Source organism: Sandaracinaceae bacterium (genome assembly GCA_016706685.1).
In the GTDB taxonomy this organism is placed as follows: Bacteria; Myxococcota_A; Polyangia; order Polyangiales; family Houyiibacteriaceae; genus JADJJE01.
The window spans coordinates 1-115,343 of record JADJJE010000012.1 but is presented as its reverse complement, the minus strand read 5'-3'; the positions used below and the strand labels follow the sequence as shown (position 1 = coordinate 115,343).

100 protein-coding genes (1 of these 100 running past the window's edge) are annotated in these 115,343 nt (G+C 70.2%); 53 read left to right on the top strand and 47 right to left on the bottom strand.

All coding sequences use genetic code 11. From position 1 onward, the window contains the following. A protein-coding gene (locus IPI43_15500) for a helix-turn-helix domain-containing protein (GenBank protein ID MBK7775512.1) crosses the window boundary here: on the bottom strand, positions 1-669 show its 5' portion. 231 nt of this gene lie to the left of the window's left edge; only the first 669 of its 900 coding nucleotides appear in the window; its start codon is at positions 667-669; the stop codon falls past the left edge of the window. On the opposite strand from IPI43_15500, the gene IPI43_15495 reads away from it, so the two are divergent. Continuing rightward, complete coding sequence (locus IPI43_15495) at positions 668-1,192, top strand: hypothetical protein (protein ID MBK7775511.1); 525 nt, start codon at positions 668-670, stop codon at positions 1,190-1,192. The two genes, IPI43_15500 and IPI43_15495, sit on opposite strands and share 2 nt — an antisense overlap. Here the strand turns inward: IPI43_15495 and IPI43_15490 are convergent. Beyond that, a complete protein-coding gene (locus tag IPI43_15490) occupies positions 1,184-1,789 on the bottom strand; it encodes a hypothetical protein (protein MBK7775510.1) in 606 nt (201 codons plus the stop codon). The two genes, IPI43_15495 and IPI43_15490, sit on opposite strands and share 9 nt — an antisense overlap. Positions 1,790-1,865: 76 nt before the next feature. On the opposite strand from IPI43_15490, the gene IPI43_15485 reads away from it, so the two are divergent. Continuing rightward, entirely contained in the window at positions 1,866-3,047 is a 1,182-nt protein-coding gene (locus IPI43_15485; GenBank protein MBK7775509.1) for a hypothetical protein, read from the top strand. Positions 3,048-3,105: 58 nt separating this feature from the next. Here the strand turns inward: IPI43_15485 and IPI43_15480 are convergent, their stop codons facing one another. The 3 genes from IPI43_15480 to IPI43_15470 form a co-directional block, all read right to left on the bottom strand. Next, on the bottom strand, positions 3,106-5,634 hold the full coding sequence (locus IPI43_15480) for a hypothetical protein (GenBank protein ID MBK7775508.1): 2,529 nt from the start codon (positions 5,632-5,634) through the stop codon (positions 3,106-3,108). A gap of 86 nt (positions 5,635-5,720) precedes the next feature. Beyond that, positions 5,721-6,542: an acyl-ACP desaturase gene (locus tag IPI43_15475; protein ID MBK7775507.1), complete on the bottom strand. Its 822-nt coding sequence runs from the start codon at positions 6,540-6,542 to the stop codon at positions 5,721-5,723. 21 nt (positions 6,543-6,563) lie between these two features. Beyond that, a complete protein-coding gene (locus IPI43_15470; GenBank protein ID MBK7775506.1) occupies positions 6,564-6,809 on the bottom strand; it encodes an acyl carrier protein in 246 nt (81 codons plus the stop codon). A 227-nt stretch (positions 6,810-7,036) separates the two neighbouring features. Here IPI43_15470 and IPI43_15465 point away from each other — a divergent pair, with 227 nt between their 5' ends. The 3 genes from IPI43_15465 to IPI43_15455 are packed head-to-tail and all read left to right on the top strand — an operon-like array spanning position 7,037 to position 12,272. Further along, positions 7,037-7,975 carry a penicillin-insensitive murein endopeptidase gene (locus tag IPI43_15465; GenBank protein ID MBK7775505.1) on the top strand — a complete coding sequence of 313 codons (939 nt, stop codon included), beginning with the start codon at positions 7,037-7,039 and terminating at the stop codon, positions 7,973-7,975. Positions 7,976-8,028: 53 nt separating this feature from the next. Continuing rightward, on the top strand, positions 8,029-9,003 hold the full coding sequence (locus IPI43_15460) for an alpha/beta fold hydrolase (protein MBK7775504.1): 975 nt from the start codon (positions 8,029-8,031) through the stop codon (positions 9,001-9,003). Positions 9,004-9,011: 8 nt separating this feature from the next. Further along, the gene (locus IPI43_15455; protein MBK7775503.1) at positions 9,012-12,272 is read left to right on the top strand and encodes a C40 family peptidase; all 3,261 of its coding nucleotides are present in this window, start codon (positions 9,012-9,014) and stop codon (positions 12,270-12,272) included. A gap of 28 nt (positions 12,273-12,300) precedes the next feature. Here the strand turns inward: IPI43_15455 and IPI43_15450 are convergent, their stop codons facing one another. Together IPI43_15450 and IPI43_15445 are read right to left on the bottom strand one after the other, a co-directional pair. After that, positions 12,301-14,082 carry a hypothetical protein gene (locus IPI43_15450; protein ID MBK7775502.1) on the bottom strand — a complete coding sequence of 594 codons (1,782 nt, stop codon included), beginning with the start codon at positions 14,080-14,082 and terminating at the stop codon, positions 12,301-12,303. Between the two features lie 717 nt (positions 14,083-14,799). Further along, positions 14,800-17,304 carry a hypothetical protein gene (locus IPI43_15445; protein ID MBK7775501.1) on the bottom strand — a complete coding sequence of 835 codons (2,505 nt, stop codon included), beginning with the start codon at positions 17,302-17,304 and terminating at the stop codon, positions 14,800-14,802. 297 nt (positions 17,305-17,601) lie between these two features. Between IPI43_15445 and IPI43_15440 the strand changes: the two genes are divergently transcribed. Together IPI43_15440 and dctP are read left to right on the top strand one after the other, a co-directional pair. Then, positions 17,602-17,940, top strand: a complete 339-nt coding sequence (locus tag IPI43_15440) for a hypothetical protein (GenBank protein ID MBK7775500.1) — start codon at positions 17,602-17,604, stop codon at positions 17,938-17,940. A gap of 60 nt (positions 17,941-18,000) precedes the next feature. After that, entirely contained in the window at positions 18,001-19,044 is a 1,044-nt protein-coding gene (dctP, locus tag IPI43_15435; GenBank protein MBK7775499.1) for a TRAP transporter substrate-binding protein DctP, read from the top strand. Between the two features lie 22 nt (positions 19,045-19,066). Here dctP and IPI43_15430 read toward each other — a convergent pair whose 3' ends face one another. Genes IPI43_15430 through IPI43_15415 form a run of 4 tightly spaced genes read right to left on the bottom strand, consistent with a single transcriptional unit; the run spans position 19,067 to position 22,737 of the window. Beyond that, positions 19,067-19,483, bottom strand: a complete 417-nt coding sequence (locus IPI43_15430; protein ID MBK7775498.1) for a DoxX family protein — start codon at positions 19,481-19,483, stop codon at positions 19,067-19,069. Further along, a complete protein-coding gene (locus tag IPI43_15425; GenBank protein ID MBK7775497.1) occupies positions 19,480-20,721 on the bottom strand; it encodes a cation:proton antiporter in 1,242 nt (413 codons plus the stop codon). The genes IPI43_15430 and IPI43_15425 overlap by 4 nt, the downstream gene beginning before the upstream one ends. A 46-nt stretch (positions 20,722-20,767) precedes the next feature. Further along, positions 20,768-21,547: a hypothetical protein gene (locus tag IPI43_15420; GenBank protein MBK7775496.1), complete on the bottom strand. Its 780-nt coding sequence runs from the start codon at positions 21,545-21,547 to the stop codon at positions 20,768-20,770. A gap of 41 nt (positions 21,548-21,588) precedes the next feature. Further along, entirely contained in the window at positions 21,589-22,737 is a 1,149-nt protein-coding gene (locus IPI43_15415) for an acyl-CoA/acyl-ACP dehydrogenase (GenBank protein ID MBK7775495.1), read from the bottom strand. Positions 22,738-22,905: 168 nt separating this feature from the next. On the opposite strand from IPI43_15415, the gene IPI43_15410 reads away from it, so the two are divergent. Together IPI43_15410 and arsC are read left to right on the top strand one after the other, a co-directional pair. After that, positions 22,906-23,964: a saccharopine dehydrogenase NADP-binding domain-containing protein gene (locus IPI43_15410; GenBank protein MBK7775494.1), complete on the top strand. Its 1,059-nt coding sequence runs from the start codon at positions 22,906-22,908 to the stop codon at positions 23,962-23,964. Beyond that, entirely contained in the window at positions 23,961-24,311 is a 351-nt protein-coding gene (gene arsC / locus IPI43_15405) for an arsenate reductase (glutaredoxin) (GenBank protein ID MBK7775493.1), read from the top strand. The genes IPI43_15410 and arsC overlap by 4 nt, the downstream gene beginning before the upstream one ends. A 21-nt stretch (positions 24,312-24,332) precedes the next feature. Here the strand turns inward: arsC and IPI43_15400 are convergent, their stop codons facing one another. Then, on the bottom strand, positions 24,333-25,361 hold the full coding sequence (locus IPI43_15400) for a PA0069 family radical SAM protein (GenBank protein MBK7775492.1): 1,029 nt from the start codon (positions 25,359-25,361) through the stop codon (positions 24,333-24,335). 198 nt (positions 25,362-25,559) lie between these two features. Here IPI43_15400 and IPI43_15395 point away from each other — a divergent pair, with 198 nt between their 5' ends. From IPI43_15395 to IPI43_15325, 15 genes are all read left to right on the top strand, one after another. Next, on the top strand, positions 25,560-26,954 hold the full coding sequence (locus tag IPI43_15395) for a sigma-54-dependent Fis family transcriptional regulator (protein ID MBK7775491.1): 1,395 nt from the start codon (positions 25,560-25,562) through the stop codon (positions 26,952-26,954). Between the two features lie 206 nt (positions 26,955-27,160). Further along, entirely contained in the window at positions 27,161-28,090 is a 930-nt protein-coding gene (locus IPI43_15390; GenBank protein ID MBK7775490.1) for a hypothetical protein, read from the top strand. Further along, positions 28,087-30,660, top strand: a complete 2,574-nt coding sequence (gene gspD, locus IPI43_15385; GenBank protein ID MBK7775489.1) for a type II secretion system secretin GspD — start codon at positions 28,087-28,089, stop codon at positions 30,658-30,660. The genes IPI43_15390 and gspD overlap by 4 nt, the downstream gene beginning before the upstream one ends. Before the next feature lie 7 nt (positions 30,661-30,667). Further along, positions 30,668-32,449, top strand: coding sequence for a Flp pilus assembly complex ATPase component TadA (gene tadA / locus IPI43_15380; protein ID MBK7775488.1), 1,782 nt, complete (start codon positions 30,668-30,670; stop codon positions 32,447-32,449). After that, the gene (gene gspF, locus IPI43_15375; protein MBK7775487.1) at positions 32,449-33,672 is read left to right on the top strand and encodes a type II secretion system inner membrane protein GspF; all 1,224 of its coding nucleotides are present in this window, start codon (positions 32,449-32,451) and stop codon (positions 33,670-33,672) included. The genes tadA and gspF overlap by 1 nt, the downstream gene beginning before the upstream one ends. Before the next feature lie 12 nt (positions 33,673-33,684). Beyond that, positions 33,685-34,110 carry a type II secretion system protein GspG gene (locus IPI43_15370; GenBank protein MBK7775486.1) on the top strand — a complete coding sequence of 142 codons (426 nt, stop codon included), beginning with the start codon at positions 33,685-33,687 and terminating at the stop codon, positions 34,108-34,110. 49 nt (positions 34,111-34,159) lie between these two features. Then, positions 34,160-34,588, top strand: a complete 429-nt coding sequence (locus IPI43_15365) for a prepilin-type N-terminal cleavage/methylation domain-containing protein (protein MBK7775485.1) — start codon at positions 34,160-34,162, stop codon at positions 34,586-34,588. 115 nt (positions 34,589-34,703) lie between these two features. Continuing rightward, entirely contained in the window at positions 34,704-35,381 is a 678-nt protein-coding gene (locus IPI43_15360) for a prepilin-type N-terminal cleavage/methylation domain-containing protein (GenBank protein ID MBK7775484.1), read from the top strand. After that, positions 35,378-36,019 (top strand): prepilin-type N-terminal cleavage/methylation domain-containing protein, encoded by a 642-nt coding sequence (locus IPI43_15355; protein ID MBK7775483.1) that lies wholly within the window; start codon positions 35,378-35,380, stop codon positions 36,017-36,019. The genes IPI43_15360 and IPI43_15355 overlap by 4 nt, the downstream gene beginning before the upstream one ends. Beyond that, positions 36,016-36,732, top strand: coding sequence for a prepilin-type N-terminal cleavage/methylation domain-containing protein (locus IPI43_15350; protein ID MBK7775482.1), 717 nt, complete (start codon positions 36,016-36,018; stop codon positions 36,730-36,732). The genes IPI43_15355 and IPI43_15350 overlap by 4 nt, the downstream gene beginning before the upstream one ends. Continuing rightward, complete coding sequence (locus IPI43_15345) at positions 36,729-38,180, top strand: general secretion pathway protein GspK (GenBank protein ID MBK7775481.1); 1,452 nt, start codon at positions 36,729-36,731, stop codon at positions 38,178-38,180. The genes IPI43_15350 and IPI43_15345 overlap by 4 nt, the downstream gene beginning before the upstream one ends. Beyond that, positions 38,180-39,820: a hypothetical protein gene (locus IPI43_15340; GenBank protein ID MBK7775480.1), complete on the top strand. Its 1,641-nt coding sequence runs from the start codon at positions 38,180-38,182 to the stop codon at positions 39,818-39,820. Before IPI43_15345 ends, IPI43_15340 begins: the two co-directional genes overlap by 1 nt. Then, positions 39,807-40,400, top strand: a complete 594-nt coding sequence (locus tag IPI43_15335) for a type II secretion system protein M (GenBank protein MBK7775479.1) — start codon at positions 39,807-39,809, stop codon at positions 40,398-40,400. Before IPI43_15340 ends, IPI43_15335 begins: the two co-directional genes overlap by 14 nt. Further along, the gene (gene gspN, locus IPI43_15330) at positions 40,400-41,461 is read left to right on the top strand and encodes a type II secretion system protein GspN (GenBank protein ID MBK7775478.1); all 1,062 of its coding nucleotides are present in this window, start codon (positions 40,400-40,402) and stop codon (positions 41,459-41,461) included. Before IPI43_15335 ends, gspN begins: the two co-directional genes overlap by 1 nt. A gap of 2 nt (positions 41,462-41,463) precedes the next feature. Then, the gene (locus tag IPI43_15325; GenBank protein MBK7775477.1) at positions 41,464-41,841 is read left to right on the top strand and encodes a Spx/MgsR family RNA polymerase-binding regulatory protein; all 378 of its coding nucleotides are present in this window, start codon (positions 41,464-41,466) and stop codon (positions 41,839-41,841) included. On the opposite strand, the gene IPI43_15320 is transcribed toward IPI43_15325, so the two are convergent. After that, positions 41,804-42,604: an MBL fold metallo-hydrolase gene (locus tag IPI43_15320; GenBank protein MBK7775476.1), complete on the bottom strand. Its 801-nt coding sequence runs from the start codon at positions 42,602-42,604 to the stop codon at positions 41,804-41,806. The two genes, IPI43_15325 and IPI43_15320, sit on opposite strands and share 38 nt — an antisense overlap. A 158-nt stretch (positions 42,605-42,762) precedes the next feature. Here IPI43_15320 and IPI43_15315 point away from each other — a divergent pair, with 158 nt between their 5' ends. Then, complete coding sequence (locus IPI43_15315; protein ID MBK7775475.1) at positions 42,763-46,791, top strand: SBBP repeat-containing protein; 4,029 nt, start codon at positions 42,763-42,765, stop codon at positions 46,789-46,791. Between the two features lie 72 nt (positions 46,792-46,863). On the opposite strand, the gene IPI43_15310 is transcribed toward IPI43_15315, so the two are convergent. From IPI43_15310 to IPI43_15290, 5 genes are read right to left on the bottom strand one after another with little or no spacing between them, the layout of a single operon-like run. Then, positions 46,864-48,090 carry an alkaline phosphatase gene (locus IPI43_15310; protein ID MBK7775474.1) on the bottom strand — a complete coding sequence of 409 codons (1,227 nt, stop codon included), beginning with the start codon at positions 48,088-48,090 and terminating at the stop codon, positions 46,864-46,866. A 31-nt stretch (positions 48,091-48,121) separates the two neighbouring features. Continuing rightward, complete coding sequence (locus tag IPI43_15305; protein MBK7775473.1) at positions 48,122-49,810, bottom strand: serine/threonine protein kinase; 1,689 nt, start codon at positions 49,808-49,810, stop codon at positions 48,122-48,124. Positions 49,811-49,834: 24 nt separating this feature from the next. Continuing rightward, complete coding sequence (locus IPI43_15300; GenBank protein MBK7775472.1) at positions 49,835-50,725, bottom strand: serine/threonine protein kinase; 891 nt, start codon at positions 50,723-50,725, stop codon at positions 49,835-49,837. 18 nt (positions 50,726-50,743) lie between these two features. Further along, positions 50,744-51,718 carry a pirin family protein gene (locus IPI43_15295; GenBank protein ID MBK7775471.1) on the bottom strand — a complete coding sequence of 325 codons (975 nt, stop codon included), beginning with the start codon at positions 51,716-51,718 and terminating at the stop codon, positions 50,744-50,746. A gap of 45 nt (positions 51,719-51,763) precedes the next feature. Further along, positions 51,764-52,177, bottom strand: a complete 414-nt coding sequence (locus IPI43_15290) for a hypothetical protein (protein MBK7775470.1) — start codon at positions 52,175-52,177, stop codon at positions 51,764-51,766. 44 nt (positions 52,178-52,221) lie between these two features. Here IPI43_15290 and IPI43_15285 point away from each other — a divergent pair, with 44 nt between their 5' ends. The 4 genes from IPI43_15285 to IPI43_15270 are packed head-to-tail and all read left to right on the top strand — an operon-like array spanning position 52,222 to position 56,507. Beyond that, complete coding sequence (locus IPI43_15285; GenBank protein ID MBK7775469.1) at positions 52,222-53,193, top strand: endonuclease/exonuclease/phosphatase family protein; 972 nt, start codon at positions 52,222-52,224, stop codon at positions 53,191-53,193. A 32-nt stretch (positions 53,194-53,225) separates the two neighbouring features. Continuing rightward, complete coding sequence (locus IPI43_15280) at positions 53,226-54,269, top strand: hypothetical protein (protein ID MBK7775468.1); 1,044 nt, start codon at positions 53,226-53,228, stop codon at positions 54,267-54,269. A gap of 34 nt (positions 54,270-54,303) precedes the next feature. Further along, a complete protein-coding gene (locus IPI43_15275) occupies positions 54,304-54,906 on the top strand; it encodes a zf-TFIIB domain-containing protein (GenBank protein ID MBK7775467.1) in 603 nt (200 codons plus the stop codon). A gap of 35 nt (positions 54,907-54,941) precedes the next feature. Then, entirely contained in the window at positions 54,942-56,507 is a 1,566-nt protein-coding gene (locus IPI43_15270) for a 4-hydroxybutyryl-CoA dehydratase (GenBank protein MBK7775466.1), read from the top strand. A gap of 16 nt (positions 56,508-56,523) precedes the next feature. Here IPI43_15270 and IPI43_15265 read toward each other — a convergent pair whose 3' ends face one another. Next, positions 56,524-57,105 carry a hypothetical protein gene (locus IPI43_15265; protein ID MBK7775465.1) on the bottom strand — a complete coding sequence of 194 codons (582 nt, stop codon included), beginning with the start codon at positions 57,103-57,105 and terminating at the stop codon, positions 56,524-56,526. Positions 57,106-57,179: 74 nt separating this feature from the next. Here IPI43_15265 and rsmI point away from each other — a divergent pair, with 74 nt between their 5' ends. Then, positions 57,180-58,028: a 16S rRNA (cytidine(1402)-2'-O)-methyltransferase gene (rsmI, locus tag IPI43_15260; protein MBK7775464.1), complete on the top strand. Its 849-nt coding sequence runs from the start codon at positions 57,180-57,182 to the stop codon at positions 58,026-58,028. Between the two features lie 413 nt (positions 58,029-58,441). On the opposite strand, the gene IPI43_15255 is transcribed toward rsmI, so the two are convergent. From IPI43_15255 to IPI43_15240, 4 genes are all read right to left on the bottom strand, one after another. Continuing rightward, positions 58,442-59,479 carry an RNA polymerase factor sigma-32 gene (locus tag IPI43_15255; GenBank protein ID MBK7775463.1) on the bottom strand — a complete coding sequence of 346 codons (1,038 nt, stop codon included), beginning with the start codon at positions 59,477-59,479 and terminating at the stop codon, positions 58,442-58,444. 76 nt (positions 59,480-59,555) lie between these two features. Next, entirely contained in the window at positions 59,556-60,476 is a 921-nt protein-coding gene (locus tag IPI43_15250) for a hypothetical protein (protein ID MBK7775462.1), read from the bottom strand. Between the two features lie 46 nt (positions 60,477-60,522). After that, positions 60,523-61,854 (bottom strand): hypothetical protein, encoded by a 1,332-nt coding sequence (locus IPI43_15245; protein MBK7775461.1) that lies wholly within the window; start codon positions 61,852-61,854, stop codon positions 60,523-60,525. Continuing rightward, positions 61,851-62,426, bottom strand: coding sequence for a hypothetical protein (locus IPI43_15240; protein MBK7775460.1), 576 nt, complete (start codon positions 62,424-62,426; stop codon positions 61,851-61,853). The genes IPI43_15245 and IPI43_15240 overlap by 4 nt, the downstream gene beginning before the upstream one ends. Before the next feature lie 242 nt (positions 62,427-62,668). Here IPI43_15240 and IPI43_15235 point away from each other — a divergent pair, with 242 nt between their 5' ends. Next, the gene (locus IPI43_15235) at positions 62,669-63,595 is read left to right on the top strand and encodes an alpha/beta hydrolase (GenBank protein ID MBK7775459.1); all 927 of its coding nucleotides are present in this window, start codon (positions 62,669-62,671) and stop codon (positions 63,593-63,595) included. Positions 63,596-63,626: 31 nt separating this feature from the next. Further along, the gene (locus IPI43_15230; protein MBK7775458.1) at positions 63,627-64,496 is read left to right on the top strand and encodes a metal-dependent hydrolase; all 870 of its coding nucleotides are present in this window, start codon (positions 63,627-63,629) and stop codon (positions 64,494-64,496) included. Positions 64,497-64,499: 3 nt separating this feature from the next. Here the strand turns inward: IPI43_15230 and IPI43_15225 are convergent, their stop codons facing one another. From IPI43_15225 to IPI43_15210, 4 genes are read right to left on the bottom strand one after another with little or no spacing between them, the layout of a single operon-like run. Further along, positions 64,500-65,138, bottom strand: coding sequence for an NAD(P)-binding domain-containing protein (locus IPI43_15225; GenBank protein MBK7775457.1), 639 nt, complete (start codon positions 65,136-65,138; stop codon positions 64,500-64,502). Positions 65,139-65,190: 52 nt separating this feature from the next. Further along, entirely contained in the window at positions 65,191-66,948 is a 1,758-nt protein-coding gene (locus IPI43_15220) for a serine/threonine protein kinase (GenBank protein MBK7775456.1), read from the bottom strand. Continuing rightward, positions 66,945-67,241: a DUF202 domain-containing protein gene (locus IPI43_15215; protein MBK7775455.1), complete on the bottom strand. Its 297-nt coding sequence runs from the start codon at positions 67,239-67,241 to the stop codon at positions 66,945-66,947. The genes IPI43_15220 and IPI43_15215 overlap by 4 nt, the downstream gene beginning before the upstream one ends. Positions 67,242-67,284: 43 nt before the next feature. Further along, a complete protein-coding gene (locus tag IPI43_15210; GenBank protein ID MBK7775454.1) occupies positions 67,285-68,322 on the bottom strand; it encodes a polysaccharide deacetylase family protein in 1,038 nt (345 codons plus the stop codon). A gap of 133 nt (positions 68,323-68,455) precedes the next feature. Here IPI43_15210 and IPI43_15205 point away from each other — a divergent pair, with 133 nt between their 5' ends. Next, positions 68,456-68,971, top strand: a complete 516-nt coding sequence (locus tag IPI43_15205; protein MBK7775453.1) for a peptidylprolyl isomerase — start codon at positions 68,456-68,458, stop codon at positions 68,969-68,971. 553 nt (positions 68,972-69,524) lie between these two features. On the opposite strand, the gene IPI43_15200 is transcribed toward IPI43_15205, so the two are convergent. Both IPI43_15200 and IPI43_15195 read right to left on the bottom strand, forming a co-directional pair. Then, entirely contained in the window at positions 69,525-70,040 is a 516-nt protein-coding gene (locus IPI43_15200; GenBank protein ID MBK7775452.1) for a hypothetical protein, read from the bottom strand. A gap of 104 nt (positions 70,041-70,144) precedes the next feature. Next, positions 70,145-70,822, bottom strand: a complete 678-nt coding sequence (locus IPI43_15195; GenBank protein ID MBK7775451.1) for a TetR/AcrR family transcriptional regulator — start codon at positions 70,820-70,822, stop codon at positions 70,145-70,147. 76 nt (positions 70,823-70,898) lie between these two features. Between IPI43_15195 and IPI43_15190 the strand changes: the two genes are divergently transcribed. From IPI43_15190 to IPI43_15180, 3 genes are read left to right on the top strand one after another with little or no spacing between them, the layout of a single operon-like run. Further along, on the top strand, positions 70,899-72,074 hold the full coding sequence (locus IPI43_15190) for an acyl-CoA dehydrogenase family protein (GenBank protein ID MBK7775450.1): 1,176 nt from the start codon (positions 70,899-70,901) through the stop codon (positions 72,072-72,074). A 49-nt stretch (positions 72,075-72,123) separates the two neighbouring features. Further along, complete coding sequence (locus IPI43_15185) at positions 72,124-75,183, top strand: SDR family NAD(P)-dependent oxidoreductase (GenBank protein MBK7775449.1); 3,060 nt, start codon at positions 72,124-72,126, stop codon at positions 75,181-75,183. Beyond that, complete coding sequence (locus IPI43_15180) at positions 75,180-76,361, top strand: lipid-transfer protein (protein ID MBK7775448.1); 1,182 nt, start codon at positions 75,180-75,182, stop codon at positions 76,359-76,361. Before IPI43_15185 ends, IPI43_15180 begins: the two co-directional genes overlap by 4 nt. Before the next feature lie 55 nt (positions 76,362-76,416). On the opposite strand, the gene IPI43_15175 is transcribed toward IPI43_15180, so the two are convergent. The 4 genes from IPI43_15175 to IPI43_15160 form a co-directional block, all read right to left on the bottom strand. Then, entirely contained in the window at positions 76,417-76,938 is a 522-nt protein-coding gene (locus IPI43_15175; GenBank protein MBK7775447.1) for a GNAT family N-acetyltransferase, read from the bottom strand. Then, on the bottom strand, positions 76,935-77,183 hold the full coding sequence (locus tag IPI43_15170) for a DUF1778 domain-containing protein (protein ID MBK7775446.1): 249 nt from the start codon (positions 77,181-77,183) through the stop codon (positions 76,935-76,937). Before IPI43_15170 ends, IPI43_15175 begins: the two co-directional genes overlap by 4 nt. Positions 77,184-77,331: 148 nt before the next feature. Then, positions 77,332-77,598: a hypothetical protein gene (locus IPI43_15165; protein MBK7775445.1), complete on the bottom strand. Its 267-nt coding sequence runs from the start codon at positions 77,596-77,598 to the stop codon at positions 77,332-77,334. Next, positions 77,571-78,185, bottom strand: coding sequence for a hypothetical protein (locus IPI43_15160; GenBank protein ID MBK7775444.1), 615 nt, complete (start codon positions 78,183-78,185; stop codon positions 77,571-77,573). The genes IPI43_15165 and IPI43_15160 overlap by 28 nt, the downstream gene beginning before the upstream one ends. 69 nt (positions 78,186-78,254) lie before the next feature. Here IPI43_15160 and IPI43_15155 point away from each other — a divergent pair, with 69 nt between their 5' ends. Further along, the gene (locus IPI43_15155) at positions 78,255-79,148 is read left to right on the top strand and encodes a neutral zinc metallopeptidase (protein MBK7775443.1); all 894 of its coding nucleotides are present in this window, start codon (positions 78,255-78,257) and stop codon (positions 79,146-79,148) included. Here IPI43_15155 and IPI43_15150 read toward each other — a convergent pair whose 3' ends face one another. Then, entirely contained in the window at positions 79,149-80,072 is a 924-nt protein-coding gene (locus IPI43_15150; GenBank protein ID MBK7775442.1) for a LysR family transcriptional regulator, read from the bottom strand. 57 nt (positions 80,073-80,129) lie between these two features. On the opposite strand from IPI43_15150, the gene IPI43_15145 reads away from it, so the two are divergent. Continuing rightward, positions 80,130-80,939 carry a sterol desaturase family protein gene (locus IPI43_15145; GenBank protein ID MBK7775441.1) on the top strand — a complete coding sequence of 270 codons (810 nt, stop codon included), beginning with the start codon at positions 80,130-80,132 and terminating at the stop codon, positions 80,937-80,939. A gap of 18 nt (positions 80,940-80,957) precedes the next feature. On the opposite strand, the gene IPI43_15140 is transcribed toward IPI43_15145, so the two are convergent. The 3 genes from IPI43_15140 to IPI43_15130 all read right to left on the bottom strand — a co-directional run bounded on the left by IPI43_15140 (position 80,958) and on the right by IPI43_15130 (position 84,016). Next, positions 80,958-82,583 carry an outer membrane protein transport protein gene (locus IPI43_15140; protein MBK7775440.1) on the bottom strand — a complete coding sequence of 542 codons (1,626 nt, stop codon included), beginning with the start codon at positions 82,581-82,583 and terminating at the stop codon, positions 80,958-80,960. Positions 82,584-82,664: 81 nt separating this feature from the next. Next, positions 82,665-83,459 (bottom strand): Gfo/Idh/MocA family oxidoreductase, encoded by a 795-nt coding sequence (locus IPI43_15135; protein MBK7775439.1) that lies wholly within the window; start codon positions 83,457-83,459, stop codon positions 82,665-82,667. Continuing rightward, complete coding sequence (locus tag IPI43_15130; protein ID MBK7775438.1) at positions 83,456-84,016, bottom strand: dihydrofolate reductase family protein; 561 nt, start codon at positions 84,014-84,016, stop codon at positions 83,456-83,458. The genes IPI43_15135 and IPI43_15130 overlap by 4 nt, the downstream gene beginning before the upstream one ends. A gap of 73 nt (positions 84,017-84,089) precedes the next feature. On the opposite strand from IPI43_15130, the gene IPI43_15125 reads away from it, so the two are divergent. The 5 genes from IPI43_15125 to IPI43_15105 all read left to right on the top strand — a co-directional run bounded on the left by IPI43_15125 (position 84,090) and on the right by IPI43_15105 (position 88,725). Continuing rightward, on the top strand, positions 84,090-85,349 hold the full coding sequence (locus IPI43_15125) for a DEAD/DEAH box helicase (GenBank protein MBK7775437.1): 1,260 nt from the start codon (positions 84,090-84,092) through the stop codon (positions 85,347-85,349). Between the two features lie 69 nt (positions 85,350-85,418). After that, entirely contained in the window at positions 85,419-85,943 is a 525-nt protein-coding gene (locus IPI43_15120; protein MBK7775436.1) for a dihydrofolate reductase, read from the top strand. A 244-nt stretch (positions 85,944-86,187) separates the two neighbouring features. Beyond that, positions 86,188-86,514: an arsenite efflux transporter metallochaperone ArsD gene (arsD, locus tag IPI43_15115; protein MBK7775435.1), complete on the top strand. Its 327-nt coding sequence runs from the start codon at positions 86,188-86,190 to the stop codon at positions 86,512-86,514. A 7-nt stretch (positions 86,515-86,521) separates the two neighbouring features. Then, positions 86,522-88,306, top strand: coding sequence for an arsenical pump-driving ATPase (gene arsA / locus IPI43_15110; protein MBK7775434.1), 1,785 nt, complete (start codon positions 86,522-86,524; stop codon positions 88,304-88,306). After that, the gene (locus tag IPI43_15105; protein MBK7775433.1) at positions 88,303-88,725 is read left to right on the top strand and encodes an OsmC family protein; all 423 of its coding nucleotides are present in this window, start codon (positions 88,303-88,305) and stop codon (positions 88,723-88,725) included. Before arsA ends, IPI43_15105 begins: the two co-directional genes overlap by 4 nt. Positions 88,726-88,732: 7 nt before the next feature. Here the strand turns inward: IPI43_15105 and IPI43_15100 are convergent, their stop codons facing one another. The 5 genes from IPI43_15100 to IPI43_15080 form a co-directional block, all read right to left on the bottom strand. Next, entirely contained in the window at positions 88,733-90,100 is a 1,368-nt protein-coding gene (locus tag IPI43_15100; protein MBK7775432.1) for a DUF2236 domain-containing protein, read from the bottom strand. Positions 90,101-90,203: 103 nt separating this feature from the next. After that, on the bottom strand, positions 90,204-91,088 hold the full coding sequence (locus IPI43_15095; protein MBK7775431.1) for a hypothetical protein: 885 nt from the start codon (positions 91,086-91,088) through the stop codon (positions 90,204-90,206). An 11-nt stretch (positions 91,089-91,099) separates the two neighbouring features. After that, positions 91,100-91,558, bottom strand: coding sequence for a hypothetical protein (locus tag IPI43_15090; GenBank protein MBK7775430.1), 459 nt, complete (start codon positions 91,556-91,558; stop codon positions 91,100-91,102). Positions 91,559-91,711: 153 nt separating this feature from the next. After that, entirely contained in the window at positions 91,712-94,552 is a 2,841-nt protein-coding gene (locus IPI43_15085) for a hypothetical protein (protein MBK7775429.1), read from the bottom strand. 482 nt (positions 94,553-95,034) lie between these two features. Continuing rightward, positions 95,035-95,430 (bottom strand): hypothetical protein, encoded by a 396-nt coding sequence (locus IPI43_15080; protein ID MBK7775428.1) that lies wholly within the window; start codon positions 95,428-95,430, stop codon positions 95,035-95,037. 463 nt (positions 95,431-95,893) lie between these two features. Between IPI43_15080 and IPI43_15075 the strand changes: the two genes are divergently transcribed. After that, positions 95,894-96,271: a hypothetical protein gene (locus IPI43_15075; protein MBK7775427.1), complete on the top strand. Its 378-nt coding sequence runs from the start codon at positions 95,894-95,896 to the stop codon at positions 96,269-96,271. 1 nt (position 96,272) lies between these two features. On the opposite strand, the gene recN is transcribed toward IPI43_15075, so the two are convergent. Then, positions 96,273-98,141 carry a DNA repair protein RecN gene (gene recN, locus IPI43_15070; GenBank protein MBK7775426.1) on the bottom strand — a complete coding sequence of 623 codons (1,869 nt, stop codon included), beginning with the start codon at positions 98,139-98,141 and terminating at the stop codon, positions 96,273-96,275. 97 nt (positions 98,142-98,238) lie between these two features. Between recN and IPI43_15065 the strand changes: the two genes are divergently transcribed. Further along, positions 98,239-98,922: a hypothetical protein gene (locus IPI43_15065; protein MBK7775425.1), complete on the top strand. Its 684-nt coding sequence runs from the start codon at positions 98,239-98,241 to the stop codon at positions 98,920-98,922. A gap of 10 nt (positions 98,923-98,932) precedes the next feature. Here IPI43_15065 and IPI43_15060 read toward each other — a convergent pair whose 3' ends face one another. Further along, a complete protein-coding gene (locus IPI43_15060) occupies positions 98,933-100,525 on the bottom strand; it encodes a hypothetical protein (protein MBK7775424.1) in 1,593 nt (530 codons plus the stop codon). 131 nt (positions 100,526-100,656) lie between these two features. On the opposite strand from IPI43_15060, the gene IPI43_15055 reads away from it, so the two are divergent. Then, complete coding sequence (locus tag IPI43_15055) at positions 100,657-102,003, top strand: cytochrome ubiquinol oxidase subunit I (protein ID MBK7775423.1); 1,347 nt, start codon at positions 100,657-100,659, stop codon at positions 102,001-102,003. After that, positions 102,003-103,079, top strand: a complete 1,077-nt coding sequence (gene cydB, locus IPI43_15050) for a cytochrome d ubiquinol oxidase subunit II (GenBank protein MBK7775422.1) — start codon at positions 102,003-102,005, stop codon at positions 103,077-103,079. The genes IPI43_15055 and cydB overlap by 1 nt, the downstream gene beginning before the upstream one ends. Positions 103,080-103,160: 81 nt before the next feature. On the opposite strand, the gene IPI43_15045 is transcribed toward cydB, so the two are convergent. Further along, positions 103,161-104,330, bottom strand: a complete 1,170-nt coding sequence (locus IPI43_15045) for an elongation factor Tu (protein MBK7775421.1) — start codon at positions 104,328-104,330, stop codon at positions 103,161-103,163. A 298-nt stretch (positions 104,331-104,628) separates the two neighbouring features. Between IPI43_15045 and IPI43_15040 the strand changes: the two genes are divergently transcribed. The 5 genes from IPI43_15040 (at position 104,629) to IPI43_15020 (ending at position 111,537) form a co-directional block, all read left to right on the top strand. Further along, the gene (locus tag IPI43_15040; protein MBK7775420.1) at positions 104,629-104,982 is read left to right on the top strand and encodes a DUF1801 domain-containing protein; all 354 of its coding nucleotides are present in this window, start codon (positions 104,629-104,631) and stop codon (positions 104,980-104,982) included. Between the two features lie 33 nt (positions 104,983-105,015). After that, on the top strand, positions 105,016-106,458 hold the full coding sequence (locus IPI43_15035) for a hypothetical protein (protein ID MBK7775419.1): 1,443 nt from the start codon (positions 105,016-105,018) through the stop codon (positions 106,456-106,458). Between the two features lie 58 nt (positions 106,459-106,516). Continuing rightward, a complete protein-coding gene (locus tag IPI43_15030; GenBank protein MBK7775418.1) occupies positions 106,517-108,448 on the top strand; it encodes a hypothetical protein in 1,932 nt (643 codons plus the stop codon). Positions 108,449-108,643: 195 nt separating this feature from the next. After that, entirely contained in the window at positions 108,644-110,086 is a 1,443-nt protein-coding gene (locus IPI43_15025; GenBank protein ID MBK7775417.1) for a carboxypeptidase regulatory-like domain-containing protein, read from the top strand. Continuing rightward, positions 110,083-111,537: a hypothetical protein gene (locus IPI43_15020; protein ID MBK7775416.1), complete on the top strand. Its 1,455-nt coding sequence runs from the start codon at positions 110,083-110,085 to the stop codon at positions 111,535-111,537. The genes IPI43_15025 and IPI43_15020 overlap by 4 nt, the downstream gene beginning before the upstream one ends. 11 nt (positions 111,538-111,548) lie before the next feature. Here IPI43_15020 and IPI43_15015 read toward each other — a convergent pair whose 3' ends face one another. Then, positions 111,549-113,174 carry a protein kinase gene (locus IPI43_15015; GenBank protein ID MBK7775415.1) on the bottom strand — a complete coding sequence of 542 codons (1,626 nt, stop codon included), beginning with the start codon at positions 113,172-113,174 and terminating at the stop codon, positions 111,549-111,551. A 104-nt stretch (positions 113,175-113,278) separates the two neighbouring features. Here IPI43_15015 and IPI43_15010 point away from each other — a divergent pair, with 104 nt between their 5' ends. Next, the gene (locus IPI43_15010) at positions 113,279-114,058 is read left to right on the top strand and encodes a hypothetical protein (protein ID MBK7775414.1); all 780 of its coding nucleotides are present in this window, start codon (positions 113,279-113,281) and stop codon (positions 114,056-114,058) included. A 12-nt stretch (positions 114,059-114,070) separates the two neighbouring features. On the opposite strand, the gene IPI43_15005 is transcribed toward IPI43_15010, so the two are convergent. Then, on the bottom strand, positions 114,071-115,343 hold a 1,273-nt coding region (locus IPI43_15005; protein MBK7775413.1), incomplete at its 5' end, for a DUF4340 domain-containing protein.

The following is a 115,343-nucleotide window of genomic DNA, read 5'->3' as shown; positions in this document are numbered from 1 at the left end:
CGCACGCTCGGCTGGGGAGTCCTGCACCAAGAGCCGCACGCGGATGTCGCGCTCGCTGCGGAGCGACCGCACGCGCGCGCGCCACTCGGGCGTGGTGACGAACGACCACTCGGGGCCCCACAAGAAGTCGTCGCGCAGGATGGACATGCACGCTCCGCGCGGCGCCTGGCGCAGCATGGTGAGGTAGACGCGCTTGAGCCCCTCGATGCCCTCGAAGTGCACCACGTGCGGCAGACGGGCCGATGCGTCCTCCTTGGCCTTCACGAAGTGTGCGCCGAGGCCCGCCGCGAGCTTGGCCCGCTCGACGGCGCGCGCCTCGTCGCGCTTCATGGCGTCCACCAGCGCCCCGTGACCTTCCGCGACGAACCGCTTCACACCCTCTTCGTGGGTGGTGCCCACCAGACCCAGCGACGTGAGCGACGCCAGCGCCGTGTAGACGCTGCTGCGCGCGAGGCCAGTGATGCGCGCCAGCTCCGAGGCGCCGAGCGGCGAGCGCTCCACCAGCGTGGCGTAGAGCGCGGACTCGTGACGCCCGAGGCCCAGACGCGTGAGCGCGCTGCGGAAGGATGGAGTGGGCTGCTTCGGCATGCTGTCGTCGGAACTGTACGACAGATTGTACAGCGCGCGCGAGCTGCACATGGTGTAGGCATCGAAAGGGACCACCACCATGCTGAACATCCTGCACGACATCGAGCGCGAGCTCCCCACCCTGCTGCTGTCCGCCGAAGGCTGGCGCAGCCTCGACGTGGACTACCACCCTCCCCGCGTGGAGCGCGTGTACCGTGATCACGGGAGCCACCGCATCTCGCTGCACGTCATCCACCCGTGCGGCCCCGAGGACGCGCTGTTCCACCCTCACCCGTGGCCCAGCGCCATGCGTGTACTGTCCGGAGACTACGAGATGACCGTGGGTGCTGGCGCGGGCAACACCCCTCCGCCGCACGTGCTCACGCTGCGGGTGGGCGGGTGCTTCGAGTACGAGATGACGCACCCCGACGGCTGGCACCGGGTGCGCGCCATCGGCGTCCCAGCGGTCACCGTGATGGTCAGCGGGCCCCCGTGGCAGCGCTGGTCTCCGGGAAGCGATGCGCCGCTTGGGCCGTTGTCGCCGCAGCGCGTCGATGAGATCCTCTCCACGTTCCGCGAGCACTACCCGGTGGTGTCGCACGCGTGCCTCGCTGGGCTACGGTGAGGTCACCTGGATGGACTGGGTGTCCAGCATCCAGACCCCCAGCGCACCCGGGCGTGCCAGTCCGGTAAACTGGCTCCCACGCGCGGGGACCCATGCCATCGTGCTCTGCCGGTCCTCGAGCTCTCCGGACCACGTGGTCTGGCACGTCAGCCAGCTCGTCTTGGTGCCGCGCACGGTGACGGTGCATGTGACCGGCTCCGCCGGCCCCAGGTGGCGCGCGTTCAGCACGGCGCAGACGGCATGGATGGGCAGCCACGCCATCCCGGCGATGAGCAGCGCGACGCCGAGGCCCGCGACCCAGAGGGACCCATCCCCCTTGGGCAACGCCCTCACGCTGTGGGTCTCGCCGGCCGCTGTGTCATGCGACAGCTCGGCCCGCTCCCGTGCCACGGCAGCCCGCGCCAGCGCGCTCAGCGCGGCGAGCAGCACCAAGCCCACACCCAGGGCCCAGCCGAGCGAGGTCAGGACGAGTCCCCAACCGAGCGCCACGAACCCCGGAGCAACGACGAAGAACACGCTGCCGAGCGCACACACCGAGCCGAGCGCTACGACCACGACGCCGGCGCCCACCAACTCCTGCGAACGCGCACGCGCCATCGACGCCAGGATACCCGATCCAATCTCGCGAGGGCATCTGGTACCGTCTGGCTTCACGAGCACACACGGGGACGACATGACGCGACTCGAAGATGGCTGGACGCGACTTTCGGCGGGCAGAGTCTGCGGGGCTTGGCTGGCCGCGTGGCTCGCGGTGGGCTGTGGCTCGACGGCGGTGCAGCAGGACCCGAGTGAGGTCGAGCCTGCAGGGGCGCCGTCCCAGGGGCCGACCCCGGAGAGAGTCGAGACCGCCGAGCCGGCTGCGTTGCCCCGGAGCGAGCCGCTGCCCAGCGAGGTCGCCACCCTGCTCGACGAAGCTTCGATGGCCCAGCACGCGCGGCGCGCCTGGGTCGAGCATCGCGCGCCGATTCGCTACCGGCGCGATGGCGCCGTGCGGCCCGCCGAAGAGGGCGACCCGGTCACACCACGCTGGCCGAACGTGGTGGTGGACGTGGTCGACGGTGACGTTCGGCTGGTGCACGCCACCCAGGGCATGCGCGTGCTGGTGTGGACACGCGCCGAAGACCTGACGCACGTGCCCGTGGAGGTGGTGGCCGTGCGCCACACTCCCAGCGCGGCGGCCCCCGCGGACGGCGCCCCTGGCGTGCGTCTGTATCCAGGGTTCCGCCTGACGGGCGCCATCGAGCGCGGTGACCTCACGGAGTTCGCGTACGCGACGCCGCCGGTGGCCTTTCGCGGGTTCGTCCCGAACGCCTCCCTCGGCCCCGTGTTCGTGAGCGCCGCCCCACCCGAGCGCGAGGGCGGGACGTCGCTGCTGCGCTCGAACGCTGCGCTGCGAGACCGCCCGTCGGGCCGGGTGGTGGCTCAGTTCTCGCCCCAGGGCGAGCACGTGGTGTTCGAGCACCCGGTGACGCTGCTGGGCGAGCCTCGCTCCGGCCAGCAGCTGGTGTCCTACCGCGGCGCGGCGGGCCCCGACGAGCACTTCGAGGTGCTGGGCTGGGCAAGCACACGCGACCTGCGCATCGAACCCGGCCCGGGCTTCGGGCGAGGCTTTGGCAGCAGCAACGGGTTTGGTTCCGGGCGGAGCCTGCGCGTCGCCCTCCCCGCCGGCACCCCCATCTTCGACGAGGCCGGCGGCAGCGTGATTGGCGTGGTGTTCGACGAGAGCATCGTCCCCGCGGACCAAGCGCCCGAGGGCGGCTTCGCGTTCGACATCTACTCGCCGTGGGGGATCCTGAGCCTCTACAGCGAGCAAGGCACCGTGCTGCCGAGCGAGGCGGCAGCGCCCTCTCCGTGAGGCCAGCGAGGACGATTGCAGGGCAGAACGAACGCCCGGCGCACGTCCCCTCGAGAGGTCACTCCCCAGCAGCGGCAGCGGGCGCCGCGGTCGGACCAGCCGGAGCCGCCGCTGCGGCTTGCTCCGCCGCGTCCTCGGCATCGGCTGCCTCCGCAGCGGCTGCGGCGGCCACGTCGCCCGGGCTCGGCGCCGGCGGGAGCGCGACGCCCCCGAAGAAGTCGGCCAGCAGCGTCTCGCGGATGCGGTCGCTCGCGCCGCGCTGACGGAGGCCGCCCCGCGTGATGGGACCCGTCCGGATGTACACGTCGGCGTTGCGGCCACCGATGACCTGCGCCCACCCCGAGTCCGTGTACACGATGTAGATGCGCGCCGACTCGCGCCAGATGGCGCGCACGTTGAGCACCTCGCCATCGCTCAAGCGGTGGACGCGCGCGAGCGTGCCCTGGATGTGCCCCAGCAGCCCGGTGTCCGGTGCCACGGTGAAGCGGCCGCCGGGCGGGCAGCGGCCGAGGGGCCCGCGCTCGGTGCCATGCGCGAGGTACTGCAGGTACGTGAGCCCCTCGCGACAAGTCACCGCGTAGCGGCCGTGGCCGTCCACTCCGCGCAGTGTCCCCACCTCGCGCGACTCGAGCTGGGAGCCGTCGGCCACGCTGATGCGCAGCTGCTTCTTGTCGGAGTCGATGATGTTCAGGTTCTGGCCGTCGGCGCTGAACGCCATGGTCGCGGGCAAGTGCACCAGGTTCACGTTCCACACCTCGGTGCCGTCCGCGGCGCGCACCAGGGTCAGGCGGCGCCGGCGCACCAGCGCCACGAGCTCGCTGTCGGGGCTGAAGGCGAAGGACTGCCGCCCGACCGCGCGCGCGTCCGGCGGGGCGAGCCGCTGCAGCCGCTCCCCGGAGACGCTGAAGAGGCCCACGGAACCGTCGGACGCCACCGCCACGACACGCTCGCCGCTCGGGCTGAACTCGGCGTTCCCCACGGCGGTGTACGCCTCTTCGCAGTGCCCGTGCATGCAGATCATGCCCTCGTCGCACGCGTCACGGCAGCCGCGCCCCGTGACGAAGTGGCCCAGACGCGCGCCCGTGGTGGTGTCGAAGACCTCGACGGCGTTCGGATGCATGACGGCAACGCGCCGCTCTTCGTGGTCCCAGCTCGCGGACACCGCGCAGCCCATGTACTCGTCACACGTAAGCGGCGCGGCATCCGCGAGGGTCACGCGTGACTCGCGCGCCACCAGCACGGGCCGATTCGCGCCGTTGACGCGCAGCACGGTACGCCGGCTTGGCGAGCGCGCCACGAGCCCGTTGAAGCCGCCCTCGTCATCCTGCGAGTCCTCGACGCCAGCGGTGGTGTGCACACGCCGCACCCCCGCCGCGCTGAAGCGCTCCGCGCCGCCACGACGATGCGTCACGACACGGCCCTCTCCGATCTCTAGCGACCACAGGCTGTGTTCACGACCGTCCATGCGGACGTCGCGATGGCGGCTCGGGTTGAGGCCGTCCGCGTCGAGGGTCACCACGTCCGCAGAAGTGCGCGTGAGCGTGGGGCGCGACGCGTCCGTGCACACCGCCGTGGCCACCTCCTCGGCCACCGGGTTGCGGCCCAAGCGCACGTGCACCACGGGGCCGTCCGGCGCGCAGAGCGCCGCGCGCGAGCCATCCCGGTGAATGACCACGCGCACGCGGTCCTTGGCGTTGGCGATGGGCACGTCTTGCTGCACCACGCCGTCGCTCGGATTGCGCTGCTGGACGCTGGTGTCGCTCAGCGTGATGAACGAGCGCCCGTTCGGCGCGAAGGGGTGCTCCGGGAAGGTGACCTCGCCCAGGTCTATGGGCGGCGCGCTGCGGCCCCACGCTGTGTACAGCCACGAGTGCTCGCCGTCGTCGACCAGCACGTGGTGCGAGAACGCGGCGGACTGGCGCACCTCCATCTCGGGAGGAAGCTCCGCGATGCGCGTTGGCCGGCGCTCCACCGTCCAAGACTGGAACTGACGGTTCTCCTGCTCGGGATGGTTCTGGAACACGATGCGGTTGCCGTTGCGAGCCACGGACAGGCCGCGGAAGGCGTCCGCGACCGTGCAGACGTACTCGTCGCGGGGCAGACGCCACAAACAGAGCTCATTGCGGTCATGCACGGCCAGGTGGTTGGAGCTCGAGTCCCACGCGAACGTCACGCTCTCATAGGCGCTTCGGAAGAAGCGCCGCGCAGCCCGCACCACGCCCAGCCGGGTGTCGTACACCGCGATCGTCCCGTTGGAGCTCGCGATAGCCGCCAGGCGCCCGTCCGGGCTGACCACGGTGGCGTCCTCGATGACCTCCGCGAAGGCGTCCTGCGGCACCGCCTCGAACGGCGCGAACAGCCCGCCGCGGGTGGGCTGGGCTGCATCGAACGCCGGGTCGAGACCTGCGGGCGGAGCCGCGGCCGCCGGAAGCGCGGCTTCATCCACGCCCTCGGGCACCTCGGGCGGTGGCTCCACGGGCTCGGGCGGCTCGACGGGCGCAGCAGGTGCAGCCGCTGGCGCGGCCGCGGCCGGCTCGGCCTCCTCACCATCGGGCGCGCCCGAACAGCCGAGCACCACCAAGAGCATCCCAACCCACGTACAGCGTCGCATAGGCGTCTCCACGCCGGGCCACCCCCGGCAGGCGCGAGCCTATGCGTTCTGGGACCGGATTTCTACTGCGCCGCTTCGCTGCCGCGGCGCTCTTCGCGCTCACGTCGGGCTGCCGCGCCCAGCTCGGCGCGCTCCACCCCGAGGCGCCGCAGCGTGGGGAAGAACACCTTCTTGTAGAACAGGTCGCGGTCCACGGCGCCCTCTTCGCGCATGACCTCGATGCGGGCGTCGTAGTCCGGCACGATGCCCACGCCGGGCATCTCGAAGTGCTTCACCACCAGGTTGATGTCCCGCAGCGTGCCCTCGCGGTCCTCCTCGAGGCACACCTTGGTGACGTCCTCGTAGAAGCGCGCGTGCGCCACTTCATCGCGCGCTGCGAAGCGGTAGGCCGTGGCCAGCGCCTCGTCGTTGTAGCGCTGGGCCACCTTCTCGTGCCGCAGGTAGATCACGAACGTGGCCATCTCCTGGAACACCCCGTAGATGGTCATCTGCCGAGCGGTCTCGAAGGGGCGCTCCCAGACCTGCTTCATGAGCGCGGCCTGGAAGTCGAACATCTGCGACTCGGTGCGCTTGCCGGAGCGGATGAGGTACTCGGTGAGCACCATGCTGTGCTTCAGCTCTTCGTAGCCCCAGTTGGCTGCGAACCAGCGCTGCGCCAGCGAGCTGACGCGCACGGCGTCCATGCCGAAGCGGATGTAGTCCGGGAGGAACGACTCCACCCCGAGGAACGTCTCGGCGCACAGCGCCACGTTCTCCGGCAGGTCGGGGTTGATCTTGTCCCAGGGCACGTCCCGGTACGGATTCCAGCGACGGTTCTCTTCCGCTTCGTCGAAGAAGGTGCGGAACCGTTGATAGAGCTTCTCGTGGTACTGGTCGGAGGCCATGGGGTTCCTCTCTGCTCGGCGCTAGGCCGTGGCGACGCGCTTCTCGACGAGGTTCAGGAGCTGCTGAACGGTCTCGATGCCCACGAGCTCGTCATCCGGGATCTGCACGCCGAGCTCGCGCTCCATCTCGCCGACGATCTCCAGCATGGCCAGCGAGTCGACTCCAATGTCGGCGATGACGCTCGACTCTTCAAGGCCAGTGAGGTCCTTCTCGGCGACCTCGCCAGCCATCTTCTGAAACAACGCGAGCAGACTTGGGCGATCCATGATGCGCATCCTCGTGGGAACGACGGTAACGTTGGGGTGGGACCGTGTGGGTCCGAGCCGCTGCCCATAAAGCACGCGAGCCTCGTCTTGGCAAGCCCGTGGCATCGGCCAAGTGGCCAGAATTCACGGGAATTCGGCCGCTGGGCCGGTGCTCGCGCGGGTCCGCCGGTCGCCACTAGCCACATCGCGCATTGCCTCGGGTGCCTGAGCCTGCATGCTGGGGGGTCATGCTCCCCCGGAACCGCCATGGCTCACTCGCGCTCGCCCTCGTGGCGTGCTCGCTGCTGGCCGTGGGCGCCCTGGCGGACATGCCACCCCCCACCACGGACGAGGAGCTCGCGCGGGAAGAGGCGCACGCCGCAGGACACGGCGAGCCCACCGAAGAAGAGCAACGGGTCATCGACGAAGAGATCGCCCGAGAAGAGGCCGCACTGGACCGCGCCGCCAGCACGCCGCCCGCGCCGCCGGCTCCGCCTCCCGGCACGGTGGCCGCGATCGTCGGGCACTCGCGGTCCGTCTCGCTCGGCCGCTCCAACGGCGGGCTCCTGCGCAACGGCGTGCCCGTCCCCACCGACCCGGCGCTGCTGGTCAAGTCGGAGTCCCGCGGCGAGCACTACGGCACGGCGGAGCTGGTCACGCTGCTGGTGTACGGCGCGCACGCGGTGGCGCGCTCTGCCCCCGGCAGCCGCTTGGTGGTGGGCGATCTCTCGCGCGAGGGCGGCGGTCGCCTTCGGCCGCATCGCTCGCACCGCAGCGGCCGCGACGTGGACATCGGCTTCTACATGGTGGACCCCCAGGGTCGCGCCCTGCCCGCGGCGCCCGGCTTCGTGCACATGACGGCGCAGCTGGTGGGCCCGCACGGGGGGCGGCTCTACGGCTTCGACGTGGCCCGCAACTGGACGCTGGTGGAAGCCCTGCTGAGCCACCCCGAGGTGCACCCGCAGTACCTCTTCGTGGCCAACCCGTTGATTCAGGCGCTGCTGCGCCACGCGCGCAACCAGCGGGCCAGCGCGGAGATCATCGCGCGGGCCGAGGCCGTTCTGGACCAGCCACGGGGCTCACCCCACCGCAGCCACTTCCACATGCGCATCTTTTGCGCGCGCGACGACGTGCCCAGCTGCGAAGACGAGCCCCCGTACTTTCCATGGGTGCCGCGCACCCCTTGAGGTGGCCCCCCCGTCGGTTGTACCGGCCGAGGTGGTCAGCGTAAGATGGGGCTATGGACCTTCACGGGCACGTCTGGACCTTTCGTCCCTATGTGGCGCACATGCTCCGGCCGAAGGCGCCGCCGCCTTCACGCCACTTTCGCACCTACTTGGACGACCCGGTGCGCGGGCGCGTGCGCCTCACCGGCCGGCTGACGCTGCCCAGCGAGGTGACGCTGCCGAGCGAGACCGACCTGGTGGTGGCCATCCATGGCCTCGGAGGCAGCCACCGCAGCCACTACATGGTGGAGATTGCGCACGACGCGCTCGCGCTCGGCCACGCCTGCCTGCGCGTCAACCTGCGCGGCGCCGACCGTCACGGGACCGACTACTACCACGCGGGGCTGACGGCCGATGTCGTGGCCGTGCTGCAGAGCCCCGAGGTGCTGGCGTTCCGCCGCGTGTTCCTGCTGGGGTACTCGCTGGGCGGGCACGTGTCCCTGCGGCACGCCGCCGAGGGCGCCTGCTCGAACGTTGCGGGCGTCGCGGCCTTCTGTCCGCCCATCGACCTGGCGGGCGGCGTGGTGGAGATCGACAAGCCCAAGGGGCGCATCTACCGGCGCACGGTGCTGCGCGGACTGAAGGACATCTACCGCGGCGTGGCGCAGCGCAGCGAAGTGCCCTTCGACGTGAAGCGCGCCGACGCCATCGACACCATCCGCGAGTGGGACGAGCGCATCATCGCGCCGCGCCACGGCTTCGCGTCGGCCGACGACTACTACGCGCGCACCACGGTGGCGCCCATCCTGCACCAGGTGACCGTCCCCACGCTGGTGGTGGCCACCTCGAAGGACCCCATGGTGTTCGCTCACATCGTGCGCCCGCACCTCGAGGAATGCTCTGCCGTGCGGACGGTGTTCTTGGACCGCGGAGGCCACGTGGGCTTCCCGCGCGGCACGCAGCTCGGTCATGGCGACTCGGGAAGCGTGGCCACGCAGGCGCTGCGATGGTTGCAGCGCCGCGCGGGCGACACCCGCGCCTCCGCGTGACAGCGCTCATGTCCCCGTACTCACCACCTGCACCACCCGCGGGCCACACGAAGGGGCCCTCGCTGGGCGCTGCGCTCGCGCTGCTGGCGTTGGGGCTGTCCGGCTGCGGTGGGCAAGGCGCGGATAGCAGCCCCGAGCCCGCGCCCGAGAGTGTGACCGGCAGCGAGACCAGCACCGCTTGCCCCGCGCAAGCCCCTGCGCCAGAGCCCTTGCCGGGCGTGCAGCCCGAGCACGAGACGCTGGCCTACTGGGTGGAGCGCGCAGCCGCCTACGGCGACGTGGACACGGCGCTGCTCTCGCCCGAGGACGTGAGCGCGCACGCGCTGGCCATGTCCACGGCCGGCACCGATGACGGGCCCATCGGCCAGGTGGACCTGCTGCAGCCGCTGCGCACGGACGTCTTGCTGCGCAACATCAACGAGCGCTTCACGTTCCTGCGCGAGCGCTTCAGCAGCGGCGCGTTCGTGCACGAAGACGGCTCGCCCTGGACCCCGGCCGAGCGGCGCGCGCTGGCGCGCATCGACGAGCTGCCGCCCGTGGCCCCCGAGCTGCGCGTGGCCCTCGCGCCCGTGCCGCTGCGCTGTGCGCCCTTCGAGACGGGCTACTACACGCCGGCGCGCGCCCTCGACTTCGACCGCAACGCGTGCAGCACCATTCGGCCGCAAGAGGTGGTGCAGGTGCTGGCCAGCTGGCCCGGTGGCCTGCGGCTTGCGCGCACGCGCTACGCCATCGGGTTCCTGAACGAGCAGGCCAGTCTGTCGGCGCCGCTGCCGGTGGAGCACGAGCGGGTGTTCGTGCACGGGCCCTTCGCGCACCTGCGCAGCCCCGCCACCCTGCGTCCTGGTAGCGGCGGCGCCGATGTGACGCTGCCGGCCAGCGCCCGCGTGCCCACCCTCGAGACCGGCGAGAGCCTGGCCATGACAGCGGCCGGGGTGGTGCGTGGCACGCTGTCCGACGCAGGCATCAGCACCGCGCGGCCGCTCACGCGACGGGCGGTCCTCGAAGAGGCGTTCGCGCTCCTGGGCAGCCCCTACGGCTGGGGTGACCACGCCGGCGGGCGCGACTGCTCGCGCTACCTGCTGGACATCTTCGAGACGTTCGGGCTCCCGCTGCCGCGGCACAGCTCGCAGCAGGCGCTGGCGGGCTCGTTCGCGGTGGACGTCGCCGGCGTGACCAACCCGCGTGACAAGCAGCAAGTCATCGAGGAGGCCGCGCGCTCGGGCATCGTGCTGCTGCACTTCCCGGGGCACATCATGCTGTACTTGGGGCGAGACCGCGCCGGGCGGCCCATGGTCATCCACTCGTTCAGCGAGTACCTCGAGCCCTGCCGGCCCGAGGGCGAGACGCTGCGGCGCGTGGACCGGGTGGCGGTGAGCGACCTCACGCTGGGCGCGAACACCTCGCGCGGGTCGTTCCTCGAGCGCATCACCAAGGTGATCGTGCTGGGGCGCAGCCCCACGGCGGGGCTGCAGGGGGCCGCCGTGCGCCGGCCGGCCGCGCCACCGTTGGCCATCCCCGAGGTGTGCGAGGACTCGCTCGGCATCGCCGTCTTCCAGTCGCCGCGCCGTCCGAACCCGCAGCAGCCCCTGCGCGTGATGGTCTCCAGCAGCGCCGATGCGGGCGCGGTGGCCGTGGCGCTGTTCGACCCGAGCGGCACGCGTCACCTGCCGCGCACGCGCGTGTTGGGTGGCCCGCCGTATACCTACTGGGCCGAGCAGCCGAGCCCGCGTGAGGGCACCTGGACCGCGGTGTTGGGGGACGGCGAGCGCATCTTGGCATGCGAGCAGATCGAGGTGCGCGGGCACCGTGGGGGGCTGCGCCGGCACGAGGCCGACGTGGACCCGGCGTGGCAGTCCGTCTGGCGCTGGGACGAGGACACCGAGAACCTGTACGCGGCGTTCGTGGAGCAGCTCTTCGCGCCCACGGTGGAAGGCCAGCGCGAGGCGCCACCGGAGGAGTCCACCTGGCCGAACCTCAGCGTCTTGGTGCGTGACCCCGCCCGCAACCTGCTGCACGACCACTTCGGTTCCCATGAGGACGACCGCATCCGTCTGCGCCCCGACTGCGCAGACCTGCCCTACTTCCTGCGCGCGTACTTTGCGTGGAAGCTGCGCCTGCCCTTCGCGTTCCGCGCGTGCGGGCGTGGAGCCGACGGCCAACCGCCCGCGTGCGACGTCACCCCGCAACACAACCAGCAGGCCGTCCCGGGCACCGACGAGGTCAACGCGTTCCAGGAGTTCTCACGCGTGGTGGCCGGCACGGTGCACTCGGCCAGCGCGCGCACGCACCCGGACTCGAACGCCACGGACGTGTACCCCGTGCCGCTCACGCGCGAGAGCCTCCTGCCGGGCACCGTCTTCGCCGACCCGTACGGGCACCTCCTGATCATCGCGCGCTGGGTGCCGCAGACCGCCACCGACTACGGCGTGCTCATCGGCGCCGACGCACAGCCGGACGGCACCGTGGCGCTGCGCCGCTTCTGGCGCGGCTCGTTCCTGTTCTCGCCGGACACCACGGCTGCGGGCGCTGGCTTCAAAGCCTTCCGCCCTGTGCGCGCGCGCCGCGAAGGCATGCTCATGCGGCGCAACGACGAGATCACCGCCGCCCCGCGCGCCTGGTCGCGCCAGCAATACGCAGGCAGCGCGGACGACTTCTACGACCGCATGGAGGCGCTCATCAACCCGCGCCCGCTCGAGCCCATGGGCCAGCTGCGCGTGTTGGTGGATGCGCTCGACGAGTCGGCCCAGCGCCGCGTGGTGTCGGTGGACAACGGCGAGCAGCACATGCGCAGCCACCCCGGCACGCGCATGGAGATGCCCGAGGGCTACGCCGTGTTCGAGACCGTCGGCGACTGGGAGGACTTCGCCACGCCCTCACGCGACATGCGCCTGTTGATCAGCATCGACGCCGTGATGGGCTTCCCGGACAGCGTGCTGCGGCAGCCGGCGCGCTTCGGCGTGGCCGCCGCAGAGGCGCGCTCGGTGGCCACTCGCCTGCGGGGGGAGCTCGACACGCTGCTGGCCGCGCGCGCCATCACCTACGTGCGCAGCGACGGCGCGCAGCAGCGTGTCACGCTGGCCGAGCTGGTGGCCCGCAAGGCGGCGTTCGAGGTGGCCTACAACCCGAACGACTGCGTGGAGACGCGCTGGGGTGCGCCGGCTGGGAGTGCTGAAGCCCAGAGCTGCCAGCGCCGCGCGCCCCCCGAGCAAGTGCAGCGGATGGCGCGCTACCGGGAGTGGTTTGCGCGGCGGCAACGTCCCGTGCGCTAGCGTCCTCGGTACTCGGTCGCCCGGCCCGTTAGAGACGACACTCGAGGTCCTGACACACACTTCGCTCGTCGAAGAACACGCACACCTGGAGGCCGGGACAGTCCCCGTCGGTCTCACACGAAAGGTGGCAGTTCCCCGACGCGCAGACCAGGGTGGCCTCGGGGCGACGGTACTGCGCCCGCAGGCTGGCGAGGTCCGTCCCCGACAGGTCGCAGTCGCTTGGGTCAACGAGGCAGCCCGTTCCCACGTCCGCCCTGTTCAGGTCGGCAGGCGCGGCTCCCAGGCACTCCATCACCACTTCCGCGTCAACCGCAGGGCCAGCCCCGGGCGCGAACACCACGGCCTGACGACCAGAGGGGCAGCGCATCGCGAGCTGTTCGGTGTAGTCGTCGTAGAACCACCCCACGCCCGCAGGGTCGCGCGAGGCGGTGACGTCTTCCTGAGTGGGCGCGAGCTGCACCACGCGACACGTCTCCCGGGCTGAAGGTCCAGTGCCCTCCACACGGATGGCGACGGATTCACGGCCACGGTCGACTTGGGACGCGCACGTCATCCCCGGCGGGAGCGTCTCGAGGACCACGCAGGGGACCTCGGCGCTGGCGCTGCGAGCCAGCCGCTCCGCGATGCACCCCGGTGGCAACGCGTTCTCCACGGCCAACAGGATGTCATCGAAAGCCGGCGAGAAATCTGCGCGGTAGTCGCCCGCTGCACCGTCGCGCGCCTCGCAAATGGAGGCCACGACGCCGTGGGCACCTCGAGCTTCGAGGCCTTCGGCGACCTGCACCAACCGACGCGGCGGCAGCGCGGAGTTGACCCGCGTCGGGTCGCTCGGAGCGTCCGGGTCGGGTCGCTCGCACCCGGGCATGAGGTTGGTTCGCTCTGGGTTCGGAACCTCTTGCATGGCCGAGTCAGTCAGGAGGCCTGGATAGTCCACCGTCTTCCTCGTGCGTCCGTCTTCGGTCACGATGTTGGTGTGCGCAGAGAGCACGTCGGGCGCCACACCGCCAATCACGGCGAAGACGAGCAAGTCGGTGGCGTCTGGTCGAACGGCAAGCAGCCCTGCGACGTAGCGCTTCGCGACGTCGTACTGAACGTCGCGGTACTGGGGACACTGCAGGTTCGGCGAGATGTCACCCACGGCATCGACGGCGACTGGGTACTGGGCCAGCTCGGGGATGAAGGGCGTGATGTCGTAGAGGTCCAGATCTCGGGTCGAGCAGTCATCTTCGTCGGTGATCATGACGACCGCGAGCAGGGAAGTATCTCTCGAGAACCCTTGGTTGACTCCGGTTCCACCATGCCCTCTGGTGGTGCGAATGACGACGCCACCCCGCTCGTGCTCGAACACCACCTCGGACTCCGCGGGGGTGAGCGCCTTGAGGACCGCTTCCAGCTGCTGCTCGAACGCGCAGCCGTCGATGCCCGTGGTAGCCAGACAGCCTGCCGACTGAGCGAACGCCATGACGTCATCGTCCACGCTCAGGAACGTCAGGAACGGCGGGTAGGACAGGGCACACGTCGGGTCCGTTCCTCCCGACTCCGTGAGGAGGATCCCATCGTCGCCGAGCGTCGCCGTACAGCGCGCGTTCGGGTGGAGCGCCACCCCTCCGATGCCCATGTTGCTGCTGATGACCCCAAGATGGATGCTAGCCAGCGGACGGAAGTCTTGGTTGCCGTCGCCGTCGCGGTCCCCGGTGGCGAGCACCTCCACCAGGCGCGGGATCTCCTGCGCCACAGCGACCTGTTCCTCCCGCATGGAGCTCGAGTCGTCCACCATGAACAGCAGGTCGATGTCCTCTACCTCGCTCAACCGAACCACGAAAGTGCGGCCAGGCTGGGTGCACGCCTCAGGGTCCATGCCCTGTTCCCCGGACATTAGATCGGGTGCGTTCGCGTCGGCAGCTCCCCCGTCGTCGTCAGACGCTGACCCGCCGCAGTGACATCCAGGCAGCAAGCCGAGCAGCAAGACGATGGCTCGAGTGAACTGGCTCGAGATGGACTCGGCGTGACGTGGGCGTCTGGCGCTATTCATTGGCCACCTACTCTACGAATGGGTCCGGGAGGCACACCTGCGCATAGTCGAGGCCCGAGTAGATCTCGGTGTCCATCGTCCCTTGCGTTGGACATTCGGGGAGCGTGGGTTCGAATCCGTTTCCGACGTCGAGGCAGTGTCCCGAGCGGCTGTCGCTGCGTCGGTCGTACACTCCGAACTCGTCCTGCACCATGCAGAGTCCACTCACCACGGGGATATCCCCATCGTCGCCATTCTCGAGGGTCCCATCATGACACTCCTGATGAGATGAGCACGACCGCGAACACTGGCGATACGCAACGGTGACCTCGCGATTGGGCGCGGTGTAGAACCGGTGCGTGTAGCACTCCGACGCTTCCCGGGGACAGTCCTCGTCGCTGATGCACGGGACGTAGAGTTCGTCGAAGGGCACCGAGAGCGACTCCTGATGGCAGCCCATCAGCGCCAGGGCGCTCAGTAGCCTTCCCACAGTCCAAGGCTTGGAGGATTGGCGCATCATTCGAACGCCCAAATGCAGCTAGCCAAACAGAAGTTCGCGTTGGGTGGCTCGCATTCTTCACCCGTGTCCACGACGAGGTCGCCGCAGAAGGGGAGAACGCAGATGGTACGGCAGGCGTCGGACGATGTGTCGCTGTTTCCGGTCCCGTCATCGCACTCCTCCCCAGGCTCGATCGCCCCGTTGCCGCAGGTGGGCCCCGTCACGCGACAGAACGGCGTGCACGGCCCTGAGGTCACGCCTGGCTCGCACTCTTCGCCCGTGTCCAGCACGCCGTCTCCGCAGCCGGGCGCTTCGCATGTGGTGCGGCAGGCATCTGGAGCGACATCGCTGTTGCCTCTCCCGTCGTCGCACTGTTCATCTGGGTTCAGTCGCCCGTCACCACACGTCTCTACTCGGATCAGCCATGTCGCTGCGGGCTCCTCCCGTGTGTCGTAGAAGACGCGCACACGATAGCTCCCGGACTCCGTGCGAGCGAACACGTGCTCGACGTGGTCTGCGCGGCCCGACAGGGGCACGCTTCGGTCCTCCAGTGTTTGAGTCCCGTTGGCGAGCACACGCTCCACCAGGACGCGAGCCAGCGTCAGTGACCCCCCTGGGTCCACGAACGACGCCTCCAATTCAGCTCGCTCGCCCCCGCCCAGAGTCAACTCCACGGGAACGCTGAGGTCCACACCGCACCCGACCCCTGGCGTGCGGTCTGACAGTTGCGCGAGCAGCGTGCGGTTGTAGATGGACGCAAGCGCCAGCACATCAGACGGAACAGGAGGTGAGGCGCAACGCACGATAGAGCCGTAAGAAAGGATGCTGGCGAGCTGCCGCGACTCGAAGCGGCCGACGAGGTCCGTGCGCAGGTCTGCGCCGAAGCCCTGCTCAAGCACACCGGTCCCGTACTGGAGCGCGACGAGTGTCGCGCAGGGTTCAAACGCGTTGCGGATCATCAGCGGCGCCCCGGTTGGAACACCCTGTCCGCTTAGCGAGTGGGTGAGAATATCAATGACGGGACGTGACCCCGACCAGCGGTCGAGTTCGACGAAGTGCAGCTGCGCGAGTAAACGCACATGCGCCGGCAGTGGACCCCGCGCGGTGCCAAACACGTTGACCCACGCTGTGGCGCCGCGCGGCAAACGCACGAGGCTCGGACGCTCGGAGCTGTTCCGCTCGTCGAAGAGAACGGGCTCGAAGACCAGCGCCGCGACTTCCACCACCTCGAATCGCACGGCGACCGGGCGCGGGGCAGCTGAAGACGACACGGGGATCGTGGCCCACGGTTCCAAGGAGCCCGAGCGGATGGACGCCCCATCCAACACCTGGATGTCGACCGTCCCGAGATTGGATCGCTGAAGCACGAAGACGTCGGTGTCGCCGTCGCCGTCATGGTCCGCGGTCGCGACATCGGTCGCACCGAGTGGAAGAGTGCGCGTCCAGCGTGTGCCGTCCGAGCTCGCGACATCGAGTCGGCGACCCTCGGCGAGCCACACCATCACGTCGCGCCCCTCGTGCGCGTCAAACTCCCCCCAAAACGCATCGGCGCCCGCCGAGACGGGCTCGCCATCGGCGCCCAGCACCGCACGCCACCCCGTCCGCCCCTGACTCGACCAGAAGTAGTGACCGTCTAGCGTCCCTATCACGTCGTCGAAGCCATCACCTTCTACGTCGGTCACCGCCAGGCGCGACAGCTCGACTCCCTCGAAGCCGAGCCGCGCGCGAAGGTTCCACGAGGCTGGAAATTGCAGCACGCCGACCGGCGGCGGCTCACCGCCAGGAGTCCAAAGCAGGCTCGACAAGGACCAACTCACCAACTGCTCTCGCGACCCGAGCGCGAGTGTCCGCGGATAGACCCCCACCTGTAGCGAGTTGCCGATGCTCGCGTAGTGCATGATGCTGTCCACATCGTAGCGCCCGATCTGGCGCCGATGCCGCTGATCGCGGATCGCTCGGATGTTCGAGAAGGTGGAGCGGAAGCCTCGGTTGATGAACTCGTCCTTGACGATGATGAAGTCATCACGAACGGGCCGCTGGTGCTCATGGTAGAGCCCCATCGCGTGGAGCATCTCATGTTGCACCGCGCCAAGACCGACGCCCGACTCTAAGTGTAGATCCTGACGGCCGGTATGTTCGCCAACTCGAGAGCGGGTGTCTCCGCCCGTAAAGCGCACCCCTTTCTTGCGACCCTTGATGCTGCTCCGAAACTCCCAGCGCATACCCGTCATGGGTGTCAACCCGTTCCAGTGGTCGACCCCGGCTTGGATGTTGAGACAGCGGGTGTCGCCGCCCACGATGCGCCCCGAAGCGATGGCACAGTCCAGGCCGTCCGCCACCATGTAGGGCACTACTCCCCCACCCCAGGAACGCCGGGTTCGGAGGAACGCCTTCTCTGTGGCTGCTTCAGGCGTCTGGCTGTCGTCAAGGAGCAGACGCGTAAGTCGGTCGTGGCCTTGCTGCGTCTCGGCCAACGTGCCCAGAACGATGTCCCCCTCGACGACCACCTCCCCGTCGATCAACTCGAACCCGCTCTCGTAGACGAAGTCGTCTTCGCCTTCGTGGGCCCACCGAACAACGCCCGTGACGCGAATGTCACTGGACCCGACGGGCCCGGCTCCGCTGGCCGAAGGCTCCTGTTCTACGCCAGCGTCGCCCTGGCGAAGAGCCTGCGCCCCCCCCCCTCCCCGTTTGTGGCGCATCACATCCCAAAGCGACCACAGCGACCACGACCGCGATCCGAAATCTTCCTTGCATATGATAGCAGTATCACTCTCCCGCTCGGGAGACAATACTCTCTCCCGGGCTTCCCCGACAACGTGCTCCGCCAGCCCGCGCGCTTCGGCGTGTCCGCGTCCGAGGCGCGCGCCGTGGCCGCTCGCCTGCGGGGGGAGCTCGACACGCTGCTGGCCGCGCGCGCCATCACCTACGTGCGCAGCGACGGCGCGCAGCAGCGTGTCACGCTGGCCGAGCTGGTGGCCCGCAAGGCGGCGTTCGAGGTGGCCTACAACCCGAACGACTGCGTGGAGACGCGCTGGGGTGCGCCGGCTGGGAGTGCTGAAGCCCAGAGCTGCCAGCGCCGCGCGCCGCCCGAGCAAGTGCAGCGGATGGCGCGCTACCGTGAATGGTTTGCCCGGCGGCAACGTCCCGCGCGCTAGCCGGGTGCTGGGCGCCGCTATGGTCAGCGGCCAGGCGTCCGTGATACCCCAGGAGGCACCATGAGCGAACCCACCCGACGGTCCCGCATGAATCGACGCACCTTCCTCACCGCGGCTGCACTCGCGGTGCCGGCCATCGCTACCGGCGCCCGCTCGGTGCGCGCCCAGACCTCGACGGAGCTGCGCATCGCGACCACGTGGCCCGCTGCCTCCGGACCGGGCCGCGCGCTCACCGCGTGGGGCGCGTCGGTCGCCCGGCGCACCTCCAACGCGCTCACCCTGCGCCTCTACTTCGCCTCGAGCATGGGCACGGATTTGGACTTCGTACGTAAGCTGGAGCGGGGTCAGCTGGAGGGCGCGCTGCTCTCTTCGTGGGCGATGGGCGAGCGGAATGCCCCCCTCTTCGCCGTCGATGCCCCTGGCGTGAGCACCACACATGCCAAGCTCGACGCGGTCCGCACCGGGATGATGTCCGCCATCCACGACGCGTTCAGCGCGCGGGAATTGAAGCTCATGGGGTTCTCCGACCTGGGTGCGCAGCGCGTCTTCGCGCGCCGAGCCATCGTCGCCCCGCCCGACATGGTGGGCACGCGCATGTGGGCGGGGGCCTTCGCGTCGAGCGCGGTCAATCCGTGGCAGCGCATCCTGACGGCAGCAGGCGTCGCGGGGAACGGCGCGACCGTGGCGGAGGTGACGACCCAGCTGCAATCGAGCCTCCTGGACGCCTACCCCGCGACGGCTCTCGAGGCCGTGGCGAACGGATGGAACACACGCTCCACGCACTTCACAGGGGGATTCCACTGCCTCGGCTCGACCGCCACGGTGGTGACCCACAGAGCGTTCAACGCGCTGCCCGCGACCTCGCAGGTCGTGCTCTTGGAGACGGGCGCGCAGGCCCACGTCGCGATGCGAGCCGCCGTCCGGCGCGACGACGACGCTGCCGTGGCGACGTGTGTCCGCTTGGGTGCCACGCGGGTGGACACCGCGCCGGCCCAGGCTGCATGGGCGGCCGTCCTCCAGGCCGCACGCGCCTCGCTGGTGGGTCGAGCCTACTCGGCCGAGGAGCTGGCGCGGGTGGAGCAGCTGGCCGCCAGCGTCCCCTGAGGGCCACAGCCCGAGCTCGCGGCTACTTCCGCTTCGCCAACAGCGCGTCCACGCTGAAGGCGCCCGCCCCGTGGCACGCCATGAACAGGAACACCACGGCGTAGAGCGCAGCGAGCTCGCCCCCGTTGACGGCGGGGAAGAACTCGCGGTCGAACGCGAACTTCCAATGGAACTGCGCGTAGGCCACCGCCATGGTGCCGCTGGCCAGGAACGCCGCGTAGCGCGTGAACAGCCCGAGCGCGATGAGCACGCCGCACACCAGCTCGATGACGCCGCCCACCCAGATCTGCGAGCCCACCGCTGGGGTGGCGCGCTCGGACAACAGCCCGAGGATCTTCTGCACGCCGTGCAGCGTGAACATGAAGCCCGCGACCACGCGCAGGAGGGAGTAGGCGAGGGACTGCTGGCGCTCGAGGGCGCTGCTGAAGGCGTTGCTCATGCCGTGCTGTCTAGCAGCTCTGGCTGCCGCCGGGCCATGAGCCACGACACCGCCGGCCCCGTGGCCATGGTGGTGACCAGGGCCATGATGACCATCATGGTGAAGAGCTTGGGAGACAGCACGCCGAGGTCGAGGCCCACGTGCAGCACCACCAGCTCCATCAGCCCGCGCGTGTTCATGAGCACGCCCAGGGTGGTGGCCTCGCGCCAGGGGTGCCCCGCAAAGCGCGCCGCCAGCGTCACGCCGCCCAGCTTTCCGAGCACGGCCACCAAGACCACGATCACGCACAGGACGATGTCCTCCATGGAGTCCAGCAGGCCGAGGTTGGTGCGCAGCCCCGAGTGCGCGAAGAAGATGGGCAGCATGGCGACTACCACCAGGTCCTCGATCCGCTCTTCGAGGCCCTTCGCGAAGCGGCCGTCATGAGGCAGCGCCACGCCCAGGCAGAACGCGCCGAAGAGCGCGTGGATGCCGATGACGTGCGTGAACGACGCGCTGGCCACCACCAACACGAGCACCACGGTGAAGCGCTCGCGGCTGGGCGCCACGTCGGGCACGGCCAGCTTCGGCAGCAGGCGCCGCCCCACGGTGGCCATGACCACCACGAACACCACCGCGAGCGACACCGTAATGGCCACGCTCAGGATGCCCTCGGCGCGCACGAACGACACCACGAAGGCGAGCAGGCACCAGGCCGTGACGTCGTCGATGGCCGCGGCGGCCAGGGCGGTGGTGCCAAGCGGCGACCCCAGCAGGCCGCGCTCGTCGATGAGCCGCGCGAGCACCGGGAACGCCGTGATGCTCATGGCTACGCCCAGGAAGAGTGCGAACGACAAGAACGGCGTGTCAACGGGCGACAGCCGCGCGTGCACCTGCGACGCGAGCACCAGGCCCAGCGCGAACGGCACCACGATGCCGGCCTGGCTGATGGCAATGGCGCTGCGGCTGCGCCCCTTCATCACGCCCGGGTCGAGCTCGAGCCCCACCAGGAACATGAAGAGGATCAGGCCGAGCTGCGCCACGGCCTCGAGCCCGTCGAGGGACGTGGGCGGGAACAGGAAGGCCGAGGCCTCGGGCCACACCACGCCCAGCAGCGACGGGCCGAGGGCCACGCCGGCCAGGATCTCGGAGACCACCGACGGCTGCCGGATGCGGCGTCCCAGCCGCGAGAACACCTGCGAGACGCCGATGATGACGCCTACCTGGAGCAGCAGCCGCGTGAGCGAGTCGAAGTGCATCGGATGGCGCCGAGCGTGCGATGCCCGCGGCGGTCCGTCGAGCCCACTACCGCCCGATGGGCGTGCCGCTGGGGCCCATGATGGTGACGCCCTGGGTGGGCTCGACGGCGGTCCCAGGGCGCGGCTCGATGGCCTGCCCGGCCCGGGGCGCGATGGGCACCCCGGCACGCGGCGCAATGGGTACCGCGTTCCCGTTCATGGGGTCCACGGCACCAGGCGGCAGCACGCGCGGCTCTTCGATGACCGTGGAGGTGGCCTCCGTGCCGGGACTGGTCATGCGAAAGGCGATGCGGGCGGTCACGTTGATGGGCGCACGGGGCACGGGCGCTCGAAAGCGGACCCCGGCCGCGCGGGCCTGCATGCACGCCAGCCCCTCCTCGGTGAGTGGCCCGCTGGCCGTGGCGCGCAGCACGTTGCCGCCAGCATCCACGATGGTGGAGACGCTCACGGTGACGGTGGGCGCGGGCGCGGCGCCCGCCAAGCACGTAAGCGGCTGGCCCATCATGGCCTGCAGCTCGGCGCTCAGGTCGCGCTGTGGCGCGTTCGGGTCCACGGGGGCTGCGCCGCTGGGCGCTGACCCGCCGCCGAAGGACGAGCTGGCGCTCGGGCTGTAGCCACTCGGAGAGGAGCGCCGGGGGCCCGCTGCGGCAGGCGCCTCCGAAGCGGGCAAGGCACCTGCAGCGCCGGCATTTGGTGCATCCAGGCCGCGCCCCGGCCGCTCGGCGGTGGTCTCCTCGGGCGTGCACGCGGACGAGGACGCGAACGTCAGCGCCGCGAGGGTGCAGCCCAGCCACGAGAGGTACGAAGAGGTCACGTGCGCTGGCATGTCGCCGAGCATAACGCGAACGCAGGGCGAGGCGGCAACGCTCAGTACGACTTGGGCAGCTTCAGCGAGTGCTGCGCGATGAAGTTCAAGATCATCTCGCGGCTGACCGGCGCGATGCGCAGCGTGCGGGCCACGCCCCACAGGGCCGCGATGCCGTACTCCTCCGACATGCCGTTGCCACCGTGCGTCTGGATGGCGGCGTCCACGGCGGCCAGCGCGGCCTCCGCGGCGGCGTACTTGGCCATGTTGGCAGCCTCCGCGGCGTCGAGCCCCTGGTCGAAGAGCCACGCCGCCTTGCTGGTCATCAGGCGCGCCAGCTCCACCTCGATCTTGGCCTGCGCCAAGGGGTGCGCGATGCCCTGGTGCGTGCCGATGGGCGCCCCGAACACCGCCCGCTCACTGGCGTAGCGCGCGCCCGCCGAGAGCGCATAACGCGCGATGCCGTTGCCCATGGCGGCGCCCAGGATGCGCTCGGGATTGAGGCCCAGGAACACCTGCTGCAGCCCGTGCCCCGGCTTCCCGATGAGCCGCTCGTGGGGTACGCGGACGCCATCGAAAAACAGCGTGAACTGCCGCTCGGCCGCGACCAGCTCCATGGGGATGGGCGTCTTGGTCATGCCGGGCGCGTTCGCGTCCACCAGGAAGAGCGACAGCCCCGGCCGCCCCTCGACATCGGGGGTGGACGCGACCACCAGGATGGCGTCGGCCTCGTCGACGCCCGAGATGTAGTACTTGGTGCCGCTCAGCACCCACTCGCTGCCCTCGCGGCGCGCCACGGTGGCGATGCGGTGCGAGTTGGAGCCCGCGTCCGGCTCCGTGATGGCGAAGACCAGCTTCTGCTTGCCCGTGGCGAGGCCAGGCAGCCACGTGTCCTGCTGCGCGGGAGTGCCGAAGCGCGCGAGGATGGTGCCGCAGATGGCGGGCGACACCAGCAACAGCAACAGCGGGCAGCCCGCGGCGGCCAGCTCTTCACTGACCATGGCCAGCTCCGAGATGCCGAGCCCACCACCACCGTGTGACTCGGGGATGTTCACGCCCAGGTAGCCCGCGGCGCCGACGGCGTCCCAGAGTTCGTCGAGCGGCTCCCCCGCGCGCGCCTTCTTCAAGTAGTACTCGCGCCCGAACGGCTTCGCGATGGCACGCACTTCTTGGCGCAGGAGCGTCTGCTCTTCGGTCTCGATGAAATTCATGGGCTTCGGCGTACCACCCCGAGCCCGCGTGGCCCACTAGAAAATGAATGGCCATTCATCAACGGAGAGCGGGGCGTCTCTGCTTGCAGCGAAGCCCCGTCCGGCCCAGATCGGGTCCCTCGCGCTGCGTGACCGCGCAGACGTCGAGACGAGAAAGGGCGGATCGGGATGGCGAACTGGATGCTCTACGGAGCCAACGGATACACCGGGCAGCTGATGGTCGAAGAGGCCGCACGTCGCGGTGAGAAGCCCATCCTGGCGGGCCGCCGCGCCGAGGTCATTCGCCCCTTGGCGGAGCGTCATGGGCTCGAGCACCGCGTCTTCGACCTTTCCGACGTGGGGGCCATCGCCGCGCAGCTCGCGGACGTGGACGCCATCTCGCTGGCCGCGGGCCCCTTCTCCGCCACCAGCGCGAAGGTGGTCGAGGCCTGCCTCGCGAGCGGCACGCACTACACGGACATCACGGGCGAGGTGGACGTCTTCGAGGCCTGCGCCGCGCGCGACGCCGAGGCCAAGCAGCGCTCGGTCACCATCATGCCGGGCGTGGGCTTCGACGTGGTGCCCACCGACTGCGTGGCCGCCTCGCTGCACCGCGCGCTGCCCGACGCGACCACGCTGGTGCTCGCGTTCCGCAGCCTGGGCGCGTCGAGCCGCGGCACCACCAAGACCATGATCGAGGCGCTGCCGCATGGTGGAAAGGTGCGCCGCGACGGCCGCCTGGTGAGCGTGCCCACGGCGCACGAGACGCGTGACATCCCGTTCCGCGACAAGACGCGCTTGGCCGTCTCCATCCCGTGGGGCGACGTGTCCACGGCGTTCCAGTCCACCGGCATCCCCAACATCACCGTGTTCGTGGCGGTGCCCGAGGGCCAGGTGCGTGCCATGAAGGCCATGCGCCACGTGGGGCCCGCGCTCGGCCTGCCGCTGGTGCAGCGCGCGCTCAAGGGCCTGGTGGAGGCCACGCTCACGGGCCCGGACGCCGCCACCCGCGAGCGCGGCAGCACACAGGTCTGGGGCCGCGCCAGCACGGCGGACGGCCGCTCGGTGGAGGCCACGCTGACCACGCCCGAGGGCTACACGCTGACCGCGCGCACCGCCGTGGATGCCACCGTGCGCTGCGCACGCGGCGAGGTGAAGGCCGGCTCCATGACGCCGTCGCTCGCGTTCGGCGCAGACTACATCACGCGCTTCGACGGCTGCGACCTGCAGGTGGGGGCCGTGAAGTGACCCGCGCCACCATCTGGCACAACCCGCGGTGCAGCAAGAGCCGCGAGGCCCTGGCCCTGCTCGAGAGCCGTGGCGTGAGCGTGACCACGCGCTTGTATCTGTACGACCCGCCCGATGCCGAGACGCTGGGTGCGGTGCTGAAGAAGCTGGGCATGGGCGCGCGCGAGCTGCTGCGCCGCAAGGAGGACGCGTACAAGGCGCTGGGCCTCGGCAACGAGGCGCTCACCGACGACGCGCTCATCGACGCGATGGTGGCGAACCCGAAGCTCATCGAGCGGCCCATCGTACTGGTGGGCAAGCGCGCGGCGTTGGGCCGGCCGCCGGAAGACGTGCTGCGCCTGCTCTGACCCCCGCAGCCGTACCGGCCCTCAGCCGTTGAACAGGTCGAGCTGCCGACGCGGCTCGATGGGCCGCGCGAACGGGCTGGGCCCGAGCGGCCGTGCGTCGTCGTGCAGGTTGTACCCCAGCCGCAGCGCCGTCTTGCGGAACAGCTGCTCCACCAGCTGGTAGTGCTCACCCTCCCCGCGCATGCGCGTGTGGAACTGCCCCGGCCGCTGCCCCTCGCGCATCTCGGCGAGGCGCCGCAGCACCTTGTCGGCGCGCAGCGGAAACGCCTCGCGCAGGCGCTGCTCGAACACCGGCCGCACCTCGCGTGCCAGCCGCACCAGCGTGATGAACGCCTTGTCTGCGCCGGCCTCGCGCGCGCGCTCCAGCACCTCGGGGATCTGCGAGTCGTTCAAGCCCGGGATCATGGGCGCCAGCGACACGGTGGTGGGCACGCCAGAGTCGTGCAGCACGCGCAGCGTCTCGAAGCGCTTGCTGGGCGGCGACGCGAACGGCTCCATCAGCCGCGCGTCGTCGTCGCTGGCGAAGGGGATGCTCACGGCCACGCGCGCGTCGGCCTCGCGCGCCAGCCGGCCCAGCAGGTGCGCGTCGCGGCGTACGAGCTTGCTCTTGGTGATGATGTAGACCGGGTTCTTGAACTCGGCGCACACCTCGAGGCACCGCTTGGTGAGCTCGTAGTGAGCCTCGATGGGCTGGTAGCAGTCCGTGTTGCCGCTGAACACAATCGGACGCCCCGCCCATGACGCCTTCCTGAACACCTCGCGCAGGCGCTCCGCCGCGTTCACCTTCACCACGATCTTGCGGTCGAAGTCCGTGCCCGCGCCGAAGTCCAGGTACTGGTGCGTGGGCCGCGCGTAGCAGTAGGCACACGCATGGAAGCAGCCCCGGTAGGGGTTGAGGCTGTACTCGAAACCGATGTCGGGGCTGTCGTTCTTCGACAGGATGCTCTTCGCGTGCTCCTCGAAGAGTTGAAGCTCCGCCAGTGGTTCGGGCCCGTCCCATTCCAGCGTGTGGTGGGCGAACGGGTTGGGAGGGTTGCTGACGGGCCGCATACTGAACGCATGAGTAGCACCACCGAAGCGCCATTGTCACCAGGCTTCCCGGCACGACACCTGCAGAGCGTGGTGATGCCGTGCGACCCATGTCTCGTGGCCCCCAAATTTCGCTTGTTTCCCACTGGACCCCTCCTGACATCCTGTCGCGCTGTGACGTATTGTCATTGTGTTGTGCCAGATTGACCCGAGCCACCCATGAGCCTGACCGACCTGACCCTCCTCGTCGTCGATGACGACACCGCCAACCTCGAGAGCCTGCGGCGCATCTTCGAGCGCGAGGGGGCGCGCGTGCTCACGGCCACCAGCGGGCGCGCGGCGCTGGACGTGTGCCGGCAGCAGCGCGTGGCCGTGGTGGTGACCGACCTGATGATGCCGGGCATGAGCGGGCTGGAGCTCCTGAAGGCGCTCGACACCGTGGCGGCTGACGCCGAGGTGGTGCTGATGACCGCCTACGGCACCATCGAGACCGCTGTGGAGGCCATGCGTGGCGGCGCCTACGACTTCGTGGAGAAGCCGCTCAAGCGCATGCAGATCGTGAAGACCGTGGAGAAGGCCGCCGAGCGTCACTCGCTGGTGGCCGAGAACCGCGACCTGAAGCGCGAGCTGACGGCGCTGAAGACGCGCACCATCGTGGGCTCCTCGCCCGCGCTGCGGCACGCCTTGGACATCGCGTCGCAGGCCGCCCCCTCCACCGCCAACGTGCTGGTGTTGGGCGAGAGCGGCACGGGCAAGGAGCTGCTGGCGCGCTACATCCACGAGCAGAGCAAGCGCTCGGGCGCGTTCGTGGGCGTGAACCTGGCGGCGCTGCCCGAAACCATCCTCGAGAGCGAGCTGTTCGGCCACGAGCGCGGCGCGTTCACGGGCGCGCACGCCAAGCGCGACGGGCGCATCGCGCAGGCCGCGGGCGGCACGCTGTTCCTGGACGAGATTGGCGAGCTGCCCGCCGCGGTGCAGGTGAAGCTGTTGCGGGTGCTCCAGGAGGGCGAGTACGAGCCGCTGGGCGGCAAGACGCAGAAGGCCAGCTTCCGGCTGGTGGCTGCCACTCACCGCGATCTGCGGGCCGCCGTGGCCAGCGGGGACTTCCGCGAGGACCTCTACTACCGCCTGAACGTGATCGCGCTGACCAGCCCGCCGCTGCGCGCGCGGCGCGACGACATTCCCATCCTGGCGGACCACTTCCTCGATGTGTACGCCAAGAAGAACGGCAAGCCGGTGCTGCGGCCCGCGCGCGAGGCCATGGCGCAGCTCTCGGAGTACGAGTGGCCCGGCAACGTGCGTGAGCTGGAGAACGTCATCGAGCGCGCCGTGGTGCTGAACCGCACGGGCACGCTAGGGCTCGACGACCTGCCCGAGCACGTGGCCAAGGCGCAGCGCCGCGGCGACCAGGTGGAGTTCGTGGTGGGCACCACCATGGCCGAGCTGGAGCAGCGGGCCATCGACGCCACGCTGGTGCACACCGAGGGGGACAAGCAGCTGGCCGCACAGCTGCTGGGAATCAGCGCCCGGACGATCTACCGCAAGCTGGCCGAGCGCGACGCCGAGCTGGGCGGGGGCGAGGGCCAGCCCGCGGCCGGTGACATTTTGTCGTAGCCCTCCCGCCTGGGCCGGGGTGGCGTGACAGCTTGTCGCGCGGGCCCCGCCGAGGTCCCGAGAACCCCAGAGAAACCACGGTGTTTCGCTGGTCTCGGGGGTGTTTTCGGATTAGGCACGGGCGTTGCTTTGCACCGGAATGGTTTCGAATGGGTACCCCTCGACAGCAGCGCGTCGCCGCCGTGATTCTCCTCTCCACTCTGGGGATGTGTGCTCTCTTCCTCGCGCAGGGAGCCACCAACCTCGCGGGCACCGCGCTCATCGACCGGTCGCCGGTGCTGGGCGGCACCGAGCGTGATCAGCTGGCCGTTGCGGACGGCACCCCCGCGGTCGACCGACGCGGCGCCGTCAACCACGAGAAGGTGAAGCTCATGTTGGTGGGCCCGCCGCCCGAGATCGTGGACGCGGGCATGCCGGACGGCAGCATGGAAGAGGTCGCCGAGTACCGCGAGGGCGACCCCATCCCGCGCTGCGAGGGCACCGCGCTGCTCACCGCGTCCATCGTGAGCTGGTCGCGCGAGCGCTCGCTGGCGGCCATCACCGTGGGTGGCACCTCGCGCCTCTACCGCGAAGGCAGCGTGGTGGACGGCAAGACGGTGGAGATCATCGCGCCCCACCGCGCGATCATGATCATCGGCACGCGCCGCTGCTACATGGCCATGTTCGAGCCGGGCGAGCCGGGTGCCGCGCCTGCTGCGCCCGTGGTGGCCGCCGCCAGCGCCGAAGCCACCCCCGAGCCCACCCCCGAGGCCGAGGGCACAGGCGGCGAGGGCATCACCAACGAGGCCATGGAGGCGGGCATCACGCGCCAGAGCGACCGCGCCTTCACCGTGCAGCGTGGCTTCCTGGACGAGGTCATGCGCAACCAGGCCGAGATCATGCGCACGGCGCGCGTGATCCCCCACGAAGAGAACGGCCGCGTGGTGGGCGTGAAGATGTACGGCATCCGCCGGAACAGCGTGCTGGGGCGCCTGGGCGTCCAGAACGGCGACATGCTCCGCACCATGAACGGCTTCGACCTGAGCAGCCCCGACACGGCGCTCGAGGCCTACACGCGTCTCTCCGGGGCCGACGCACTCTCTCTCTCGGTCGTCCGCCGCGGACAGCCGCTCACCATCGACTACACCATTCAATGAAGCTCACTACTGCGCTCCCCCTCCTCTCTTTCTCCGCGTTCGTCATGCTCGCGGGGCTGAGCTACGTCGATGCTCAGGAAGCTCCGCCCACCGCACCGGACGGCACCAGCGCGCGCGTTCGACGTGCGCGTCCGGCGGCGCGGCCGCCCAACCCGGCGGCGGGTGGCACCACGGGCGCCGAAGGCGTGACCGAGTTCGAGAGCGGCGTGGACTTCCGTCCCATGTCACCGCGGGCACGGGTGACGTTCAACCTGGAAGAGGCCGATCTGCCCGACCTGGTGCGCCTGATCTCCAACATGACCGGCAAGCGCTTCATCCTCCCGGGCAAGGTGCGGGCCATCAAGGCCACGGTGTACGCGCCCACCAAGGTGACCGCGGCGGAGGCCTACAACGCGTTCTTGAGCATCCTCGAGGTCAACGGTCTGACGGTGGTCCCGGCGGGCCAGTACCTCAAGATCATGGAGACCGGGGGCATCGAGACGCAGCCCCTGGGCATGTCGGACGGCGGACCCATCCCGGCGCAGGACCGCTTCATGACGCGCCTCCAGCGCCTCGAGAACGTGTCGGCGGAGGACGTGGCCAACCTGCTGGGGCGCTTCAAGTCGGCCGACGGAAGCGTCATCGCCTATGCGCCCACCAACACGGTGATCATCACGGACACGGGCACTCAGATCCGCCGAATGATGCGGCTGATCGAGGCCATCGACGTGGAGCGCACGGGTGAGCAGATCTGGATCGAGCCCGTTCACTATGCGACCGCGGCCGACCTCGCCGCGCGCCTGCTCGAGATTTTCCCGCCAGCCACGGCGGCCGGTGCAGGAGCTCCCACGGCGCCCGCCGCGCGGGGAAGACGTCAGCAGGCCGCGGCACAGCCGGCCGCTGACGGAGCCGCAGCTGCCCCGAGCCCGGGAGGGGCGATCGCCACCGTGGGCGAGGGCACGGGTCGCGGCGACAGCAGCAGCATCACCAACATCATCGCCGACGAGCGCACCAACTCGCTCATCATCATCGCCACGGAGCGCGCCTACCTGCGGGTGCTCGAGATGATCCGGCAGCTGGACATCCCCCTCGAAGGCGAGGGCCGCATCCACGTGCACTACGTGCAGAACGGCGACGCCGCCGAGATCGCGGGCGCGCTGCAGGAGCTCATCGGTGGGGTGTCGGCCGCACCGGCAGCGGGCGCTGCCCCGGGTGGTCGCGCGGGTGCGGCTGCTGCCGCCGGTGCCACACCGGACCTCTTCGAGGGTGCCATTCGAGTCACCTCCTACGAACCCACCAACGCGCTGGTCATCACCTCGTCGCTGCACGACTACGCCGCGCTGCGGAGCGTCATCGAGCGCCTGGACGCGCCGCGCCGCCAGGTGTTCATCGAGGCCGTGATCATGGAGCTGTCGGTCAGCCGCTCCAATCGCCTGGGCTTCTCGTTCCACGGTGGCGTGCCCGACTTCCCATCCGCCGGCGACGTGACCATCCTCGGCTTCGACGCGGAGAACTCCATCGCGCTCGGGCCCGAGATCCTGACGGGGCTCGCGGTGGGCGTACGCGGCGAGAACATCGACGCGCCCGGCATCGGCTTGAGCATTCCGGGCTTTGGAGTGGTGGTCAACGCGCTCGCCTCTTCGGGTGATGCCAACGTGCTCTCCACGCCGCACATCATCGCGATGGACAACGTGGAAGCCGAGATCAGTGTGGGGCAGAACATCCCCCTGCAGACCTCGGGCCTGCCCTCCAACTTGGCCAGCCTCGCGGGTGGCCTGGGCGGCCTCGGTGGCGCTACGGGTGCCGCTGGCGGCCTCGCGGGTCTCGCGGGTGGCCTCGGTGGGCTCGGCGGCGGCTTCGGCTCCGCGCCCCGTCAGGACGTCGGCACCACCATCCGCATCACGCCGCACATCAACCAGAGCAACCAGATCCGCATGGAGATCGAGGAAGAGATCTCCGAGCGCGGCGCCACCGAGGGCGACCTCCAGGTGGTGAGCATCAACAAGCGCACGGCCAAGACCGAAGTCATGGTGCGAGACCAGCAGACCGTGGTCATCGGTGGTCTGATGCGCGACTCGGTGGTCACCAGCGAGCGGAAGGTGCCCATCCTGGGGGACATCCCGCTCATCGGCGCGCTCTTCCGGGACACCACCAGCTCCACCCAGAAGACGAACCTGCTGCTCTTCCTGACGCCGTACATCATCCGCGACCCGGCGGACCTCCGCGCCATCTACGAGCGCAAGATGCGCGAGCGCCAGGAGTTCCTGGACCGCTACTTCGTGTTCAGCGGGGACGACTACGAGCCGCCCATCGACTACTCGCGCACGCGTGGCCTGCTGGCCGAGATGATGCAGAACATGCGAGATCTGGAGGTCGAGCGCGAGCTGGCCGAAGCCGCCGAGGCCGAGCCGCCTCCGGAGCACGTGCCGCGGCCACCCGTGGGGATCTTCGTGCGCGAGGCCGCCACTGGGCAGGACATCATGTACATCGAGCCCGACGTGGCCGACGCGCCGGCCGAGCCTGCCCCCCCGCCGACGCCCGACGCCGCGCCCACCGACGTGGTGCCGGCCCGCGGCAACGGAGAGGAGTGAGCCGCGCGTGAACCTCGACTCACAGCGTTTTCTGGGTGAGATCCTCGTGCGCCGAGGCGCGCTCAGCGAGGCCCTCCTCGCGGAGGCGCTGATCAAGGCCGAGGAGCGCGACGTGCCGCTCAAGGAGCTGCTGCTCGCGGCGCAGACCGTGGAAGAAGAGGTGCTGGTGAAGGCGCTGGCCGACGAGATGGGCATGGCGTTCCAGCGCGAGATCGCGGTGGGCAACGTGCCTGAAGATCTCACGGCGCTGGTGCCCATCGGGTTTGCCCGTCAGCACCGGGTGGTGCCCATGAGCGAGCGCGGCGGCCGCGTGCAAGTGGCCGTGGCGGACCCCATGGATCCCTCCGCGCTCGACGACCTGCGGGCACTGCTGGGCCGGCGGGTGGAGCCCGTCGCCGTGCCGGCCATGGCCATCGACGACGCCATCAACCGCATCTACGACCGCCGCGACGAGGCTGCGCTGTCCGAGGCGAAGCAGAACAGCGACTCCGAGGAGCTGCTGGACATCATCGACATGACCGACGAGGCGCCGGTCATCCGCTGGGTGAACAACCTCTTCTTCACGTCCGTGCGCGAGCGCGCGTCCGACATTCACATCGAACCCACCGACGACAAGGTGGTGGTGCGCTACCGCATCGACGGCAAGCTGGTGCCCTGGAAAGAGGCCCACCGCGGCTTCCTCCCGTCCATCGTGGCGCGCGTGAAGATCGAAGCCGGCCTGAACATCGCCGAGAAGCGCCTGCCTCAGGACGGGCGCATCACGAAGAAGATCGCCGGCAAGGTGGTGGACGTGCGCGTCTCCACCATCCCCACCGCCAAGGGCGAGCGGGTCACCATGCGTCTCCTCGACAAGGAGAACGTCATGCTGGACCTCACGGACCTCGGGTTCGCGAAGCGCCAGCTGGATGCCCTGAAGACGCTGGTGCACCGGCCGAACGGCATCGTGCTGGTCACGGGCCCCACGGGCTCGGGTAAGACCACCACGCTCTACGCGTGCCTCAACATGATCAACCAGCCGGACGTGAACATCCTCACGGCCGAGGACCCGGTCGAGTACGAGCTCCCCGGCATCGGGCAGCTGCACGTGCAGCCCAAGATCGGGCTCACGTTCGCGTCGGCCTTGCGCAGCTTCCTGCGCCAGGACCCCGACGTCATCATGGTGGGTGAGATCCGCGACCAAGAGACCGCCGAGATCGCGGTGCACGCGTCGCTCACGGGTCACCTCGTGCTCTCCACGCTGCACACCAACGACGCCCCGGGCGCCGTCACGCGCCTCGTGGAGATGGGAGTGGAGCGCTACAACATCACCACGTCGGTCATGGCCGTGCTCGCGCAGCGCCTGGTGCGCCGCCTCTGCCCGCACTGCCGCGTGCCGTACAAGCCCAACACCGACAACTTCCTCGAGCTGGGCCTCGAGATGGAGCGCATCGAAGAGACGCTCCGCGACCTGCGCATCGCGGCGGCCAGCACTGTGCTGGGCAAGGACAACGCGGGCGTGGCCAAGACCAGCGCCGAGGGTGAGCTGGTGTTCTATGAGCCGTCGGAGACGGGCTGCGACAAGTGCAGCCACAAGGGCTACCGCGGTCGTATCGGCATCTACGAGCTGATGATGCTGGACGACGACGTCCGCAAGGTCATCCTGGACCCCGCGGCGGACTCGAAGGCCATCCAGCGTGCGGCGCGGCGCAACGGCATGCGCGTGCTGCGTGAAGACGGCGCGCGCCAGGTCATCGCCGGCATCACCAGCATCGAAGAGGTCCTCGCGGCCACCCAGGCCGGGGAGATGTAGTGGCCGTCTACGCGTACAGAGGCATCGACGCCAAGGGCAAGAACGTCAAGGGAGTGCGCGACGCGGACAACCCGAAGACGGTGCGCACCCTCTTGCGCAAAGAGGGCATCCTGGCGACCGAGGTCCTCGAGAAGAGCGACGCGGCCAAGCGGTCCGCGCGCGAAGTGGACTTCAAGCGCTTCTTCAACCGCCTGGGCACCATGGAGGTGGCCATCGCCACGCGGCAGCTGGCCATCCTGCTGCGCAGCGGCATCCCGCTGGTGGAGGGCCTGACGGCGCTCATCGACCAGGTGGAGCACCCGGACCTGCAGGCCGCGTTCACCGAGGCGCGCAACCGGGTGAACGAGGGCGAGTCCTTCGCCGACGCGCTCAAGGCGCACCCGAAGGTGTTCCAGAACCTGTTCGTGAACATGGTGGCCGCGGGCGAGGCCTCGGGCACGCTCGAGGTGGTGTTGGCGCGCCTGGCCGACTTCCTCGAGAACCAGGCCAAGCTCAAGGGCAAGGTGGGCAGTGCCATGGCCTACCCCGCGTTCATGACCATCATGAGCCTCGGGATCATGGGCGTGATGATGACCGTGGTCGTGCCCAAGGTGACCAGCATCTTCGAGGACTTCGAGCAGGCGCTGCCTTGGTACACGGAGCTGATGATCTTCATCAGCAACACGCTCATCAACTACTGGTGGGCGCTGCTCGGCATCACCGTCGGGAGCGTGGTCTGGTTCCGGCGCTGGATCGCCACCGAGGCGGGGCTGGCCAAGTGGGACCACCTGATCCTGCGGGTGCCCCTCTTCGGCAAGCTGCTGGTCATGGTGGCGGTCACGCGCTTCGCGCGCACGCTGGCCACGCTGCTGTCGAGCGGCGTGCCCGTGCTGCGGGCCATGGAGATCACCCGCAACGTGCTGGGCAACACGGAGCTCATGGCCGTCATCGACGTGGCCCGCGAGAGCGTGCGCGAGGGCGAGGGCCTGGCCAAGCCCCTCAAGGCCAGCGGCGCGTTCCCGCCCATCGTCACGCACATGATCGCCATCGGAGAGCGCTCGGGGCAGCTCGAGGAGATGCTCGAGAACGTGGCGGCCGCCTACGACCAGCAGATCGAGGTGCGCGTGCAGGCGATGACCGCCATGCTGGAGCCGCTCATCATCGTGTTCATGGGCATGGGATCGGGTGGAATCGCGTTCTCCATCTTGATGCCGCTCATGCAGATCTCGGAGTTCGTCCAGTGAAGGCCGGTGCCCATGTCGCGTAGGCGCCAGCAGCAGAGCTCCGTGCGGCTCCCGTGGGAGGACCGGCGCGGCATCCGTCGCTTCCTCGAGCGCTCGCGCCTGAGCGTGGTGCTGGCCGTGGTGGTGCTGGGCGTGTTCGGGCTGCTGGTCACGCGCGCAGCGGCCAACCGTCAGAAGCGCACCGAGACGCGCGCGGCCATCGGCCAGATCCACCGCGCGGTGGCGCGCTTTCGCGCCGACATGGGGCGCTGCCCGCGCAACATCACCGAGATGCTGCACCCGCCCCGCGGGCGCATGACCTACCTGCACGGCGAGCCCCGCGACGCGTGGGGCAACGCCATCCTGTTGACCTGTCCGGCGCCGGACGACCCCGACACCCAAGAGGTGATCTCCGCGGGTCCGAGCGGCGACTTCCTGGTCGACGACAACATCCAGTGACCTCCCGCTCCCTCTAGGCCGCGTCCCGCGACGCAGAATCGAGACCGACATGACCATTCGCACCACCCCTGCTCCCCGCCTCTCTCTCGCCACACCACGCTTCGCCCGCTTCACGCGCAGCGAACGCGCCCGCCGCTCGCGCGGCATGACGCTGGTCGAGATCATGATCGTGGTGGTCATCATGGCGCTCATGGCCACCGCCGTGGGTGTGGCCGTGCTGCCGCGCCTCAAGGCGGCCCGCGTCACCCAGACGCGCACGGACTCGCAGACCGTGGCGAGCGCCGCCATGCAGTACCTGATCGACAACCCCGGCGAGGGCTGCCCCACCGTGGAGCAGTTGGCCGGCGGCTATCTCAGCGCCAGCACGCGCCTGAAGGACGCGTGGGACAACGACTTCACCGTGGAGTGCAGCGGCGACGACGTGATCGTGCGCTCCGCTGGCCCCGACGGAAGCATGGGCACCGAGGACGACATCTGAGGCCATGAAGCACGCCGCCCCCCACGCCCCACGACCGCTGACGCGCCGCCCCTCTCGGGCAGGCTCCGTCGCGCCGTGGGATGCGGGCAGGTCCGGTGCGCGCCGCCGCACGGGCATGACGCTCATCGAGGTCATGATCGTCATCGTGATCATGGCGCTGGCGGCCGGCGGGGCCACCGTGGCGCTCAACTCCGTGACCCGCGCCAAGCTGCGCTCGGCCTGCGTGCGCACGGTCGCCGGGGCGCGCTTCGCCTATCACCGCTCGGTCACCCGCGGGCGCACGGTGCGCATGGTGCTGGACCTGGACACGGGCAGCCTCTCGTTCGAAGAGGCCGACGGCCGCGTGTTCCTGGCGCGCAACGACGACGAGACGCGCCTCGAGCTGGACGAGACCGACGGCGACCTCGCGGCCGTGGACCCGTGGTCCGCCGCGCAGGCCCGCCTGGCGGATACCTTCAACCCCAGCTTCGGGCGTTCGGCCTTCGGGCCCATCTCCAACGCCGACGGCGAGGCGCTCAGCCGCTACGAGGCCAAGCCGCTCGGCTCCAACATCCGCGTGCTGCGCGTGATCACCCCGCACGAGCTCGAGCCGCGCGAGTCCGGGCGCGCGTCCATCTACTTCTTCCCCGGTGGCCGCGCAGAGGCCGCCATCATCCACCTGGCTGACAGCTCCGACCGCGTCTACACGGTGGCCATCCACCCGCTGACGGGGCGCGGGCGCATCTACAACTACGCCTACGAGCCCGAGGAGATCTCGGACGAGGAAGAGGACGAAGTGAGGGACCCGGGATGACGCGCCTGACGCGCCGCCGTCGCCACGCGGGGTTCACCCTGCTGGAGGTCATGGTCGCTGTCGCGATCCTGGCGCTGTCGCTCACCGCCATCTTCTCGAGCCAGGTGGGCGCCATGCGCACCGCCGCGCGCTCCCGCCACGTCAACACCGCCAGCCTGCTGGCGCGCTGCAAGATGGGCGAGGTGGAGGAGCAGATCGCCAACGAGGGCCTGCCCGCCATCGACGACAAGGGCCGTGACGAGTGCTGCGAGGGCGCCGAGCTCCGCGGCTATCGCTGCGAGTGGAGCATCGACCGCGTGGTGCTGCCGGGCGACATGGGCGGCGGCGAAGGGGAAGAGGGCGAAGACGGCGAGGGCGGGCTGCCCGGCATGGGCGAAGGCGACGCCCCCGCGCTGGCCATGGGCGACTTCCTGGGTGGTGGCAGCGACACCTCTGGGTTGGCCGAGATGGCCATTGGCCTCGCCTATCCCGTGCTCAAGCCGCACATCGAGGAGCAGGTGCGGCGCGTGACCGTGGAGGTCTTCTGGACGGAGGGCGAGACCGAGCGGTCTTTCGACGTGGTGCAGTACGTGGTGGGCGAGCAGCCACCTGCGGCGGCGGCGGCCGCGGCCGACCCGGAGGCGGAGCCTGCCCCATGAGTCGCCTGCGCCACCGCACCGCGCGCACGCGCGAGGCCGGCATCACGCTGGTCGAGGCGATGATCGCGCTCACCATCATGGGCATCGTGGCCAGCATGGTGTGGTCGGCCTTCTCGCAGACATCCCGCAGCAAGGCGCGCGTCGAGGAAGACCTCGACCGCATGCACGTCATCCAGATGGCCCTCGAGCGTATGGCGCGTGAGCTGAGCATGGCCTACGTGTCCGCGCACCGGCCCACCAGCCCTGCCCTGCTCACCGTGCACACGGCGTTCATCGGCCACGACCACGGCGGGCGCGACCGCGTGGACTTCACCTCGTTCTCGCACCAGCGCCTGTACCGCGACGCGCACGAGAGCGACCAGAACGAGCTGAGCTACTTCATTGCACGCGACCCCGAGAACAGCCGCGAGCAGGTGCTGGCCCGACGCGAGCAGAACCGCATCGACGACGACCCCACGCGTGGCGGCCACGTGGAGGTGATGGTCAACAACGTGGAGTCGTTGGACCTCGAGTACCTGGACCCCACCACCAAGGAGTGGGTGCGCAGCTGGGACACCACGCAGGGGACGGGCCAGGTGAACCGGCTCCCCTCGCAGGTGCGCATCACCCTCCGCGTGCCACACCACCGCGACCCGAGCCGTACGCTGACCTATGGCACACGCGCGTCCGTGAACATGGTCTGGGCCCTCAACCACGCCATCTACAACCCATGACCCTCGCCCGCAGCACGTCTCGCGGGTTCGTCCCGCTCGTCCCCCTCGCCCGCTCCGGCGACTCGCGCTCGCTCGCGCGCAGGGGTGCCGCGCGCCGGGGCCGCGACGCACGCGAACAGAGCATCGCGCTCATCATCGCCATCACCGCCATCACCATCTTGGCCGCGCTGCTGGCCGACCTGCACGAGACGACCGGCAGCGCGTACGCCACGTCGGCATCCCAGCGCGACTCGTTGCGCGCGGAGTACATGGCCAAGAGCGGCCTCAACCTCACGCGCTTGCTGGTGGCCAACGAGCCCGCCATCCGCCAGGTGGTGCTGCCCATCTACCAGGCCATGGTGGGACGCCCGCCGCCGCAGCTGCCCATCTGGAGCTATGCCGACATGCTGCTGCGGCCCTTCTGCCGCAACGACCGCGAGGGCCGGGCCGCGCGGCAGCAAGCCGAGGACGATGGCGAGCCACCCGAGGTGCCGTTCGACTTCAGCAGCACCCAGGGGCTCGACGACACGCCGGGGCGCTGTGAGATCGTGGCCCTGGCCGAGAACTCCAAGATCAACGTCAACCAGCCGCTGAGCCTGACGGGCGACGACGCGCGCCGCAGCGTGGCCATGCAGGTGTTCGCCATGGTGGGTGGCTACCAGCAGCCGAGCCCGTTCGATCCGCTCTTCGGGCGCGAAGACGCCGATGGGCAGTTCTCGTCTCGCCAGGACATCGTCTCCAGCATGATCGACTGGTGGGATCAGGACACGGACCAGACCACGTTCGACCCCGGCGCCGGGACCGTGGCCAACCAGGGCAGCGAGGACAACCCCTACCGTCGCATGGACGACCCATACGAGCCGAAGAACGCCCCCTTCGACTCGCTCGAGGAGCTGCGCCTGATCCGTGGCGTGGGTGACGACTTCTGGGCCACGTTCATCGAGCCCACACAGGACGACCCGCAGGCGCGCGCCGTGACCATCTACGGCAGCGGCGCCGTGAACCCCAACGAGGCGCCCCCCGAGGTGCTGCTGGCGCGGCTCTGCTCCATCCTGTCCGCGCAGACGCTCTGCACCGACCCCGCCGAAGCCGCGAAGTTCATCCAGCTCGTCAACACCGCGCGCAGCATCATCCAGGTCCCGTTCTTCACGCGCTCTGGCGACTTCCTCAATTTCCTCGAGGGGCGCGGCGGGTCGCGTGACCTCTACCCCATGCTGCGCGGCTTCCTCGGCGAGACCAGCCCGTTGCTCTTCCTCCCTGTGACCATCCCTCAAGAATCCCGCGCCGAGCTGGACCGCTCGTTCGTCACCGCGGCGCGCATCCTCACCATCCGCGTGACTGGCTCCTCGGGCCGCTCGCGCGTGAGGCTCAACACCGTCATGAACTTCCACGACCGCTGGACCCCTCCCCCGCCCAATGGCGGCGCCATGCCGGGACTCGGCATCTTTCACTACTATCGGGTGGACTGATGGCACGCATCCTCGGACTCGAGATCGACGGTGACATGGTGCGCGGCGCGCTGATCAACGTGGCGCTGCGCAGCACGGTGCTCGAGCGCTACGTCGAGGCGCGCGTGCTCCCGGCGGACGCCGTGCCGTTTGCGAATGGGCATGGGCCACTGGCCACGGTGCCGGCTGCGCTGCAGCCCAACCTGCTGCCCGGCATGGCGCCCGAGCCCCCCACCGATGCCGACGGTGAGCCGCTGGCCGAGGTGCTGGAACCGGTGGCCCCGCTGTCGCCGTTGGCCATCGCGGTGCGCAACGTCATCGCGCAGTGTGGGCGGCCCCCCGATGGCATCCACGTTCACTTGGACGGGCGGCGTGTGAGCCTGCGCCCGCTCACGCTCCCGGCGGGCGCCGCGAAGCGCCTGAACGACATCCTCCCGGGCGAGCTGGAGAACCTGCTGCCCTTCCCGGTGAGCGAGGCCATCATCCACCACCAGCCCGTCTCCACCGAGGAGCTGTCGCTCACGGTCATGACCGCCGCCGTGCGGCGCGAGCACGTGGCGGCAGCCCTGGCCAGCTTCGCCGTGGCCGGCATCGAGCCCCGTCAGCTGGCGGCCGGCGCGGCCAGCCTGGACGGCCTGGTGCCCTTGCTCGCGGTGCTGCAGACGAGCGCCTCCGTCATGCTGGTGGATCTCGGTGACGAGACCACCGACGTGTGCATCATCAAGGACGGACGCACCGCGCTGGCGCGCACCATCTCGGTGGGCATGGGCTCCATCCGCGGGGGTGAGCCAGGCGCTGCCGACGAGCTGGCGGGCTCGCTGCGCCGAACCGTGGCGAGCTACCGCATGAAGGGTGGCACCGCGCTCGACCGGGTGGTGGTGGGTGGTGAGGGCTCGAGCGAGCCCGCGACACGCGACTGGCTGAGCGGAGTGCTGGGCTGCTCCGCCGAGACCGTGGCGCTCCCGGCCGGCGACGGAATGATCCTCGAGCACGAGCTGCCGCGCTTCATGCGCGTGGCCGCGCTCGCCGGACGTGCCGCGGCCAAGGGGCAGCGCATCAACCTTCGGCAGGGCGAGTTCGTCTCGCGCCACGCAGCGGGCGAGATCCGGCATTACGCACGGCTGCTGTCCATCGCGGCGGCCGCCATCCTGGCCAGCTTCGCCATCTCCCTCTACACCCGCTACACGGTGCTGGACACCGAGCGCGCCGAGCTGCGGGCCGAGCTCAGCGCGATGACGCACAGCATGTTCCGCCAGCGCACCGAGGACCCCGCCCAGGCCCGGCGCCTGGTGGTCGGTGGCGCGGGGGAGCGCGACCCGATGCCGCGCATGGGCGCCTACCACGTGATGGGCGCCATCGCCGAGCTCATCCCCGAAGACGCCGAGCACACCACACGTCGCCTGACCATCGAGTTCGACGACGAGGCGCGCAACGGCGAGCTCGAGATCCAGGGCACCGTCAGCAGCGTCACCCAGCGCGACGCCATCGCGGCCGCGCTCGAGGCGCACGAGTGCTTCTCTGAAGTCACGCCGGGCGCGACCAGCTCGCGCAACGAGATCCTGTCCTACCGCATCGAGGCGGAGATCCGCTGCCCCGGCGACCAACCCGAACCCGAGGCAGCCAGTGGCGCTGCCGGGAGGCGCAACAGTGGCACTCCGTGATGCACTGAAGCCCGCGCGCGACGCGTACGACAACCTCACCGAGCGCGAGCGCCGTCTGGTGGCGCTCCTCGGCGTGGTGTTCGTCATGATCGTGGTGCTGCTGCCCATCCTGTTCATGTCGGCCGAGGTGTCGGACATGGAGACCGAGAACGAGGAGCTGCGCGCCGTGATGCGGGAGATCGAGCAAGCTCGCCCGCGGCTCACGCGCATCGCCGCCGAGAACGAAGCCACGCGTGAGCGCTACGCCAACCGCGCCCCTGCGCTCGGTGGCTACGTGGAGCAGCGCGCCGCCGCGCACGGCCTCAGCCTGCGCGAGATCAACGACCAGCCCGAGCTGGCGCTCGGCAACTACATGCGGCGTGGCGTGCGGGTGCGCATGCCCGACGTGGCCATCGACCCGGTGCTGGAGATGCTCGAGGAGATCGACCGCAGCGAGCACCCCGTGGCGGTGTCGCGCCTGCAAATCGACCGCTACCGCGACGCGGGGAACTTCAACGTGGAGGTCGGCGTGAGCGCCTACGACCGGCAGGCGCCGAGCGCGCAGGGCGGCAACGACGCGCCCGCTGCAGGGGCGCCGTGATGGGACGCAAGGTCCTTCGCTTCATGGGCTACTCGACGTTCTTCTGGACGTTCTTCTGGCTCTTCGCCTACCTGACCTTCCCCTATGAACGCGTGCGTGACCGCATCGTGCAAGAGGTGGAGTTCCCGAAGGACGCGCGCGGCAACCGCCGTCCGAGCGGCTATCAGCTCGAGATCGTGGACCTCCAGCCCTCGTGGTTCACGGGCATCGAGGCCCGCGGCGTGCGCATCATCAAGCCCGCCGAGGGTGAGGAGCCCACGGTCGACGTGCTGCTCGAGGAGGTCAACGCGCGCGTGTCCCTGCTGTCGCTGCTGACGGGCACCGTGGCCGTGACGTTCGACGCACGCCTGGCCGGTGGGTCCATGGAGGGCGAATTCGAGTATGGCGACGCCAGCTCGCTGCGGCTGAACATCGTGGAGCCCATCATGCTCCAGCGCGTGTCCATCATCCGGACGTTCCTCGGGCTGCCGCTGGCCGGGCGCCTGTCGGGCGACATCGACGTGTCGTTGCCGGCCGAGATCCGTGAGGCCGCGGGGCACGTGAACCTGGTGGCCGAGGGGCTCCGCATCGGCGACGGGCAGGCCAAGCTGCGCCTCCCGGGCATGCCGAACGGCATCACACTCGAGCGCATCAACGCCGGGCGCATGACCATCCAGCTGGACATCGCGGCCGGCGTGGCCACGGTGCGCCGCCTGCGCTCGCGTGGTGACGACGCCGAGCTCGACGGCGAAGGCACCATCAACCTGATGCAGCCGCTGCGGCAGTCGCGCCTCGACCTGTTGGTGCGGCTGAAGATCCTCGATGCCTATCGGCAGCAGTCGGACCGCGCCCGCTCCATGTTGGCGCTGATGGACTCCATCCCCACGCTGGCCCGCGCGCGCACGTCGGACGGTGCCCTGCAGTACCGGCTGGGCGGCTCGATGGGCGGCGGCATCCGCAGCAGCGCCGCGGGCAGCACGCGCATGAACATCACGGACGACGACGAGGACGGCGCCGCGTCGGCCACCCCCACGCGGCCCGCCGGCGGCGCGCCGACCGCCACCCCTGCCCCGGCCAACTGAGCATGACGCGCGCAACGCCGGCGGCTGCCACCGTCTACCACCACCCCACCTGCTCCACCTGCAAGAGGGCGCTCGCGTGGCTTCAGCAGCAGCGGGTGGCGGTCACGCCGGTGCCCATCGCCGAGGCGCCGCCCACCGCCGACCAGCTCGAGGCCGCCATCACGCGCTCGGGGCTGCCCGCGAAGCGCTTCTTCAACACCAGCGGCCAGTCGTACCGCGGCGGTGGTTGGTCCGCGAAGGTGGACCAGCTCTCGCTGCGCGAGGCGGCCGAGGCGCTGGCGGCGGACGGCATGCTCATCAAGCGCCCGCTGCTGCTGCGTGGCGACGTGGTGCTGGTGGGCTTCAGCGAGCCGGCTTGGGCGGCCGCGCTCGGCACGTGAGCGGCGACCAGCCCCGCGGACGCTCGCGGTGCGACAACGCCTCCGCCATGATGCGCGGCCCCGACACCGGGTGCCCGTGGCCCGGCAGCAGGTGCTCCACGGGCAGGCGCCGCAGCATGGCCTCGGTGCGCGCAGACGCCTCGGCGTCCACGTACTCGGGGTTGAACCACGCGCGCCCGTGGATGGACAGCACCGTGTCCCCCGTGAGCAGCGTCCGCGTCTTGGCGTTCCACAAGCACGTGGAGCAGTCCGTGTGGCCCGGCGTGGCCAGCACCTCCCAGTCGGGCGCTCCCGCCAGCCGCTCCCGGTCGCGCAGGTAGCCGTGGATGGGCGGGTCGAAGCGAAAGCCCGCCAGCCCGAAGCCCGCGTCCTTCGCCGTGCTGAGCGCCTCGCGCACCGCCGGCCAGTCCATGGGCGTGTCACGCAGCACAGGCACGATGGTGAGCATGGCGCGCAGCCCGAAGCTGCGTGGCCGCTCACCGCGCACGTAGTCTTCCACCTTCGCGGGCAGCAGGATGCGCCCCCCGGTGGCGGTGTGGAGCTGCGGGATGCCGGCCACGTGGTCGCTGTGCCCGTGGGTGGCCGTCAGGATCACGTTCGACCCTGCACCAAGCTGTTGCAGCGTGGCCAGCGCCGACACGGCGTTCATGGGAATGCCGGCGTCCACCACGCAGGGCGCCCCCGCGCCACCGTCCTCGATGACGTAGCAGTTGAAGATGTAGCGCGAGTGGAGGCGCACACCGACGTCACGGAGGCTGTTCATGGGACCAAGCTAGCGGATCGACTGCGGGCGTCATAGGGAATGGCCCCGCACGACGCTGGGACAGTTCCCCCAACTGGGGATTCCCAAGGCGGGCATCCTAGCGGTAGCATTCGAGCTGCGCCGTCGCTGGCGCGTTCGTTCATCAAGGGAGAGGGGCCATGACCGACCCACGTTTGACAGCCCGCCGGGTGCGCGGTCGCGCCTTGTTCTTGCCCATCGCCATTCCGTCGCTTGCCGGACGGGTGCCTGTGTTCCTGGGCCTGCTCGCGGCGCTCTCGAGCGTGGGCTGTGGTGGCGGGATACCCCTCGAGGAGTGCGCCGCGGGCACGTATGACGACGACGGGGACGCGGAGACGACCTGCGTGGCGTGGAGGCTCTGCCGTGCGGGCGAGTACGTGAGCACAGCGGGCACGGCGGAGACGGACCGCGAGTGCGCGGCGTGTGCCGGAGGCGAGTACTCGACGAGCCCCAACGCCGCGAGCTGCAGCCCGTGGACCGCGTGCGTGGCCGGCGAGTACGTGAGCGCGGCGGGCACGGCGGCCAGCGACCGGACGTGCACGGGGTGCACCAGCGGGACGTTCAGCGCGAGCGGTGACGCCTCGAGCTGTAGCCCGTGGACCGCGTGCGTGGCCGGCGAGTACGTGAGCACGGCGGGCAGCGTGAGCACGGACCAAGCGTGCGCGACATGCCCCACGGGGACGTACACCTCGGGCCCCAACCAGGCTGCGTGCGTGGCGCTGACCGGCTGCGCACCCGGCACGGTGCAGACGGCACCCGCCACGATGACAGCGCCAGCCGTGTGCGCGGCCTGCAGCGCTGGGCAGTACTGCGCGGGCGGCGAGCTCGCGGCCGTGGCGTGCAACGATGGCGACGGAACCTGGGACCACGACGGAAGCCCAGCCACCGCGTGCGTGGCCCGCACCTCGTGCGCTGCGGGGACCTATGTCTCGGCTGAAGGCGGCGCGACGACCGACCGCAGCTGCACGGCCTGCGCGAGCGGGAGCGACAGCACCACCACGAACGCGACCAGCTGCACGGCCTACACCGCGTGCGTGGCTGGCGAGTACGTGAGCACGGTGGGGACGGGGATGAGCGACCAGGTCTGCACCGCCTGCGACGACGGCGCCTACAGCGACACCACCGACGCGGCGAGCTGCAGCACCTGGCGCACCTGCACCGCCGGGCAGTACGTGACGGGCGACGGCAGCGACACCACCGACCGCACCTGCGGCGGGTGCGCGAGCGGCACCTACAGCGACACCCTGAACGCGACCGCCTGCACGGCCTACAGCACATGCGTGGCCGGTGAGTACGTCACCGTGCCCGGCAGCACCGTCAACGACCGCGCGTGCGGCACGTGCGCCAACGGCACGTACACGTCGGGACCCAACCAGACCACGTGCGTGCCCGTGGGCTCGTGCGCGCCGGGCACGGTGCAGACAGCCCCCGCCACCATGATGGCGCCCCCGGTGTGCGCGGACTGCGACCCCGGCGAGTACTGCGCGGGCGGGACGGCGGCGGCCGTCGCATGCGATGACGGAGACGGCACGTGGGACGACGACAGCGACCCGGCAACGGACTGCGCCGCGCGCACCACCTGCGCGACCGGCAGCTACGTGGCGACCGAGGGCGACGCCACCACCGACCGCACGTGCACCGCGTGCGCGCTGGGCCTCTACAGCAGCACCGAGAACGCGCCCAGCTGCAACGCGTGGACCACCTGCGTGGCGGGCCAGTCCATTGGCATGGTGGGAAGCGCCACGGCGGACCGCGTGTGCAGCGCGTGTGCCGACGGCAGCTTCAGCACCATGGACAACGCTCCCAACTGCACCGCATGGCAGACCTGCGTGCCCGGGCAGTACGAAGCCACCGAGGGCAGCCCGAGCGCAAACCGGGTGTGCACCGGCTGCAGTACCGGCAGCTTCAGCATCACGAACAACGCGCCGAGCTGCACCCCGTGGCAGACCTGCGCGGCCGGCCGCTACGTGAGCAACACCCCGTCCGACACGGTGGACCAAGTCTGCATGGACTGCGCGACGGGGACCTACACCGCCATGCCCAACCTCTCCATGTGCCTCGCCCACGGCATGTGCCCCGCCGGCACCGTGCAGACCACGGCCGGCACCAGCATCGCGCCGCCCGTGTGCGATGCATGCAGCCCGGGTGAGTACTGCGCGGGCCACACCACCGCGGCCGTCGCCTGCGGCGGCAACACCTGGGACCACGACGCGAGCCCCGCCACGGCGTGCGCCACGCGCACGGACTGTGGCGCGGGGCAGTCCGTGCTGAGCGACGGCAACGCGACCACCGACCGCACCTGCGCAGCCTGCACGGGGGAGACCTACAGCACCGCGACCAATGCGCCGAGCTGCACCCCATGGACCGTGTGCGCAGCGGGCACTTACGTGAGCACCGTCGGCAGCGCCTCGGTCAACCGGGCGTGCACGCCCTGCGCCATGGGCGAGTACTCCGCGGACCCGAACCAGACGATGTGCCTGCCACACGGCATGTGCGCTGCCGGCACGGAGCAGAGCGCGGCAGGGACCAGCATGGCAGCACCGGTGTGCGATGCATGCAGCCCAGGCGAGTACTGCGCGGGCGGCACCACCGCCGCGGTGACCTGCGGTGGCACCACGTGGGACGATGACGGAAGCCCAGCGACGGCGTGCGGGGCGCGCACGAACTGTGTGGCGGGGCAGTCCGTGGTGAGCGACGGCAACGCCACCACCAACCGCACCTGCACGGCCTGCACGGAGGAAACCTACAGCACGGCGATGAACGCACCGAGCTGCACCCCATGGACCGTGTGCGCGGCAGGCACATACGTGAGCACCGTCGGCAGCGCTGCCGTCAACCGGGCCTGCACGATGTGCCCAGCGGGGGAGTACTCCACCGATCCCAACCAGACCGCCTGCACGCCGTGGCAGGTGTGTGGCACCGGGTACGTGGAAGGTGATGCTGGCTCGTCGATGATGGACCGGACGTGTGTGCCGGAGGAGTGGACGCGCCAGTTTGGAACCGCGAGCTCCGAGGAGGCCCGGTCGGTGAGCGTGGGCAGCGACGGCAGCGTGCTGGTCGCGGGGTCCACGTTCGGCACCTTTTCGGGGCAATCGAGCGCAGGCGGCGGAGACGCGTTTGTGCGGAAGTACGATGCGGCGGGCACCCAGCTCTGGACCCGCCAGTTTGGAACCGCGAGCACCGACTACGCCTATTCGGTGAGCGTGGGCAGCGACGGCAGCGTGCTGGTCGCGGGGTCCACGGGCGGCACCTTTTCGGGGCAAGCAAGCGCAGGCAACTACGACGCGTTTGTGCGGAAGTACGATGCGGCGGGCACCCAGCTCTGGACGCGCCAGTTTGGAACCGCGAGCAACGACGAGGCCCGGTCGGTGAGCGTGGGCAGCGACGGCAGCGTGTTGGTCGCGGGGTACACGCCAGGCACCTTTTCGGGGCAATCGAGCGCAGGCAACCTGGACGCGTTTGTGCGGAAGTACGATGCGGCGGGCACCGAGCTCTGGACGCGCCAGTTTGGAACCGCGAGCACCGACTACGGCTACTCGGTGAGCGTGGGCAGCGATGGCAGCGTGCTGGTCGCGGGGCACACGTTCGGCACCTTTTCGGGGCAATCGAACGCAGGCAGCTATGACGCATTTGTGCGGAAGTACGATGCGGCGGGCACCGAGCTTTGGACACGCCAGTTTGGGAGCGCGAGCACCGACGACGCCCGGTCGGTGAGCGTGGCCAGCGACGGCAGCGTGCTGGTCGTGGGGCGCACGGACGGCACCTTTCCGGGGCAATCGAGCGCAGGCAGCAGCGACGCGTTTGTGCGGAAGTACGATGCGGCGGGCGACGAGCTCTGGACGCGCCAGTTTGGGACCGCGAGCAACGACTACCCTCAGTCGGTGAGCGTGGGCAGCGACGGCAGCGTGCTGGTCGCGGGGTACACGGGCGGGACCCTTCCGGGGCAATCGAGCGCGGGCGGCATCGACGCGTTTGTGCGGACGTACGATGCGGCGGGCACCGAGCTCTGGACGCGCCAGTTTGGGAGCGCTAGCACCGACATCGCCTATTCGGTGAGCGTGGGCAGCGACGGCAGCGTGCTGGTCGCGGGGCATACGGGCGGGACCCTTCCGGGGCAATCGAGCGCAGGCGGCGGGGACGCATTCGTGATGAACCTGGCCGAGCCGTGAGCTGAGCCGCAGTCCACCGCCTCGTTTGTGGATGTAGCGCGAGTGGAGGCGCACACCGACGTCACGGAGACGCTAGAGCGCAGGCAGCGCTTCGTCCACCACTTGGCCGTCGTAGCTCGCGCCCGTGTCCACGCCGAGGTAGCGCAGCACCGTGGGGGCCACGTCCATGTGGCTGGCCCCTGCGAGCGTGGCTGGCGTCATCCCCGGACGCACGAACAGCAGCGGGATGGTCTGGTTGATGGCGTTGCGCGCGCCGTGCGCCGTTCCCTCGCCGCCATGGTCGGTGACCAGCACGAAGAGCCACGCCTCGCTTGCGTAGGTCTCGCGCGCCAGCACCCCATCGATGACCGTGGCGAAGTGGCGGTCCACACCCTCCACAGCCGCGATGTAGTCCGGGTTCTCTGGCCCGTAGCCCGTGGCGTGGCCGGCGTGATCGCAGTCGTCGAAGTGCAGGAAGAGCAGGTCGCGCGGTGCACCCAGGAAGCGCACCGCGGTGCTCGCCACGATGGCGTCGTCGCCCAAGCGGAAGCCCTGCGCGGGCCCGTCCTCCACCAGCAGCGGGAGCTGCAGCCAGTGCACGATGAGCCCCGTGGCGAGGCCCTCGTCGAAGGCGGCTCCGAGCAGCGTGGGCACGCTGCGATCGATGGCCTCCATCACCGCCGTCTCGTTGGAGGTGACGCCGTGACGCTCCACCTCCACGCCCGTGAGGATGGAGGCCCAGCCCGGCCCCGAGACCGTGTCGCCCGTGAGCTGTGTCGTCGCCTCGAGCGTTCCGGCGCCATGCGCGAACAACATGTCCATGACGGGCGCGTCGGCGGGCTCGATGGCGTCGGGGCGCAGTCCGTCCACGCCCAACACCAGCACGTGCCGAGTGGCGTCGTCGGGCGGCGTGGGCAGGTAGCGCAGGTCCAACGTGAGTGACGCGCTGACGTCCTCCCCGGCGAGCGTGAGCTCCACGGCGTGGCGTCCAGCGGGGGTCTGCGTCTCCGAGAAGTCCACGTGCAGCTCGCCCGCGGTGGCGTCGTAGTGCGCGCTGACCCCGGGCGTGTCGCTGCTGGCCTCGAGGCGACACACGCTGTCCCCCGTGCGCGTGACCGCATAGGTGCGCGAGGGAGTGGTGTCACCGGCCCACCAATAGAGTGCATCGGCGGCAGGCAGCGAGAGCGTCACGTCCGCGGCGGTGCACAACGGCTCGGCGTTGCCGCAGCCGAGCAGCGACCCGAGGGTGAACACCACCCCCGCAGCGGTGCGCGGGACATGGCCGAACGATGATGGAAACGAAGGGAAGCGTAAGGGCATGGGCATGGTCGCGCCGAGAAACGGGAAGAGGCTAGAGGTTGGCTTCGAGCGCGCGCAGTCGGTCCGTGGATGCGGGCCGGGCGCCCGACGCGATGGCCGCGCGCAGCGCAGGGCGGGCTTCTTCGCCGTAGTGTGTCCGAATGAGCGCCGCCGCACCGGCGTGGTAGCTGGCGGAGTCCATCATGCGGATGAGCATGGGCAGCAGGGCAGGATCACCCCGCACGGACGGGTCCATGACCAAGGCCCGCTCCACCTCCGGGAGCGCATCCTGCAGCCATCCCACCTTCTCGAACCCGCGACCCAACAGCAGGCGCGGCAGCGGATCGTTCGGGTGGTTGTTGGCGTAGGCCGCGAGGCGTCGGAGAGTCCTGCGCGACGGCGCCCCCCCGCTCTCGAGCCGCTCACGTGTGCTGCTCACCAGCTCGTCGAGCCCCCGCGCGTTGCGCCACGGGTTCCGGGCCGGCGGGCGCACCACGGGAGCCGGCGCTGGAGGCGGGGTGGTGCTCTCCACGAAGCGAGGCGCGGTGGCGGGGGCCGTGACCGGCGTGTCTTCCTCCGGGGTGCGGGTGACCACGAACGCGACAGCGGCCGCGAGCCCGAGCGCCACCACCACCAACCCGAGCGCGAAGCGGCCACGTGAGGAGGCCGCTCCCGGGGCAGCGCGTGGTTCCTCTGGGTGCATCGTGGACGCCCCCGGCGCCTCGAGCGACTCACGAAACACGGGCGGAGCCTTCGCTGGTGCTGCGGCAGCCGCAGGGGCCGCGTGGCTTCCCGTGCCAGGGCGATGAGCGGCGGTCCCACCCGGCAGCGGCGTGCACCCGGAGTGCAAGAGCTCCAGGGGCAACGCGTCGAGCGCCTGCAACATCTCGCGCGCGTCGGCGTAGCGGCCGCCCACATCGGGAGACAGCGCGCGGTCCAGAATGGCCTGGAGCTCGGGCTGGGGGCCCAAGTGGGGGGCCGCGTCGGCCAGCGGCGGAGGTGACTCCACCAAGCGCCGGCGCAGCAGCTCGGGGCCGGTGCACTCGGCGAACGGGCCCTTCCCCACCAACAGCTCGTAGAGCAGCAGCCCCGCGCTGAACACGTCGCTGCGGGCATCTGCCGGCACGCCGCAGGCCTGCTCGGGTGACATGTACGCGGGCGTCCCCACCATGGCGCCCTGGCGCGTGATGGCCGCCGAGCTCTCTTCGGCGTCCAGGAACTTGGCCAGCCCGAAATCCAACACGGCCACGTGGTCGTTGCCATCTGGGAGCGTGCGCACGATGACGTTCGACGGCTTGAGGTCACGGTGGACGATGTGCAGGCCGTGCGCGTAGGCCAGCGCGGACAGCACGCCGCGCAGGATGCCGAGCGCACGCCCGAGCCCAGGGCGCCCCTCCGTGAGCAGCGCGGCGAGGTCTTGGCCCGGCAAGTGCTCCATGACCACGAACGCGCGCTCGCCGTCGAGGCCGAAGTCCGTGATGGTCACGATGTTGGGATGAGAGAGCGCCGAGAGCGCCTTGGCTTCACGCTCGAAGCGCGCGCGCAGCGACGGAGTCTCCGCGTGCTCGGCCAGCAACACCTTGATGGCCACCCGCCGGTCCAGGCGCTCGTCGGTGGCCGCGTAGACTCGCCCGAGACCGCCCTGCCCCAGGATGCTCTCCACGCGATAGCGCTTGTCGATCAGGCGACCGAGCGTGTCGTCGTGGACGGTGTCGAGCAGGCTGGGGTCGGTCACGCTCATGATGGCCAGTGGACTCTCGAGTACTCAGGCGAGGCGCGTGGCAGGACGCGGCAGCGCAGACAAGGCGGCGTGCAGCTGGCCACCATCTTGGAAGCGCTCGTCTGCGCTCTTGGCGAGGGTACGCGCGAGGACGGCATCCACCTCGGGCAGCACGGTGAGGGCGGCGCGCGCCACGGCCAACCGCGGCAGCGGCGACATCGCGTGCGCGCGCACCAGCGACAGGCGGTCTTCCGCGTCGAAGGGCGGCGCGCCCGCCAGCATCTCGAAGAGGACGATGCCCACGGCGTACACGTCGGAGCGCGTGTCTGCGCGCTGCCCGAGGCTCTGCTCGGCCGGCATGTAGAGGGGTGTGCCCAGCACCGCGCCCTCCCGCGTGAGCGACTCCGCGTCGGCCCAGCGCTCGCTGTCGAAGAAGCGCGCCAGCCCGAAGTCCAGCAGCTTGGCGCACAGCCCGCGGCCCGGGACGTCTTCGATGAACACGTTCTCGGGCTTGATGTCGCGGTGCACCACGCCCTCCGCGTGTGCGTGGCCGAGCCCCGCCGCGATCTGGATGCCCAGCTCGAGCGCCACCTCGGGCGGCAGCGGCCCCTCGCGCAGCAGCGCGTCCAGGGTGCGCCCGGACAGCAGCTCCGTGACCAGGTAGGGCCCCTGATCGTCGAAGCCGAAGTCCAGCATGCGGATGATGTTGGGGTGCTCGAGGCCGTTCAGCGCCCGCGCCTCGCGCTCGAAGCGGGTGCGCGCCTCGGCGTCCGCGCGCCGGTGGAGGTGCAGCCGCTTGAGGGCCACCACCTGACCGTCCGCCAGCCGTGTGGCGCGCAGCACCGCGCCCTCGCCCCCGGCGCCGAGCGCGGCGTCCACGCGGTACGCGCCGTCGATCACTTCGCCGTGGGGGGTGGTTGCGGGGGAATCGGACATGCGGGCGCTCGCGAGGCCTCAGCGTACCACGCGATGATCGCGAGAAGCGCGCAGCCGCAGGCCGCCGAGATCGGGCGCCTGCAAGCGGGGCGAAGGCGACGCGGGCACCGGTGGGAAGTGACGCCCGGCGTTCCAGTCTTCTGTGGCGGTAATGATCTCCTCGTGGGTGCGCCCCACGAAGTTCCACCACATCAGCACCTCTTCCCCAAAGGGCGCGCCCCCCACCAGCAGGAGACGCGCGGCCGCGTCGCAACGCAGGGCCAGCTCCCGCCGGCCGAGCCCCAGGTACAGCAGCGTCCCGGGCTCGAGGCGCTCGCCCTCCACCTCTGCTGCCCCGCTCATGACCATGACCGCGTGCTCGAAGGCGTGGTCCAGGGGCACGCTCAGCTCGGCGGGTCCCTCGGCGCAGAAGTCCACCCCCACCAGCGGCGAGAACACCTCTGCCGGTGCTTGCTCCCCCAGCGCCTGCCCCGCCAGCACCGTGGCCACGAACCCCCCTCGCTCGACGCGCGGCAGCGTGGGGTAGTGACGAAAGCTGGGCTCGCGGTGGCGCTCGGCGTCGGGCAGCGCGATCCACAGCTGAGCAGCGTGGATGCGCCCGGCCTCTTGGGTCACGGCGTCTTCCGAGTGCGTGATGCCGCGCCCAGCGGTCATCAGGTTCACCTGGCCGGGCCGGATGATCTGCTCGTAGCCCAGGCTGTCGCGGTGGAAGATCTCGCCCTCCACCAGCCACGTGAAGGTCTGCAGCCCGATGTGCGGGTGCGGCCCCACGCTCAGGCCATGCCCGGCTTCGTAGGCGCCTGGCCCGAGGTGGTCCAGGAAGCACCACGGACCCACCATGCGGCGCTTGGCGGTGGGCAGGGCCCTGCGAATCACGAACCCCTCACCAATCAGCGCGCGATGCGCGTCGATGCGCGTGAGCACGGGCTCGCCAGGGCACGCGGGGCAGTCGGTCGAGAGAGAAGGCTGGCCGTCGGGGTCCGTGGTGCTCATGGTGATTCCTGCCGAGAGCCTACCGCAGCGCGGGCCCACGCTGCTTCACCGCTGTGTGGGGGTGAGCCCCTCCGCGCGCAGCTCGGAGCGCTCGCTGTCGGACACCGCGCCGCTCTGACCGCAGCGTGCCACCGTGAAGCCGCCCGACGCGGGCGACAGGAACAACAGGTAGCGCTTACCCTCGTTGGCGGAGTCGGCCCACGGCCAGCGCCCGCGACCTTGCTGCGCGTTCAGCGTGAAGCGCGCGGGCGCCGCGGTGCCGCCCTTCCACACCGTGACCGTGCGGAAGCTGGCCGCGCCCCCTGCCCGCTCGAGTACGGCCTCCACCACGAACGGGCTGTCCTGCACCTCCTCGGGCAGCGTGACCGCGGCACAGCGGGCGGCCGCGGTGGAGCTGAGCGCGGACAAGCCCACGATTGCCAGAGTGGATGCGAAGGCGAGCGCAGCGAGGCGAAGCATGCGCGCATGATACCGTTCCGAATCCCTCCGCACGAGCCCCCAGCATGACGGCACTACCCTCTGCGCGTCGCACGCCCTCGGCACGGGCCGCATGGGTGTGCATCGCGGTCCTCTGTGGTGTCGGCATCGCACGGGCGGTGGTGGGCGATGGCGTCTGGCTGCTGCTGGTGTGGGGCGCCTACACGCCCTTCGTGTGGCTCCCGGCATACGTCACGCTAGGCCTTGGCATCGCGCGCCGCCGCGTATGGCTCACCGCCGCGTCCCTTGCGTTGGTGGTCACTCACCTCAGCAGCGTGGTGCCGCAAGCGTTCCTCCGTGATGCAGCACAGCCTGATGGGCGCGCCTCGCTCCGCGTCATCACCGCCAACGGGAACGGGTGGAACCAGCACCCGGGATACTTCCTCCGCAGCCTCGCCCGCCACGACGCCGACATCGTCTGCCTGCAGGAGGTGTCGCCTGCCTGGGCCGAGGGTCTACGCGACGAGGGCTGGCTGGACGACTACCCCTACCAGCGCATCGATGTACGAGAGGGTGTGTGGGGTATGGCGCTGTTGTCCCGACTGCCACTCACGAACGTGGCCCAGACACCCATGATGGAGGCCCGCGCGATCACGGCGCAGGTGGAACATGCAGGCGCGAGCATCGACCTGCTCTGCGCGCACCCGGCGCCTCCCACTCGCGGCCTCTTCGAGAGCCACCACGCGGCGCTCGAGCGCGCTCTGACGTGGGCGCACGACCACGCCAGAACGCCCGCGGTGGCCCTGGGAGACTTCAACAGCACGCCCTACAGCGCCTTCTCGCGGCGGATGCGCGTCCACATGGACGACGCCTGGGAGCTCGCGGGCCCCTTCGGCCTCGGGCACACGTGGCCCAACAGCGGGATGCTCTATCCTCCCGCGCGCCTCGACCACATCTACGTCACAGACGACCTCGATGTGAGAGGCACAGAGCTCGGCTTCGCGGCGGCGTCCGATCACCAGCCCGTCGTGGCGAACATCGTGCTCCGCGCAGAGTGATGCTCCAGCGGGGCGCGGTGCATACTGTGCGGGTGCCACTTCGTGTTCCGCTCGCCTGTGCGCTGCTGCTCACCTGCCTGGGCTGGGCCGAGCTGGCGCACGCGAGCTGCCCGGCGTCCATCAGCGTTCGGGGCACCACGGAGGACGGCCCCCGCTTCGTGGGCGCTGCGCTGCGCTTCCGGCTGTGGGAGTGGGCGGCGCCGGATGGCGGCAATCCCCAGAGGCACGTGCCACGCATCGAGCGCTGCCTGTACCGGGAGCGAATGGGTGCGCCGCGGGCGCAGCGCATCGACCAGCGCGCCGAGTATGGCCTCGGGTCCAGCGTGGTCCTCGGACAGGTCGCCTCCGGCCGCGAGGTGCTGGTGCAGGCACACGACCGCTTTCTGCGCGTGGGGGAGCGGGGCCGGCCGCGTGCGCTGACGGTGCCGCACGCTGCCCGCATCGACCAGGCGTTCGATGACGGTGCCATCGTGGTGACGCCGACCACCCCCATCCGCGCGGAGTTCGTGCCCTTCTCGCGAAGCGGCGAGCTGGACCACGCCCGCGCCGAGATCGTCGAGCCGAACGCCAGCGGGCATCGCTTCACCGTCTGTCGCAGCGGGACGCGCTTGCTGTGGGTGATTCCGCGCACCACGGACGGCGTGAACGCCACGCTCCAGGTCCTCGACCGCGCCACGGGCACGCGCAGCCAGCTTCCGCTCGGGCTGCTGGGGACGTGGTTCGCACGGCTCACGGGCTGCAATGCCGAGTACGCCGTGTTCGACGGAGCGTCGGTGGATGCGCGCTGGGCGCCCGCCGTGCTGCACCTCGCCACGCGCCAGTTCACGGCCGCCGAGATCACCGGAAGCGTGCTGGCCGTCACGGCGGACACGGTGTACTTCGCACAGTGGATCTCGGGCACCGGGGTGAGCGCGCAGAGCCGCTTGGTGCGCCAGCCCCTCACCGGTGGCGCGCCCACGCCAACCGGCATCGAGTGGACGGGTGAGCTCCCGCCGCACCACGTCGTCGGTCCCACCCTGATGCTGCGGACGTCGCGCGGCTGGCAGCGGCTCGCGCTCGCGTCAGCACCCCCATGACGCCCGCGCACGGTCCATGTAGAGTCGCAGGGTCATGACCAACCCTCTCTTGTGTGCGGGGTGTGGAGCGCCCCTCGTCGCCGCAGCCGCCTCGTCCGTGGTCACGTGCCAGTTCTGCGGCACCACGTCGGCCCCCGCGCCGCGGGTCATCGAGCGCGTGGTGGACCGCGTGGTGGTGGTCAACGCCGAGGCGGCGGAGGGAGACCCGGGAGCCCTCGCGTGTCCGCGCTGCGCCAAGGGCCTGTCGCGCGTGGCCGGTGGAGGCGAGGAGGCGCTGGCCTGCGCCAAGTGTGGCGGCGGGTGGATCAGCACCTCGCAGGTGGCCGCCCTCCGCCAGCAGAGCAACGCCGAGCTCGCGCGCGCGGTGCGAAACGTGTCGCCGGTCTTCGGGCGCCTCGAGCCGCGCCGCGCCGTGCTCTCGTGTCCCGCGTGCTCGGGCGCGCTGCGCATGGCCGAGATCGAAGGCAGCGTGCACCTCATGCACGTCTGCGAAGCCCACGGCACCTTCTTCGAGCGCGACGCGCTGGACACGTTCATCGAGCTGTGGACCGAGAAGCGCGCCGGCGACATCGACGACGAGGACCTCGAGTCGGTGGGCGTGCGCCGCAAGGGCTTCTTCGGCTTCTTCAAGGGCTGAGCGCAGGCCCGGTGCGGGCTGGTACAGTGCGCGGCATGGAAGCCACCACGCCCACCACCGCGTCCTCCGCCACCTCGCGCCCCGGCGTCGACCGCCCCATCGTGAGCGGCGCGGACTACATCGAGAGCCTGCGCGACCGAAACCTCACGGTGTACCTCATGGGTGAGCGCGTGGCCGAGCCGGTGGACCACCCCATCATCCGTCCGTCCATCGAGGCCGTGGCCGTGACGTACGACCTGGCCGCCGAGAACCCGAAGCTGGCGAGCGCCGACTCGTCGCTCAGCGGCAAGCGCGTGAACCGCTTCTTGCACATCGCGGAGTCGGCCGACGACGTGGTGCAGCAGAACAAGATGCAGCGCCGCATGGGGCAGCTGACCGGCACGTGCTTCCAGCGCTGCGTGGGCATGGACGCGGCCAACGCGCTCTGGTCGGTGACCTTCGAGTGCGACCAAAAGTACGCTACCCGGTACCACGTGCGGCTGCGCGCTTTCTGGACGGAGATGCAGCGGCTCAACCTGGTGGTGGGCGGCGCCATGACCGACCCGAAGGGCGACCGCAGCAAGGGCCCGAGCGACCAAGAGGACCTCGACCTCTTCACGCGCGTGGTGGAGCGCCGCGCCGACGGCATCGTCATCCGGGGCGCCAAGGCCCACCAGACCGGCTGCGTGAACTCGCACTGGCTGCTGGTCATGCCCACCATGCGGCTGCGCGAGTCCGACCGGGACTACGCCGTGGTGGCAGCCATCCCCGTCACGGCCAAGGGCGTGTCGTTCATCTACGGCCGCCAGAGCTGCGACGCGCGCGCCCTCGAGGGCGGCGACATCGACCAGGGCAACGCGCGCTATGGCGGCCAAGAGGCCATGATCATCTTCGACGACGTGTTCATCCCCAACGAGCACGTCTTCATGCAGGGCGAGGTGGAGTTCGCCGCCCCGCTGGTGGAGCGCTTCACCGCGTTCCACCGCCGCAGCTACGTGTGCAAGACGGGCCTCGGCGACGTGATCATCGGGGCCGCGGCCGCCATCGCGGACTACAACGGCGTTCCGCACGTCTCGCACATCCGCGACAAGCTCGTGGAGATGACGCACCTCAACGAGACCATCTACGGCGCGGGCATCGCGTCTTCGCACGAGTCGAAGCCCACCGCGGCCGGCAACTACCAGAACGACGACATGCTGGCGAACGTGTGCAAGCAGAACGTCACGCGCTTCCCGTACGAGCTGGCGCGCCTGGCGCAGGACCTGGCCGGTGGCCTGATGGTCACCTGCCCTTCGGAGAAGGACCTGAACTCGCCCGAGACGGGGCCCATCCTGCAGAAGTTCCTGGCGGCGCGCCCTGGTGTCACCCCGGAGAACCGCGTGCGCATCCTGCGCTTGATCGAGAACATGACCCTGGGGCGCAACGCCGTGGGCTACCTGACCGAGAGCATGCACGGGGCGGGCTCCCCGCAGGCGCAGCGCATCCAGATCGGCCGGCAGATGGACCTGGGCTACAAGAAGGCGCTGGCCAAGCACCTGGCCGGCGTGCACGGCGAGGCCCCCGCTAGCGTGGAGCCCGCGGAGTCCGAGCGCTTCAAGGCCATGTTCGAGCGCGAGGAGTAGGCCGACCGAGCGCCCCTCACGACGGCCGGCGCGCCACCACGCAGATCGCGGTGTAGCTGGCCAGCTTGGTCAAGAGCCAGCCCGCGGCAAAGCACGAGCCGAACACCGCGACCACCCGCGTGGCCCCGGCCATGGCCGCGCTGAAGTTCGGGTCGGCCCCGGTCGGCGTGAGGGTGCCCATGACGTCCTGCAGCTCCAGCTGCTGCGCGACGGCCAGCCCCGCGATGCACAGGTCCACCAGCAGGCTGCTGCCGCACGCGATGAACGCGAGCACCTTGGCCCGCGCGTGTGCACGCCACATCTGCGCGCCCGCGAACACCAGCAGGATGGACGCCACCAGGTTCAGCGCCTGGACCACCCCCACGTAGGGCCCCCACTTCGCGGCGGAGGCCTGCGTGATTGCGAGTAGCTCACGCTGTTGCGCTGCGATGGGGGTGTTCTGCGCCTCGAGCGCCTCGCGCTGCACGTCGAGCAGGGCGCTGCTGCTGAAGCTCCCCACGACGCCCCAGCAGCCGCCGGCGGTGCCGAGCATGCCCAGCATCATGGCGAGGATGGCCAGCAGCTTCTTCGCGCTCGTGGACTCGGATGGGGCGGACATGGGAGGAGCCTAGCAGGGCAGGTCCTCGATGATGCCAGCTCGTTCGGGCCGCCGCGCGTGCTACACGCTTCGGCATGGCCGGTCTCCTCTCGCTCGTGGCAACGCCCATCGGGAACCTCGAGGACATCACGCTGCGCGCGCTGCGCACCCTGCGTGAGGCCGACGCCATCTTGGCCGAAGACACGCGCCGCACCGGCGTGCTCACGTCGCACCACGGCATCAGCACACGGCTGCGCTCGCTGCACGCTCACACGGGAGAAGGGCAGCTGGACGCCATCGCCGCCGAGCTGGCCGCCGGCGCACGCTTCGCGCTGGTGTCCGACGCCGGCACCCCGGTGGTGAGCGACCCCGGACACGCCCTGGTGGAGCGCGCGGTCGCGCTGGGCGTCACGGTGGAAGGCATCCCGGGCCCCAGCGCCGTCACCACGGCCGTGGCCGTGTCGGGCCTCCCGTGTGACCACTTCCGCTTCGTGGGGTTTCTCCCGCGCAGCGGCAGCAAGCGCAGCGGCGCGCTCGAGAGCATCATCCAGGACAGCGGCGCCAGCGTGTTCTTCGAGGCCCCGCAGCGCGTGGGCAAGACCCTGGCCGAGCTGGCCGCGCTGGCCCTGCCCGAGCGCCGCGCCGCCGCCTGCCGCGAGCTCACCAAGCTGCACGAAGAGGTGCGCCGCGGCACCCTCACGGAGCTGGCCGAGTACTTCCAGGAAGGCGCCCGCGGCGAGTTCACCGTCGTGGTGGAGGGCGCGCCGCGTGTCCAAGCGGAAGACGCCCCCGAAGACCTCGAGGCCCGCGTGGCCTCGCTCCTCGCCGAAGGCATGGCGGTGAAGACCATCGCCAAAGCCCTCGCGGCCACCACGTCCCTCTCAAGAGCCGAAGCCTACGACCTAGCCCTCCGCGTAGGCAGAGCGCAAGACAACGAAGCCTGAGGGGCGCGCACCGCTGCAGCGCTTCAGCCTGATGATTCAACATATCTTGCTTGGGGCCCAGTTCGCCTTGTAGCCAGGTTCTATGGGCACCCCCGGCTGGAAGCCGGGGGCAGCAGACCAGGCCTGGACCTACCGAAAGTCCGCCCTTGGGCGGACTACGTGATCGACAACAGGGTGTGTTCTACCAAGGGTGGCCGGACGCAGTGTCCGAGTACCCTCGGTAGGGCAAACCCTGCTGGTAGCCAGGTAGTCCGCCGCCGAAAGGCGGGGGACTTTATGCCAATCAGCCACGTGGTTTGCTGCCCACCGCTTCAGCGGTGGGTGCCCATCGCACCTTGCAGCAAGGCAGGTCGGCCACCTGGTGGCATGTGTAGAATCATCCGGCTTCAGCCCTGGGTGCCCGGCTCCCGAACTCAGGCCGGCTCGTAGACGTCGATTACCGCCTGCCCCAGCTCGTCGCTCAGGTACGTGCGCAGCTTCTCGAGCAAGCGCTTCTCCAGCTGACGCACGCGCTCACGGCTGACGCCGAACTCGGTGCCGAGCTCTTGCAGGGTGCGCGGGTCTTCGGCCAGCAGGCGCTCGTCGAAGATGCGCTTCTCCTTGCCCACCAGCGTGGCGCCGAACTCGTGGATCTTGCCCTTGAGCTGGTCCCCCAGCTGCTGCTCGGCCAGCACGTCGTCCATGCCCGCGCCGCCGCCCGGCACCAGCTCCACGCGGGCCACCTGGCGACCGTCACCGGCGCCCACGGGGGCGTCGAGCGAGGCCTCGCCCGCGCTGAGCCGGCGATCCATGGAGACGACCTCGTGCTCGGGCACGTTCAGCCGCTCGGCGATGCGCGCCGGGGTGGGCTCGATGCCCATGGCCGAGAGACGCGCCTTCTCCTTCTTCAAATTGAAGAAGAGCTTGCGCTGCGCCTGCGTGGTCCCGACCTTCACCAAGCGGTGGTTGTTCAGGATGAAGCGCAGCATGTACGCGCGAATCCACCAGGCTGCGTAGCTGGAGAGCTTGACGCCCTTGTAGGGGTCGTACTTCTTGACCGCCTGCATGAGGCCGATGTTGCCCTCCTGCACCAGGTCGAGGAGGTTCTTGTAGGCCTGCCGGTAGTCGTAGGCGATCTTGACCACGAGGCGGAGGTTGCTGGTGACCAGCTCGCGCGCGGCGTCCAGGTCACCGTCCACGGCGTACTTCACCGCGAGGGTGTGCTCCTGCTCCGGGGTCAGCAGCTTGTAGCGGTGCACGTCTCGCATGTAGGCCGCCAGCGGGTCACGCTCGGCGAGCGAGGCTTTGCTGGGCACGAGGGCTTCGCCCCGGGCTCGCCGCTCGAGCGCGGGCGGGATGTCCACGCCGTCTTCGTCCACCAGCTCGGCCTCGATGACGTTCTCGTCGAGGTCGTCCGGCTCGCCTGAGTGGAGCTCGTCGTCGGGGTCACCGTTGTGCACTAGCTGATCCATACGTGGGGAGCGTGCGCCTGTAAAGCTGCCCGCACGTCTGGCAACAGTCGCGCGGCGCGCCTGTTCCGTTACGGCCTCAGAACCAAGCGGCGAGCGTGGCGCCGCCGAACACCAAGCCCGGGTGCTGGGTGACGTAGCTCAGCGCGCCAGGGGGGATCGCGCGGTAGGGCTCGAGCAGGGCCCCCAGGGTCTCGGTGCGCACGTCGTGAGCCACCGTGTAGGAGCCCCAGCCCGCATCCCCGCACGCGTAGCAGGAGGGCAGCGCGAAGAGATAGCGCAGGCCCATGTGGCCCTCCTCGAGCTCCGGCCAGACCGCACCCAGCGTGAGGGCGTCGAGCTCAACGGCGCCCAGCTCGGCCCCCCAGCGGTGCTGCAGCTCTTCGAACGCCACCTGGCGCAGCGCCTCCGCCGGCGCCACGTGCGGCAACACGTCGAAGCTGCGTCCGTCGCGCAGGTCGAAGACGAACGCGCTCGCCTCCACCGCCCCATGGGCGCCGCAGCCATAGTGCTCGGTCCAGCGCTGCGCGAACACGAACGGCCCGAGGGTGCCCTTCACCAGCACTTGATCGCCGAGCTCTGCGGCCGCTCCGTCCGGGATGGGCGGCACCAGCGTGCGGCACCCGGACTCGCGCTCGGGACACAGCTCGAGCAGCTGCGTGGGCGAGGTGCCCCGCAGCGGCAGGGGTTCGACGCCCGCCTCTACGTCGGCGCACTCGAAGGTTCGGCTCTGCACTTCGCGCACGCGCAGCTGGGCCAGGCCGAAGCCGGAGTGCACCCAGATGCCCTCGCGCTCGCGGATGACGCGGCCGCTGTCGGGGTCCACCAGCGCGCTCGCGAAGCGCCCCGCTTGCTGGACCCACACCCACGCGCCGTCCTGGCTGGCCACCGTGGCCGGGGCGCTGGCGGGCGCCGGGGCGCTACGAGACGCGCAGCTGAGGATGAGCAGCGACGCCAGGAGCCACGAGGCCGGGAGCCAGAGTGCGCGGGCGAGGTGCATGGCTCCAGCATAGCGCGGCGACGAACGTCGCCAGCACACGGCGCCGCTAGAACTGCGCGCGCATGGTGGCGAACAGGTCCACGCGCAGCTGCCCCGTGAGCGAGAAGCGCTGCCCCGGCGTGTCCAGCCGCACGCGGTAGTGCGGGTCCACGATGCCCTCGGCGCAGCCCGCGATGCGCGGGTCGCTCGGGTCACGCGGCGAGGCCTGCGGGTTGCAGCGCCCGGTCCCCGTGATCTGGTGCGGCGTGGTGTAGTGCAGCGCGCCACCGAAGCCGAAGCGCACGAAGCGCGCCGCCTGCAGCTCCACGGCAATACGGCCCCCGATGCGCCCGTGCGCCTGCACGTCGGTCAGGCCCGTGAACGGCACCAGGCGGAGCCCAGTCGGATCGCCGGTGCAGTCCGCGCTGTTGACGGGCGCACCCTCGCAGCTGGGGTTGGCCAGGGTGGGCTCCGACGAGGTGCCCAGCGCGTCGAAGAGCGGCGAGTAGTCGCGCCCCTCGGCCACCCACAGCGCGTGCAGCCGGATGTCCACCGTGAGCCGCTGCTGCTTGCCGCGGTGCTCCCACGGGATGAGCGCCATGCCCGCCACGAACTCGGCGATGAGCGGCGGGTTCACGTGGCGATAGCCGGCGAGCTTGCCGCCCGGCGCGAAGGCGGACGACGCGCGCCCGCGGAACTGCGCCGTGAAGCCCGCCCCGCCGTAGGGTTCGGCATAGCGGAAGCGGTGCGACATGCGCGTCTCGAGGCTGAGCGCGTGCGTACCCTCGCTCACGCCACACTCGCTCTGGCCCGTGACGCAGGGCGCGCGCACGTCGCCGATGGCGATGCGGCTGGTCAGGCGGAAGACCCACGTGGGCGAGTGCGCGTCGCGGTACTGGTTGAGCGGCGCCCACCCCACCCCCAGGATCAGCACGTCGAGGCCCGAGCGGGTGGGCGAGACCAGCGGGGCCGCGCGCGCGAGCCCGTCGAGCAGCGCGCCGTTGACGGGGCTCAGCCGGCGGTCATCGCTGAGCACCAGCGGCAGGTCCACGCTGAGCTCGAGGTCACGGAAGAGCCCGATGTCGAGCCCCAGCAGCAGCTCGTGACGCACCAAGCGGTACGCCCCCACCCGTTCGGTCTCGCTGCGGCCCGTGCTGCTGGGCCGCTCGCGGCGCACGTCGGCGCGCTCTTGCAGGCGCCGGAACGCCACGCGTACGTTGAGGTCGAAGCGGTCCTCACCGTCGGCGGCGTCGGCCACGTCCGTGAAGGTGACGGGGGTCTCCAGCAGGTGGATGTCACGCTCATCAGCGGTCGCGCGGCGCACACCGGACAGCAGCGTCAGCAGCGCCAGCAGCCCAGCCAGCGTGGGGCGTGCGCGTCGCGGACGCAGCCGCGTCACTCATTGCCTCCGGCCGGGGCGGGCACGGGGCGCAGCGACGCGATCATGGCCTCGAAGCCGGCGCGCCCTGCCGCGACGGACGCGCTCGGGCCAACGAACTTGAAGAACACGACGCCACCCGGGGCGACCACGGCCGCGCCCAGCATGCGCTCGCGCGGACGAGGCGCGCTCGAGCCTTCGGGGCTGGCTCCGTGCATGCCTGCGTTCGCGCCTTCGATGTCCAGGACGGTCACGGAGAGCCCGGCCACACCACGCGTCTCGACACGTGCGTCCTCGCGGGCGGCCTCGTCGAACTGCTGCTTCCAGCGGTCGATGTTGGCGCTCACGGTCTCGCGCATCTCGGGGAAGTGGAACACCACCAGCCGCGCATCGCCTTCGGGCGACAGGTACTCCGCAGCGCGCATCGAGTTGGACGGCGCCACCGTGGCAAAGCCGGTGGGGGCGTCCCAGGTGATGCCGGCCAGAGGAGGCGCCGCGGCCTGCGCGGGAGCTGCCGGTGCCGCCGCAGGCGCATCGACGGCAGGGGCGTTGGCTGCGGCCGACGGCGCCGCGTGGGCAGCCGTGGCTGGCATTGGGGGAGGCTCTGCGGCCGCAGACCGCTCACGTCCCTCGGCTGGAACCGGGCCACCCGGGCAGCCGAAGAGAGCCAGCGCCAAGAGCGCGGAGGAGGCGCGCACGCACGCTGCCCGGTGGGGATTTCGAGCCGACATGGGGTGCCTTCTACGGTACCCGCCCAACCCGGTCGAGGCGTGAGATAAATCTGCACAGCACTATTGACCTCGATTCAATAGCGTCTATAGTTGACCAGAGTTCAATGAGCGCACGCACCGAAGGTTTCGCCGAGAGCAACGGAGTCCGCCTCGCCTACGAGGAGTTCGGCGACCCTGCCGCGCCCGCGCTGCTGATGATCGCGGGCATGAGCCTGCAACGCATCGCGTGGCCCGACGCCTTGTGCAGCGCGCTCGCCCACGCGGGCTATCGCGTCATTCGCTTCGACAACCGGGACGTGGGCGCTTCGTCTTGGACCGCGGGTCCGCCGCCGCCCACCCTGGGCAAGCGCTACCTGCAGGGCATCCTCGGGCGCGAGCTGAGCATCCGCGTGGGTCCCGGCGAAGAGGCCCAGTACGACCTGCACACGCTGGCACTGGACGCCGTGGGCCTACTGGACGCGCTCCAGATCGAGCGCGCGCACTTCGTGGGCTTCTCCATGGGCGGCATGATCTCGCAGCTGGTCGCAGCCGATCACGCGGCGCGCGTGAGCAGCCTGACGTCCATCATGTCGTCGCCCAACGAGCGCACGCTGCCGAAGCCCACGCCACGCGTGCTCCTCAACCTGCTGAAGCCGCCACCCGCCATGGACCCCGACAGCCTGGCCCTCGCCAACGCGAAGATGTGGGAGATGATCGGCAGCCCGGCGTACCCCACGCCGCGTGAAGAGCTCATCGCGCAGACGCACCGCAGCCTGGCGCGCGGCATGAGCCAGACCGGCCTCGCCCACCACCTGATGGCCATCCTGGCCACGGGGGGCTTCGGGAACCGGCTGCACAAGGTGCAGGCCCCGGCGCTCATCCTGCACGGGGACGCCGATCCCCTGGTGCGCGTGGAGGGCGGCAGGCTCAGCGCGCAGCTCATTCCCAAGGCTCGCCTGCGGGTCATCCGCGGCATGGGCCACGACTTTCCTGCACAGCTGGTGCCCACCCTCGCGGGCGCCATCACCAGCCACCTTCAGCAAACGGCATAGCCCTTTTTCACCACCCGATGGAGGACTCCCGATGACCACGATCGCCGCCACCCTCAGCCCGAGCGCACGTCCCGCCAGCAAGCCTGAAAAGCGCGCGACGCCCAAGATCGAGCCGCGCCGCATGAGCTTCGACTTCGAAGCCGAGCGCCGCCGCTTTTGGTACGCCGACAACGCCGTGCTGACCACGTTCATGGCCGCCCTCTCTTCCACGTTCCCGCCCGGCGAGCGCGAGTTCGTGCGCAGCGTGCTGCACTACCGCGAGCAGCTCGACGGTGAGCTGCTGGAGCAGGTGCGCGCGTTCGCCGCGCAAGAGGGACACCACGCCCGCCAGCACACCATCGCCAACGCGTGGATCGACAGCCTGGGCTTCGACGCGAAGGGCTGCTCCGAGCACCTCGAAGCGGAGATCGAAGAGTTCCGCAAGAACACGCCGGACGACGTGCTGTTGGCCGCCACGGTGGGCGCCGAGCACATCACCGCCATCATGGCGCACTTCCTCCTGACGCACGACGAGGTGGTGGCCGGTCTCCCCGACGCGGTGCGCGAGCTCATCCTCTGGCACGCGGTAGAGGAGATCGAACACAAGGCCGTGGCCATGGACGTGTACGACAAGGTGTCGGGCGACCGCGACAAGCTGCGCAAGGTGTTCGTCGTACAGAGCGTCATGTTCGCCATGACGGTGGGTCGCTACATGGCGCGCATGCTGAAGACGGCCGAGTACGAGCCCACCCCGCGCGAGTGGCTGGGCGGTGCGCGCTTCCTGCTGGGTTCGCGCGGGCTCATCCCCAGCATCGCGAAGAGCTACCTGTCGTTCTACCGCAAGGACTTCCACCCTTGGGACCATGATGACCGCCACCTGATCGACCAGTGGAAGGCGTCGCAGGTGAAGACGGTGGCGTGACGCTCAGCGGCGCAGCAGCTTGAACGCGTGCGTCCACTGGTTGCGCTGGAAGCCGGGGGCGCACCACAGCTGACACAGCGGCTCGATGGCGCGCGCGCCTTCGACCTTCCCGAGGTCCTCGACGTCCCAGCCAAACGCGACGAGGATGCTGCGGGCCTCGGCCTTGGCCCCGTCGTCGTTGCCGCAGATGAACATGGTGGGCGGCCCGCCCGGCAGGTCGGGCTTCACCATGAACCCGTTGCCCACGCACGAGAACGCCTTCACGAAGTGCGCGTCGGGCGCGGTGGCCTGCAGGCGCTCCATGAGCGAGTCGTTGGGGCCGGTGAAGAACAGCAGGATGCCGTTCACCGGGGGCGCCTCGGCAATGGGGTTGGTGGCGTCGAGGACGGTCTTGCCGGCGAGCGCCGCGACGCCCGCGAGCTTCACCACGTCCACCGCCACGGTGCCCTTCACGGCGAGGACCACCACGTCCCCGAACGCCGCGGCCTCGCCGAATGTGCCTGCGCTAGCCTGCGCATGGTCGGCCCAGCCCGCCACCTTGCTGGCCTCGCGGCTGCCCAGCATGACCTCGTCACCGTTCGCCAAGAAGCCCTTCCCGAGCGTCTTGGCCACGTCCCCCGACCCCAGAATTCCAATCTTCATCTGCGCTCTCCTTGGTTGACAGACACGCGTGTGACGCGCACGCCACAGGCTCTCACGGAAGGCGCGCGCGCACCGTCATGGTGGGCTCTTCGGGCGGCGCGCTCATGCGATAGGTGGTGCCGCGCATCACCACGCAGCGCCGGAAGTTGGCGTCATCGGAACCGTCCACGCGCACCATGGTGATGTTGCCCATGGGCCCGAACCCCACCTGCACGCTGACGCTCACGGGCGCGGCCCCGGCGGGGGCGTTGTCGCGCCAACACGGCACCACGATCATGGACCGGAAGCGGCCCACGTCGGGGTTGCTGCTGCGCGCGTCCGGGTCGGGTGCGGGGGCCGCTGCGGCAGGTGCCGCGCCGCCACCGGCCAACGCACTCCCAGCTCGCGCTCGACCTGGACGCGGAGCGGGCGCTGTGGCGGGGGCGGCCCCGGGGATGGCAGCCTGGGCGGGTGCGACAGGCGGAGGCACATCTGTGACCTGCGCGCTCGGCACGACGGCTGCGCCATCGACCGGCACAGCAGGCTCGGCTTCGGCCGCCTCGACGCGTGGCGCTGGCTCGAGCGCCTCGGCGGGCTGCGTGAGCGGCGGCGTGTGCTCCATGTTGGCCACCGTTCTGTCACTGCGACCCAGCACCCACCAGCCCATGGCCAGCATCCCCGCGAGCGAGAGCGCTGCGACTACCCACGGCGCGCGTGAGCCGCGTGCTGCCAGCACGGTGGGCTCTGCCACCCCCGGGTGAGTGGCCGCGAGCGGCGTGGGCTCGGGGACGGGTACGGTCTGCGCCGTGGCCCGAAACGCGGTGGCCAGCCCTGCCCCACCCGCCGCGAAGGCCCCCGGCTCGGGAGGCGGCAGGCTCAGCGCCGTGGCCGCGAACGCGTCCTGCGCAGGCGGCCGCGAAGCGCTGGCTGCCGCGCGCATCGGCACCCCGCGCAGCACGTCGTCGAGCGCGTCGAGCGCTTCACTCGCGTCGCGGAAGCGCGCGCGCGGGTCTCGCTCCACGCAGCGCGCGAAGAACGCGTCGAACTCGCGCGGCAGCGCCGCCGCCACCTCGGCCCCGGCCATGGACGCCGCACGCACCGAGGCGGGCTCGATGGGCTCCGTGAGGATCTCCACCAAGAGGCGCGTGAGCGTCGAGCCGTCCGTGGCGGAGCGCCAGTAGGACTGCCCCACCAACGCATCGAAGGCGATGAGCCCCAGCGCCCACACGTCCGTAGCGGGCCGGATCTCGCGGCTGTCTGCCTGCTCGGGCGCCATCCAGAGCGGCGAACCCGCGATGTTCTGGGTGGCCGCTGTCTTGCCTCCCTGCAGCAGCTTGGCGATGCCGAAGTCCAGGATCTTGAGGGAGTCGGCGTTGCTGGCCCCGCGCCCACGCGCGATGAACAGGTTCTCGGGCTTCAGGTCACGGTGCACGATGCCGCGGGCGTGCGCTCGCCCGAGGCCGTGCCGCAGCCCCTGCATGAGCGGCGCGAGCTCCGCGGCCGAGAGCCGCCCACGCGCCACGCGGTCGGCCAGCGTCTCGCCCTCCAGCAGCTCCATGGCCAGCCACGGGCTGCCGGTCTCGGCGTCCACACCCGCGCCCACCACCTCCACCACGTGCTCGCTCTCGATCTGACTGCCGACGCGCGCCTCCTCGAGGAAGCGCTCGCGGCTGACCGCGTCGCTCACCAGCAGGGCGTGCATCACCTTGAGCGCCCGCCGCCGCCCGGTGGAGAGCTGCGTGGCGATGAACACCGCCCCCATGCCACCCGCCGCCAGCGGCGCCTCGATGCGGAAGTCCCCTCCCACGACCGTCCCCGCCGCCAACGTCATGCTCCGCTCCTCCGTCTTTCATTCGCCATGCGGGCCAGCAGCTCGGCCACCACCCGCCGAGACGCACGCAAGCGCTGCACCCCGACCAGGAGCACCAGCGGCGCGATGATGGCCAGCGCGTACGCCACCGCCAGCAGCCACTGCGCCTCCAGCAGCTGGGCACCGGTGACGCCCGCCACGAAGAGCGCGAACGCCGAGCGCAGGTACGCGAGGAAGGTGCGCTCGGCCGCCAACACGGTGCGCTCCGCAGCGAGCGCGTCGGTGACGGAGACGGCGAGGTAGTCGGCACGCATGACGCGCCCACCATAGCGCGCCACGGTCCCGAGGTCAGCGCCGTCAGCGACCGGCCAGCTCGGGGTGAGCGTCCAGGTACGCTGCGGCCTCGCTGAACGTGGCGCAGCGCACGTCCGGCAGGCCGCACACATGGCGCATCAGGCGCAGGATGCCCCCGCGAAAGTTACCGTGACCGCTGATCAAGAAGGGCGCGCGCTCGCCGCGGTAGCGCTCTTGGAACTCGGCCATGCCAGCCTCGTAGTACTCGTCGTCGATGTGGCGCTCCGCGTCCCGCCCCGTCTTCCCGCTCGCGTGCGCCAGCGGCAGCAGGAGCTCGCGCAGGTTGTCGTCGAAGAAGAGCGCGCGACGCCCACCGGGCACCACCACGCTCGGGATGCTGAACAGCCAGATGCCGCTCGCGTGCCGCGTGGGCCACGTGCGCATCCCGGGGCGAGAGGCGTCGTAGCGCGTGCCGTGCGCCGCCAGTGCGGTGTACATGGCCTCGTTGTACTCGAGGAACGGCGCGCGGAAGCCCAGCGGGCGTGGCAGCGAGAGCAGGTCCGAGATGCGCTGGTGGTCGGCCAGCTCGGCGCGCCAGGTGGCCTCGTCGAAGTGCAGCCCGTGGGCGTGGCGCACCGCATGCGAGCCGATCTCCACTCCGCGCGCAGACAGCTCACGAATGTTGGCGGCGCGGGCCTGCAGCGCGGACAGGTTGCGGGCATATCCGATGACGGGCTGGTTGCGCGGCAGCCCGCCCTCGAACGCGCGCTCTTCTTCGGTGTGACGGCGGCGACCGGGCTGCAGCTGGAGGAGCCCCGTGGAGATGAACAGCGTGAACGAGTTGGGCGGCCGCCCCGCGGCTCGGTGCCGGTTGATCGATTCGAAGATGTAGTGGAAGCCGGAGTCCTCGACGCGGGGCTCGGGGCCCGGTGTGGCGTCGAAGCCCAGCAGCACGAACTGCGTGCGCCCAGCGGGAGTCCCGTCACCCACCAGCGCGGAGCGCATGGCCGGCGGCGTGTCCCCAGACACCAGCTGTCCCGTGGCGCTGATGACGAGCAGCATGGGCAGCGCGAGCAGGACTGCGGGGCGCGGGCGACGCATCCCGCGCATCCTACACACATGTGCCGCGTTGACCCCAATACGCGGTGTGACGCATGCTGCGCGCAGCCCGCCACCCGGCGCGGCACCCTTCACCCGGCCACGTGCCGGGAGCCATCCTTCAGGAGACAGTCACATGGCAAATCCGGTCGCCACCTTCGAGACCAGCGAGGGCTCGTTCAAGGCGGAAATCTTCCTCGCCGAGATGCCCATCACGGCGCAGAACTTCATCAGCCTGGCCGAGAGCGGCTTCTACAACGGGCTGCACTTCCACCGCGTCATCCCGAACTTCATGCTGCAGTTCGGCTGCCCGCACTCGAAGGACCCAAAGAGCTCGCGCGCCGGCACCGGCGGCCCGCCCCACGGCACCATCAAGGACGAGTTCCTCGAGACCGCCAAGTTCTCGAACGAGCCGGGCACGCTCTCCATGGCCAACACCGGCCGTCCCAACAGCGGCGGCTCGCAGTTCTTCGTGAACACGGCCCACAACAAGTACCTCGACTGGTTCGACCGCAGCTCGGACTCCTCGCACCCGGTCTTCGGGCGCGTCACCGAGGGCATGGACATCGTGAAGAAGATCGAGGGCTTCGGCTCGCGGTCGGGCGCCACGCAGAAGCCGCTCCAGGTCATCTCCATCACCATCGCGCGCTGAGCGTCGCCCCGTCGCGCGGGCGTGCTCTCGGGCCGCCCGCGCCGACGCGATGACTCACCGCAGGCTACCCGCGTCGCCTTCGAAGCGGCGGGGAGGTCCGCCTCGGCCCGCCTTCAGGAGCCTCGCTCGTTCGACCTCGGGGCTGACTTCCCGAGGGGTCGACGCGTTCCAGTCGTCTCTCGCGGCCCTCACGAAGGCTGCCCGCTCGCCTGGCTCTGCGGGTGAACCGGACGCTCTCCAGAGCGCCTTCGTGCTCCTCGCGAAGTCCTCCTCGTCGAGGTCCGCCGCAGGCTGGGGTGCGTGGTCGACAGCGACCGCCCCGGCGAGCGCGGCGCCACAGTCAGGACCGACATCGAGGGCCTGCCCCGCGCCATCAGCGTTCGCGAGCGCGCCGACCGCGCCTCGTGCGGGGGCGCGCGGGAGCGGGCGATGGCTCGAAGCAGGGGCGGCAGCGTGGGTGTACCAAGCGAAGGCGCCTGCCGCGAGCGAGAGCGCGACCACCATCCCGAAGCGCGACCCGTGCGTTGCCGTGAAGCGGGCCATGGCGCGGCCTTCAGGTCTGAGCGCTGCGGCGCCGGTGCACCAACGCGAAGCCGGCCAACGCCAGCAGCGCGGGCCAAGCGGTGCCGCGTGATGAGCCCGCTGCCGCTTGCGGAGCCACAGCAGCGCATCCGCCGTCACTCACGCCCCCTCCCCCGGTGGGGCGGAAGCCGCAGTCCGCGCAGTCCGAGCCGAGGCTGCAGATGGAGTAGTCCGACCCGGAACCGCCGTCATCGCACCAGCCGTCCCGTGCGTCCACGCACGAGTTGGAGCAGAGACCCGACGTCGCGCCCCCGGTGGAACGCGCGCCGCAGTCCCCGCAGTCCGAGCCGTAGGTGCAGATGGAGTAGTCCGACCCAGGGCCACCGTCGTCGCACCAGCCGTCGAAGGCATCCACGCACGTGTTGCCGCAGGCCGACTGTGCAGCGACCTCGCCCCACGGGAGCGACGCGAGTAGGAGCGCCGAGAGCGCCGCCGCGCGTCTTCCAACCACCCCGCTGGTTCGGATCTCGCGTGTTGAATGAATCATGGGTCCTCCTGACGCCGCCACGGCGGCTACATGACGATTCGCACTCAGAGTGCCGCCAAAGAGAAGACGCCACTTCCCCGCGATAGTCAATTGTCCGCGTTGGGCTACTGGAACACCCACTCCGGCGGCCGTGGCGGCGGAGTGTTCACGCCAGGACGCGCACGAATGCGCGTGCGCATGAGGTCGCACCACAGCACCACGTGCTCTTCCAGCAACGTCGGGTCCTTCACCAGGTGGCGGTCCAGCACCATGCCGCGCAGCAGCCACTGCAAGAGCGCGATGATGGACTCCACGTTGTCCTTCGGGTCCACGGGCTCGAAGTAGTGCACGGCCGCCGCGCGGATCACCGCGTAGCCCGACGTCCACAGGCGCTGCATCACCGCCGCCAGCTCTTCGTCGTGCCGGCTGGCCAGCAGGAGCTCCAGCAGCACCGCGTGCTCACGCGCGCAGAACACCGTGCGCCAGCCGCTGATGGCCATGGCCTGCAGCCGGTCCTCGGAGTCGGGCAGGTTCATGAAGGCCTTTCCGAGCTGGATGTACACGCGCTTCACCAGGTGCTTTGCCGCGGCCTCGATGAGCGCCGACTTGGACGGGAAGTGGTAGACGTGCGCGCCGCGCGAGACCGCGCCGCGCTCCACGATCTTGCTGATGGTGGTGCCCGAGTAGCCCTCGGTCTCGAGGCAGCTGAGGGTGGCGTCGATCAGCCGCTGGCGGGTGGCCTCGCTGCGGTCTTCCTGCTTGCGCCGCGGGGGGCGCTCGGCGCCATTCGCTGGTGATTTCATGAGCGAAGCCAGGGTACTCGCTGGATCTCAAAACACAAGTTGTACGTACGTATTGTAACTGCTAGGGTGCCGCCGCATGAGCAACCTGCACGTCCCGAAGCCCGTGGCTCCCATGATGCCGCGCACCCTGTTCACCGAGGACCACGAGGCCTTCCGCGCCACGGCGCGCCGCTTCTTCGAGACCGAGGTCGCCCCGCATCAAGAGAAGTGGGAGACCCAGCAGCACATCGACCGCGACCTGTGGAACAAGGCCGGTGAGCTGGGCCTGCTGTGCTGCACCATGCCCACCGAGTTCGGCGGGTCGGGCGTGGACCGGCTCTACTCCGTGATCCTCATGGAGGAGCAGGCGCGCGTGGGTGACTCGGCCAGCGGCTTCTCGCTGCACTCGGACATCGTCGCCAACTACATCATCAACTTCGGCACACCCGCGCAGAAGAACCACTGGCTGCCCAAGATGGCCAGCGGCGAGGCCGTGACCGCCATCGCCATGACCGAGCCGGGCACGGGCTCGGACCTGCAGGGCATCCAGTGCACCGCCAAGCTCGAGGGCGACGAGTACGTCATCAACGGCGCCAAGATCTTCATCACCAACGGCTTCCTCTGCGACATGGCCATCGTGGCGGTGAAGACCGGCGAGGGCGCGAAGGGCTCGGCCAACGTCTCGCTCATGATCGTGGAGGCCGACCGCGCGGGCTTCACCAAGGGCAAGCCGCTCAACAAGGTGGGCATGAAGGGGCAGGACACCTGCGAGCTCTTCTTCGACAACGTGCGCGTGCCCAAGAGCAACCTGCTGGGCGCCGAGGGCATGGGCTTCATCATGCTCATGAAGGAGCTGGCTTGGGAGCGCATGATGATCGCCATCATGTGCGTGTCGGGCGCCGAGTTCGCGCTGGCCACCACGGTGGAGTACGTGAAGCAGCGCAAGGCCTTCGGGAAGCCCGTGGCCTCGTTCCAGAACACGCGCTTCAAGCTCGCCGAGATGCGCAGCGAGATCCAGATCGCGCGCGTCTACGTGGACAAGTGCATCGAGCTGGTGCTCGAGAAGAAGCTCACGCCCGAGGCCGCGTGCGCCGGCAAGTACTGGGTGTCGGACCTGCTCAGCCGCGTGGTGGACGAGTGTGTCCAGCTGCACGGCGGCTACGGCTACATGCTGGAGTACCCCATCGCGCGTGCGTACATCGATACGCGCGCCAACCGCATCTACGGCGGCACCAACGAGATCATGAAAGAGCTCATCTCGCGCAGCATCTAGCAGCGCGCGCGGACCACCACCTTTTCGCTTCGACCAGGGAACAAGACCGATGACCAAGCTACGTTTCGATGACCGTGTGGCGATTGTGACGGGTGCCGGAGCCGGCCTAGGCCGCTCCCACGCGCTCTTGCTGGGCAGCCTCGGCGCCAAGGTGGTGGTGAACGACCTGGGCGGCGCCGCCACGGGCGAGGGCAAGTCCGCCTCGGCGGCCGACAAGGTGGTGGAGGAGATCCGCGCGGCCGGCGGCCAGGCCGTGGCCAACTACGACTCGGTGGTGAACGGGGCGGGCATCGTGAAGACGGCCGTGGACGCCTTCGGCAAGGTGGACATCCTGATCAACAACGCCGGCATCCTGCGCGACGTGAGCTTCGCCAAGATGACGCAGGCGGAGTGGGACATCGTGCTGGCCGTGCACCTCACCGGCTCCATGAGCGTGAGCCACGCGGCCTGGCCCATCATGCGCGAGCAGGGCTTCGGCCGAATCGTGATGACCACGTCGGCAGCCGGCATCTACGGCAACTTCGGGCAGGCCAACTACAGCGCCGCCAAGCTGGGCCTGGTGGGCCTGGCCAACACGCTCGCCGAAGAGGGCCGCAACAAAAACGTGTACGTGAACACCATCGCGCCCATCGCGGCGTCACGGCTCACGGAGACTGTCTTGCCGCCCGACATCTTGAAGCACCTCCAGCCCGAGGCCGTGAGCCCGCTGGTGGCCTGGCTGTGCCACGAGGACTGCGAGGAGACCAAGGGCCTCTTCGAGGTGGGCGCCGGCTACATCGCCAAGGTGCGCTGGGAACGCTCCTACGGCACCACGTTCCCGCTGGGCCGGCGCTTCAGCGTGGACGACGTGGCCTCGCGCTGGGCCAAGATCACGGGCTTCGAAGAGAACAGCGAGAACCCCAAGACCATCAACGAGTCGATGGCGCCCATCTTGCGCAACATCACGTCGCCCAGCCTGGGTGGGAACGAGTTCATCGACCTCGACGTGGCCAGCAAGACCTCGGTGAAGTTCGAGTCCGAGTACGACGAGAACGACCTCGCGCTCTACGCTCTCGGCATTGGCGCCGCGCGCGACCCGCTCGACAAGAGCGAGCTGAAGTTCGCCTACGAGATGGGCGGGGACTTCCAGGCGCTGCCCACGTTCGGCGTCATGCCGCAGATGAGCGCCATGCTGAAGGCTGCGCGCGAGGGCACGTTCACGATGCCGGGCATGAGCTTCGGCTTCGAACGGCTGCTGCACGGCGAGCAGTACATGGAGCTCAAGGGCCCCATGCCGCGCAAGGGCAAGCTCACGCACCACTTCAAGTTCAAGAACGCCTACGACAAGGACCCGAACGCGGTGGTCACGTTCGCCATCAGCACGGTGGATGAGGACGGCACCGAGCTCGCCTACAACGAGATGACGTCCTTCGTGAAGGGCGCGGGCGGCTGGGGCGGCGACCGTGGGCCGAGCGCCGACATCAACGTGCCGCCGGCGCGTGAGCCCGACGCGGTCATCGAAGAGAAGACCGACGTGAACCAGACGCTGCTCTTCCGCCTGTCGGGCGACTGGAACCCGCTGCACGCGGACCCGGGCTTCGCCAAGGCCTTCGGCTACGACCGCCCCATCCTGCATGGGCTGTGCACGTTCGGGCACGCGGGGCGCCACGTCATCAAGGCCTTCTGCGACAACGACGGGCGGAAGTTCAAGAGCATCAAGGTGCGCTTCGCGAAGAACGTGTTCCCCGGCGAGACGCTGGTCACGCGCATGTGGAAGGAGTCCGACACGCGCATCGTGTTCGAGACCAGCGTGAAGGAGCGCAATGAGGTGGTCATCAAGAACGCCGCGGTGGAGCTCTACAAGGAGATCCCGCAAAAGGTTGCTAAGACGGCGGCCAAGGCGCCCGCCAAGAGCGCTGCGGCAGAGGCTCCCGCGGCCCAGGCGGCAGCGCCCGCGGTGGACACCGAGGTCCAGCTGGCCGACGTGTTCACCGGCGTGGCCGCGTACATCGCCAAGAACCCGGGGCTGGTGGGCCAGACCAAGACGTCGTTCCAGTTCCACTTCCACAACCCGGATCAGAGCTTCTTCATCGATCTGAAGAGCGGCGCTGGCTCGGCGGGCCCGGGCACGCTCGACGCGGCGGACGTCACGCTCGAGGTGGACACGGAGCACGGCCCCACCATCTTCGGCGGCGACATGGCCACGGTGCAGAAGCTCTACTTCGGCGGCACGCTGAAGATCGCGGGCAACGTCATGGCTTCGAACAAGCTGGCCGCGCTCGCCACCATGGACAAGCAGCTGGTGGAAGACGCTCGCAAGGCGCGCGTGGCGGCTGGCGGTGGTGGCGCTCCAGCGGCTCCGGCGGCCAGCGCGGCAGCGGCTCCGGCGGCGTCGCAGGAGGCCACGCTCGGTGACCTCTTCACGGCCATCGCGGCCGAGATCGCGGACAAGCCCGAGGTGGTCGCCAAGGGCAAGACCGTCTTCCAGTTCGAGTTCGACAACCCGGAGAGCAGCTACTTCATCGACTTGAAGAACGCGCCGGGCAGCGCGGGGCCAGGCAAGGCCGACGCCGCGGACGTGACCATCGCGGTGGACACAGCGCTCGTGGGCACGCTCTTCGGCGGCGACATGGCGGCGGTGCAGAAGCTCTACTTCGGTGGGCAGATCAAGATCAGCGGCAACGTCATGGCGTCCAACAAGCTGGCCGCGCTGGCGGGCATGGACAAGAGCCGCGTGGAGAAGGCACGCCAGGCACGCCTCGCGGCAGGCGCCCCGGCGGCCGCGGCACCGGTGGCCAAGAAGGAGCCCAAGAAGGCGCTGGCCGCCGAGGCGCTCGCGAAGCTGGAGGCCAACCTGGCCGGCAAGTCGGGCGGCGCAGGCGTGGTGCAGCTGCGCGTCAAGGACCCCGACGGCGTGTGGTCCGTGGACCTCGGCGCCAACCCGCCCAGCGTGACGCAGGGCGAGCGCAGCGACGCGGGCGCCACCATCACGCTCGGCGACGCGCAGCTCGCCGCTCTCGTGAACGGCGAGAGCAAGATGCAGGAGCTCTTCCAGAAGGGCGCACTCACCATCGACGGGAACATCACGCTCGCGCGTCAGCTCGAGCAGGCAACGGGAGCAAGCAAATGAAGCGTCGCGTCAATGTAATCGGTGTGGGCATGACGAAGTTCGCCAAGCCCGGCGCCAGTCCCGACTATCACGAGATGGCCAAGGAGGCGGGCACGCTCGCCCTCGCGGACGCCGGCATCGCCTACGGCGAGGTGGAGCAGGCCTTCGCGGGCTACGTCTTCGGCGACTCCACCTGCGGCCAGCGCGCGGTGTACGAGCTGGGCCTCTCGGGCATCCCGGTGGTCAACGTGAACAACAACTGCTCCACGGGGTCGAGCGCGCTGTTCCTGGCGCGCCAGGCCATCGAGGGTGGCCTCGCCGAGTGCGTGCTGGCGCTGGGCTTCGAGAAGATGGAGCGCGGCGCGCTGGGCAACAAGTTCAACGACCGCGAGAACCCCCTGGGCCTCCACGCCGAGGTCATGGTGGGCATGCAGGGCGTCACGCAGGCCCCGCCGGCGGCCCAGATGTTCGGCGGCGCAGGGCGCGAATACCGCTTCCTGCACGGCACCAAGAAGGAGACGTTCGGGCAGATCGCGGTGAAGGCGCGCCAGCACGCCAGCCGCAACCCCTACGCGCTCTTCAACAACACCCTCACGCTCGAGGAGGTCATGGCCTCACCCGACGTGTTCGACCCGCTCACGCGCTACCAGTGCTGCCCGCCCACCTGCGGCGCCGGCGCGGCCATCCTGTGCTCCGACGACTTCGCGAAGAAGCACGGGATCACCAACCCCGTCTACATCGCCGCGCAGGCCATGACCACGGACTACGCCAGCAGCTTCGAAGAGCACTCCATGATCAAGATGGTGGGCTACGACATGACCAAGAACGCCGCGCAGAAGGTCTACGAGGCCGCCGGCGTGGGCCCCGACGACGTGGACGTGGTGGAGCTGCACGACTGCTTCACCGCCAACGAGCTGCTCACCTACGAAGGCCTCGGCCTGTGCCCCGAGGGCGGCGCCGAGAAGTTCATCTGGGACGCGGACAACACCTACGGCGGCAAGGTCGTGACGAACCCGTCTGGCGGCTTGCTGTCCAAGGGCCATCCACTGGGCGCCACGGGCTTGGCGCAGTGCACCGAGCTGGTCTGGCAGCTGCGCGGGCAGTCCGAGCAGCGCCAAGTGGAGAACGCGCGCATCGCGCTGCAGCACAACCTCGGGTTGGGCGGAGCGTGCGTGGTGACGATGTACCGGCGCGACTGATGGGGATGGGCACCGGGCGCCGGAGGGGGCGCTCGGTGTGCTGCGAGCGCCTGCCTCAGCCCGCGATGAGCGCGTTGAGTGACGCGGGGGTCAAGTACAGCTTCATGGGCCGCCCGGGCACCTCACGAAAGTCCCAGTGCGCATAGAAGGACTTTGACGCCGCATCCACCGCATCCAGCACCACGGCCACGAGCGGAAACGTCTCACCCGCCGCGTGACAGTCGGAGAGGGCCTGGGCGAGCAGCCGGGCCCCCAGCCCCTGCCCCTGGTAGGCAGCATCCAGTCCAAGCCAGGCCAGCACCGCAACCGGAAGCGCGCGCCGCGGGAGCTTGGCCACCAAGTCCGCGGGCAGCTCCCCAAAGTCCACCTGGCCCATCGCCAAGGTGTAGTAGCCGGCCACCACGCCGTCTCGGGTGGCGAGGACGCGGCTGACGGTGAGGCGCTTTGTCTGGCTCTGAAGAGCCTGGGTATGCAGCCAGGCGTCCACGAGTTGCTGCCCTGAGCCGAAGTCCGCGCGCTTGTGCCCTCGCCGCAGGTCTTCGAGGGCGAGACCAGCCGGAAAGACGACCGCCATCAGCGCTCGCCGCGCATCAGCTCACCCAACTTGCGCTGGCGTTTGGTGAGCCGCCCTGGCTTGTGCAACGCAGTCCAAAACAGCAGCTGCTCATCGGCTGACAGCACGATGGCCTTGGTGCGCGCCTCCTCGAGCTCGCGGCGCGCCTGGCCCACCACGACGGTCCGCACGTAGTCACTGGTGCTGATGCCGCGCATACCCGCCGCGGACGTGATCAACGCCTTGGACGCGCTGTCCACGCGCACCATGAGGCTCGCGTCTTTCTCGACGGACGGGGGGGACACGCGGAGCGCGGGTGACTTGGCCATGCCTGAGCATGTATTGCGATGCGCAGTACAGGCAAGCGGGTGGAGGACGTGGCTCGCGAGTTGGCCTGCGGGAGTCCCCGCTCTGGGCTCAGTACACGTGCGTGGCGGTCAGGCCTTCCCAGCGGGCGCGCACCACAGAGCCCGACGGGGGTTCGGACGGCCCCACCCGGTAGAGCACGCCCAACCCGACGGCCTGGCGCGCCTCCCCGTCCAAGTCGACGTCCGCCACATAGATGGACACGGGCAGTCCATCCGACGTCGTCGCGGCGACGCGCACCAGGCCATCGCCCACGAGCACGATGCGAATGCTGGCAATGTCCGCGGGCTCTACGAGCGGCACGACGACGTCACGCACCTGCCCGTGGCCAACGTCGACCGACACCACGGACGGCCCGGCGGCGGTCCTTGAAAGAAGTGGTGGTCGCTCCACAGCTCCTGGAACACCACCCCCGGGTCGACGTCGGCGTGCCCCAGGGAGAACTGGTCGAAGACCCTACCCCGCTCGTCCCGTGCGATGAACCGCAGCACCGCGGGCTCACCCACGAGCACCCCAAAGGGCTCTTGCAGGTAGGCGACATCGGCCTCGAGTACCTGCTCGACGCGGAGTTCCTCGACCCTGGCGACCTCGATGCTGAGCTGGTCGACCACCCGCGCGTCTTCTCGACGCTGCAGCTCGACCACGCTCACGCCCTCGGCCACGGCCTCTACCCGCACGACCGCGCGCGGGCCAAGGAGACCTGGCTCGCTGGTCAGTTGTGCGGTGACGGCATCGCCCGACACGCTCACCGAGACGTCGTCCACGTCGCGGACGTTGAGCGCGCTGAGTTCGTAGGTCCCGCCGTTCCCGAGCAGCAGCTCGCGTTCGACGAAGTGAGGACCACCCTCACAGCCCAGTGTCAGGACCACGATGAGCGCGAACGACCATGTGTGTGCGAGTCCCATGACGAGCCAGTATGGCAGATCCCGTGCCGGAGCGACTTCGGGTCCCTCCCGGGCGTGCTAGGTTGGGTCATGCGCACCGACGGCCAGCGACGCTCCAACAACGTAGAAGACCGCGGCACCGGCCGCAGAGGTGGTGGCGGGGGCGGTGTGCCCGTGCAGGCGCTCCTCGGCCTCGTCCGCGTCCTCGGCGTGAAGGGCTCGATCGTCGTCGCGGTGGTCCTCGGCATCGGGTACTTCCTGATGCCGGACAGCATCCGCAGCGCCCTCTTCGGAGGCAGCCCACAGGGCGCCACGGGTGGTGGCGGGAGCGCCTGCGCCGCGAACCCCACCAACGCGGCGGCGTGCGACTTCTCGAGCGTGGTGCTGGCCTCCACGGAAGACGTCTGGTCGGTGGAGCTGCCCGCGGGCCGCGTGCCGGGGGGGCGCCCCATGGCCTACGCGCCCCCCACCCTCGTGGTCTTCAGCGCCGCCGTCTCCACGGGCGGATGCGGCAACGCCACCTCGGAGGTGGGCCCCTTCTACTGCCCCGCCGACCAGCGCCTGTACATCGACCCGGGGTTCTATCAGGTGATGGAGACGCAGCTCCGCGCCCCCGGGGACTTCGCGCAGGCGTACGTCATCGCGCACGAGATCGGGCACCACATCCAGCATGTCATCGGCGTCCCGCGCAGCATGCCCGGCGAGACCGACAACCAGGTGTCCGTGCGCGTGGAGCTCCAGGCCGACTGCCTCGCGGGCGTGTGGGGTCACAAGGCCAGGGCCAGCCTCGAGATCACGGAGGCTGACCTCGCCGAGGCGCTCGGCGCAGCCCACGCCATCGGCGACGACACGCTCGGCCACGACGACCGCCGCGCGTTCACCCACGGCTCGTCCGAACAGCGCATGCGCTGGTTCCGTCGCGGCTTCGACAGCGGGGACGGTCGGCAGTGCGACACGTTCGCTGTTGCGCAGAACGCGCTCTGACTAGGTTGGAGCGTCTTCGTACTCGAACTCGTCCATCAGCGCGTACACGGCCGGCGCCAGGGGGCGGTCGCGCACCGACAGCACGGCGGGCTCGCTGGCCGGGCTCGGGTAGGTGAACGGCAACATCCGGACGCGCCCGGTGCGCTCGTAGCGCTCGAGCACGGAGCGGGTCCCGAAGACCAGCGTGTCCGTCCGCTCCGCCACGGTGACGAGGACCTCGTAGTTGTCGCAGGTCAGGTCCACCGCGACCCCGGCCTCCACGGCGTCCTGCTGTGCCCATGCTCGGATGCGCGGAGGCGCCGGGGCCGCCGCGCGCGGATAGTTCCGCAGCTCCAGCAGCGTGAGGGGCTTGCGTCGGCGCCGGAGCGGGTGGCCCGGCCGCACGGCGACCCCGATGGGGTCTGGACCGAGCGAGCGCGCGTGCAACGCGGGGTTGCCGGACGGCAGCTCGTGGTCCGCCACCACGAAGTGCAGCTCGCCCTCCATGAGCCTCGGCACCAGACTCTGTGTGGAGCCCGCGCGAACCACGACGCGCACCGTGGGGTGGGCCGCGCAGTAGCGCGTGAGCACGTCCGGCAGGCGGCCGAGCGCCACCACGGGCCCCACGCCCAAGACCACCTCACCAATCTCCGCGTGCATGTGCAAATCGGCTTCGCGCTGCAGGTCGTCCGCCGAGCGCAACAGCGCTTCGGCCCGGCGCAACATGCGCTGACCCAGGGGGTTGAGCACCAAGCGCCGACCGCTGCGGTCGAAGAGCGGCGCACCCAGCGTCTCCTCCAAGCGCTGAATGGACTTGGTCAGGGCCGACTGGCTGACGTGCAGGTGGGTCGCCGCCGCCTGCAGCGTCCCGTGTTCGTGTGCGGACACGAAGTGACGAAGGTGACGCAGGTCGTACTGTGCGGGCCTCATATTCCTGTTTGGCATGAACAGTTGAAAACATACCACTTTTCATTATGTATCGGGCAACGCACCGTGTGGGGCATGGATCACCGCCCCCTGATCGTGGCCGTCTACTTCGCCTTCGCCTTCGCCGAGCTCCTGCGGGGTCACTTCCGCACGCGCCCCATCACCAAGGACGACTGGCGCCTGGACCTGCTCTCGAGCGGCATCATCGCCCTGATGACCAGCCCGGCCGTGGTGCTGGGGTCGGCCGCGCTGCTGGACTGGCTTTTGCCCGGCAGCCGCGGCGCGTGGAGCGACCTGCCGGTCTGGGCGATGGTCCTGCTCTTTCTGGTGGGCGACGACCTCACGCAGTACGCGTGGCACCGGGCCTCCCACAGCGTGCCCTTCCTCTACACCCTGCACCGCGCGCACCACTCGGCTGGGTACATGAGCGTGCAGATGATGTACCGCAACAACCTCTTCTACTACGCGCTCATGCCCAGCATGTGGATCAGCGGCGCGCTGGTGCACTTGGGTCTGGGCTCGGTCTACGCGGTGTACATCGTGGTCAAGCTGGCCGTGATCGCCGGGGCCCACTCGAGCACGCGCTGGGACGCGCCGCTCTATCGCATCCCCGCGCTGGACAAGGTCATGTGGGTCGTCGAGCGCGTCATCTCCACCCCTTCGACGCACAGCATGCACCACGGGCAACACGCGGAGGACGGCATCACGCACTACGCGGGCAACTACGGCAACCTGCTCTTCCTGTGGGACGTGCTCTTCGGCACCGCGCGCATCACGCGGCGCTATCCAGAGACCTACGGCATCGAGGGCCTGGTTCCGCAGCCTTGGTACGTGGAGCTGGCGTGGCCCCTCTTCCGACTGCGCACCGGCCCTGAGCAGCGCTAGTCGCGGGCGCGCTCTGATTCACTGCGCCCGCGGCGCGAAGCGGTACGCCATGGACAGCGACACCACGTCGCCGCGCGCCGTGAAGCGCCCCGCGTTGATCACGTTGCCCCCGGTCAACGTGGTCTGGCGCATGTTCGCTTCCTCTTCGGTGTTGGTGCGGGTGAAGAAGTGCATGTGCTGGTAGGCCATGCTCACCTCCAAGCGATCGACGCGCAGCGTGAGGCCCACCGCGAAGCTCACGCGTGACCAGGGCAGGAAGCCCGTGCGCTCGCTGCCGGGCTCGATTCCGTCGTTTTCGTACGAGACCCCGGCGCGCAGGGCCAGCCGCCCCGGCAGCACGTTGTAGTCCGCGCCGAGCATCACCCCCACCTGCGTCTTCCAGTTCTGGCGTAGCTCGAACTCCGGCGACTCCACGATGGACACGCCGGTGACGCCGGTATCCAGGCGGTTGTCGACGTCGGAGCGGCCGTGAGGGCCAATCAGGAATGCATCGACCACTCGGCCGAGCGACACGTCCACGCCCAGCTCGATGTCGAAGACCTCGTCGTTCATCGGGTCGCGCGCTTCGCGTCGCCGGCGCTGGCCGCTCTCGTCGGTGTCGTAGGCGCTCGGACGGATTTGGGCCCAGCGCGCGGCGAAGCTCAGCGAAGAGGCCTGCGGGGCGAACAGCTTGGCACCGAAGGTGCGATCCGTGCGGGACGATCCGAAGCGCGGGTTGAGCTGGTTGACGGTCTCCTCCGTGGCGTAGTGATACGACCGCAGCCGCAGGTCGCCGGTGGCACGTATGTGGTTGATCCAGACGAAGCCTGCGAGCAGGTCGAGGCCATCGATGGGCTCCGCCGCGAGCGAGCCGCTGACCCGCGGAACGAAGCGGTCCTTGACCGAGAGCACGGCGAGGATGTCCAGCACCGGGCTCTCGCCGGCCAGGGGTGCGCTGACCGTGGTGTACTGGATGTTGGCGAAGCCCCACCCGAAGGTGGCCCCGAAGCGCAGCCGCGGATGCAGCTCCACGCCGACGCCTGCGGTCACCCAGGCCAGCAGCAGGTTGGCGCGCACCACGTCGTAGCGAGACGCGTTGGGCAGCCTGCCGTTGGGCGCGTCGGGGGCCGGCATGGTCCCCTCGGAGTCGCCGAACGATGCGCCAGCGGTCGGGGCGTTGGGCGTGATCACCCCGAGGCCGATGCCCACGCGGCGGTGCGGGCGCAAGCTGAGCGCGAGCTGCGGCAGCGGGAAGAGGCCGCGGTTGTTGCACAGGCGCGGATACTCCACGTCGCCGTACTCTGCTTGGGTCCCGAACACCGTGTCGTTCGGGTCGGGCGTGGTGGGCACCCGCGAGTTGCCGTTCCCGTCCTGCGTGGGCGTCCCGGTGCGGTCGAAGCACACGTTCGACGTGCCGAGGTGGAAAGCAATCTCGGCTTGCGTCCCGGCGAGGCGTGCGAGGTTGGCGGGGTTCACGTGCAAGGCCAGTGAGGTGTCGGAGCGGGCCCGCCACGCCCCCGCGCGGCCAGCTCCTCGCGTGCCGAGGCCAGGCCACTCGAGCCCGCCGGCGGAGGCCGTGGACGCGAACGGCAGCAGGTGTCCCAGGGTGAGCCCGAGGAGGGCTGCGCTCCGCGTGAACTTGCGGATAGTCTTATTATTGACCATAATGGACGATACCCTATCGCACTCCAGCCGCGGACGCGAGACCTGACTTGCCTCGCGGACGTGTCGCATCACCGTACCAAATCACGACCAGCCCGCGCGCCGGGCGACCTCCGCAGCCAGCTCGATGACCGCCAGGGCGTGGTCGACGCTCACCGGGAAGGCCTCACCCCGCGCGAACCGCTGGAAGGCGGCCCACTGGCGGCTCAGGCACTGCGGGTCGGGCACGATGCTGTAGCTGTCTCGCAGGGTGTCGGGCCCATTGGCGGTCTCGGTGAAGACCAGCGTCCGGAGCTCGCTGCGTCGATTGGCCATGAGCACCACGTCGCGGTTCCCCACCTTCAGCGAGACCTGAGCCTGGTGGGGCCAGCCCGGCGCCTGGACCTCGAGGGCCGTCTGCTTCCCGCTCCAGCTCAGCACGCGATCGAGGTCGTGGATCATCCGATCCAGCACCACGTCCACGTCTTCCCCTCCGTCCGGTCCGGGGTGGTTCCGCACCAGCGTGATCCCGGTGAGCTCGGCGTGGTTGACCGCGTCCCAGACGGGGTGAAACCGCTCGGGCATCGCCGGCGCCAGCCGCTCGGTCGGGCTGCTGATTCGCTCCCCCGGCAGCACCAACGGGGCCTCACACAGGACCCACCGGCCGGCTCCGAGTTCACGGTCGAGCACCTCGCGGTGCGATCCCGCGGGGGTGGCTACCACCACCGCCTCGGCCTCTGGCGGCACCTCGGTCAGCCCTGCGCAGCGGAACCGGGCTCCCAGGGCCTCCGCCCGCTCGGCGTGGAGGTCGACCACCGCCACCAGCTCGTCGCCGGCATCGACGACCACCGCCGCGTGGCGGGCCCCCTCGGCGCCGCAGCCGATCACTGCGACCTTCACGGGGAAACGGGCCGGCGGCGGAGGTGCAGCGCGGTCTGCCCGGCCTTGAAGGTCTGACTCGAAACCAGCTCGAGCTGCCGCGACTCCGTGAGCCCGTCGAACAGCCGCGGCCCGCGACCAGCCAGCACCGGGTGGATGACCAGCCGGTACTCGTCGATCAGATCCAGCCGCTGCAGCTCGGCGCCCAGCGTCAGGCTGCCGAGCAGCACGCCGGCCGGCGTCCGGTCCTTGATCTGCTGCACCGCCTCGCGCAGGTCGCCCTGCACGTGGACGGTGTTCTGCCACGGGAAGTCGTGGCGCGTGGTCGACACCACGTACTTCGGCTTGGTGTCCAGCTCGAGCGCCCACTCGCGCTCGGCGCGCGGCGCCTCTTCGTCGCGCGCGACCGCCGGCCAGTAGCCTTCCATCATCTCGTAGGTGGTGCGGCCCCACAGCATCGCGCCGGCGCCGCCCATCAGGCCGGTGAAGTAGTCGTGCAGCTCGTCATCGGGGATCCCCGCGGTGTGGTCGCAGCAGCCGTCCAGGGTGAGGTTGATGCCGAAGGTCAGGAGGCCCATCACGGCGAGCTTACGCGGGAGCCCGCGTGCCGGGGCGACTTTGGGTCGGAGATGATGCAGAACGCGCCGCTGCATGACCTTCTCGTCTCTCGGCTTGTCCCCCGCCCTGGTCCGCTCAACCACTGAGCTGGGCTACGGCGCGCCGACCCCCGTTCAAGCGGCCGCCATCCCGCCCATCCTCGAGGGCCGCGACGTGTGGGCCTCGGCCATGACCGGCTCGGGCAAGACCGCCGCGTTCGCCCTGCCCTTGCTGGAGCGCCTGAGCGCTGCGCCCGCGGCCTCACGACGCCTGCCGCGCGCGCTGGTGGTGGTGCCCACGCGCGAGCTCGCGGCGCAGGTGGCCGAGGTCATCGAAGGCCTTGGCTGGCACCAGACGCCGCCGCTCCGCGTGTGCGTGGTGGTGGGCGGTGTGTCCATCAACCCGCAGATGATGGAGCTGCGCTCGGACGTGGACATCGTGGTGGGCACGCCCGGCCGCCTGCTGGACCTGGTGGAGCAGAACGCGCTGCGCCTCGGTGGCATCGAGATGCTGGTGCTCGACGAAGCCGACCGGCTGCTCTCCGCGGGCTTCGCCGACGAGCTGGCGCGCCTCACCGCGCTCTTGCCTGCGAAGCGCCAGAGCCTGCTGTTCTCGGCCACCTTCCCGCCTGCCGTGCAGCAGCTCGCAGCCACGCTGCTGGTGGACCCGGTGGCGCTCAACGTGGACGCCGGCGCCGCGCCCGATGCGTCGCTCATCGCGCAGCGTGCCATCGAGGTGGACGCGGGCTCGCGCACCATGCTGCTGCGCCACCTGCTCACGACAGAGGCCTGGACGCACGTGCTGGTGTTCGTGGCCAGCCAGCACGCGGCCGAGCACGTCACGGGCAAGCTCGTGAAGGCGGGCATCGGCACGGCCGCGCTGCACGGCGACCTCAGCCAGGGCACCCGCAGCAAGGCGCTCCAGGACTTCAAGGAGCGGCGCCTGCGCGTGCTGGTGGCCACCGACCTAGCGGCCCGCGGCGTGGACATCGCGCAGCTGCCGGCGGTGGTGAACTACGACTTGCCGCGCTCGCCGTCGGACTACGTGCACCGCATCGGCCGCACGGGGCGCGCCAGCGACAGCGGCGTGGCCATCAGCTTCCTCACCGCCGAGAGCAGCGCCCACTTCGCGCTGATCGAGCGCCGCAACGGGCTGTCGATTCCGCGTGAACAGGTGCCCGGGTTCGAGCCGCGCCAGGAGGCCGTGTCCCCACGCGACCCGAACGGCGGCATCAAGGGCAAGCGCAAGAGCAAGAAGGACAAGCTGCGCGAAGCCGCCGCCGCCGCCACGGGCAAGCCACCCGAAGGCAGCTGACCACGCGCGACCGCGTCAGGCCGGGAGGTCAGCGCGGCGGTGTCACACCCTCTGGGTAGCCTCGCGCGCATGAGACGAACTCACGCGTTCATGGCCATGTCCCTCGACGGCTTCATCGCAGGCCCCAACGACGAGCTCGACTGGCTCATCCATTTTGAGGGAGTGGAAGACACCTTCACCCCGTTCTTCGCTGAGGTGGGCGCCCTGCTGATGGGCCGGCGCAGCTATGACGTGGTCAGCGCGTTCGAGGGCCCCTGGCAGTATCGCAACACGCCCGTGCTGGTGGCCACCACACGCCCGCTTCTGCCGCAGCGGGCCTCCGTGCGCGCTGTGAGCGGCAGCATCGCGAGCCTGGTGCAGCAGGCCCAGGAGGTCGCTGGGGAGCGCGACGTCTACATCGACGGAGGCGCCATGATTCGAGCTTCGCTCGACGCCGGCCTGGTGGACGAGCTCACGGTCACGCTCGTCCCCATCGTGCTCGGTGCAGGCATCCCGCTGTTCACGGGGGTCACGCGGCGGCACGAGCTCGAGCTGCTGGGCTCCCGCCCCATTGGCGGGGGGCTGGTGCAGCTGCGCTACGCGCCACGGCGCTGAGCAGCGGGGCAGCGTGGCAGCGGGCGCAGGCGTTGCGGGAACCTGGAGCGCCGCAGTGGCACGAGACGTGCGTTCGCTCGTTGCGTGCGTTCCTCGATTCCCCTCCCATCGGCAATGCCACGCCGCGCCGTCGCGCAGCGCAACGCATGGTTGGCGCGCGGTGGGAGCCAGCGCGCAACCCCGGCGCAAAAGAGCCACGACTCGCCTGCTCACCTCCTCTGCCCGCCCCGGAAAGGCTCGCCCCATGTCTAGTGTCCGCGTCTTCGATCCCGCCATGTGCTGCTCCTCCGGTGTCTGCGGCCCCGCCGTGGACCCACGGCTGGCGCGCTTCGCCGCAGACCTGGCCTGGCTCGAGAGCCAAGGGGTCTCGGTGCAGCGCTTCAACCTGTCGAAGCAGCCGGCGGCGTTCGCACAAGACGCCGCGGTAAAGGCCGCGCTCGAGGCCAGGGGCGAGGCCGCGCTGCCCTTGATCAACGTGAACGGCGACGTGAAGAGCGTGGGCACGTACCCGTCGCGCGATGAGCTGGCCGCTTGGGCCGGCGTCAGCGCACCCACCGCCACCGCCAGCTGAGAGCCCCATGTCCAACCTCATCCAAAGCCCCACGCGCATCCTCTTCTTCACGGGCAAGGGTGGCGTGGGCAAGACCTCCGCCGCCTGCGCCACCGCCATCGGCCTCACCGACGAAGGCAAGCGGGTGCTGCTCGTGAGCACCGACCCCGCGTCCAACCTCGACGAGGTGCTGGGCGTGACGCTCACTTCGGCGCCCACCGCGGTGCCGCGTGTGCCGGGCCTGTCCGCGCTGAACATCGACCCCGAGCAGGCCGCGCACGACTACCGCGAGCGCATCGTGGGGCCCTATCGAGGCGTGCTCCCCGCCGTGGCCGTGGCCAGCATGGAAGAGCAGCTCTCGGGCGCCTGCACGGTGGAGATCGCGGCGTTCGACGAGTTCTCGAAGCTGCTGGGGGACGAGGCTGCCACGGCCGCGTTCGACCACGTCATCTTCGACACGGCGCCCACCGGCCACACGCTGCGCCTGCTGGAGCTGCCCGCCGCGTGGACCGGCTTCATCGACGCCAACGTGGGCGGCACCTCGTGCCTCGGACCGCTGTCGGGCTTGGATGCGCAGAAGGCGCTGTACGCCGCCTCGAACCAGGCGCTGCGCGACCCCGCGCAGACCATCCTCGTGCTGGTGGCGCGCCCCGATCGCTCGTCGCTCAAGGAAGCCGAGCGCACCCGCGCAGAGCTGGCCCAGCTGGGGGTGGGCAACGTGCGGCTCATCTTGAACGGCGTGTTCCGCGCCCGAGACACCAGCGACGCCACCGCGGTGGCCATGGAGGCGCGCGGCCGAGCCTCGCTCGAGGCGCTCCCCGAGGGGCTGCGCGGGCTCGCGCGCGTGGACGTGCCGTTGCTGCCGTTCGGGCTCGTGGGCATCGAGGCGCTCCGCAAGATGGGCACGTTCGACGAGGCCGCGGGTGACGCGCCGCCCACGCCCGACGCCCTTCCCTTCCACGGCGCCTCGCTCGACAGCCTGATCGACGAGTTGGCCGTGCAGGGCAAGGGCGTGGTGATGACCATGGGCAAGGGCGGCGTGGGCAAGACCACCGTGGCCGCGCGCGTGGCCAGCCAGCTCGCGCGCCGGGGCTTCGACGTCACGCTCACCACCACGGACCCTGCGGCCCACGTGGAGCAAGCGGTGCGCGACCTGAGCGGCGGCGCCGCCAGCCTGTGGGTCACGCGCATCGACCCCGCGCGCGAGACAGCGCGGTACACCGCCGAGGTGCTCGCCACGGCCGGTGCCGACCTCGACGCCGCCGGCCGGGCCCTGCTGGAGGAAGACCTGCGCAGCCCCTGCACCGAGGAGATCGCGGTCTTCCGCGCGTTCGCCGAGGCCGTCGCAGAGGGCGAAGACCGCTTCGTGATCATCGACACCGCACCCACGGGCCACACCGTGCTGCTGCTGGACGCGGCCGAGTCGTACCACCGCGAGGTGCTCAAGAAGCCGAGCGGCAGCCCCGAGGCCGTGCAGCGCCTGCTCCCCCGCCTGCGAGACCCGCTGTTCACCCACGTGCTGCTGGTCACGCTGCCCGAAGCCACTCCGCTGCACGAGGCCATGCAGCTGGAGCGCGACCTCGCCCGCGCCGACATCAAGCCCTTCGCGTGGGTCGTGAACCAGAGCCTCACGCCGCTGCAGGTGACCGACCCCGTGCTGCGCATGCGGAGAGCCCACGAGGCCACCCACCTGCGTGAGCTGGCGGCGCACGCCACGAAGGTGGTGCTCGAGCCGTGGAGCGCGGGGGCCTCGCCGCCGCTGGTGGTCACCCCGGCGGCAGCCAGCAGCCTGGTGCAAGGGGCGCCGCTGTGACCGCGAAGCAGCGCTATCACGCAACGGGCAGCGTGCGCGCGGGCGGCGAGGGGCGGCTCTTGGCCCACGGGCTCGATGTCCCTTTCGACGGGACCGCAGGCCGTCTGGACGCGCTGCCCGGGCCGAGCGACGTGCTGGCCGCGGCCCTGTGCGCCTGCATCCTCAAGAACGTGGAGCGCTTCTCGCACATCCTGTCGTTCCAGTACGAGTCCGCCAGCGTGGAGGTCACGGCCGAGCGTGAAGAGCCACCGCCACGCATCGCGCGGGTGAGCTACGTGCTGCGCGTGGTCACCGACGAACCACGGGCGCGCGTCGAGCTGCTGCACCGGAACATTCGCAAGTTCGGCACCATCACCAACACGCTCGCGGCCGCCGGTGAGGTCACGGGCAGCATCGAGAGCGTGGCGCCGGGCACCTGAGCCCGCGTCAGACCGTGGCGGGCCGCATGTGCGGCATGGGGCTCGCCCCGTGGCTCGGGCGCGCCACCGCGTACTTGCTGGGGTCGGTGGTGTACTCGGCGTGGCCGTAGCTCACCAGCAGCTCGTCGATGCGCTTCACCAGCCAGCGGTCGGCCATGCCCTCCACCACGGGGATGCGCTCGGCGGCCATGTGCGCGAACAGCGTGGGCCACACATAGGCCTGGAACGCGGTGAAGATGGCGTAGTCGAGCGGGCTCGGGACCATGCCCATCATGCGCACCTTGTCGGTGGGCACGCGGAACGTGTGGCGGAAGAACACCTTCGAGATGCTGCGCTCGAGCGCGTTCTGGATGCGTCCCGGCAGCTCGTGGCTCTCGGGCAGGTAGGCCGACATGGTGGCGCGCACCAGCGCCCCGTTGGTGGCGTCGTCGTAACCGTCGCGCAGCGTGGCCGTGTACACCAGCATGGAGTCGAAGATGTCTTGTGGCGTCTCGAGCAGCAGCTCCGGCGGCAGGCCCAGCAAGAAGCACTGGTGGCGGCAGTGCTCCACCACCGCGCGCTCACGCCGCGTGAAGCCGCGCTTCTCGTGCACGGCGCGGTAGGCCGTGACGAAGGCCGGCATGGTGCCCGCGGGCATCTGGTCCACCTGCGGGATGGGGATGCCGTAGGTCGCCACGTCCCAGCGACCGGACCGCACCAGCAGGTTCATGCGCACCATGGAGTGCATCAGGCGCACCATCGCGGCGGCGCGGAAGCCGGCGCCAAAGCGGTCGAGCGCCCCGGGCAGCGACGCCGTGGTGAAGAAGCTGGCGGTCTCCTTCACGCGCTGCACCGCCGAGTCGTCGGACAGCGTGCCCGTCATGGCCATGGGCAGCCCCGAGTACTTGTTCAAGAACGTGGCGATGAACGCCCCGCGGATCACGAACGGCACGAACAGCGCCATGGACACGCGCTCGGCCCGCGCTCCCTGCGCGCTCAGCTTCGGATCGATCCAGTCGGGCCGCTTCTCCATCGAAGCGATGAAGCGCTCCAGCTCGGGCGGCGCGTCAGGCACGGACTCGATGCCGTGCTGGCAGGCCGACACCAGCATGTCGATCAGCCGCTTGAAGCCGTACTGCGGAATGAGCGCCGCATACGCGTCGGCCACCACGTCGCCCAGCATGGTGTACGCGAGCATGCGCTCCACGGAGTCCGTGTCCGCGAGCACCTTCCCCCGGTACTTCGCCGCAAACCCGCCGGGCAGCATGCTCTGCACGTTGGGGTCGCGCGTGAAGCGCTCGGGCACCGTCTCGAAGTCCACGCCCCCGTACAGGGATGGAATCAGCGTCTTCTGGGAGCGGACCTGGGCCTTCAGCGCAGCAAGCGAGATGGTCATTCGTGCCTCGGGTTCGGATTAGACAGTTGTCTAGTATGGGGGCAGGCGGACCTCGACGGCAAGCCGACTGTGGCCCGTTCCTCCGAGACACGAGCAGCGCGCGTCAGCCCTTCCGCTGAATTCGGTAGTGCAGGCTCAGCACCGGCAGCCCCAGGAAGCGGATGGCGTGGTCGCAGCGCACCACGCGCTCAGCGTCCAGGTACACGCGGAAGCGTTCCTTCAAGGACCGGATCTTCCACACGGTGAGCGCGTCGCCGCGCCCGAAGCGCTGCATGCGGTAAAAGCCCACGTTGCCGAAGCCCGGGCCGCTGCTGTCGAGGATCAGGGCCCCGCCCTCGCCCACCTCGGGGCGCAGGATGACGGTGGCGTTCCCGTTGGGCATGGGGAACGCGACCTTCACGCAGGCCGACGTGTGACCCGGGACCACTTGGCTGGTGTAGAAGCCCGTGTAGAGCACGCGGCCGCCTTCCACGAGGCGGCGGAACCAGCCGGTGCAGCGCACTTCGCCGTGCGCGTCGCGCAGCAGCACGATCTCGCTGTCCATGCCCGAGGCCGTGTCGAAGGTGTCCACCGGGAAGTTCAGCTGGTCCACCTTGCGGCTGATGGTGGTGACCAGGAGCCACAGGGCCAGGTTGGACGGGAAGAAGGTCTTGGCCCACACGTCCATGCGGTACGCGCCGGTGTGCTCGTAGAAGTCGCGCACCTCGGGGGCGATGAGGCTGGGATCGAAGCTCGGGCCCGCCAGAGCTTCAAAGCTGGGGATGAGGCCACCCTCACGCGCGTTGCGCACCACCTCGAGGCCGTGCTCGGCGGCGTACTCGTCATAGGGCCTGTCGCCGATGTGCTCGCCCCCGATGGGGCCCATGAGCCATGGCGCCTCGGCGGGCTGCACGCGGCGCCCGAACAGGCGAATGAGCACGTAGATCACAAAGGCCCCCAGCGACGCGATGGCGTTACGCAGGGGGCCGATGCGCGGTGCGCTGGTCACCGCCTCTGACCTCAGCGGTTCTCGGTGGCCACGCTCACGACGATGCGGTTGCCGTCGAGCTCGCTCTGGTGGAACGCCTCGATGATGGCCGGCGCGTCCTTGCGGTCGGTGGCCGTGACGAAGCCGAAGTTGCGCGAGGCGCCGGTGCCGCGGTCCGTGATGACCACGGCCTCGGAGATGGCGAAGTTGGCCGAGAAGTGCGCCTGCAGTGACGCACTGGTGGTCATGTCGCTGAGGCTCCCCACAAAGAGCTTGGACGGGATCGGGGGGGCGCTGCGCTGGACGCGGTTCTCCCCCTGCATCGACTTCAGGACCTCTTCGATGGACCGGACGTTGCCGTTGACCTCGTGCGCCGAGATGACCTCGTGCGCGGCCGGGGCCTGGAAGCGCTTCTCGTTGCGGCGCTGCTCCTTCTGGCGCGCCTTGTCGTTCCGCTTGTCCTCGCGGGCTCGCTTCTCGAAGGTGCTCATGATGCACCCCCGAACATGGCAGTGTGGAGGGGTCTCGAAGAGGTCGTTGGCTTAGTCAATACTCACATCCTGGTTTGCGCGGGCAGGCATCTGCGAATCTGCCTACGAATTCCGCGCAAACGTGCCACGAATCGACCGCGATGCAACGCGCGGTCAGAGCGTGAGGAGGTACAGCACCAGGTCGTCCACCTCGGCGGCGCTGCCGGCACACCAGGGATGGGGCGCAGCCGGCATGCCGATGGGCTGGTTGGTACCGAGCTCGGTGGGGCCGTACTCCCGGCGCATGGCCTGGTAGTCCCAGTAGTAATGGGTGGGGTCCCACGGCACGGTGGTGAAGTAGCGGTGACGCTCCACGAACAGGTTGCGCGCCCGACCCTCTGCCGTGGTCCCGTCGTAGCGGGGGATGCGGAAGACGTCACCGCGCGGGTTGGCGCCCGGACGGTTGTCCGCCGGGAAGTCGGGCCCGGCCGACGGCAGGTTCGGCGTGGGCGCGTGCAGCGTGTAGTAGCGGTTGTGCAGCGCCGTCCCCTCGGTGCAGCGGTCGGGGTGCACCAGGTCGGGCAGGTTGCGCACGTGGCCGTCGGTCAAGAGACCGCGGTGCTGCACCCAGTAGAGGTCGCGCAGGAACGTGGCGCGAATGGACTGCGTGTGGCGCTGGTAGATGGTGGGCGTGAAGAAGCGGCCCACCTCGTCGAGGCGGATCATGCGCTCGTTGGTGTTGACCCCCATCCCGTCGCTGTGACAGCTCGCGCAGCGAGTCTGGAAGGTGGTGCGCCCCGCCGCGACGCGCGTGGCCAGCGCCGGGAAGGTCTGCCAGCCGCGCTCCACGAACTGCCCCTCGGTCACGTTCGCCCCGACCAGGGTGTTGCGCTGACCCTTGTGTGCGAGCCAGCGCGACATGCCCGCGTTGCGCAGATCGTTGTCGTTTGCGCTCAGCGTGGTCATGTAGGCCGTGAGGGCCTGCAGCGACACGGCGTCCATAGACCCCATCGCGCCGTCCGGCTCTTCCGAGTGGATGTACGAGCCCTCGAAGCCCACGTAGGACTCCGTGTGCGAGAGCGATCGACGGATGGGCATGTAGTTCGTCACGTTGGGGATCGTGATCGGCGAGAACATGTAGTCGTTGTCCGTGGAGCTGCCCTCGTGGGAGCCGCGGATCAGGTCGTGCTCGCCCGTGCCGTAGGGCATGTGGTAGGCGATGGAGGTCTTGTCGATGTCGGCCTCGCCCGGTGCCCAGAAGGGACCCGGCTCGCTGCCCACCACGCCCTCGAACTCGCCCAGCACCGTCCACTTCATGCTCCAGTTGGGGTTGGGCAGGCCTGGGATGACGCGGGTGATGTTCTGCGCGCCGCGCTGGTAGCTGATGCGATAGCCGTGGCACGAGGCACAGTTGAAGCCGATCCACTCGCCGTTGCCCTGGTAGGGGTGCTGTGACTCCGCGTACCGGTAGCCCACGAAGCCGGTGTCGCGCGTGTTGCCCTCGCGCTTCTGCTGACCGAGCACGGCGAGGAAGCCCGGGATCGGGTTGGCCATGGGGTACGGGTCGAAGTACACGTCGTCCATGGCAGCGTCGGGCACCTCGCCGCGCACCGTGGGGATGGCGCCGATGAGCACGCGCGGGTCGGCCAGCCCACCGCGCACCGGGTCGGTCACGGTGCCGTCCAGGATGGCGGTCCAGTCCAGGTCACGGAACGCATGCGCCAAGCCGATGTTGTAGTCGTACGACCAGAAGATCTCTTCGCCGCGCGCCACCAGGTCCGCGTACATGGGGTTGTTGATGCGCGTGGGGACGGCATTGGACGTGCGCACGGGGCCGAGCTCGCTGACCACGTCGCAAGCGAAGTCGAAGTCGCGGTCGGTGATGCGCAGCGTCTGCGCGTCCACCACGCTGTGGGGCACACCGGGGAGGGTGAGCGACTCGAGCGTGCCAATGCGCTTCTGCACCTGCATGACGATGGGGCCCGCGGCGCCCACGTGCACCGGGACCAGGAACTCCACGCGCGTGGGCGTCCACGACACCACGTCGCGGTCCCAGGTGCTGTGCGTCTCGGGCAGCTCGTAGTTCACCTGGGCGGGCGCCGATGGGCCATCCAGGATGTTCAGGCGCTGCTCGTACATGGCCAGGTCGGTCTCCAGCACGCGGCTGTTGCCCACCATGATCTTGGCGAAGTCCACGTCGGGCCCGGCGCCAAAGCCGGTGCCCTCGAGCACCACCCGGTCACCCGGCGCGAGCGCCACGGGGGTGCTGCTGCCGGTGGTCCAGCGTGAGGTCCCGTTCACCCGCACGCGCCCGATGACCGGCGTGGCGGTGGAGGCCGCCGACGCCTCGCGGGCAGCTTCGCGGGCGGTGTCCACGCTGCAGTAACGATCCTGGCAGGCCTCGTCGTTCATGAAGAAGCACGTCTCGGCCGTCTCGTTGCTGCACTGCGTGGCGCAGTCGGCGCCACCGCTGCAGCGCAGCAGGTTCTCGGCGCGCACCAGCGCGTTGTTCTGGTCGGTGGACGACAGCACGCGCTGGATGCGGGTCCAGCCGGTGACGCCCGACGCGGCGCGGTACTCGTCGCGGCACGGGCCGGACGGCAGCACGCTGCAGAGCACCGAGCCGCCGCAGTAGCAGTCACGACCGCTGCAGTCGTTCTCGAGGGCGCAGGTGGCTGCGGCCACGCAGCGGGCGTCGCCGCCACAGCCCTGCGCCGGCGTCGGGCAGCGCCCACACAGGCAGCTGGCGCACGCCGCGCCGAGCCCTCCGTCGTTCATGGCCACGTAGCAAGCGGACGTGGGCGTGGGCCCCGCGGCACCAACATAGTCCGCGGGGATGACCGCCTCCGTGCTGGCAGCGGGCTCGGCCTCGCCTGCGCAGCCCGCGAGGAACACGAGGGCGAAGGCCAGGATGAGAGGCGGCCCATGGAACGCCCCGCGCTTGGTGAGCGAGGCGACTGGGACGGATGTAGCGCAGCGAGCGCGGGAGGACGTGGAGGGCAATTCGTGGGTCATGGGCACCGAGGCTCCTTCCTATGTGCGCCATCCTGTACACCACAAGATTCTTAAATGCGATCAATTTATTTGCGAATAGTATCCGTTTCTCAAACACCACATGACGCAAGTTACTAGGTGGTAAGTTTTAGTACACGACCACACGAAGCGCCACGACCGGATGTCTCCAAGGTCAATATTTTGTGTATTCTCGTTCATTATGGGTGTCTTGAAGTGACGCAGCGGTTCCTTTTCATCTACGTTTACGATGTGTATATATTTCGTACACAATGTATAATAAACGCTGTGCATGAATTAATTCCACGAAAACATGACGCTTTGACACTCAGTGTCATTTTGCACGCCACGCGAATGTGGCCTGGATGAACGAAAACGTGGCCGCGGCGGCCACGACGAAGCGACCACGCGCCCCCGGCCACGCGCGGCCCGCAAACGCTGGCGCAATCCCCCACGGCCGCGGCAGCTGGGCGCGTGCGCGTCTCTCAGCTCAGCGCGACGAAGACACCCCAGCCGCCCTGACCGATCCACAGGAAGTGCGCCACGAGCACGCCCTTGCCGTAGCGCGGCGAGAACGTGCCCGCGATGGCTAGCGCCTCGAAGGCGAAGTAGGCGTAGATGTCGCCGTACACGATCACGCGCGCGAACTCGGCGGGCCAGCTGGCGGCGATGACGTTCAGCGCGCCGAAGAAGCCCGTGCCGATGATGGCCCACCACAGCCAGAGGTGGCTGTAGGGGCTGTGGGTGTACGGCACGTCCGGCGGCAGGAAGCCAGTCCAGCGCCGCACCAGGCCGTCGGCGAAGGGCTCAGAGAGTGCTCCGAGCAACAGCAGCGCACCCAACAGGTTCATCACGCCGATGAAGGTCATGTAGGTCGACATCACGCGAGCATCTCACGACTCCCGCTTCCGCGCGGCCTCGAGCCCGTCCAGGCTATCCCCTGCCCGCTCCGCATGAAACACTCGGGCATGGCTCGACGACGCGGCTCTTGCGGCTTCCTCGCTCTCGGAACCTCGATGCTCGTGGCCCTCGGCGGCTGCCACCAGGAGGCGTCGCGGGGGACGGTGGACACGCCCACCGCGGGCGAGAGCGAGGACGAGGGCCGCACGGAGCCGACAGGCCCTTCTGGCGCTGCGGGGAGCGCACGCGCGGAGCCGATGCACCTGCCGTTCGACGACTTCGCGCCAACCGATGCTGCGGACCCGTACACGTACCCCCGCACCCTGTCGCCGGGGTGCACCCTCGCCTTTCAGCGCTGGTGGGGCACGCCTCCCGATCCCGGCCCGCCCGTGGCGCAGGTAGCGTTGCGCAGCGCGCCTGGCCGGGGTCGCGGCGTATGCGCTGGTGTACGACGTGGGCCACGGCGAGGAGCGCGTGTGGCGCCGGGGCGAGGGCTACCAAGTGGCGCTGGCCTTCGAGGGGTGCACGCCGGCGGCCGTGGACGCGGTGTTAGCCGAGAGCGAAGCGCTGACGACGCCCCGGCTGGGCACCCGCATGCCCGGGGCCGAGCCCGTGTGCATGGGGCCGCGGGCCGCGCTGGTGCTGCACACGGCCACGCCGTCACGGGCGGGGGTGTACACCGAAGACATGCCCATCCAGGGCGAGCACCTGAACTGGATGGTGCCGGGCGTGGGCTGCGTGACGTACCCAGTGCTGTCGAACCGCGTGCCGTGCGGTGGCGGCAGCCACCCGTGGGTGGCCAGCACGCTCTGCCAGCAGTAGCTCAGCCCTTGGCCGCGGCCTTTTTCTTGGACGCGCGTGCCTTGTCCACGCCCACCACCGCGGGCTCCGGCGCCGGAATGGCCGCTGCGTTGCCCGGCTTGGGGGTGGCCGCAAGGGCCGGTGCGGCGGCTTTGACCGCGTGGCTCGCCTTGGCTGCCAGGCCCGCCTTCTGGGCGCCCTCCAGCATTTCGCCCGCAGCGGCGCGCGTGGCGGCGGTGACGGTGAGGCCGCCCAGCATGCGGGCCACCTCTTCGAGGCGCTCGCCCTGCTTCAGCTGCGTGACACGGCTGTGTGTGCGGCTGCCCACCACCTCCTTGTGCACGCGGAAGTGGGCGTCTCCATAGACCGCGATCTGCGCCAAGTGGGTGATGCACAGCACCTGACTGTGGGCCGCCACGTCGTTGAGCTTCTGACCGATGACCTCGGCCACGGCGCCGCCCACACCCGAGTCCACCTCGTCGAACACATAGAGTCCGGCCGGGCCCACCCCGGCGAGCACGCGCTTGATGGCCAGCATGGCGCGCGAGAGCTCACCGCCGCTGGCCACCTTGGCGAGCGGCCGCGCGGCCTCCCCGCGGTTGGGGGCGATCAGGAACTCGGCGCGGTCGATGCCGGTGGGCGACAGGCGCGCGCCCTCGATCTCGAGCTCGCCGCCGCGCCCCTCGAGGGGCTGCACGTCCACCTCCACCTGGGCGTCACCCATGCCGAGCGACGCGAGCTCCCCGCTGATGGACCGGCTGAGCTTCGACGCCGCCTTCTTGCGGGCCTCGCGCAGGCGCAGGGCGATGGCTGCGGCGGCCTCGCGGGCCACCTCACGCTTGTGCTCGGCCGCGCTGAGGGCCGCCTCGAAGTCGTCGAGATCCGCCAGCTCCAAGGCCAGACGCCCGCGCAGGGCCACCACGTCGGCCAGGGTGCCGCCGTGCTTGCGCTTGAGCCGGGCCAAGCGGTCGGTCCGTTCTTCCACCTCGGCCAGGCGGCCCGGGTCCACGTTGATGCCGCGCGCGTAGCGGCCCAGCTCGGACGCAGCGTCTTCCAGCTGCGTCTGCGCCGCCTCGATTTGGTCTGCGATGGCGTTGAGGCGCGGGTCGAACGCCGCCCCCGCGCGCACGTCCGTGGCCACGCGCGCGACCTTCTCGCAGACCGCCGCGTCCGCAGAATAGAGCACGTGCTCGGCGCCACCGGCCACCCCGGCCAGGCGCTCGGCGTGGCGCAGCAGGCTGCGCTCGGCCGTGAGCTCGGCTTCTTCGTCGGCCCGGGGGGCGAGGTCATCAATCTCTTTGAGCTGGAAGCGGAGGAGATCTTCACGCTGCCCGCGGTCACGGTGGCGGGCCACCAGCTCTTGCACGCGTGCGTCCGCGTCCGCGAAGCGGCGGTGTGCTTCGGTGATGGCGTCGCGGTCGGCCTCGAGGCCCGCGAAGGCGTCCAGGTAGCCGAGGTGCGTCCGAGCGTCTACGAGCGTGTGGTACTGGTGCTGCGACGAGATGTCCGCGAGGCCGCTGGTGACCTGCGCCAGCTGCCCGGCCGTGGCCATCTGCCCGTTGATGAAGGCGCGCGTGCGGCCGTTGGCCTGGATGACCCGGCGGATGACCAGCTCGGGCTCGTCGGCCTCCACCTCGATGCCGGCCTCCAGCATGCGCGCGCGCGCCGTGGGGTCCGCCGAGATGTCGAAGAGCGCCTCCACCTCGGCCTGCTCGGCCCCGGTGCGCACCACGTCCGGGCGGGCCTTGCCTCCCAACACCAGCTGGAGCGCGCTGACCAAGATGGACTTTCCGGCGCCCGTCTCCCCGGTGAAGACGTTCAAGCCGGCCCCGAGCTCGACCTCGAGCTCGTCGATGATGGCGAAGTTGCGAACCCGCACGCACGTGAGCATGGCGGAGAGGTAGCACGGGGGTGTGACGAAGGTAGGGGTCCGGGACGTGGAACGGAGGTGATGACGCTGGCGTTTGGGAGTAGGCTCGGGGCTGGTCATGGCGATCACTCGGAGCTCGGGCAGAGGTTGGTGGTGGGCCAGTGTCGGCTGCACGGTGGCGTTGCTTGCGTCCGTCGCGCACGGTGAGGTGCAGACGGCGCCCCCCACGCCGACCAGCTGCACCGAGTCCATGGCGGACCGGACACGCCTCCACCGTGAGACCGAGCGTCTGCGACGCATGCCGCGCGTGCGAGACTGGCTGCGCGCCGATGCACTGGTGGACCAGATCGGCACGGTCTGTGACCTGGCAGGCCGGTCCTGCGCCAGCTGCCAGGGCGAGGTGGCCCTGCGCGCGCGCTCGCTGGGCCACGCCTGCCAAGAAGCCACGCGCCCCGTCTGGACCGCCATCGGGCTCGATCAGGACATCCGCGAGGGGCGCCGTGAGCTGCGGCGGCTCTCCATCGACGAGCAGCACCGCGACTACGAGTTTCTCTTGGGACGGTACGAGTACCAGCAGCAAGAGGCGCTTCGGCAGCACGCGCCGATGCTGCAGCGCCTCGAGACCCAGGTCGCCGCGCTCGAGACGGCGCGCTCGCAGGCTCCCAGCGCCGACCGGCTGCAGACAGAGCTGGCGGCCACCGGGCTCCAGCTGGTGCTCGGCCGCCTGCGCGAGCTGAGCGCGCTGGTGGACGCCACGCTGAACCCGCCGCCGCCTCCCCCTCGCGCTCGCGCGCGCCGCTGAGCCTGGACTCTCAGCCCAGGAAGGGATAGTCGGGAACACGCAGGGCGCGCTCGGCCGCCGCACGCGCCGCTGGATCCGTCTCGTTCAAGTGCAGACGACGAAGCTCCTTCCTTGGAACCGCGGGTTGCGTCGCGAGCCAATCGAACAGGAGCGCGCGGACGACCGGGTTCGTCTCGCCCGCGAGATGGGCGACGATCCCGCCGGTCCCGAGGGCATTGGCACAGCGGACCGCGACCGGAGGGAGGTGTCGGGGCGAACTCGAGTCTCGGAATAGAACGCTGAGCAGGGACTTCCCGGGTTCACACCATCGGACGACTTCGGCGATGAGTCGCGCGTTCACCCGCAAATGAGTCGCCACCACACCCGCGAGGGGCCACCACCGCGGATCGTCCCGGGCGGCAAGAGCGACGACGAAGTCCTGGTCCTCGGGGGCGATGTCTCCACGGTACGACCGCAAGAGAGTCTGGAGCCCAGCGAGGACCTCCACGCGCGCCGCACGCTCGGAGAAGAAGTCCGACAGGCTCTCTGCCCGCTGAATCGCCTCCTTCAGTCGCTCCCGGAGCTGGCTCCGCTCGCGCTCGTCGCGCGGTTCCGGCGGACGCTTCAGATACGCGAGGAGCCGAATCAAGGAGTTCTCGACGCTCGGGTTGGCATCGCGGTGGCCCTCGAAGATGAGCACCACGTCGTTCGCGTGTCGCTCGTGCTCACACGCCAGCTCGTAGAGCCGATTCATGGCGCTCCCGCGCACCTCATGATCGGGGTCGTGCGCCAAGATGTCCGCGAGCCGACGCACATCGCTGCCATCGACGCGCGAGCGAAGTGCATCGAGCGCCAGCCGACGAACCTCACTGTCCTCGTCCGCGACGAGCCGCCACGCGCCTCGGGAGCGGGCGGCCGGATCGCTGTGACGTGCCACCTCCTGTGCGATCATGCGACGCCGTGCGGGTGGCAACGCGAAGAGCGCCGCCATCCTGGTGCTCGTCGGCTCCTCGGAGCACGCGATGGTGGCATGGGCCACGTACCCCACCCACCGGGGAGCTTCGCAGATGCGGTCGAGCAACCTCTGAGCACGCCCGTCGATACGGCTCCAAAGCCCACCCTCTCGCTCCAAGAGGAGCGTGACGGCGCGTTCCACGACCGCTCTGGCTTTAGAGTGCGTCCGCCACTCGGTGCCTCGCGCATCGATCACCAGGAGCGACTCGTCGAGGACCTCGAGGATCTCGGAGTCCGAGTGCTCCGCGAGGTCGCCGAACGTCAGCGCCTTCCCGTCGTGACGAACGGCCAACTGGGAGAAGGACTCGATGAACGCGCGGATCGGGGTGCGCCCGACCAGCTCGGGTGCGCTCTTGATCAGTGCTTCGGCACGGATCTCGGCGGCGAGCCGCCCAGCCAGCACCGCATGTTCGCCGCCTTCCGCGCTGACAACGTCCAGGAGCTTCGCTCCATCGAGGCCCAGCCAGTTGAGAGACGGGGGCGCCGTACCCATGGCGACGTCCGCGTACTCGGGATTCACCCCAAAGTGCGCTGCAGGGTCGTACGTGCTCGCAGCGCGCTGGTACTCATCGAGGAGCTCACGCACTCGTTCGAGGGTCGGAGTGGTCATGGGTCCGAGCAAGGGTAACAAGTCAAGGGGGCGGCGGCGCGGGCCAGGCGACGCGAAGCGTCCTCCACCGCGACAGGAGAGGCGTCCGCTGCCCCGTAGAAATCACCCGCGAACGCCCCCATGCTCTCGGCATGGACGCGCTCGCCGCACACCGCTTTCAATTCGCGTTCACCGTCACGTACCACTACCTGTTCCCGCAGCTGACCATGGGCCTCGCGCTACTGATCGTGGTGCTGAAGGGCGTGGGGCTGCGGGCTGGACCCGAGCTCGCCGCCCGCGCCAACGAAGCAGCGCGCTTCTGGGTCCGGGTGTTCGCGCTGGGCTTCGTGATGGGCGTGGTCACGGGCATCCCGCTGGAGTTCCAGTTCGGCACCAACTGGGCGCGCTTCAGCACCGCGGCGGGGGGCATCATCTCGCAGACGTTGGCCATGGAGGGCGTCTTCGCGTTCGTGCTCGAGTCCGCGTTCCTGGGTCTCTTGGTCTACGGCGAGCAGCGGCTCGGACCGCGCCTGCACTTCGGTGCAGCACTCATGGTGTGCATCGGCACGTGGCTGAGCGGCTGGTTCATCGTGGTGACCAACGCGTTCATGCAGCACCCCGTGGGCTACGAGCAGCTGGCCGATGGCTCGCTGCGGCTCGCGAGCTTGTGGGCCTACCTCACCAACCCGTGGGCCTTCGTTCAATATGCCCACACCATGGTGGGCTCGGTGCTGACCGCGTCGTTCGTGATGTGCGGAGTGGGCGCCTACTACGCGCTCATGGACCAGCACCGCGAGCACGCAGCCCTGTTCCTGCGCGTGGGCGTCATCGCCGGCGCCATCGCCAGCGTGGCCATCGCCATGCCCACGGGCGACATGCAGGCGCGCCTCGTGTCGGAGCACAAGCCCGTGACGTTCGCCGCCATGGAGGGCCACTTCGACACCGAGGACGGCGCGGGCCTGGTGATGATCGGCCAGCCCAACATGGAGACGCTGCACCTCGACAACCCCGTCGTGGTGCCGCGCATGCTGTCGGTCATGACGCACCAGCGCTGGGGGTCACGCATCGAGGGCCTGCGCGAGTACCCGCGCGAGGAGTGGCCCGACAACGTGCCGCTGCTGTACTACGCGTACCACGTGATGGTGGGGCTCGGGACGCTGTTCATGGCGCTCATGGGAGTGTCCGCGTTCCTGCTCTACCGCAGGAAGCTGCTCACCACGCGCCCCGTGCTGATCGCGCTGATGCTGGCCTCACCCTTCCCGTTCATCGCCAACACGGCGGGCTGGATGACCGCCGAGCTGGGCCGGCAGCCGTGGCTCATCCACGGGCTCATGCGCACGGCCGACGGAACCTCGCAGGCGGTCTCCGAGGGCAACGTGCTGTTCACCCTGCTGGGCTTCATGGGGCTCTACGCGCTGCTGTCGCTGGTGTTCGTGCTCACCTTCCAGCGCATCCTGCAGCAAGGGCCCAGCGCGGGCCATAGCGAGGAGGCGCACTGATGTTGGAGGTCACCTGGTTCTTCCTCGCGGCGCTCCCGCTCGTGGCGTACACCGTGCTGGACGGCTTCGACCTCGGCGTGGGCATCCTGCATCACCGCGTGGCGCGCACCGACGCCGAGCGCAAGCAGGTGCTCGCGTCCATCGGGCCCGTGTGGGACGGCAACGAGGTCTGGCTGGTGGTGGCGGGCGCCACGCTGTTCCTTGCGTTCCCCGTGCTCTTCGGAGTGGCGTTCAGTGGCTTCTACCTGCCGCTCACGTTGGTGCTGTGGCTCTTGGTGTTTCGCGCGCTGGGCATCGAGCTGCGGCACCTGTTGCCGCACCGGCTGTTCAACACGTTCTGGGATGCGTCGTTCACGGGAGCGAGCGCGCTGCTGGCCTTCGCGCTCGGCGCCGCGCTGGGCAACGTGGTGCGGGGCGTGTCGCTGGATGACCAGGGCCAGTTCTTCGCGCCGCTGTGGACCGACCTGTGGTGGCCTGCGCCCGGGGTTCCGGGGCAGACCGGAGTGGTGGACGCATACACGCTGCTGACGGGGCTGACGGCGGTGGTCGTGCTGGCGCTGCACGGAGCGCTGTGGCTGGCGCACCGCGTGGAGGGCGTGGTGGCGGAGCGCGCGCAGCGGGAGGCGCGGCGGTTGGTGGTGGCGAGCCTGGTGCTGGTGGTGGGGCTGACGGCGGCCACGCTGGTGGTCCAGCCGAACCTGAGCGCGAACTTCGGGCGGTACCCCTTGGGCCTCGTGGCACCGATGGGCGGCGCGGTGGCGCTGGGGGTGCTGGGTGTTGCGGTGCGTGGTGGACGCTGGCAACGTGCGTTCCGCGCGAGCGCCGCGTGGATCACCGCGCTGCTGGCGAGCGCGGCGTATGCGGTGTTCCCCTATGTGCTCCCAGCGAGAGACCCAGCACGCAGCCTGCACTTGAGCGACGCTGCAAACGACGCGGGCGCGCTCAGCATCGCGCTCTGGTGGTGGATCCCTGGGATGGTGCTGGCCGCGGGGTACTGCGTGGTGATGTACCGGGCCCTGCCGCGGATCACGGCGCCTCAGCGGCCGAGCGAGTCAGCCGCAGCGCACTCGGCGTAGGTCGGTGATCACAGGACGCGACAGCCAACCACGGCAGCCCCCAGCGATCACTCGCCAGGGGCCGCCGCGCTCAGCGTGTCGTCAGCTCGTCTCCGTCACCACGCCCGCGCCGATGGTGCGGCCGCCCTCGCGCATGGCGAAGCGCATGCCCACCTCGATGGCCACCGGGCGGGCGAGCTCGAAGGCCACGGTGGTGTGGTCTCCGGGGCTCACCTCACCGGTGTTCACCAGCAGGCGGGCGGGCACGTCGGTGGCGCCGAAGTAGAGCTGGGGGGTGTAGCCGCTGCCGAAGCCGCGACGACGCCCACCTTCGGCCGCGGTGAGGACGAAGATCTCGGCCTTGCCCGCGGTGCGCGAGTGAACGGTGTTGGGGGCTACCACCAGCATGCCGCGCTGCACTTGGCCGCGCGCCACCCCGCGCAGGAGCAGGCCCACGTTGTGGCCGGCTCGTGCCTCGGGGACGTCCTGGTGGAACTCCTGGGTGCCGATGACCACGGCCTCGATCAGCTCGTCGCCGCCGATGACGTGGACCTTCTGCTGGGTGGTGAGCACGCCGCGCTCGACGCGCCCGGTGACCACCGTGCCGCGCCCCGAGATCGTACACGCGCCCTCGATGGGCATCATGAACGGGCTCGTGACGTCGCGCGGGGGAGCCGGGATGTGCGCGTCCAGCGCGGCGAGCAGCGCGTCGATGCACTGCACCTCGGGGCCGTCGAAGTGACCGGCGGTGGCCGCCCGGAGAGCGCCCAGGGCCGAGCCGCGCACGAACACCGGGTCATAGCCCTGCGCCGCCAGCAGCTCGTGCGTCTCGAGCTCCACCAGCTCCGCCAGCTCGGGGTCCGCCACGTCCATCTTGTTGATGAACACCACCACGTGCTTCACGCCCACCTGACGGGCCAAGAGCACGTGCTCGCGGGTCTGCGCCTCCGGCCCCGCCGAGCCGTCGACGAGCAGGATGGCGCCGTCCATCTGGGACGCACCCGTGATCATGTTCTTGACGAAGTCCGCGTGTCCCGGACAGTCGATGTGCGCGTAGCGGCGCCGCGCGGTCTCGTAGGCCACGTGCGCTGCGGTGATGGTGATGCCGCGACGGCGCTCCTCGGGCGCGCTGTCGATCTCGTCGAAGGCCTTGCGGACGCCGCCATGGCGATGCGTGGCCACGGCGCTGAGAGCCGCCGTGAGCGTGGTCTTGCCGTGGTCCACGTGGCCGATGGTGCCGACGTTGATGTGTGTCTTCGGGTTCTGGTTCATGGGTCTCTCCGTTTGTGCGGAGGGGCCCACTGCGCACCGCGCGCAACACGCCCCGCCGCGACAGGGGTGGGCGTGGGCGCGAGGCGAGCCGAGTCTCAGGACTCGGAGTCGGCCGATGTGCGCGAACGCGTGACCACCGTCACGAAAACGCACGCGAGCGCCGCAGCGCCGCGTGGGCCTGCAGCGAGCGCGCAGCTCGTTGTTCGTGTTCGGGTGGACATGCGCGAGTGCCTACGGCGCGGGGCAGGCGCGTCAAGCCCGCTCCCACTCCGCTGCACACTGCTGGTAGCCTCTCCGCATGGAGAAGCCGGCCAGCATCGACGCCTACCTCACGAGCGTGCCGCCCGACCGCCGCGTGGCGCTCGAGAAGCTGCGGGCTCAGATCCACGCCCTCGTGCCGAACGCCGAGGAGTGCATCAGCTACTCGATGCCGGCCTTCCGTGCGCACGGGAAGGTGTTCGCGGGCTTCCTCGCCACCCAAAAGGGCTGCTCCTACTACCCCTTCAGCGGGACCACGTTGGGAAGCCTCGCGGCCGAGCTCGCCGCCTACGACCAGACCAAGTCGGCGCTGCACTTCGAGCCGGCGCGTGGGCTGCCGAAGACGCTCGTGAAGAAGCTGGTGAAGGCGCGCTTGGCCGAGATCATCCGCTGAGACTCCATGTTCACCCCCCGCCAGGTTCGTACCATGCCCCTTCGACTGCTCTTCCTCGCACTCTCGTCCCTCACGCTCACCACGGCCATCGGCTGCAGCAGCTCGTCGCCGCCCACCGCCGACGTCTCGGAGGAGATCACGGGTGGCGACGGACCGTTCGTGGCCGCCGCGGGTGAGGTGGTCATGCCCGCGGGCTACGAGCTCGTGGAGTACTTCGCGACCGGCACCGCCACCGCCCACGCGCGCGGCGAGGCTGGCCTCCCGGACGATGGGTACTGGGCTCTGGAGCGCACCACCTCGGCGGAGTACCGGACGCGCATCGTGGTGCGTCGGCCCACGGACCCGGCCATGGCGAGCGGCACCGTGATCATGGAGTGGCTCAATGTGAGCGGCGGTGTGGACGCGGACGCCGAGTACATGACCGTGTCGGAGGAGATCATTCGCCAGGGCCACATCTGGGTGGGCGTCTCGGCGCAGATCATCGGCGTGGAAGGCGGCAACGTGCTGGTCTCCACGGGCATCCAGGACGAGCGCGCGGGCATCGGCCTCCGTGGCATCGACCCCGAGCGTTACGCGTCGCTCGAGCACCCTGGCGACGGCTACGCGTTCGACATGTTCACGCAGATCGCGCGGGCCATCCGGCGCGGCGGCGCGGTGCTCGGTGGTGCCCGGGCGCGCGTGCTCATCGCGGCCGGCGAGTCGCAGTCGGCCATGGCGCTCACTACGTATTACAACGGCGTGCAGGTGGAGGAGGGCGTGTTCGATGGCTTCTTCATCCACAGCCGCGCGGGATTTCCCCTGCCGCTGGTGGACCCCGATGAATCGGCCGACATCGGCGGGGGCATCTTCACGCGCGAGCGCCCTGTGTTCCGCGGCGACCTCGACGCGCCAGTGATGAACATCCAGACCGAGAGCGACACGTTCAGCATCTTGAGCTCGTGGCGCGTGCGCCAGCCCGACACGGACACATTCCGGCTCTGGGAGATCGCGGGCACCGCCCACGCGGACCGGCACCTGCTCGGCCCCGCGGCCGACATGATCGACTGCACAGCGCCCATCAACGATGGCCCGGCGCACCTGGTGGCCAAGGCCGCGCTGCGCGCTCTCGACACCTGGGTGCGCACTGGGGCGGTGCCGCCCGTGGCCGAGCGCATCCCGCTGAGCGACAGCGCCAACAACCCGGTCCCGCTGCGTGACGCCGATGGGATCGCGCTGGGCGGCGTGCGCACGCCTCCGGTGGACGTCCCGGTGGACGCGCTCTCGGGAGTCCCCGTCAGCTCGTCCATCATCTGCCTGCTGCTCGGGTCCACGGTGGCGCTGCCCGACACCCGCATCGCGGAGCTGTACTCATCGCGCGCGGAGTACGAGCAGCTCTACGAGGAGTCCGCGGTCGCGACCATCGCCGCCGGCTTCGTGCTCGAGGACGACCACGCGGCGCTGACCGCCTACTCCCAGCCTGCGCGCGTGGCCCCGTAGGGCGCTGCGATTTGCCCGTAGGCGCGGGCGCGCGTCCGCGCGATGCTCTGGGCCTCTGATGCCGACGCAGCGCCTGACCATCCCTCTCTTCCTGCTCTTCGCATCCGCGTGCGGCGGGCCGAGCGAGCCAACCACCACCTCCACAGCGGCCGCGACCGCGCCGGAGAGCAGCGGCTCCGAGGGCGCGCCCGTCGTGGCCCCGAGCGCGGAGCCCGAGGCGACTACGCCGCGCGTGAGCACCACGGAGGCTTGGCTTCCCGTGGTGGCGCACGGCGGTCCCATTCGGCGCGTAGTGCGCGACGCCACCGGACGGTACGCGCTGGCGCGTTCGGATGACGGCGTGGTCTCGTTCTACGACCTCGCGACACATGCACCGCGCATGGTGGTGCAGGTGGGCGGCCGGCGGGGCCAAGGGGACGTGGACCTGCTGGCGATTGCCCCCGATGGGCTGCGTGCGGTCGCGGGCACGACCGACGGGAGTGGCCAGTCGGCGTTGGTGCTGATCGACCTTCCGAGCGGAGAGACCATCAACTTCGTGCCGCGAAACGAGCGCCTCTCCGCGTCCTGGATGGACACAGATCCGGCCATTCAGCAGGTGTTCGTGCTCGCCCGCGACTACGAAGCGGACGACACGGCCTACCGGGTCACGGTCTACGAAGTGGACGGGCGCGTGCGCTGCCAATCCGAAGCTCTGAGCCTCCGGCTGCCGTGGAATCGGCCGCGGGGTTTCGTCTCGCGCAGCGGCGACGCGGTGGTCATCGCCGGCGAAGACCGCACCTTCGCCATCGACTCGGCCACGTGTCGAGTGGCGGAGCTGGAGCCTGGGAGCGTGCCCAACCCGGCGGCCGAGGGCTCCACGCTGGTGACCGAGCCGGCCGCAATCCTCGTTCCGCAACGCGGCGAGACAGTCGTGGAGCAAGCCAACGGCGCCCCCGCGACGGGCGCCTCGGAGCGCGCGGTCGTGAAGGTGGTGTCGTTCACCGCGCGACGGTCGCTGGTGATCACGACCGACGCGTCGGCCATCGAGTGGACGGCCGCCGGGGCGCGCGTGCTTCGCTGCGGGGCAGGCGCCACACGCGGCGTGGAGGTGGCCGGCCGGGCTATCCTCATCGCTCCGCGCGCGCTGTGTGATGTGGCCGAAGACCGGGCGCTGGGCGATGGCGCTGTGCCCGCCGCCTTGGATGACGACGCCCGGCTGGCCGTGGTAGCGAGCACGCGGCCGAACGGCACGGCGGAGACGCTGCTGGTGGAGCTGCCGTCGTTCCGCGTCATCGCTCGCGCCGGAGCGCTGCGCGACTTCACGGCCGACCCGGACGAGCATCGCGCCGTGTTCACGAGCGATGCCGCGTTCGTGGCGCTGGAGACCGTGGACGGCATGGTGGTGGTCGCCACGGCGAGTGGTCAGCGTGTGCGCCATCGCCTGCCCGCGGTGGCCACGCTCGTGGGGACCAACGGCGAGCGGAGCGCCTTCGTGTACCGACCCAGCGGAGAGCGCTACGGCGGCGAGTACCGCCTCTTCGACCCGCGTGAGCCGATGGCGCCGCCACAGCCTGTGGACTCCGCGGCGAATTACCGCGTGATGACCTCGTTCGATGTCGGCTGCCCGGATGGCGTCGATGCGGTGTTGGACAGGCACACCTTGCAGCCCATCGCGCTGGGCCCGTGTGCACCGGTGGGTGGCAACTACATCCACGTGGGCACGGGGTCCGCGTTCGCGCTGTTCCACGATTCCGCGGTGGAGCTGCGTGACGCGACGGGCACCGACAGGGTCGTCTTGCGGTCCGTCATCACGCCGCCGGCCGAAGGCACGAACGACGCCGCGACGGCGTTCCCGTTCGCGCACGACACGTCGGGCCGGAGCTACTTCAGCGGGAGTGAGCCGAGCGTGCGCGTGCGCCGCGCGGGGGATGCGCGCACCGCAGAGCTTCGGACACCGCGCGCCGATCCCGCATTGCTCGAGACGCTGGGCCGGTTGCTCGGCGCCCCCTGAGCCCCCTCCGACACACTCGAGCGGACAGCTTCGGCGGAACCGACTCCGTCGAGTCACTGTCACGAAGTCAGCGAGAATTGCTCCACATTTCGCTCATTTTCTAGCCGTTTCATGCTAACTACGGGGCTCGAACTCCTACCCCCAAGGGTGGTCCCTCGCATGGTTCGAAACCCCCTCCCCCGTACGCTCGCCTTGGTGGCCATCACCCTGTGCATGCTGGCCACGTCGTACGCGGTGGCGGCTGCGCAGCCGCTCTCTTCCGACACGGCGCTCCCGGGCGCGCGGCGCATGGTCCTGTTGGACCGTCCTGCGAGCGTGGCCAGCTTGGCGGTCTCGGGGCAGTACGGGTTCACGGGGAGCGTGTTGCGAGACGGCGACCGTCATCACCGGCTGGGCGGGCGCTTGGCCCTGGCCCTGCACCCCGCGCAGGCGTTGTCCTTCGGCGTGTACATGAGCGGACGCCGGGACACGCACAGCGGCGGGTCGGGGCAGGACGACTCCATCGTGGGCGACCCCGGCATGTTCGCCCTGCTGCGGCTGGCGCACGCGGGTGTCTTCCGCCTGGGCCTCGGGGTGGAGCTGTGGGCGCCCGGCGGTGACAGCCCCGGCATCGTGTTCGAGGCGCTGTCGCCCACGGCCACGCTGTACAGCCAGCTGAACCTGAGCAGCGTGACGCTGGCGCTGCGCGTGGGGTACCTGCACGACAGGAGCGCACGCACGGTCCCCGATGGGCGCACGTACACGCCGGGCGATCAGGTGTCCCTCGGGGTCACGGCCGCGGACGCGGTGCTGGTCGGGCTGGGCATCACCGGGCGCGCGGGTCCCGTGGACCTCTACGCCGACGTGTCGCTCGACGCGCTGGTGCGGCGCGACGGCCTGTCGTTTGCCGCGAGCCGGGCCGCGGCCACGCTGGGCGCCATGCTCACGGTGGCAGCGCGCTACCACCTGGGCATGGAGGCCAGCGTGCACCTGGGTTCGTATCCACGGATCCAGGCGGCCGCGCCCTACCGCGTGGAGCCTCGCGTCACGGTCGGCCTGGTGCTGGCTGCCGACCTCGGGGCGCTGCGGACCTCCGGTGATGCAGACGACGAAGCGTCCGAAGACGAAGCGGACGCGGAGGCGGAGGCAACCGCCGAAGTTGCGCCCAGCCGCACGCTGCGTGGGCGGGTGGCCGAGGAGTCGGGTGCGCCGCTGCCAGCCCGCGTGACGGTGCTGTCACAGGGGCAGCAGGTCGCCGAAACGGCCACGAACGAAGAGGGCGTGTACGAGCTCGGCAACCTCCCCCCGGGGCCGCTCACCCTGGTCATCGAAGCCGAGGGGCGGGCGCCATCGCGCACGGAGATCGGCGCCGACGTGCGTGGCGAGCTGGACTCGATTGCTCTCTCGACAGCCCTCCCCGATGGCGAGATTCGTGGCAGCGTCCACGGCCTGCGAAGCGCCCCCGTGGCGGCGAGCATCGTGCTCGAGAGCACGGGGCAGGCGTTCACGGCGGACGACAGCGGTCACTTCGCCATCACCGTGGCGCCGGGCAGTCACGTGCTGCACATCGAAGCGCCTGGCTATCTCCCCCAAGACCGCCACGTAGACGTAGAAGAAAGGGGCGTGGTGGTCATCGAAGTCCACCTGCGGCCGCTGTGAACCGTCTCCCCATTCGTCTCCCACTCCTCGCCATCCTCCTGACGTCCGCCGGGCTCGCGGGTTGCAGCCACGGCTGCTCGGGCGAGCCGGTCGCCGTGGTGGCGACGGCCGCTGGCGTGGTCGAGCGCGACCGCGTGGGCGCCATCGAAACGTGGCAGCCGGCGCCACTGGACGCGGGTATCGCGCTCGGTGAAGCGGTGCGCACCGGCGCCAACGGCAGCGCTCAGCTCCGGCTGCGGGGCGGCGGCGGCCTGCGCATGGGCGCGGGCGCGCTCGTGCGCTTCGGAGGGCAGCCCGACGAGACGCCCACGCTCGAGCTGGGTGGCGGCGAGATCGAGGTGGAGGCGGGCGAGGCGCTCGACATCATCACCGAGTTCGGCGCGGTGCGCGTGGCGCAGGGCGGGCGCGTGCGGGCCACCCGCGGCGAAGACGGGACCCACCTCGAGGTGCTGTTCGGGCTCGCCCAGCTGGAGGACGGTACGTCTCTCGGTGCGGGCGAGACCCGTGGGGAGCCGCCGCCCACAGCCAACAACGCCGCGGCGGCACGCGCCGAGGCCGCTCGAGCGCAGCGCGCAGCCGCTGCAACGGAAGGTGGGGAAGCCGCTGACGCTGCCACCCTGGCCTCGGGGGCCGTGGCCGATGGGCCGCGCCTGGCCAGCGTGAGCCCGGTGGAGTTCACCGTCGGCGGAGGCGCGGGGGGCGTGATCCACCATCCGTCTCCCCCGGCCGTGGTGGGAATCCGCACCGGATGCCCGGGCGGCGAAGTGCGCGTGGAGGGCAGCGCCGGCACCGTGGTCTACGCGGGTGAAGGCACCATCGGCGTGCGCTTGGCGCGCGGGCGGCACCGCTACGAGGTGCTGTGCCAAGGCCAGCCGAGCGCGGAGGGGCGCTTCACGGTCACCAACGACTCGGGCCGCCAGCGCCTGAACACGGTGTCTCAGCGCCACAGCGTGGACGCCGACGGCCGGCGCTACACGTTCTTGTACGAAGGCGCGCTGCCCACGCTCGCGCTGCGCTGGCCCAACGCGCCAGCGGCCGAGCAGTACACCGTGCGCCTCACGGGGACACGCGGGCGGTCGCGCATCACCAGCAACCGCGCCACGGCCAGCCTGCCGCGCTCGGCGCTGCGCGAGGGTGAGATGACGTTCCAGTTCGAGGCGGGCGGAAGGACCTCGCCCGTCACGCGGGTGCTGCTGCGCTACGACACCGCCACGCCCACCGCGTTCGTGGCCAGCCCCGCCGACGGCAGCTTCGGCGCGGGTGCCAGCGTGTCGGTGTCGGGCACGGCCCAGCCCGGCTCGCGTGTGGCCGTGGGCGCCCAGGAGCTCGCGGTCGACGGCCGCGGCGCCTTCGTCGGGACGGGCACGGCCGACAGCGGCGGGCTCGCGGTGCGCATCACGACCTCGTCGCAGGGCGTGCACTACTTCGTGCGGCGCGCGTCCGGCGGCTGACGAGGCTCGGGCTACGGCGCGTCGCTCGCGCCACGGCGCACCGCGACAGGGATGCTGAAGCTCATGGGGCGCGGCAGCTCACCAAACCGCGTGCCGCGCGCGACGCCGAGCAGGCAGCTGCCCAGCGGGGTGGAGGCCGTGGACGCCGGCGCCAGGTCCACGCTCCTCACGGCGCCGGACGCGTCCACGTCGAAGCGCAGCGTGACCTGGAGGTGGTCGATCTCCGAGTGCCGGTTGGCGCACTCGCGGATGGCCCCACGGCGGCGGGAGAACGCACCGGTGAGCGTGGCCGCCGACACCTCGGCGGTGCGGGCCGGGTCGCGAGGCGCCGCACCCGATGACCCGCTGGACTCCGGGTTGGCGGCGGGCTCGTCCGTGGGCAGCGGGGGCGTGTCCTCTGCACCGGTCACCGTGGCAGGACTGCCGACGGGCGGCACCGGGGGCGCAGCCTCCTCGATGGGGGCCCCGATCTGCGAGACGTCGCCGCGCACGAGGATGAACTGGCTCTCTTCGGCCGGAGCGGGGGTGCTCAACCGCCACCACAGCAGGCCAGCCGTGACGGCCACGAGCGCCACGCCCGTGCCAGCCAACACCCAGCGGAGCGCGGAGCTGCGCGGAGCGGCCGCCGCGGGCAGCGCCGCCGCGGGCACGGGCTCGGGGGGCGGGGCCACGTAGTTGCGCCAGTGCGCGTCCAGCTCCGCCAGCGACAGACCCTTGCCGGATGGGGTGAAGTCATCGGAGGTGAGGTCCGCGCGGGCCGCCGCAGCGAAGCGCCGGGCGGTGTCGGGCGGCAGCACCGCGCGCACCCGTTCGGCAAACTCGCCGGCAGTGGGTACCCGCTGCAGCGGCTCCTTCTTGATGGCCTGCTCCACCACGTCGGCGAGCCCCGTGGGCACCTCGAGAGAGTCTTTGTCCAGCCGATCGGGCGTCTGGTAGATGGCGTTGAACACCGTGGCTTCGAGCGTCTTGCCCGCCTGCGCCCGCTTCCCGGACACGAGCCAGTGCAGGACCATGCCCAGCGAGTAGATGTCGGAGGCCGTGCTGGCCGCCGCCCCGACGAACACCTCGGGGGCCACGAACGAGAAGTTCCCGCGCACCACGTCGGCCCCGTTGATCTGCTCGGTCTTGTCGCCCTGCCGGCGGGCGATGCCGAAGTCCGCCAGCTTCACCGCGCCTTCCACGTCCACCAGGATGTTCGCGGGCGTGACGTCGCGGTGGACGATGCCGAGCGGCGCCCCGCTGGCGTCCACCCGGGTGTGCACGTAGTGCAGGGCGTCGGCGATCTGCGCGCACGCGTAGGCGGCGAACTCCCACGAGAACGAGCGGCGCTGGTCCCGGAGGAACGTGGCCCAGCGGCCGATGTGGCCGCCCCGCACGTACTCTAGGACCATGATGTACTGACCCTCCACTTCATCGAGGTCGATGATGTCGAGGATGCTGGGGTGGTCCATCTCCGAGAGCAGCTTGGCTTCCCGCAGGAAGAGCCGGGTGTTGTTCTGGTTCTCCACCTCGTCGGGGAGGATGCGCTTGACCACCACGGGCCGAACGAACGCGTCCACGCCGCCTTCGGCCCGCGCCAGGTACACCACCCCCTGCCCGCCCTGAGCCAGGACCTGCACGGGGCGATATCGACCCAACAGGAGCTTTCCGAGCCAGTCTTCAGCGCGCACTGACGCGGATTGCACCAGCTTTGACGTCCGTTGTCTAGCGCGAAGGGGAGCGGATCGGGCACCCTACCGGCATGAGTTTGCACAGGTTGTTCGCGAGCGCGCTCCTGCTCCTCGGGACTGCGTGCGGGCGGATCGGGTTCGAGGAGGTCGCGCTCGGCGACCAAGGCCCGCGCGACCAGGGTGACCTCACCGACCAGGCCTCCGCCGACGAAGGAACGGACGCCGCCGACGTGGGCAGCGACGCGGGCACCAACGGCCTGGCCAGCAGCTGCGCGTTCGACAGCATCACCGTGATCCTGGACGGGGACGGGAACGACGCCCAAGCAGGCGCCACCATGGCGACGGCGGTCGCCAACGGCTGCGCGACCACCCCCACGGTCATGACCCGGAACCAGACGGAGCCGGGCCTGCTGGACCCCACCACGTTCGCCCCGCTCTTCGGCGCGAGCAGCCTGGGCGTGCTGGGCGGCGACGCCATCGTGCAGAACGTGATGGGCTATCTGATGATGTCCTCCGCCCCCATTCGTGTGGACACCAGCAACGGCCGCTACCGGGTCATCCTGCAGAGCGGGGGCGCCGTGCTGCTGGACGCAGCCATCGCAGACATCAACGGCTCACACGACTACGCGGTGGTGCAGATCGTCCACGACCCCCCCTCGCAGGCCACCGTGGTGGCGACCCATGGCTACATCTACCAGGGCACGCTCGCAGGGGCGCACTACTTCAGCACCGTGCTGGCGCCCGGGCTCCCGCTCGAGACGCGCACCTACTTCGTGCTCGAGTGGACCGACATGAACGGCGACATGCTGCCGAACGCCGCGGACACGTACACGCTGCTCACGAGCGGGTGAGCTCGCGCGCGGCTACGGGGTGAAGTCCCGCAGCGGCGCCACCTGGTCGTTGGGCACCGAGAACGTGGCGGCCAAGTCGCTGCGCTGCACCGGTGTGTGGGTGGCCCCGGCCGGCCCGATGCGCAGCGTGTAGCGCACGGGCGGCGCGGCGTCGGCCTCGCGCGAGACCGTGACGCTGAGCGCCGGGTCGAAGGACACGCCATAGCGGGCGCTCTCCCCGCGCATGCGCTCGATCGACATGAGCACGGGCTCGAAGCGCTCCTCCGGGATGCGCTCGCCGCGCGCCATGAAGAACGCGCCGTCGTGGGTGACGTCGATGGTGGCGCCGTCGCGCTCGATGCTCACGCCCGTGAGCTCGCTGCGGCCGGTGCGCAGCAGGTCCGTGGACACCAGCGCCTTCTCCAGCAGCTCGAGCACGGGGGTGGGCAGCACGAACACCTCGGGGCGCGCGTCCAGCTGGGCGAAGGCCCCACCCTCGGTGGCCGCCCCGATGACCAGGCGATGCTCGCGCGGCGGTGCGCTCGGCCCCTCGGGCTCGTCGCCGTGGTCGTGACCGTGTCCGTCGTCTTCCTCTTCCGGCGCCTCGGCGTCGCCGGCCAGCGGCCCCTCGAAGCGGAAGCGCGCCGTCATGCGGGGCGGGCTCAAGCCGTGCTCGGGCGCAGCGGTCTCGGCCACGAAGCGCGCGGCCTCGAGGGTGGCCAGCCGCCGGGCCAGGTCTCGTGCGGCCGCACCGTCGGCCGCCGCCTGGATGGGCGCGCTCAGCTCGAAGTCGCCGTCGCCGTCGCGCTCCAGGGTCTGGGCGGTCTCCCCGGTGGTGACCAGCTGCGCCATGCCCTCGGCCCGCTCGCGCAAGAGCCGCCGCGGGAGGAAGTGCACGATGGTCACGCTCAGCCGCTGCTCCACCTCGGTGGGAACCACCAGCGAGACCAGCTCCTCGTCGCGGCGCACGAACACGCCGCGCATGTCGCTGCCACCCATGCTGAGCGTGTGGTCGGGGGCCGACCCGCGGCCGTGCATGACCAGCGTGGCACGTGGGGCGCGCAAGCCTCGGCGGCCGAGCTCGGCGTCGTCGATGACCTCCGCGTCGATGGTCTCGAGCGCGCGGATGGAGGTGAGCCACTCGCTGAAGGCGTCGGGGTCCACCTCGCCGGTCACGGGCGCGGCCCCACCACGGGTCAGGCGGTAGGTCCACTCGCCGTCTGCGTCTTCGATGTGCAGCGTGTCGCCGCCCACCGTGAGGTCGATGGCCTGAACGTCGGTGTCCGGCAGCGTGATGGGCCGCAGC

Bases quoted from the DNA above. Each gene is read 5' to 3' on its own strand.
- IPI43_15410 (MBK7775494.1), top strand. From the start codon at position 22,906: ATGGCGAACTGGATGCTCTACGGAGCCAACGGATACACCGGGCAGCTG.
- IPI43_15270 (MBK7775466.1), top strand. From the start codon at position 54,942: ATGGAAGCCACCACGCCCACCACCGCGTCCTCCGCCACCTCGCGCCCC.
- IPI43_15185 (MBK7775449.1), top strand. From the start codon at position 72,124: ATGACCAAGCTACGTTTCGATGACCGTGTGGCGATTGTGACGGGTGCC.
- IPI43_15255 (MBK7775463.1), bottom strand. From the start codon at position 59,479: ATGGATCAGCTAGTGCACAACGGTGACCCCGACGACGAGCTCCACTCA.
- recN (MBK7775426.1), bottom strand. From the start codon at position 98,141: ATGCTCACGTGCGTGCGGGTTCGCAACTTCGCCATCATCGACGAGCTC.
- IPI43_15230 (MBK7775458.1), top strand. From the start codon at position 63,627: ATGACCACGATCGCCGCCACCCTCAGCCCGAGCGCACGTCCCGCCAGC.
- IPI43_15395 (MBK7775491.1), top strand. From the start codon at position 25,560: ATGAGCCTGACCGACCTGACCCTCCTCGTCGTCGATGACGACACCGCC.
- IPI43_15130 (MBK7775438.1), bottom strand. From the start codon at position 84,016: ATGGGCCTCCTGACCTTCGGCATCAACCTCACCCTGGACGGCTGCTGC.
- rsmI (MBK7775464.1), top strand. From the start codon at position 57,180: ATGGCCGGTCTCCTCTCGCTCGTGGCAACGCCCATCGGGAACCTCGAG.
- IPI43_15060 (MBK7775424.1), bottom strand. From the start codon at position 100,525: ATGACCACTCCGACCCTCGAACGAGTGCGTGAGCTCCTCGATGAGTAC.
- IPI43_15350 (MBK7775482.1), top strand. From the start codon at position 36,016: ATGAGTCGCCTGCGCCACCGCACCGCGCGCACGCGCGAGGCCGGCATC.
- IPI43_15090 (MBK7775430.1), bottom strand. From the start codon at position 91,558: ATGAGCACCTTCGAGAAGCGAGCCCGCGAGGACAAGCGGAACGACAAG.
- IPI43_15200 (MBK7775452.1), bottom strand. From the start codon at position 70,040: ATGATTCATTCAACACGCGAGATCCGAACCAGCGGGGTGGTTGGAAGA.
- arsD (MBK7775435.1), top strand. From the start codon at position 86,188: ATGTCTAGTGTCCGCGTCTTCGATCCCGCCATGTGCTGCTCCTCCGGT.
- IPI43_15490 (MBK7775510.1), bottom strand. From the start codon at position 1,789: ATGGCGCGTGCGCGTTCGCAGGAGTTGGTGGGCGCCGGCGTCGTGGTC.
- IPI43_15285 (MBK7775469.1), top strand. From the start codon at position 52,222: ATGACGGCACTACCCTCTGCGCGTCGCACGCCCTCGGCACGGGCCGCA.
- IPI43_15460 (MBK7775504.1), top strand. From the start codon at position 8,029: ATGGACCTTCACGGGCACGTCTGGACCTTTCGTCCCTATGTGGCGCAC.
- IPI43_15150 (MBK7775442.1), bottom strand. From the start codon at position 80,072: ATGCCAAACAGGAATATGAGGCCCGCACAGTACGACCTGCGTCACCTT.
- IPI43_15190 (MBK7775450.1), top strand. From the start codon at position 70,899: ATGAGCAACCTGCACGTCCCGAAGCCCGTGGCTCCCATGATGCCGCGC.
- IPI43_15325 (MBK7775477.1), top strand. From the start codon at position 41,464: ATGACGCGCGCAACGCCGGCGGCTGCCACCGTCTACCACCACCCCACC.
- IPI43_15295 (MBK7775471.1), bottom strand. From the start codon at position 51,718: ATGAGCACCACGGACCCCGACGGCCAGCCTTCTCTCTCGACCGACTGC.
- IPI43_15430 (MBK7775498.1), bottom strand. From the start codon at position 19,483: ATGAGCAACGCCTTCAGCAGCGCCCTCGAGCGCCAGCAGTCCCTCGCC.
- IPI43_15225 (MBK7775457.1), bottom strand. From the start codon at position 65,138: ATGAAGATTGGAATTCTGGGGTCGGGGGACGTGGCCAAGACGCTCGGG.
- IPI43_15420 (MBK7775496.1), bottom strand. From the start codon at position 21,547: ATGCCAGCGCACGTGACCTCTTCGTACCTCTCGTGGCTGGGCTGCACC.
- IPI43_15495 (MBK7775511.1), top strand. From the start codon at position 668: ATGCTGAACATCCTGCACGACATCGAGCGCGAGCTCCCCACCCTGCTG.
- cydB (MBK7775422.1), top strand. From the start codon at position 102,003: ATGTTGGAGGTCACCTGGTTCTTCCTCGCGGCGCTCCCGCTCGTGGCG.
- IPI43_15030 (MBK7775418.1), top strand. From the start codon at position 106,517: ATGCCGACGCAGCGCCTGACCATCCCTCTCTTCCTGCTCTTCGCATCC.
- IPI43_15290 (MBK7775470.1), bottom strand. From the start codon at position 52,177: ATGCTTCGCCTCGCTGCGCTCGCCTTCGCATCCACTCTGGCAATCGTG.
- IPI43_15100 (MBK7775432.1), bottom strand. From the start codon at position 90,100: ATGACCATCTCGCTTGCTGCGCTGAAGGCCCAGGTCCGCTCCCAGAAG.
- IPI43_15125 (MBK7775437.1), top strand. From the start codon at position 84,090: ATGACCTTCTCGTCTCTCGGCTTGTCCCCCGCCCTGGTCCGCTCAACC.
- IPI43_15345 (MBK7775481.1), top strand. From the start codon at position 36,729: ATGACCCTCGCCCGCAGCACGTCTCGCGGGTTCGTCCCGCTCGTCCCC.
- IPI43_15085 (MBK7775429.1), bottom strand. From the start codon at position 94,552: ATGACCCACGAATTGCCCTCCACGTCCTCCCGCGCTCGCTGCGCTACA.
- IPI43_15045 (MBK7775421.1), bottom strand. From the start codon at position 104,330: ATGAACCAGAACCCGAAGACACACATCAACGTCGGCACCATCGGCCAC.
- IPI43_15210 (MBK7775454.1), bottom strand. From the start codon at position 68,322: ATGCGTCGCCCGCGCCCCGCAGTCCTGCTCGCGCTGCCCATGCTGCTC.
- gspN (MBK7775478.1), top strand. From the start codon at position 40,400: ATGGGACGCAAGGTCCTTCGCTTCATGGGCTACTCGACGTTCTTCTGG.
- IPI43_15155 (MBK7775443.1), top strand. From the start codon at position 78,255: ATGCGCACCGACGGCCAGCGACGCTCCAACAACGTAGAAGACCGCGGC.
- IPI43_15035 (MBK7775419.1), top strand. From the start codon at position 105,016: ATGCCCCTTCGACTGCTCTTCCTCGCACTCTCGTCCCTCACGCTCACC.
- IPI43_15055 (MBK7775423.1), top strand. From the start codon at position 100,657: ATGGACGCGCTCGCCGCACACCGCTTTCAATTCGCGTTCACCGTCACG.
- IPI43_15315 (MBK7775475.1), top strand. From the start codon at position 42,763: ATGACCGACCCACGTTTGACAGCCCGCCGGGTGCGCGGTCGCGCCTTG.
- IPI43_15080 (MBK7775428.1), bottom strand. From the start codon at position 95,430: ATGTCGACCTACATGACCTTCATCGGCGTGATGAACCTGTTGGGTGCG.
- IPI43_15365 (MBK7775485.1), top strand. From the start codon at position 34,160: ATGACCATTCGCACCACCCCTGCTCCCCGCCTCTCTCTCGCCACACCA.
- IPI43_15465 (MBK7775505.1), top strand. From the start codon at position 7,037: ATGCTCCCCCGGAACCGCCATGGCTCACTCGCGCTCGCCCTCGTGGCG.
- IPI43_15170 (MBK7775446.1), bottom strand. From the start codon at position 77,183: ATGGTGCGCGTGGACAGCGCGTCCAAGGCGTTGATCACGTCCGCGGCG.
- IPI43_15425 (MBK7775497.1), bottom strand. From the start codon at position 20,721: ATGCACTTCGACTCGCTCACGCGGCTGCTGCTCCAGGTAGGCGTCATC.
- IPI43_15340 (MBK7775480.1), top strand. From the start codon at position 38,180: ATGGCACGCATCCTCGGACTCGAGATCGACGGTGACATGGTGCGCGGC.
- IPI43_15275 (MBK7775467.1), top strand. From the start codon at position 54,304: ATGACCAACCCTCTCTTGTGTGCGGGGTGTGGAGCGCCCCTCGTCGCC.
- arsA (MBK7775434.1), top strand. From the start codon at position 86,522: ATGTCCAACCTCATCCAAAGCCCCACGCGCATCCTCTTCTTCACGGGC.
- IPI43_15250 (MBK7775462.1), bottom strand. From the start codon at position 60,476: ATGCACCTCGCCCGCGCACTCTGGCTCCCGGCCTCGTGGCTCCTGGCG.
- IPI43_15305 (MBK7775473.1), bottom strand. From the start codon at position 49,810: ATGAGCGTGACCGACCCCAGCCTGCTCGACACCGTCCACGACGACACG.
- IPI43_15370 (MBK7775486.1), top strand. From the start codon at position 33,685: ATGTCGCGTAGGCGCCAGCAGCAGAGCTCCGTGCGGCTCCCGTGGGAG.
- IPI43_15120 (MBK7775436.1), top strand. From the start codon at position 85,419: ATGAGACGAACTCACGCGTTCATGGCCATGTCCCTCGACGGCTTCATC.
- gspD (MBK7775489.1), top strand. From the start codon at position 28,087: ATGAAGCTCACTACTGCGCTCCCCCTCCTCTCTTTCTCCGCGTTCGTC.
- IPI43_15215 (MBK7775455.1), bottom strand. From the start codon at position 67,241: ATGCGTGCCGACTACCTCGCCGTCTCCGTCACCGACGCGCTCGCTGCG.
- IPI43_15240 (MBK7775460.1), bottom strand. From the start codon at position 62,426: ATGCCAGCCACGGCTGCCCACGCGGCGCCGTCGGCCGCAGCCAACGCC.
- IPI43_15065 (MBK7775425.1), top strand. From the start codon at position 98,239: ATGGCGATCACTCGGAGCTCGGGCAGAGGTTGGTGGTGGGCCAGTGTC.
- IPI43_15455 (MBK7775503.1), top strand. From the start codon at position 9,012: ATGTCCCCGTACTCACCACCTGCACCACCCGCGGGCCACACGAAGGGG.
- IPI43_15160 (MBK7775444.1), bottom strand. From the start codon at position 78,185: ATGGGACTCGCACACACATGGTCGTTCGCGCTCATCGTGGTCCTGACA.
- IPI43_15220 (MBK7775456.1), bottom strand. From the start codon at position 66,948: ATGACGTTGGCGGCGGGGACGGTCGTGGGAGGGGACTTCCGCATCGAG.
- IPI43_15360 (MBK7775484.1), top strand. From the start codon at position 34,704: ATGACGCTCATCGAGGTCATGATCGTCATCGTGATCATGGCGCTGGCG.
- IPI43_15310 (MBK7775474.1), bottom strand. From the start codon at position 48,090: ATGCCCTTACGCTTCCCTTCGTTTCCATCATCGTTCGGCCATGTCCCG.
- IPI43_15355 (MBK7775483.1), top strand. From the start codon at position 35,378: ATGACGCGCCTGACGCGCCGCCGTCGCCACGCGGGGTTCACCCTGCTG.
- IPI43_15400 (MBK7775492.1), bottom strand. From the start codon at position 25,361: ATGCGGCCCGTCAGCAACCCTCCCAACCCGTTCGCCCACCACACGCTG.
- IPI43_15415 (MBK7775495.1), bottom strand. From the start codon at position 22,737: ATGAATTTCATCGAGACCGAAGAGCAGACGCTCCTGCGCCAAGAAGTG.
- IPI43_15205 (MBK7775453.1), top strand. From the start codon at position 68,456: ATGGCAAATCCGGTCGCCACCTTCGAGACCAGCGAGGGCTCGTTCAAG.
- IPI43_15320 (MBK7775476.1), bottom strand. From the start codon at position 42,604: ATGAACAGCCTCCGTGACGTCGGTGTGCGCCTCCACTCGCGCTACATC.
- IPI43_15485 (MBK7775509.1), top strand. From the start codon at position 1,866: ATGACGCGACTCGAAGATGGCTGGACGCGACTTTCGGCGGGCAGAGTC.
- IPI43_15475 (MBK7775507.1), bottom strand. From the start codon at position 6,542: ATGGCCTCCGACCAGTACCACGAGAAGCTCTATCAACGGTTCCGCACC.
- IPI43_15300 (MBK7775472.1), bottom strand. From the start codon at position 50,725: ATGTCCGATTCCCCCGCAACCACCCCCCACGGCGAAGTGATCGACGGC.
- IPI43_15470 (MBK7775506.1), bottom strand. From the start codon at position 6,809: ATGGATCGCCCAAGTCTGCTCGCGTTGTTTCAGAAGATGGCTGGCGAG.
- IPI43_15140 (MBK7775440.1), bottom strand. From the start codon at position 82,583: ATGGTCAATAATAAGACTATCCGCAAGTTCACGCGGAGCGCAGCCCTC.
- dctP (MBK7775499.1), top strand. From the start codon at position 18,001: ATGAGCGAACCCACCCGACGGTCCCGCATGAATCGACGCACCTTCCTC.
- IPI43_15390 (MBK7775490.1), top strand. From the start codon at position 27,161: ATGTGTGCTCTCTTCCTCGCGCAGGGAGCCACCAACCTCGCGGGCACC.
- IPI43_15480 (MBK7775508.1), bottom strand. From the start codon at position 5,634: ATGCTCTTGGTGGTGCTCGGCTGTTCGGGCGCGCCCGATGGTGAGGAG.
- IPI43_15195 (MBK7775451.1), bottom strand. From the start codon at position 70,822: ATGAAATCACCAGCGAATGGCGCCGAGCGCCCCCCGCGGCGCAAGCAG.
- IPI43_15265 (MBK7775465.1), bottom strand. From the start codon at position 57,105: ATGTCCGCCCCATCCGAGTCCACGAGCGCGAAGAAGCTGCTGGCCATC.
- IPI43_15010 (MBK7775414.1), top strand. From the start codon at position 113,279: ATGAGTTTGCACAGGTTGTTCGCGAGCGCGCTCCTGCTCCTCGGGACT.
- IPI43_15145 (MBK7775441.1), top strand. From the start codon at position 80,130: ATGGATCACCGCCCCCTGATCGTGGCCGTCTACTTCGCCTTCGCCTTC.
- IPI43_15235 (MBK7775459.1), top strand. From the start codon at position 62,669: ATGAGCGCACGCACCGAAGGTTTCGCCGAGAGCAACGGAGTCCGCCTC.
- IPI43_15040 (MBK7775420.1), top strand. From the start codon at position 104,629: ATGGAGAAGCCGGCCAGCATCGACGCCTACCTCACGAGCGTGCCGCCC.
- IPI43_15180 (MBK7775448.1), top strand. From the start codon at position 75,180: ATGAAGCGTCGCGTCAATGTAATCGGTGTGGGCATGACGAAGTTCGCC.